This window comes from Caulobacter sp. FWC2 (assembly GCF_002742625.1).
GTDB lineage: Bacteria > Pseudomonadota > Alphaproteobacteria > Caulobacterales > Caulobacteraceae > Caulobacter.
On record NZ_PEBF01000001.1, the window covers coordinates 1,958,063 to 2,073,405 of the forward strand.

The following is a 115,343-nucleotide window of genomic DNA, read 5'->3' on the forward strand; positions in this document are numbered from 1 at the left end:
TTCCTTGAAGTTGGCGTCGACATAGGCCTGCTGGATCGGAACCACCTGCATCAGGACGGCGCCGGGCGCGACGCGTTGGCCGATCTGGACGTTGCGGCGGGTCACGACGCCATCGATCGGGGCGCGGATGACCGTGCGGTTCAGGTCCAGCCCGGCCTGCTCGACGCGGGCGCGGGCGGCGGCGACCTCTGGGTTGGTCTCGACGGTGGTTCCGTCGGTCAGGGTGGTGTTGGCGTTCAGCGAGCCGACGGCGGCGGCGCGGTTGGCCAGGGCCTGGACCTGGGCGGCTTTGGCCGAGGTCGCGGCGGCCTGGGCGTTGGCGAAGGCGTTCTGGGCGCGGGTCAGCTCGTCGCCCGAGACCGCGCCGTTGGCGGCCAGGGCCTTGCGGCGGTCCAGGTCGATGCGCGCGCGCTCCAGGTCGGCCTGGGCGGAGGTCAGGTTGGCGGCGGCGCGGGCCTGGTCGGCTTCGCGGGCCGTGATCTGGGCCGTCAGGCTCTGGTCGGTGGCGAGATAGCCGCGCACGCGGCGCTGGGCCTTGGCCAGATCGGCCTGGGCCGAGGCCAGGGCGATGCGGGCGTCGCTGTCGTCGAGGGTCAGCAGGATCTGACCGCGCTGGACGGTCTGGGTGTCGCGGACCGCGACGCTTTGCACCGGGCCGCCCACCAGCGGCGTGACCTGGGCGACGTCGGCGGCGACATAAGCGTTGTCGGTCTCGACATGGTGGGACCCGACCAGGGCGTACCAGGCGCCGTAGCCGACGCCGGCGATCACGACCGCGCCGGCCAGGGCGGCGAACAGCTGCTTACGCTTGGAATGGTCGGCGGCCTGGGGCGTGGACGGGGTGATGACGGTGTTGGCGGCCTGGCCTTGGCCTTGGGCTTCGTTGTCGAACATGGGAGGGGCTCCGGAGAGAATGGGGTCAGGCGGCGCGGAAGCCGCCGCCGAGGGCGCGCACGAGCGCGACGTCCAGGGTGAAGGCGCGGGTTTCGAGGTCGGCGACCGCTCGCTGGTTGGCGATCATCGCGTCCTCGGCCGTGAGGACGTCGAGATAGGTCGACAGCGCGCCGCGATAGCGCTGGACGGCGATGCCGTGGGCGGCGGTGGAGGCCTGCAAGGCCGCCCGGCTTTCCGAGAGGCGGACATCCAGGGCGCGGGCGCTGACGGCGGCGTCGGCCACGTCCTGTAGCGCCTGGGCCAAGGTCCCGTTGTAGCTGGCGACGGCGAGGTCGTAGTCGGCCGCGGCGCCGCGATAGTTGGCGCGCAGGGCGCCGCCCTCGAAGATCGGCAGGCTCACGGCTGGCCCGATGGAGCCGATGCGCGAGCTGGCGTTGTTTAGCAGGTCCAGACCCAGAGCCTGCTGGCCGAAATAGGCCGAGAGGTTCACTGCCGGGTAGAACTGGGCCTTGGCCTGCTTGATCCTCTGGCTGGCGGCTTCAGCCCGCAGGCGGGCGGCGACGACGTCGGGGCGACGACCGATCAGGTCGGCGCTGAGATTCGCCGGCAGGCCGAACGCCTTGACCGCGCCAACGGCGGGGCGGGCGATGGCCAGGCCTCGGTCGGGGCCGGCGCCCAGCAGGGCGGCCAAACGATTGCGGGTCAGGCCGATCTGCTCGTCCAGCGCGGCCAGGTCGGCCCGGGCCGAGGCCAGGCGGGCCTTAGACTGTTCGGCCGCGCCCTGGTTCTCCAGGCCGTTGGCGACCCGTTCGGCGGTGAGGCTCGCCGACTGCTCGCGGATGCGCGCCGCGTCCTGGCTGGCGTCGCGGTCGGCGAACAGCTGGGCCAGGTCGGCATAGGCGGTGGCGATATTGGTCGAGAGCACGAGGCGCGCCTCGGCGGCGTCGGCCTTGGCGGCTTCGGCGTCCGAGGTCGCCGCCGCGAGCGCCGCGCGGTTCTTTCCGAAGAAATCCAGTTCCCACGCGAAGTCCAGCGCGACGCGGCCGCTGTCGTTGTAGCCCTTGGGCACGAAGGCGGCGGGGATGCCGTTGTTATAGCTCTGCTTGACCGAGGCGTACGACCCGTTGGCCGTGACGCTGGGCAGGGTCGCGGCGCGGGCCTGGGCCGTGGCCGCCTGGGCCTCGGCGAGGCGGGCCTTGGCTGCCGCCAAGTCGGGCGAGCCGGCCAGGGCTTCGTCCATCAGCCCGTTCAATTGCCTTTCGCCATAAGCGGTCCACCACTGATCGCCCGGCCAGTCGGCGGAGGGGGCGGCGAGACGGTTGGCCGACGCGTAGGCGCTCGGGGCTTTCAGCGTTTGGGTGAGCGGTGTCGCGGGGATGACCGCGCAGGCGCCGAGGCTGCTGGCCAGCAGTGCGCTGGCGATTGCCGCGCGAAGAGCGTTCGGAGAGGGCATCGGCTTCTCGTTTTCAAACCGTACTGTTCGGTCTAATTATCTTTCGCCGTGACGGCGTCAAGCGAAAAGTGTACAGTCTGGTCCAGAAAAGAATTGTGGAGGAGCCCGGCCCATGCGGGTGAAGAGCGAGGAGAAGCGGCTGGCCATCCTGGACGCCGCCAAGGGTGTGTTCCTGGAGCGGGGCTATGTCGCCGCCAGCATGGCCGAGGTGTCCGCGCGCGTGGGCGGATCCAAGCAGACGCTCTACAGCTACTTTGCCTCGAAGGAGGAGCTTTTCGTCGCCGTGATGCTGGAGAAGGGGGCCACGCAGGTCGAACCGATATTCGATGCGTTCCTCGGCAGCGAGAACCTGGCCGAGGCCGTGCGTTGTTTCGCCCTGGCCTTCGCGCGCTTCATCGCGGGGGACGAGATCATCGCCTTTCGCCGGATCGTCTATGCCGAGGGCGCCAAGTCGGACCTTGGCCGGCTGTTCTACGAGAACGGCCCCAAGCGCGGCTGGACCCGAATGGCCGCGGATTTCGAACGCGCGATGGACGAGGGGCGGATGCGCCGCGCCGACCCGTGGACGGCGGTCAACCAATTACATGCCCTGTGCGAGGCTGGACCGATCCAGCGTCTTCTGGAGGGGTCGGAGAGCGGGATCGATGAAGACGCCCTGACGGCAGCGGCCGAAGCCGCTGCCGATACCTTCATTCGCGCTTACGGGCCGCCAGCCTAACGACTGCTTCGCGCCCACACGTCATGGTTCAGACGCGATAGCGCGCTTCCAGCAGGTCGATTTCGCGAACGATCTTGCGGGCCGCCTCGCCGTCGAGAGCGCGTTCACGCACCATCCGGAAGATGACGTCGCGCTCGGCGACGAGGCCGGCGACCCGCAGTTGCCTTTCGATCTGCTCGACCTTGCGATCGATCGCGGCGGCTTCGGGCGTCTGCAGGCGTCCATCGATCCTCCGCCGATAGAGTTCCATGATCCGCGCCGAGGCGTCGGTATAGAGATCGGCGTCGTCGCGACCTTCGCCCAGGGCATGCTGCGCGGTCTCGATCGCCTGGATCGCGGCCTGGGCCGCCACGGCGCGGGCCTGGTCGATCTCGGCCTGATGCGACGGTTCCGGCGGAAGTTCGAGGTTTCGGAGCACGCGCGGCAACCCGACACTGGCCACCAGCAACGAGACGACAATCACGCCTGCGGCCAGAAAGATCGCCAGGTCGCGGGCGGGGAAGGCGGTTCCGTCGGCCAGGGTCAGCGGCAGGGTCAGGACGCCCGCCAGGGTGATGGCCCCGCGCACGCCAGCGAAGGACATGCCCAAAACCAAGCGCCAACCGATCTTGGGCGGACGTTCGCCGCGCCGGTGCGCCCTAAACAGCGTCCAGCGCAATGAGGTCCAGACCCAGGCGAAGCGCATCGCGCCCAGCGCCACGCTGATCGCGAGAACATAGACGGCTAGCCACCACGTCTCGTGATGGCCCGTCAGCTGGACCGTCTGCGCCGCCTTCTGGAGAATGCCGGGCATTTGCTCGCCAAGCAGCACGAAGATGATCCCGTTGGCGGTGAATTGTACGGTGTCCCAGACGGCTGCGCGCCTCACCCGCGTCACCGCGAGGCTTTCGCCGGACTGTTCGGTGAAGCTCATGGTCACCCCGGCGGCGACCGCGGCCAGGATTCCCGAACAGTGGAAGTGTTCGGCGAGCAGGTAGGCCCCGAACGGGATCAGCAGGCTGACTAGGATCTGGGCGCTGGTGTCCTCGCCCAACCGGCGCGTCAGCCATTGCTTGGCTCGGGTGATCGACCAGGTGACGCACACCCCGATCGCCAAGCCCCCAAGCGCGACCCAGAGGAACGTGACGAAGGCTTCCTGCAGCGAGAAGGCGCCGGTCAGCATGGCGGCGACGGCGAAGCGCATGCACACGAGACCCGAGGCGTCGTTGAGGAGGGATTCGCCCTCCAGGATGTGCATCATCCGCTTGGGGATGGGCGCGCGGGCGGCGATCGCGGACACGGCGATGGGGTCCGTCGGGGAAATGACCGCCGCCAAGGCGAACGCCACCGGCAGGGGCATGGCCGGGATCATCAGGTGGATCAGCCACCCCACGCCGACGACGGTCAGCACCACCAGGCCCAGGGCCAGTTCCAGCACGATGGCCTTGTCTCGCAGCAGGTCTTCCTTAGGGATCCGCCAGCCATCCAGAAACAGCAGCGGCGGCAGGAAGAGCAGGAAGAACAGGTCTGGCTTCAACTCGACGGTCGGGACGACCGACGCGGCGATGAGCGCGCCAAGAGCGATCTGAACGAGGGGAAGGGGCAGGCGGCTGAAACGCGCCAGCGAACCGCTGATGATGACGGCCAGCAACAGAACCAGGATCGTGACGACGGGATCCAAAACACCTCCAATGGCGATCCAGACAGGATCGTCGCAAGCTTACGATACGGTTCGGCTCGGAGCCGTTGAGGCGGCCAGTGCAAGGGCGTTCGTCAAGACTGTCAAATTCAAGCCGGGATCGCGTTAGTCCGCGAAGGCGAAGCGTCTAACGGCTAAAGAGCGTATTTGCGCCCTTCCTCCGCGATCATGAAGTTGAAAAAGCCGATCTCTTCGAGTTGCCGCTCTATCGACCTGCGGCTCGATCGCGGCGCTCCCGAAGGTTTGATGTGCGTGACGAGGATAGGCAGCGCCCGCATGCGAGCGTCATCCTGTGTCATGCCGCGCAAGGTCTGAAGCTCATTGTTCAGCCACATCGGGGTCAGGTGCCCGTAGAGCCGGGCGGTTGGGACTGGGTCGGGATACGAGACCTCGATCAGCATTCCCCGCAGCCGCCCTTGCCGCACCAGCGGGGCGACGGCGCGCCAAAGATCTTCCAGGTTCGTCGCGTGTTCGACCGCGTCGGGACCCGTGTCGCCCAGGCAGAGGAAGGCGTCCTGCCCGTTCCGGAGTAGGAACGCTGTCGACGTCACCCCTCCGTGCGAAAGCGGGTAGGCCGTGACGGTCATGCCCGTTCCAGCGATCGGCGCGGGCGTCCCGCCCGGTTCCAGGTCCTTGTAGTGATATTTGCCTATACGCGGCAGGGGACCACGGTCGCCCATGTTGGGCCATGCGACCCAGTTGAAATAATGATCCGCGAGCGCCTGGTTCACCTGCGGCAGGCCCATGATGTCTTTCTGGGTGTCGTCTGGGGACGCCAGTACAAGACCCGCGACATGGTCGAGGTGGGCGTGTGTGATCAGGTAGGCGGCGATGGAGGCCATCACCTGTTCGCGCGAGCCCGCGCCCGGGTAGCGCCCCTTGCGCACGGCCCGATCAAGGCCTGATGCCAGCGTGCCCGCGTCGCACATGACGCCCGCGCGAGTCCCGTGGGCGACGACATGGTAGGCGCTCGTCGGCTCTTCCACGCCGCCGTTGACGCCTAGCGCGACGACATCGAAGGCGGCCGGGGGCGGCGCGGCCGCCGAGAGCATGAGAAGCGCCGGAAGAAGCGCTCGCGGGAAACCTCGACCTTGCATGACGCCCTATCTCGAAAAGATCTGAAGCCTGTCGGGCCGGGAGCGGAATAGCGAGGCGGAAGGAGCGTGGCGGCGCCGCGGGCAGCGAGCACCCCCTTGGCGCTGTCCTAAGGGGCAGGACCGGCGCGAGCTTGCTCGGTACGGCGTCACATGAAGTAAGAAATTATTTCCGCTCACGCGCTCGCTTGACCGGCGGGCGCCACGCGCCATTGCATCCGACCAGAACAAGGCTTTCAGCGTCCCGGCGATCCGCTGCGGCGCAGGGGTCTTGGCGTAGCGTACAGGGCCGAGTTGGGGGAATTTGCGATCATGTTGAACTTGTCCGCCTGGACACGCCGATCCCTTTTGGCCGTGGCCTTCGCGGGGATGACGGCGACGTCGGCCCTGGCTCAGGCGCCGGTTTCGCCGCCCGTCGCGTCCACGGCGACCGCTCCCATCCCGATCCGAGTCGTCGTCGTCACGGCCTATGGGTTGGAAGACAGGGCGTGGATGGCCAAGGCGCCCCAGACGCTGGACTTCCCCAACGGAGTCGCGCCGCTCGGCTACGACCCGGCGAAGGGCGTCCTGATCGTGCGCACCGGCGTGGGCACCAACCATGCGGCCATCACCACCTTCGCCCTGGCGACCGATCCGCGCTTCGACCTTTCCAAGGCTTACTGGGTCATCGCCGCCATCGCCGGGGTCAATCCGAACGAGGCCTCGCCCGGGTCTGCGGCGTGGATCGGAAACGTCATCGATGTCGACTTCGGCAAGTGGGTCGATCCGCGCGAGGCCCCGCCGGAATGGACGGGCGGCTATCCGCCGTTCGAGCCGCCGCGCGCCGACCGCCCCAGCAGCGTCTACTATCCGCTCAACGTCGGCCTGCGGGATTGGGCTTACGGGCTGACAAAGGGCATCCAGCTTCCAGACACCGATGCGCTGAAGACGGCGCGGGCGCGCTTCTCGGGCTATCCGAACGGCGCCAAGCCGCCCTTCGTGCTGACCGGCGACGAAATCTCCGGCCAGGCCTACTGGCACGGCGAAATGCTGACAAAGCGCTACGCCAAGCTCGCCACGGACTTCAGTGGCGGCAAGAGCCGGTTCGTGATGACCGCCATGGAGGACACAGGCGTCGCTAACGCCCTCCGGAGGCTCGCCGTGGTCGGCAAGGCCGACTACGACCGGCTGGTCGTTCTGCGGACCGCCAGCAACTACTCGCAACAGGCTCCGGGCGAGGGTCCGGTCGACAGCATGAACCGCCCCTATGCCGGGGTCGGCGACGCCGCCGCCTACGCCGCCCTCGTGGTGGCCGGCAAGGTCGTCGACGAGCTCTCGGGCAACTGGGCGGTCTATCGCGACAAGATTCCCGGCGACGGGAAGTAACGACCTGAAACGGCGGATCGGCCCTCACGGTCGGTCCGACCGCGAGGACGCGCCAAGTGTCCCGACCGTTGGAGGAAACACCGCAGGCCCCGCTTCACGGCTCGCCAGGCGCTTCGGCGCCTGGACGCGGCCGGCGGCGCGGCGGGCTTAACGGCTTCAGTTCGGTGTGGCTCGGGGGGACCGCGGCGCACCACCTCAAGGGGATCCAAATGCGACATCTTTATGCCGCGAGCGCCATCGCGCTCGCCTTGGCGGCCACCGGGACGACGGTCGTCGCCCAGGAGACGACCTCCTCGATCCGCGGCTCGGTGACCGCCGGCAGCGCGGCCTCGGTCAACGCCAGCGTCAGCGCCGTACACGAACCCTCGGGCACGACCGCGAACGCCACCACCAACAGCGCCGGCGCCTTCAACCTGACCGGCTTGCGTCCGGGCGGCCCTTACACCGTGACGGTGACTGCGCCGGGCTTCGCGCCGGTGACCTCGCAGAACCTCTTCCTGAGCGTGGGTCAGCCTTATGTCCTGCCGGTCGCCGTGGGCGACACGCAGGTCGACGCCCTGGTGGTGACCGCCACGCGGGGGGAAAAGAGCGGCCCGCTGGTCACGGTGTTCGACCGCGACAGCATCGCCAGCGTGGCCTCGGTGTCCCGCGATATCCGCGACATCGCCCGTCGCGATCCGTTCGCTTCGTTCAATCCCAGCACCCGCGGTGTTTCGATCGCGGGCCAGAACGGCCGGACCAACCGCTTCTCGGTCGACGGCGTGCGCTTTTCGGACAACTTCGGCCTGAACCAGGGCGGCCTGCCCAGCGCGCGGGGCCCCATCCCCTTGGACGCGATCGAGCAGCTGTCGGTCAAGATCGCGCCCTATGACATCTCCGAAGGGGATTTCCAGGGCGGCTCGATCAATGTCGTTCTGCGCTCGGGTGGCAACAAGTTCACCGGCGCCGCCGGTTACACCTATTCGGACGACAGCCTGATGGGCACGAAGTCCAAGGGCAGCACCTTCTCGCAAGAGATGACCTCCAAGACGCGCAACGCGTTCATCTCGGGGCCGATCATCAAGGACAAGCTGTTCTTCGCGTTCGCCTACGAGAAGCTTGATGAGACCGTCCCGTCGGTCTTCGGCCCGCCGGGCTCGGGCAACGCCGTACCGAACCTGACCCAGGGGCAGATCGATCAGGTCACCTCGATCGCCAAGTCGGTCTATGGCTACGACACGCTCGGCGTGCTGACCAGCCGTCCGGAAAAGGACAAGAAATGGACGCTGAAGCTCGACTGGAACATCAGCGACAACCAGCGCCTGTCCTATTCGACCATCCAGAACAAGGGTGAGACGATCGCGCTGAGCGGCGGCACCTCGTCGATCACCTCGCCGGGCCTGGGCCTGGGCTCCTATGCCACTCATGAGCCGGAGAAGGTCGAGACCCACGTCCTGCAGCTGAACTCCCGGTGGACCAACGCTTTCAGCACCGAGTTGCGGGTCAACTATCGCGACTCGATGAAGATCCCGATCTCGTTCGGCTCGCCAGGCTACAGCGACATCACCGTCTGCCTCGACCCGGTCGCCGTCGGTTCGCTGAACCAGTGCACCCAGACGGGCACGCCGCGACTGGTGTTCGGCACGGAAGCCTTCAGCCAGGCCGACGTCGTCGGGCAAAAGCAGTACGGCGCCGAATTCGTCGCCCGCTACAACCTCGGCGACCACGCCTTCAAGCTGCATGCGTCCTACAGCCGGCTGAAGATCAGCAACACCTTCGTGGCCAACTCGCTGGGCACCTACTATTTCGACTCCTTGGCGGACTTCCAGACCCGCCAGGCCGGCCAGCTTCTGTACCAGTACTCGATCACGGGCAAGCTGTCGGATGCCAGCGCCAGCTTCGACTATGATCAGCTGACCTTCGGCGCCCAGGACAGCTGGGACATCACGCCGGAGCTGAACATCACCGCCGGCGTCCGTTTCGACGGCTACAAGATGAACGACCAGGCGCCGCTGAAGACGTCGTTCGTCAATCGCTACGGCTTCGCCAACAACGCCAATATCGACGGCAACCTCGTTGTCCAGCCGCGCGTCGGCGTGACCTGGCGGCCGACCGATCGCCTGACGGTCCGCGGCGGCGTGGGCCTGTTCAACGGCGGCGCGCCGGACGTTTTCGTCGGCAACAGCTTCTCGAACGCCGGGGTGTTCACCAACACGGTTACGATCGGCCGCGCCGTCGGCGGTACGGGCTGCACCATCCCGGCCACGGTGGCCAACGCCGCGGCGATCTGCGCGGCGGCCCTGAACAATGTGCAGGGCAACAAGATCGACCCGCTGGTGAGCAGCTATCTGCAGACCAACATCTCCGCGCTCGGGGCCTCGCCGACCTCGTTCATCCTGCCGAGCTTCAAGCTGCCCGCGCAGTGGAAGACCAACCTGTCGGTCGACTACGTGGCGGATCTGGGCGAGCGACTGGGCGACGGCTGGCGCTTCGGCGCGGACCTGTTCTATGGGCGCGCGGACTCCGCAGCCTACTATACCGACCTGCGCCTGACGAAGGTCGGAACGGCGCCCGACGGTCGCGCCATCTATGCCGACACCTATACCAACACGGCCAACAGCGACCTGGCCATGCTGAGCACCGACAAGGGCAAGTCGATCATCGCCGTCGCCCGAGCCAGCAAGTCCTTCGACTTCGGCCTGGATACCGGCATCAGCTATACATACTCGGACGTGAAGTCGCTGTCGGACATGGGCAGCTACGCCTCGGGCGGTTCGACGGCCAGCGGCACCTACGGCGGCCAGCCGATGGTCGACCCGAACCAGCCGGCCTATGGTCGGTCCAGCTACGAGGTGCGGGACAACTGGAAGTTCAACATCGACTACGCCCACGCCTTCTTCGGCGACTACAAGACCAGCTTCAACCTGTTCGGGGAACTGCGCTCGGGCTCGCCCTACAGCCTGACGATGAACACCACCTCGTCCAACAGCCGCTCGACCCTGTTCGGCACGACCGGCGGCACCAACCGCTATCTGCTGTATGTGCCGGATGTGTCGAGCATCACCGCCGACTCCAAGGTCAGCTATGCCTCGACGGCGGTCTACGAGGCGTTCCGCGACTTCGTGCGGGCCAACGACCTGAGCCAGGGCGTGATCGGCAAGAACACCGAAAAGTCCCCGGACTACTTCAAGGTCGACCTGCACGTCGAACAGGAAGTGCCCGCGCCGTTCCTTGGCTCGGCGCGTTTCAAGCTGTTCGGCGACGTCGAGAACCTGCTGAACCTGATCAACAGCGACTGGGGCTCCTACCGGACCTACAACCCGCTGACCTCGGTAGTGAACGTCGCCTGCGCCCAGCAGGCCGGCTCGAGCTGCAATCAGTACTCCTACACCGCCTTCACCAAGCCGACCTTGCAGCCGAACGCCCAACTGGGCGTCTGGCGCGTGCGCCTGGGGGCCCGCTTCGAGTTCTAGTTTTTACCGCTTAAGTTTCGGCCTCGGCGCTCGCGCCGGGGCCGATTCCATATTAGGGGGCAGGGCATGATGTCCGCATCCATGAAGGCCCTCGCGGCCCTGTTCGCCGCCAGTTGCTTGGCGTCCGCCTGTCCGGTGATCGCCGGGACGCCCGCAGACACCGAGCTGGACGCCCTGTTCGCCAAGGCGGCGAACTCGCCACCGTTGCTGCGCGTGCTGTTGACCAAGCTGCCCAAGGGCGCGGACCTGCACAACCACGCCGGCGGCGGCACCTATGCCGAGGACTTCATCGCTTGGGCAGCGGCCGCCGATGGCTGTTTCTCCAGGTCGACCCAGTCCCTGGTATCGGCCCCTTGCGCCGGTGAGGCCAACGCTGATCGCGTTGCGCTGAAGGGCCTGCCCGAGCGTGACCCCGACCTCTACAGCGACATCGTCGATGCGCTCTCCACCCGCCGCTTCGAGCAGGGGGTAGGCGATCCGGAAATCTCCGGTCACCGTCGTTTCTTCCGCACCTTTGGCCGCTCGGGACGGGGCGGCGGCGAGGACCGCGGCGTGCGGATCCAGGCCGAGGCTCTGCGCCAGGCCGCGCTCGACAACACCCTGTATCTTGAGCTGATGGCCGGCTCGAGCGCCTCGCGCGCGGTCGTCCAGGCTTCGGCCGGCATCCCATGGGCCGATCCGTGGGTCCAGACGGCCGACGGCTCGCCGCCCCAGCGCCTGGACGCCAAGATACTGCAAGCCCGTCTCGACCAGCTGAAACCGGTCATAGCCAAGGCTACGCCGGCGGCGGTCGCAGAGGCTGACGCCAATGATAAGGCCATCGCCGCCCTTAATCGGTGTGGGACCGCGAAGCCCGAGCCGGCCTGCGATGTGACGCTGCGCTATCTGCTGTCGATCTCGCGCCAGCGCCCGCCGGAGGTGGTGTTCGGCCAGATGGCCGCCGCCTTCGCCCTGGTGAAGGCCGATCCGCGCTATGTCGGGATCAACATCCTGGAGCCCGAGGACGGTCCGGTTTCGCTGCGAGACTACCGTCTGCACATGCGTCTCTTCGCCTTCTTCCGGACGTTGTATCCAGACGTGCCCCTGACCCTCCACGCGGGCGAGCTGGCCATGGGCCTCACGCCGCCGCGCGACCTGCGGTTCCATATCGCCGAGGCGGTCGAGATCGCCGGGGCCCGCCGTATCGGCCATGGGGTCGACATCGCCTACGAGGACGACGCCGAAAAGCTGCTGGCGCGCATGGCCCGCGACAAGATCGCCGTCGAAATCAACCTGACCAGCAACGACGTCATCCTGGGCGTGAAAGGCAAAGACCATCCGCTGCCGCTGTATCTGGCCGCCGGTGTGCCCGTGACCCTGTCGACCGACGACCTGGGCGTCTCGCGAAGCGATCTGACTCACGAATACATGCGCGCGGTTCTGGAGCAGGGCGTGCGCTACGGTCAGCTGAAGCAGATGTCGCGCAACAGCCTGACCTACGCGTTCCTGCAAGGCGCGAGCCTGTGGGATGGCCCCTGCGCCGACGCCAGCGGCCTGACGCCGTCCGGCCCCTGCGCGGCGGTGCTGAAGGCCAGCCCCAAGGCGCGCGATCAGTGGCGTCTGGAGCGGGCCTTCGACGTTTTCGAGACCGAGATGAAGGCCATCGTCCCGAAACTCGCCCCGTAGGCTGCAGGGCGGCGGTTTACGCAGCTATGGGCGCAACTGGTTCTTGAAAACGCCCCCTGGTTCGGACTCAAATCCCGTTCGGTGGCGGGCTCCCGGAAGCCCAGCCGGTAGGCGAAGCGCCCAGGGTCAGGTCCAGCACACCGCCTTGGACAAGCTCCTGGTGGGTGATCCAGGCGCGATTGAGCGGCTTGCCGTTCAGCCGCGCCGCGACGATGTAGCGGTTGGTTTTGGAAGCCCCGGGCGCCTGGACCGTGAAGCTCTTGCCGGCCTCCAGCGCGATGACGCCGCGCGTGAACACCGGCGGGACGATGTAGTAGTAAGGCTGGCCGGCGTTTGGATACAGCCCGATCGCGTTCCAGACGTACCAGCTGGACATCGCCCCGGCGTCGTCATTGCCGGGCAAGCCGGTGCGGCTGAGCCGATAGTGCTTCTCCATCAGGCCTCGGACCGTCTCGGCCGTGCGGTCGGGGCGACCGGCATGGATGTAGAGGTAGGGGGCCAGGATGTCGGGCTCGTTGCCTTGCGAATAGTGGCCGTCGAACAGCCGGTCCAACCAGGCGATGAAGCCTTCCCGTCCGCCCGCCTTCGTCATCAGGCCGGCCACGTCCTGGGGGACGTAACTCGAATACTGCAGGGCGTTGCCTTCGTAGAAGACGGCGTCCCACCAGGGGCCCGAACGGTCGGGATACTCATAGATGCAGCTGTAGTTCTCGACCCAGTCGCCGCTGGGATATCGCGGACGCACGCAGCCTAGCTGATCGTCCCAGATGTTCTTCCAGTTGCTCGCGCGCGCCAGATAGCGACGGGCGTCCTCGGTCTTGCCCAGGGCCTTGGCCACCACGCCGATCGCGTAGTCGTCATAGGCGTATTCCAGTGTCCGCGAGGCCGACCGGGTCTGCGTGAACGGGACATAGCCCAGCTTCAGATAGTCCTTCAGCACGCGGCCTTGCAGGAACGGCTGATCGGAATCGACCTCGCCGTTCTTGCGGATCGCCTCATAGGCCAAGGCCTGGTCGAAGCCGCCCAGACCCTTGACCACGGCATCCGCAACGAGGATGTCGCCGTTGGAGCCGCCCTGGGTCATGCCGTTGGCGCCGGCGATGCGCGCGTCGGGCATCCAGCCGGTGTGCTTATAGGTGTCGATCAGCGACCGCAGCATGTCCCGCTGTCGCTGCGGCTGAATGATAGTCAGCAGGGGGTGCACCGTCCGGAACGTGTCCCACAGGGTGTAGAAGTCCTCGTAGTGCGGCTCGTCCGACGCCCACCAGGCGTTCTCGCCGCTGAGGTCATGGGGCATGGTGTGGGTGCGGTAGAGCGCCGAATAGAAGATCTTCTGCTGCTCGTCGGCGCCGCCCTCGACCTGGATCTTCGCCAGGGCGTCGCTCCATAGGGTCTCGGCGGCCAGATGGTAGGCGTCGAAATCCCAGCCGGGCATCTCCTCGGCCAGGTTCGCGCGGGCCTTGTCCGCGCTGATGAACGACACCGCCAGCTTCATCTGAACCTGGCGGGCGGTGGTGGTGTCGAACGTCAGATAGGCGCCGAGGCGATTGGAGAACTCGCGTTCGGTGTCGTACTCGATCATCAAGCCCTGGCGGTTCGCGGGGCTCTTCACCTGGACCCCGCCTTCGGAGCGGCCAGCGCCCGGCTTGGCCTCGAACCAGCCCTGGCCGGCCTTCCAGGCGCCGAACGCCTTGGCCGGACGATCGACGACGGCGTGGAAATAGAGCGTGTAGGGCGCCGGGTTCCAGCCGCCCTCGACCGTGACCTCACCCGACAGGGTGTGGTCGTCGATCAGTTCGACCTTGGCCAGGCGAACCCGCTGGCCCCGCCCGCGCATGGCGACCAAGGAGCTCACGTCGAAGATCAGCTGGCTTTCGGCCTGGGCCGGATAGGTGAGGCGCTGGAAGCCGACCCGACGCGAAGCGGTCAGTTCGACCTTGATCCGCTCGGCGTCACTGTTGCCCAGGCCGACGGCGTAGTAGCCCGGCGAGGCCCGCTCGTCGGTCTTGCCGAAGTGCAGGTGGTTGACCCGAAGCGGGCCGACCGTCGGGGTGACGCGGAAGTTCCCGTACTTGCCCGATCCGCCCGTGCCGCTGACGTGGGTATAGCTGAAGCCCATGATCGGGCTCTTGGAATCATAGCCGTTGGTGTCGGCATTGGTCGTGTCGGGGCTCAGCGACACGAAGCCGAACGGCACGCCGGCGCCCGGCACGGTGTTGCCGCCCGTCACGCCGCCGCCGTCGACGCCGACGAACGGATCGACCTTGGCCAACAGGTCGGGTCTCGGTTGGGCCTGGACGGCGCCGCAGCCGAAAACCAAAGCCCCGATCAAGCCGAGAAGAGGCTTACGCGTGGAGACGAGGTTCTGCCTGAGCATGATTTTCTTCTCCATCGATCCAGGTGGCCGTGACGTTCAGCCGCTCATCCAGCAAGCAGAAGTCGGCCGCATAACCCTTGGCGATCTTGCCGCGCTGGGCGCCGAGGCCCAGGAACGCGGCGGGGGCGGCCGAGGCCATGGTCACGGCGTCTTCCAGGCTGACGCCCAGCATCGCCACGGCGTTGCGCACCGCGCCGGCCATGTCGAGGTCGGAGCCGGCCAGGGTGCCATGGTCGTCGACGCAGACGCCGTCGCGCACGACGATCTGGCGCCCCTGCAGGACGAACCGCTTGTCGGCCATGCCCACGGTCGGCATGGCGTCGGTCACTAGCATGAACCGATCCAGCGGCCGGGTGCGCAGGGCGATCTTCAGCGTCGTCGGGTCGACGTGGCGGCCGTCGACGATGATGCCGCACCAGGCGCTCGTGCTCTCCAGCGCCGCGCCCACCGCGCCCGGCTCGCGGCTGGTCAGGGGCGACATGGCGTTGAACAGGTGGGTGAAGCCGGTCAGGCCATGGTCCAGCGCCTGGCGCATGGTCTTGTAGAGCGCGTTGGTGTGGCCGGCGGCGACGCGCACGCCGGCGTCGGCCAGGCGCTGGATCATCTCCGGCGTCGTGCGCTCGGGGGCCAGGGTGACCAGGGTCTGGCCGACCTTCAGCGAGGTCAGCAGCGCCAGGGCGTCTTCGTCGATGACGCGGAACTTGCCCTCGTCATGGATGCCCTTGCGCTTGGGATTGAGGAACGGGCCCTCGATGTGGATGCCCAGCACGCCGGGCACGCCCCGTTCGATGGCCTGCTCGGTGGCCCGCATGGCCCGGTCGACCACGGAGAGATCGTCGCTGATCAGGGTCGGCAGGAACCCGGTCGTGCCATAGGCGCGGTGGGCCGCGCCGATCGCGGCGATGGCCTCGGGCGTGGGCGAGTCGTTGAACAGCACCCCGCCGCCGCCATTGACCTGGGTGTCGATATAGCCGGGGACCAGAAGGCCGCCGTTAAGGTCTCGCCGCTTGGCCCCTGGCGGAACCGCGCCCGCCTCGACGACGCCGGCGATCACGCCGTTCTCGACCAGCACGGCCTTGCCGTCGACGACGCCGGCTTCCGTCAGGACGCGGCCATTTACAAGCGAGGCCAGCATCAGAGGGTTTCGGTGACCTTGTTGAGGTGGGGCGGGCTGTCGGGGTCGTAGCCGCGCGCCACCGACAGGGCGTTGGCCATGCGGTAGAAGCTCTGGATCATCAGGATCGGCTCGAGGACCGGGTGGCTGGACAGGGTCGGCAGCACGCCGCCGCCGGCCTCGCCCATTTCCGTTCGATTGGGCGCGGCGATCAGCACGTCGGCGCCGCGCTCGCGCAGGCCCGTGGCCATGTCGTCGACGCTGGCGCGGCTCTCGTCGTTCTGGGCGAAGACCAGGACGGGGAAGCCGTCCTTGACCAGGGCCATGGGGCCATGCAGCACCTCGGCGGCGCTGAAGGCCTCGGCGTGCAGGCCGCAGGTCTCCTTGAACTTCAGGGCCGCCTCCAGGGCGACGGCGAAGCCGACGCCGCGGCCCAGGACGTAGAGGTTGCGGGCCGGCGTCAGGCGCTCGACGGCCGGGGTCCAGTCCAGGGCCCAGGCCTGCGCCAGGGCGTCGGGCAGGGTCGCCAGAGCCTGGGTCAGCTCATCGTCCTGCCTCCAGGCGGCGATCAGCTGGGTGATGGCCGCGAGGGCGGCGATATATGACTTGGTGGCGGCCACCGACAGCTCGGGACCGGCGTGCAGCGGGATCACCGCGTCGGCCAGCTGGGCCAGCGGCGAGTCGACCACATTGACCAGGGCCACGGCATAGGCGCCGGCCGCCTTGGCCGCCTTCACCGAGGCCAGCAGGTCGGGGCTCTTGCCCGACTGCGAGATGGCCAGAACCAGCGCGCCGTCCAGATTGGGCGAGGCGTCATAGACCGAGCTGACCGACAGGCCCGCCGACGAGGTCAGCACCCCGGCCCTGGTCTCGATCAGGTAGCGGGCGAAGGTGGCGGCGTGGTCGCTGCTGCCGCGCGCGCAGGTCACCACCACGCGCGGCGGATTGGCCCGCAGCCGCTCGGCCAGGGCCTCGATCGCGCCGGCGTTGGCCGCCAGCTGCGCGGCCACGACCGCCGAGGCCTCGCCCGCTTCCAGGAACATGCGCGTGGCTTCAGGCGACAACCTCGCGGGCGCGGGGGTCTCAGGACGGGTCAAGACGGTCGTCTCCAAGCTATGACTCCTCAGGACTGATCATTGAGTTCGGCGACGAAGTCATAGGCGTCGCCTCGGTAGTACGAATGGGAGACTTCCACCGCGCGGCCGTCCTTCAGGAAGCCGCGCCGCTCGACGAGCAGGCCGGCGTCCTTGGGCTTTACGCCGAGCAGGGGCGCGTGTTCGCGCGTGATCAGGATGCCGCGCAGGCGTTGCAAGGCCCGGGCAGGGCGATGGCCGCTCGCGGCCATGGCAGCGTAGAGCGAGTCGCCGACAGCGTTGGCGGAGGGCAGGGCGAAGGCGGCGATGGTGGTGTACTCCACGGCCATCGGCGCGCCGTCGGCGTAGCGGATGCGCGTGAAGCGGTAAACCGGCGTGCCCGGCGAAAGGCCCAGGGTCAGCGATTCTTCCGGCGTCACCTTGCCCTCGCTGCGGTCTATCCACTCGCTATGGGGCTTGCGGCCGCGTGAGAGCATGTCCTCGGTAAAGCAGGTCAGCTTGGAGAAGTTCTTCTCCACACGCGCGGCGACGAAAGTGCCGGCGCCTTGTCGGCGCGTCAGCAGGCCTTCGCTCACCAGACCTTCCAGAGCCTTGCGAACGGTGATCCGCGACACGGAAAAGTCCTCCGCCATCTCGCGTTCGGGCGGCAAGGCGTCGTCGGCCACGAGCATCTTGAGCTGGATGGCCTCGCGCAGGGCGCGCTGAAGCTGGAGATAGAGCGGCGCGGAATCCGCGCCGTGGGCGAAGCCTATGCGCTGGGATAGGGACACGGCGTTCGCGGCTCCTCCATCTGAGCGACGCGGAGGCAGATCGCTCGCGTCGTACGATACCAATGTAAGTCCTATTTGCCTCGATGTGAGGGGGTATGTCATCCCGTTACGTCAATGCCCGCTCCGTATCTGGTAATTTTGGAGGCAAAACAAGAGTGGCCTTGCCATTATCGTAATTGGCCTTGCCAAATGGTATTAATTTGGACTGTATTGCCTCGTCGACGGCTTAGGGGCCGCGTCGGCAGCGCGAAAAAGGGGGGCGGTTGCAATGTCGGGATTGGTGCTGTCGTCGCCGCTGAACGGCTGGATTGCGCCGCTGGATGAGACGCCGGACGCGGTGTTCGCCGAGCGGATGCTGGGGGATGGGCTGGCGATTGATCCGTTTGGCTCGACCTTGCACGCGCCGTGCGACGCGGTGGTTGTCAGCGTGCATCGCGCCCGCCACGCCGTGACGCTGCGCGCGGCCAACGGCGCCGAGATCCTGATGCATGTGGGGCTGGAGACGGTGGCCCTGAACGGCGAAGGCTTCAGTGTCTTCGTCCAGGACGGCCAGAGCGTGACGGTCGGCGACAGGCTGCTGGGCTTCGACCTCGACCTGCTGGCCCAGAAGGCCCGCAGCCTGATCACCCCGGTGGTGATCACCAATCTGGACGCTTTCCAGATCGTCCGTCGCGACCAGGACCGCGCGCTGAGTGTCGGCGACTTCCTGATGGAGCTGTCGCCGATCGGCGGGGCGGTTGTGCAGAGCGCGACGGCTGCCGGCGAGATATCGCGCGAGGTCGTCGTGCCGCTGGTCCACGGCATCCACGCCCGTCCCGCCGCCCGCATCGCCGAGACGGCCCGCCAGTTCGAGGCCGAGGTCGCCTTGGTCATCGGCAACCGCCGCGCCAGCGCCAAGAGCCCGGTGGGCGTCATGTCCCTGGCCATCCGCCATGGCGACGCCATCCAGGTCGTGGCCTCGGGCCTGGACGCCGAGGCGGCGATCCAGGCGGTGGCCGAACTGATCGAAGGCGGCATGGGCGAGGGCGGTCCGGTGGCCGTCCAGAGCGCCGCGCCCGTCGTGATCGAGGCGCCTGTGGCGCCGGCCGAACTGCCGCGCGACGGCGTGCTGAAGGGCGTGCTGGCCGCGCCGGGCCTGGCGATCGGCAAGGCCGTGCGCCTGTCCGCCGCCGACATCGTCGTGCGCGAAGCCGGCGAAGGCGTCGCCCACGAGGAGGCCGCTCTGGCCGCCGCCCTCGACACCGTCCGATCGAAGATCGAAGCCAACGCCGCCAAAGGCGACAAGGCCCGCAAGGCGATTCTCGGCGCCCACCTGGCCTTCCTCGAAGATCCTGAACTCTCCGCCGGCGCCCGCCGCCTGATCGGCGAAGGCAAGAGCGCCGGTTTTGCCTGGCGATCGGCGGTCGGCGGTTATGTCGAAGCCCTGCGCGGCCTGGGCGACCGCCGCCTGGCCGAGCGCGTAGACGACCTCGTCGACCTCGAGCGCCAGGTCCTTCGCGCGCTCACTGGCGAAGAAGACGAAGGCGCGGTCCTGCCGCCCGGTTCGATCCTGCTGGCCGACGAACTGCTGCCCTCGCAGTTGATGGGCGTGGATCCCGCCGCCGTGGCGGGCTTCGCCACCGCGCGCGGCGGTCCGACCTCGCACGTGGCGATCCTGGCTGCGGCCATGGGTATCCCGGCGCTGGTGGCCCTTGGCGGCGCGCTGCTGAAGGTCAAGGACGGCGCCGCGCTGATCCTGGACGCCGACGGCGGGACCTTGCGGGTCGCGCCCGATGCGCCCGCTCTGGAAGCCGCCCAGACCGCCCTGGCCCAACGCCAGGAACGCCGCGCCGCCGCCCAGGCCGCCGCCCACGAGGCGTGTGTCACCCAGGACGGCGTCCGCATTGAGGTGTTCGCCAACACCGGCTCGGTCAGCGACGCTCTGGCCGCCGTGGCCCATGGCGCGGAAGGCTGCGGTCTTCTCCGCACCGAGTTCCTGTTCCTGGAGCGCGACACCCCGCCGGACGAGGACGAGCAGGCCCGCCAGTACCAGGCCATCGCCGACGCTCTTGAGGGCCGGCCGCTGATCATCCGCACGCTGGACGTCGGCGGCGACAAGGCCGCGCCCTACCTGCCGATCCCGGCCGAGGAGAACCCGGCGCTGGGCCTGCGCGGCGTCCGCGTCAGCCTGTGGCGGCCGCACCTGCTGAAGACCCAGCTGCGCGCCATCCTGCGCGTTCGACCTTTCGGCCAATGCAAGATCATGGTCCCGATGATCGCCAGCCTGGACGAGCTGCGCGCCGTCCGCGCCGTGCTGGAAGAGGCCAAGCGCGAGCTGGGCGTCACCGACAGGGTCGAGCTTGGCGTGATGATCGAGACGCCCGCCGCCGCCGTCACCGCCGACCTGCTCGCCGCCGAGGCCGACTTCCTGTCGATCGGCACCAACGACCTGACCCAATATGTGCTGGCCATGGACCGGGGCAATCCGGAGCTGGCCGCCCGCATCGACGCCCTGCATCCGGCGGTGCTGCGGATGATCGACCAGACCTGCCGTGGGGCGCAGAAGCATCAGCGCTGGGTCGGCGTCTGCGGGGGGCTGGCCTCCGAGGTCGCCGCCACGCCGATCCTGCTGGGCCTGGGCGTCACGGAGCTGTCGACCACGGCCTCGATCGCCCCTGAGGTGAAGGCCCGCGTGCGCGGCCTCTCGCTCGAGGCCTGTCGTGACCTGGCCCGGCAGGCGCTGGGCCAGACGTCTCCCGAGGCGGTCCGGGCCCTCGTGAAGTCTCATCTTTCTATTGGGGCAGGAGCCTGACGCCCATGAAGTCTCCGCTCGAGATCCTCCAGCCCCTGGGCCGGGCCCTGATGCTGCCGATCGCGGTGCTGCCGGTGGCGGGCCTGTTGCTGCGCCTGGGCCAGCCCGACCTGCTGAACATCGGCTTCATGGCCGCCGCCGGCGACGCGATCTTCTCCAACCTCGGCCTGCTGTTCGCCATCGGCGTCGCCGTGGGTCTGGCGCGCGAGAACAACGGCGCGGCCGGCCTGGCCGGTGTCGTCTGCTTCCTGATCGCCACCGAGGGCGCCAAGACCCTGCTGCACGTCCCGGCCGAGGTCACGGCCAACCTCGTCAAGGCCCATGCCGACCTGGCGGGCGCGGCCTACAAGGCCAAGGCCCTGGCCAAGCTGAGCGCCCCGATCGGCATCCTCTCGGGCGTGATCGGCGGGCTGTTCTACAACCGCTTCTCGACCTTCAAGCTGCCGGAATATCTGGCCTTCTTCAGCGGCCGGCGGTTCGTGCCGATGATCGCGGGCCTGGCCGGCCTGGTCATGGCCGTACTGATTGGCCTGGGCTATGACGGCATCAACGGCGCGGTCGACGCCGCCAGCCGCGCCGTGGTCGGCTCGGGCGAGATCGGCCTGCTGGTGTTCGGGTTCCTCAACCGGATCCTGATCGTCACCGGCCTGCACCATGTGCTCAACAATATCGCCTGGTTCGTGGTCGGCGACTATCACGGCGCGACCGGGGATCTGCGCCGCTTCTTCGCCGACGACCCCAGCGCCGGGGCGTTCATGAGCGGCTTCTTCCCGGTGATGATGTTCGGCCTGCCGGCCGCCTGCCTGGCCATGTACCACACCGCCCGGCCCGAGAAGAAAAAGGCCGTCGGCGGCATGCTGTTCTCGCTGGCCCTGACCTCGTTCCTGACGGGCGTGACCGAGCCGATCGAGTTCAGCTTCATGTTCCTGGCCCCCGTGCTCTTTGCCGTGCACGCGGTGCTGACGGGCGTGGCCATGGCGCTGATGAACCTCTTGAACGTGAAGCTGGGCTTCACCTTCTCGGCCGGCCTGTTCGACTACGTCCTGAACTTCGGCAAGGCCACGAACCCGTGGCTGCTGATCCCGGTCGGCCTTGTCTATGGCGCGGTCTATTACGGCCTGTTCCGGTTCTTCATCCAGAAGTTCGACCTCAAGACCCCGGGCCGCGAGGACGAGGACACTGTCGCCGTCGAGACCGTCACCACCGGCGGCGGACGCGGCGCGGACTTCGTGGCGGCCCTGGGCGGCGCGGGCAATCTCACCACCGTCGACGCCTGCACCACCCGTCTGCGCCTGATCGTCGTCGACCAGGACGCGGTCAACGCGCCGGCCCTGAAGGCCCTGGGCGCGCGCGGGATCGTCAAGCCCTCCGCCAACGCGCTGCAGGTCGTGCTCGGCCCCATCGCCGACGGCGTGGCCGGCGAGATCCGCGCGGCCCTGAACCAGGGTATCGGGGGAGCGCCGGCGCAAGCCAAGCCGACGGTCACCGCCAAGCCCGCGCCCTCCGCGCTGCCGACCATCGACGACGACCGCAAGGCCAAGGCGCTGCTGGTCGCCCTCGGCGGCGCGGCCAACCTGAAGTCCGTCGGAACCTGCTCCAGCCGCCTGCGCCTGGTCGTCGCCGACCAGGCCGCCTTGGACGAGCCGGCCCTGAAGACCCTCGGCGCCCGCGGCCTCGTCCGCATCGGCGACCACATCGTCCACCTCGTCCTCGGCCCCGACGCCGAGCGGGTCGGAGAGGCTGTCAAATGTCTGACCTAGCCGGCGCCCGCACGTCTGGCGTGAGCGTCAGGGCCCGTTCTCTCGCCTCGGCTGCGATGGGATCGAGGGCGCCGTCGGAGTGGTCGCAAAAAAGGCATTGAATTGGTATTGCATCTGGCGCAGTCAGGAGGGGAGAATGTCAAGCTAACCGACTAAAAAGAAACGATAAATCGAAGATTTCTCAGACCTCGGTCCACATAGCCCGCAATCAGCGATGCCCAAGGATCGTACGCCTTACAAAGTTCAGAAAAACAAACGACTTACAGTTTTGCGCCGGCTTCACTCGACGCTCTATCGTCTCTTCGTACGCAGTCCGAAGAGGTTCTAAAATGGTCTGCATCATGTTTGCCGACGAGCCGCCGGGTCGCATCACGTCGACCGGTTCGAAAAAGGGGGAATAACACTATGATCAATCGTCAGTTCAACGTTTCACATGCCCGCCGCAAGGCCTTCGTGCTCGCCCTGCTGGCCGGCGCCTGTTTCGCCGACGCCGCCCTGGCTCAGAGCGCACCGGCCCCGGCGGCCGAGTCCGTCGATGAAGTGATCGTCACCGCTTTCCGCAAGAGCCTGGCCACCGCCCTGGAGGTCAAGCGCAAGGACGTGCGCGTCTCGGACGGCATCTCGTCCGAGGACATCGGCAAGTTCCCGTCGGAAAACATCGCCGAAGCCATCCAGCGCATTCCCGGCGTGCAGATCTCCAACATCAACGGCCGTGGCTCGACCCTCAGCATCCGCGGCCTGGGTCCGCAGTACGCCCTGACCACCGTCAACGGTCAGGCTTTCAAGAGCTCGAACTTCACCGACGGCTTCCGCTACGACGTCATCCAGACCGAGCTGGCCTCGGGTATCCAGGTCTATAAGTCGCCGACGGCCGAGATGGACGCGGGCGGCCTGGCCGGCACCGTCAATATCGACACCGTGCACCCCTTCGACGTGAAGGGCCGCCAGATCATCATCGCCGGCAAGGCCCAGAAGCAGGACCTGATCGGCGGCAATCCCACCGGCAAGTTCGGCCTGACCTATGTCGATCACTTCTTCGACGGCAAGCTGGGCTTCTTCCTGGGCGGCGGCTACCAAGAGCTGAAGGACCGCGGCGACTATCTGTGGATGGACCGCTGGACCGTCGCCAACAACGTCTACACCCCGGCGCGCCCGCGCTATCGCCGCATCGACCGCGAGACCAAGCGCTCGATGGTAAATACCGCGATCCAGTTCAAGCCGACCAGCGATCTGCAGATGGACCTGATCGCCACCTACGCCAAGGACAAGACGACCCAGGACCTTCACCAGCAGGTCTTCCTGTTCACGACGCCTTCGGCCTCGAACGTCGTGCCGGTCACGGTGGCCAACGGCACGTCGACCAAGGTGCAGGTGAACAACTTCCGCCTGGAGAACAACCACCAGTTCGAAAACCGCCCGCAGTCGACCGGCGCCCTGACGGCCAACGTCCACTACACGGGCATCGAGAACTGGGATTTCAAGGCCACAGGTCACTATTCGCGCGGTAGCGCCAAGCATAACGAAGAGGCGGCGATCCTCGGGATCAACATCCCGAGCGCCACGCTCGACATCAGCAACCCGAGCAACATCGTCTTCACGACGTCGTCGCCGCTGACCGACACGGCTCAGTACAATACCGCCACCCTGATCCGGAACACCTACCCGAACGGCGCCTATCGCTCGATCGACTCGTATGAGGACGCCGGCCAATTCGACGCCAAGCGCTTCCTCGACTGGGGCGTGCTGGAGTCCATCCAGGCTGGCGCCAAGATCCGCCACGAAGTGCTCAAGCGGAACGTGATCCGTCGGGACGGCCAGAACAGCATCCCGGCGTCCTACTCGCCGACGATGGCCGCGACCGGCATTTCGATCACGAATTTCCTGGACGGCGACAACACCCTGCCAGCCGCCTGGGTGTCGCCTAACCTGCAAGCCTATCGCGACGCGCTCAAGGCCCAAGGCGTCTCGGTGTACAGCGCGTTCGACCCGTCGGGCAGCTTCCGCGTCGAGCGTGACCTGACCTCGTTCTACGCCATGGCCAACCTGAAGGGCGAAGTGCTGTCGAAGACGTTCCGCGGCAATGTGGGCGTCCGCAGCGAAAGCACTGACCAGACGGTGAAGGGCTATGTCGGCGGGGCGGCCAACCCGCTGAACACCGAGGTCAAGCTGATCGCGGGCACCTACACGACCAAGAAGTCGTACGACAACATCCTGCCGTCGGCCAACTTCAGCCTGGACCTCACCGACAACCTGCTGCTGCGCTTCGCCGCCGCCAAGGTGCTGGTGCGTCCGATCATCGACTCCAACAACCAGCTGGCCACCACCAAGACCACCACGACCGACACCACGGGCAAGAAGGTCAACACGATCTCGATCGGCCAAGGCGATCTGGATCCGATGACGGCCAACCAGATCGACCTGACCCTCGAGTGGTACTACGGCCAAGGCAATGGCCTGTCCGCTGGCTACTTCTCGAAGAAGGTCAAGAACGGCGTCTTCACGTCGGTCATCTGCCCGGCTTCGTATGAAGGCGTCTCGCTGTCCAAGGACGCCACTGGCGTCTGCGTCTCTGGCGCGGGCGACACCTATTCGATCACCCAGAGCTTCAATGACGACAAGACGGTCGACATCCACGGCTACGAACTGAACTGGCAACAGTCGTTCGACGCCTGGTTGCCGATCAAGGGCTTCGGTCTGATCACGAACTACACCCACGTGAATCCGGCGACCTCGACGACGGGCTTCCGTCTGGCCAACCTCTCGGAGCACACCGCCAACGGCACGGTCTATTGGGAAAACCAGACCTTCAGCGCCCGTCTGTCGGCCAACTACCGCAGCGCCTATGACCAGACCTCGGTGGAGAGCTTCTTCGCTGGTCCGCTGGGTCACACGGTCAAGGCGCGCACCCAGCTCGACCTGAACCTGGGCTACAACTTCAACGAACACCTGAGCTTCGCCTTCGCGGCGATGAACATCAACAACGCGCAGGAGAAGGCCTATCTGGGCGACTCCAGCCGCTGGCAGATGTCGTCGGCGACGGGGCCGAGCTACTACCTGTCGTTCCAATACAAGATGTAACGCGTTCGGCGCGGCGCTCTCTTCCTCCCCGAGCGCCGCGTCCTTCCCGGCCTTGTCCGTCGGACGGACAAGGCCTTATCCCTGGCGCCCGCCGTACTCTCCTGCGCGGCGGGCGTCCTTTTCCATAGATCCTGCCGCCGATGACCAGCTTCTTGAACCGACGACAGGCCCTGACCCTCGCCGCCGCGGCGAGCATGGCCCCGTCCGCCTTCGCCGCCCCCACGAGCAGGGGCGCCGCAGCCGCGCGGGCGAGCCTAGAGCGATTGTTCGGCAAGCGCCTGACGGGGGCCGCGCTGAGCTTGAAGCCTGGCGGTGATCGGCCCTGGTATTCCGTAAACAGCGGCGCCGGGAAGGTTTCCATTTCCGGCGACAGCCCCGTGGCCCTGGTGCGCGGGGCCTATGCCTATCTGCGTCAGTCGGGCCTAGCCCATGTCAGCTGGGAGGGCGACCGGGTCGCCCAGGGCGGCGCCTTGCCCGCCGTCGCCAGCGGCAAGGTCGAGAGCCCGTTCCGGCATCGCGCCTATCTCAACACCTGCACCTACGGCTACACGACGCCCTGGTGGGGCTGGAAACGCTGGACCCGCGAGATCGACTGGATGGCGGCGCACGGCGTCGACATGCCGTTGGCCATGGAGGGGCAGGAATATGTCTGGCGCGCGCTATGGCGCGAGTTCGGTCTGAGCGAGGCCGAGCTGTCCGACTATTTCTCGGGGCCGGCCTTCACCCCCTGGCACCGCATGGGCAACATCGAGGGCTACCGCGCCCCGTTGCCCGCCGCCTGGATCGACAAGAAAAAGGACCTACAGGTCAAGATTCTCGGCAGCATGCGGTCGCTGGGCATGACCCCGATCCTGCCGGCTTTCGGCGGCTATGTTCCCAAGGCCTTCGCCCAGAAGAACCCGAAGGCTCGCATCTATCGCATGCGGCCGTGGGAAGGCTTCCACGAGACCTACTGGCTGGACCCGGCCGATCCGCTGTTCGCCAAGATCGCCGCCCGGTTCCTGGCGCTGTACACGGAGACCTACGGGGCCGGGACCTACTACCTGGCCGACTCGTTCAACGAGATGCTGCCGCCGATCAACGCCGACGGCGCGGACGCCCGCGACGCGGCCTATGGCGACGGGACCGCCAATACGGCGGCGACCAAGACCAAGGTCGAGGTGGATCCGGCGCTGAAGGCCCAACGCCTGGCTGCCTATGGCAAGGCGATCTACGACTCCATCCGCCAGGCCCGGCCCGACGCGGTCTGGGTGATGCAGGGCTGGTTGTTCGGCGCCGACAGCCACTTCTGGAATCCTACGGCGATTTCGGCCTATCTGAGCCAGGTTCCCGACGACAAGCTGATGATCCTGGATATCGGCAACGACCGCTATCCGGCCGTCTGGAAGAACGCCAAGGCCTTCGGCGGCAAGCCGTGGATCTACGGCTACGTCCATAACTACGGCGGCAGCAATCCGGTCTATGGCGACCTGGATTACTACCGCCAGGACATCGCGGGGATCGCGACTAGTCCGGAGACGGGCAAGCTGTCCGGCTTCGGCATGTTCCCCGAAGGGCTGCACAACAACTCGATCGTCTATGAGGCTGTCTACGATCTGGCCTGGGGCGCGGGGCAGGAGAGTGGTGCGGCTTGGCTGTCGACCTATGCCCGCTCGCGCTACGGCAAGACATCGCCCGAGCTGGATGCGGCCATGACCCTTTTGGTTCAGGGCGCCTATTCGACCCGCTACTGGTCGCCGCGCTGGTGGAACAGCAAGGCCGGGGCCTATCTGTTCTTCAAGCGCCCGACGGCGACGATTGGCGCGTTCCCGCCGCATCCGGGCGACCGCGCCAAGCTGGAGGCGGCCGTCAAGGCGCTTGCGGCGCTGGCGCCCGCCTATGCGAACGAGCCGCTGTTCGTGCTCGACCTGACTGACGCGACCCGTCACCTGGCGACGATGAAGATCGACGACCTGCTGCAGGCCGCTGTCGCCGCCTATCGGCGTGGTGATGTCGCTGCGGGCGACCAGGCGCGCGCCGAGATCGAGGCGCTGGCGCTGTCGATCGACAAGCTTCTGGGCGTCCAGCCCGAGACCCTGGCCACGTGGATCGAGGACGCCCGCGCCTATGGCGACACGCCGGCCGACGCGTCGGCCTACGTCGCCAACGCCAAGGCGCAGGTCACGGTCTGGGGCGGGCAGGGCAACCTCAACGACTATGCCTCCAAGGCCTGGCAGGGGCTCTATCGCGGCTTCTACCTGCCGCGCTGGTCGCTGTTCTTCGATACGCTGAAGGCGGCGGGGACGGGGGACTTCGACGAGGCCGCCGCCGTGCGCGCCAGCATCGCCTGGGAGCGCGACTGGGTCGAGGCCGAGGTGGCCTATCGCCGCGAAAAGCCCGCCGACCCGATCGGCGAGATAAAGACCCTGATCGCACGCATCGGTCAGGGCGGGGAGAAGACCGTATGAGCAAGCCCGCCGCCCGTTTCCTGTCCCTAGACGTCTTCCGAGGGCTGACCGTCTTCTTGATGATCGTCGTCAATACGGCGGGGCCGGGCGCGAAGGCCTACACCCAGCTGGTCCACGCGCCGTGGTTCGGGTTCACAGCGGCCGATGCGGTGTTTCCGTCGTTCCTGTTCGCGGTCGGCTGTTCGATGGCCTTCGCCTTCTCGCGGCCGATCCCGCTCAACGACTTCCTGGTCAAGGTGCTGAAGCGAACGGCGCTGATCTTTCTGCTGGGCTTCCTAATGTACTGGTTCCCGTTCGTCCATAAGGTCGATGGGCACTGGGTTCCGAGCCCCTTTTCCGAGACCCGGGTGACCGGCGTCCTTCAGCGCATCGCCCTCTGCTACATGCTGGCCGCCTTCGCCGTGCGCTGGCTGTCGCCGCGTCTGATCGTCGTGCTGTCGGCCGTATTGCTGCTGGGCTACTGGGCGATCCTTCTCGTCTTTGGAGATCCTGCGGCGCCGTTGTCCAAGCTGGGCAACGCCGGCACGCATCTGGATCTCTTCCTGATCGGCCAGAACCATCTCTACCGTAAGGACGCCGGCTTCGATCCCGAAGGCCTGCTCGGCGCGCTGCCGGCCACGGTCAACGTCTTGGCCGGCTATCTGGCCGCGCGCCTGCTGAGGGCGGCGTCCGAGGCGCGGCAAGCCGTCAGGCGCATGGTCCTGATTGGCGCGACGCTGGTCCTGGCCGGCCTGGCCTGGGGCCTGGCCTTCCCGATCGCCAAGAAGCTCTGGACCGGCAGCTTCGTCCTGCTGACGGTGGGGATCGACTTCCTGCTGCTGGCGGGGCTGACCCTGGCTCTGGAAGGGAAGGGGACAAACGCCTTCACCCGCTTCTTCGAGGTGTTCGGCCTCAACCCTCTGGTGATCTACCTGTTCTCGGAGCTGTTCGTCGTCGTGCTGGGCATGATCGAGGTCGCGCCCGGCGTGGGGATTTACAACTGGATCGGCGTCCATGTTTTTCAGGCCATGGCGCCCGGCGCGCTGGGCTCGTTGCTCTGCGCGCTGGCCTACACGCTGCTCTGCTGGCTGCTGGGTTACGTCATGTATCGGCGTGGCGTGGTCGTGAAGCTGTAGGGGCCTGCATGTCTCATTTCGCGCGTCTCTGCGCCGTCTTGCTGATGCTGGCGCCGTCGGTGTCGGCTGCCGCCGGCGCGTCGGAAGATCACCTCGAGAAGGTGGTGATCCTTAGCCGCCATGGCGTCCGCGCGGCCATGTCCTCGCCAGAGCGGCTCGAGGAGGCTTCGGCCCGTCCGTGGCCGCGCTTCGAGGTTCCGGCCGGTCACCTGACCGCGCGCGGCGGCCAGCTGATCGAGCAGATGGGCGCCTACTATCGCCAGCTCTACGTGGCGCAGGGCCTGCTGAAGTCCGGTGACTGCGGACAGACCTATTTCTGGGCCAACCAGACCCAACGGACCATCGCCACGGCGCGGGCCTATGCGCGGACGATCGCGCCAGGCTGCGCGGTCGACGTCCATGCTGTCGGCGAGGGCACGGACGACCCGATGTTCGAACCGGTGAAGGCAGGCGTCGTCAAGGCGGACGCCGCCTTGGCGCGCGCTGCGGTGGCCGGAAGAGCCGGCGGCGACCTCACGGCGTGGAGCGGGAGCCACCGCCAGGAGGTCGAGACGCTCGACGCCTTTCTCATGCAGTGCGCCAAGGGGCCTTGCCCCCCCGTGGCTGGCAAGCGTCGGGCTACGGCCTCTCGACCCGGTTTCGCCGAAAATGGGGAGATGGCCGAGCTGACGGGTCCTGAAGCCTTCGCTTCGGGCGTCACCGAGAGCCTGCTGATGGCCTGGGCCGACGGGCGGGACTTCACCGCCCTGGGCTGGAAGGGCGTCGACGAAGACATGCTGACGCGCGTCTTCTTCCTTCATCAGGCCGAGTTCGATCTGCGCCTGCGCACACCCTACGTGGCCAAGATCCTGGCAGGGCATCTGGCTGGCCGACTGCTGGCCACGCTGGAGGACGGCGATGGCGCCTCCGCCACAGCGATCGGACCTCAGGACGCCAAGCTGGTGGTGATCGCTGGACACGACGGCACCCTGGCGAGCTTGGGGGGCTTGCTGCGCGCCGAGTGGACGCTGCCCGGCTATCAACCCAACCAGATCCAGCCGGGCGGAGCGCTCGTCTTCGAACGCTGGCGTCGGGCCGACGGCGTGCGGGTGATCCGGGCGCGCTTCACGGGGCAAAGCCTGGAGCAACTGCGCGCCGCGACTCCTCTGTCGCTGACGACGCCACCGCTGGCCGCGCCGGTCTTCATCCCCGGCTGCAGCACCGCGACACCGGCGTTCGACTGTCCGTTGAAGGACTTTCAGGCCGTCGTGGGGCGCGCGATCGGTCCCTGAGGCCGGGTGCGGATAGACCACCAATGACAAGATCCAGGGACGGAAGCAGGAAGACGATGATGGGCAAGCAGGCGTCGTGGCCGCGACTGGCGGGATGTCTTCTCGCGGCGGCGCTTTGGCCGCTCGGCGCCCTCGCGGCCAAGGCGCCCGATCCCGTCAAGGCCGAGGCCATCTTCAGCGATGGGCCGACACGCGGCGGCTTCGCACTGGTCGCGCCGGGCAAGGCGCCGACGATCGTCGTCGACTCCGCCGACGCCCGCGTCGTGCGGCACGCGGCCGAGGACCTGGCTGAAGACATCAAGACCGTCACCGGACAAGTCGCGCCTGTTAAAGGCGAGGCGACAGGCGGCACGGCCATTCTGGTCGGTACGCTGGGTCATAGCGCCATGATCGACCGGCTGGTCGCTTCGGGCCGTATCGACGTCTCGCGCCTGAAGGGAGCCTGGGAGAGCTTCGTCATCACGACGCTGGATCGTCCGCTGCCCGGCGTCGACAAGGCCGTGGTCGTGATCGGCAGTGATCGCCGTGGCGCGGCTTTCGGCGTCTATGAACTGGCTCAGCAGATGGGCGTCTCGCCGTGGGCCTGGTGGGCTGACGTCACCCCAAAGCATCGCGATACTTTGTTCGTCCGCGCGGGCGCCAAGCGTTTCGGCCCGCCGTCGGTGCGCTATCGCGGGATCTTCGTCAACGACGAGGACTGGGGCCTCTATCCCTGGGCCGCCAAGACCTTCGACCCGCAGCGCGGCGATATCGGTCCGAAGACCTATCGCCGGATCTTCACCTTGCTGCTGCGCCTGAAGGCCAACACCTTGTGGCCGGCCATGCACCACACCACAGCGCCGTTCAATGATGACCCGGCCAACGCCAAGCTAGCTGACGAATACGGTATCGTCATGGGCTCGTCCCACGCCGAGGCCATGCTGCGCAACAATGTCGGCGAGTGGAAGGACGATCCGGCCAAGTTCAACTACGCGACCAATCCCGAGGGCGTGAAAGCCTATTGGGACGAGCGCGCCAAGGCCAATGCGCCCTATGAAAGCCTGTGGACCGTCGGCATGCGCGGCATCCACGACACCGGCATGGTCGGACCCAAGACGATGCAGGAAAAGGTGGCGCTGCTCGACAAGATCATCAGCGACCAGCGTCAGATCCTGAGCCGGGAGGTCTCGACCGACACCGCCAAGGTCCCGCAGATCTTCGTGCCGTATAAAGAGGTGCTGGAGATCTACCGCGCCGGCGTGAAGGTCCCCGACGATGTCACCATCGTCTGGCCCGATGACAATTTCGGCTACATCCGACAGTTCGCCAGCGCCGAGGAGGCCGGGCGCAAGGGCGGGGCGGGCGTCTATTATCACCTGTCCTACCTCGGCTATCCGCTGGCCTATCTCTGGCTGGCCACGACGCCGCCGGCCCTGGTGCAGGAGGAGATGATCCACGCCTGGGATAAGGGCGCGCGCAATGTCTGGATCGCCAATGTCGGCGACATCAAGCCCGCCGAGATTGGAACCAGCCACTTCCTCGAGATGGCCTGGGATATCGATCGTTTGCGCGGTCGCACCCAGCGCCAGTTCCTGGAAGACTGGACGGCGCGCAACCTGGGGCCGGACCTCTCGGCCAAGACCGCAGAACTGCTCGACACCTATTACCGGCTGAATTTCGAGCGCCGTCCCGAACATCTGGAATGGCAGCCCCAGGCCGAGAGCCGTCACCTCAGCAGCTATACGCCCGCCCAAGTGAACGACCGCCTGCGGGCGTTCCGTCGGCTGGCCACCGAGACGCAGGCGACGGGACAACGGGTTCCGCCCGAACTTTCCGACGCCTGGTTCGAGCTCGTCGAGTTCCCGATCCGGATCTCAGCGGCCGCCAACATGCGGTTCTTCGCGGCGGAACGCTACAATGAGCTGATCGACAGCGATCAGGCCATGGCGCGCTCGGCCGGCGGGGCGGCGGTGCTGGCCCAGGCCGAGATCAACGCCTTGACCACGCGCTTCAACGAGCGGATCGCGGGCGGCAAGTGGCGCTGGCTGATGCCCGAGGAGCCGGCCGATAGCCAGTGGCGGATCTACCGCGCGCGCTCCATTCCGTTGCCTGGCGCAGGCTTGACCGCCGACCCGGCGAAGTTTCTGGCGGTGGTCGACGCCCCCACGCGAACCGAAGAACCGATCATCGAAGCCGAGGCCTTCACCGCCAACACCGGCTGGCGCCTGGTCGAAGGCCTGGGGCGGGGGCGCGGGGTGATGGTCGCGGACAGCAAGGGCGCCACCTTGACCTTCCAGGTCGACGTCGCCTCCAGCGGTCGTCGCCTGCAACTGGGCGTCCTGCCGATCTTCCCCGATGGCCAGGCCAAGGAGATCGAGGCGGAGGTCAGCATCGACGGCGCTCCGCCCGAGCGCGTGCGTTGGCCGCGCGCCGTCGGCTCGCCGGCATGGGCCCAGGGCGTGCTCGATAACCTGCTGAAGGCGACCGTCGGGCCGGAACTGAGCCCCGGGCGGCACACGATCCGCGTCACTTCGGCGGTCGGCCGCGTCGGCTTGGATCAGTTGCGTCTCGTTGAGCCCGAGACGGTTCTGACCCACGAAAACCACTGATTCAGTCGCGCACTGGCGTATGCGCCGCGCGTTCACATTGGGGGGGCGGCGGTGCGGCGCCTGAAGGCCTGCGTCCTACCGCCGCGGCTAGATATCGAGACAGTATCGTAAGGTATTGTTAACGATAATGCTGACGTCATTGATGCCAATATATGAGAATCCTCAAGTCAAGTATGAGTAGAGCAAATATCTTGTAAACAACCTGTATCGGCCCCGGTGTTGCTGACGCCGGAGGTGGGGCGGCACGCAATGCGAATTGTTGAGAATGTAAAGATTGGCGCCAAGATCGCCGCTATGATGTTGGGGCTGGGCCTGATCGCCTGAGCATCGCCGGCTTTGGCGGCCAACAGTTGATGACCACTGATGCGGACTATTCGGTGATGACCGACGTCCGGGGGCCAGCGCTGGTCAAGATGGCGCGCGCTAATCGGGCGATGAACCAGATGGGCTATGCGGCCAGCATGTCCGTCTTCTACGTCGGCGCATCGCCGGAAGGCGCGTCGGCGCGGGCCAAGTACGAAACGGCGTACGGCAAGCTACAGACATACCTCAAGGAAGCCGGCGAAGGCCTCCCCGAGGCGACCGACCAGATCAAGGTGCTCACACAGGACGCCACGGAGGCCAAGGCGGCGCTCGACAAGGTCATCGCGCTGGGCTTGGAAGACCGTGACGCCGAGGCGGCCCAGGCGATGATCCCGGCGGCGAAGCTGGTCGATGCGTTTGGCGCCGCGAACACACAGCTGGTCGACGCCACTATCAAGGCGAGCGCCGCGCAATCGCAGGCGATGAGCGACGCTGTCAGCAAGACGCGCTGGACGCTGCTTGGAATCGCGGTGCTGGGCACCGCGATCGGCGTCGGCGCCGCCCTCTGGATGACGGGTGCGAGCATCACCCAGCCGATCCGCCGCCTCGGCGACAGCATGCGTCGCCTGGCGTCCGGGGATCTCGACACAGTGGTCGAGGGCCAGGGGCGAGGCGACGAAGTCGGCCTGATGGCCAAGGCCGTTCAAGTCTTCAAGGACAACGGCCTGGCCGCCCGCGCTCTGTCCGGCGACGCCGAGCGGCTGCGCGCTGACTCCGAAGCCGCCCGCGAACGCACCGAGGCCGAGCGCCGCCAGAACGAGGCCGAGCAGGCCATGGTCGTTCAAGCCCTGGCCGCCAGTCTGACGAAGCTCGCCCAGGGCGACCTGACGGCCCGGATCGACGCGACGTTCAACGGCCAGTACGCCCAGATCAAGTCGGACTTCAATCGGGCGATCGACAGCCTGCGCGAGGCCATGGGCGCCATTTCCGGTTCGACCGACGCCATTCGCGCCGGGTCCGACGAGATTGCGTCGGCGTCCGATGACCTGTCGCGTCGGACCGAGCAGCAGGCGGCCAGCCTGGAGGAGACCGCCGCCGCCCTGGACGAGATCACGGCGACGATCAAGCGCAGCGCCGAAGGCGCCCGCGAGGCGTCCGGCGCGGCGTCCGGCGCCAAGATCGCCGCGGAAAAGTCCGGCGAAGTCATGGAAGAGGCGGTGGCCGCCATGACCGAGATCGAGCAGAGCTCGGGTCAGATCACGCAGATCATCGGCGTGATCGACGAAATCGCCTTCCAGACCAATCTCCTGGCCCTGAACGCCGGCGTTGAAGCGGCGCGGGCGGGGGAGGCGGGACGCGGCTTCGCCGTCGTCGCGCAGGAAGTGCGGGCCTTGGCCCAGCGCTCGGCCGACGCGGCCAAGGAGATCAAGACCCTCATCGCCAACTCCTCCTCACAAGTCGAGCGTGGCGTCAGGCTGGTGGGGGCCACCGGCCAGGCGCTTTCCGACATCGTCGAGAAGGTGGCTCAGATCGACACCTTGATCTCCGAGATCGCCCAATCGTCCCAGGAGCAGTCCACCGGGCTGAACCAGGTCAATGTCGCGGTCAATCAGATGGATCAGGTGACCCAGCAGAACGCGGCCATGGTCGAGCAGGCCACCGCCGCCGCCGCCGGCCTCAGGAACGAAGCTGGCCAATTGACCGGCCTGGTCGCCCGCTTTGAAACGGGCCGAGGCGCGGAGCGAGCCGTCACGGCGCGGCCCAAGCCGGTCGCGGCCCAACCGGCCGGCGCGGAACGACAAGCGCCGTCTCGCAACCCCGTGGCCATGCTGCAATCAAAGATCGCCGGCCTTGGCCGCCCCGGCGGCGCTGCTGCTGCTGCCGCGCCGTCGCAGGGTTGGGAGGAGTTCTGACCGCGTCAGCCCGGACCTGTCCGACGTCGAGAACAAGGCCCAGGCAAGATCACCGGCGCTGATCCCAAACCGACGCACGATTTGTCGGTTTGGGACGCTCGATGGGACGCGGGTCAGCTGACCAGAGAGTGCATGAACTCCAGCTTGGCGACGGGCTCGAGCGGACCGGCGGCCTTCAGCAGCTTGAAGGCGTCATCGGCGGCTTGAAGCGTGTGGTCGATATCCCCGTCGGTCATCGCCGTGGTGATGAACATGTTGTGCCAGGGGTGGAAGTAGACGCCGCGCTTGAGCAGCGCGTTGTTCCAGAAATAGCCCTTGGCCCCGGTCGGGTCGTCGTCGACCATGATCAGGGGCATTTGGGCCGGCCCGGTCTGGCGCAGGCCGAAGCCGTTCTGGCTGGCGACCGCGTCGAGGCCCTCGCGCAGGCGCTCGCCCAAGGCGATGCTGCGCTCAAGATAGTCGGTTTCACGGATCAGCTTGAGGGTCGCGAGCGATGCGGCCATCGGCGCGGCCGAGAACCAGTATGAGCCGGTCGCATAGATTGTGGCCGCCGCGAACCGGGCGATGTCGGCGCCCAGCAGGGCCGAGATCGGGTGACCGTTGGCGATCGCCTTGCCCCAGCTGGACAGGTCCGGTTTGACGCCGACGAGAGACCAGCTGCAGTCGCGGGCCAGGCGGAAGCCGGCGCGGACGTCGTCGACGATCAGTAGAGCGCCATGCTCATCGCACAGCTGGCGAGCCCGGCGGGCGTATTCGGGATTTGGCAGCTCCTGGTCGACGAAGGTGTCGTGCTTGATCGGCGCGGCGAAGATCGCCGCCAGATCCGAGCCCGCCTCGCGCACGGCGGCCTCCAGGCTTCCGACGTCGTTGTACTCATAGAAGATCTGGTTGGCGCGATCGGCCGGCGTGACGCCGTTCTTCAAAGGTGTGCACCAGGGCGCTGCCCCGTGATAGGCGCCCTTGGCCAGGACGATGGTCTTCTTCTGGGTGAAGTTGCGGGCGATCATCATCGCCATGGTGGTGGCGTCGGTGCCGTTCTTGCAGAACAACGCCCAGTCGGCGTGGCTGACCTGAGCGGTCAGCGCCTCGGCCAGCTCGACCATGGCCGCGCCCGGCCCGGTCATGGTGTCGCCCTGCTTCATCCGCTCGACATAGGCCGCGTTGATCCCAGCATGGCCGTAGCCGAACAGGTTGGGGCCGTAGCCGCACAGGAAGTCGATATAGCGGTTGCCGTCGACATCCCACAGATGGGCGCCTTCCGCCCGATCAAAGAACTGCGGATAGTCGTCGGGCAAGAGCATGACCGACTGATGGCCGTACATGCCGTTGGGGATCACGGCCATGGCGCGCTCGCGCAGCGCGGTGTCCTTGCTGTTCGTCCAGGTCATGCGGGCGCCCTGCCTTTAAGATAGTTTTGACTATCATATCGACTGAGGCATAGTGCCTGTCAATGTATCGGGGAGAGGGCGGCATGAAGACCGGCTTGGCGTGCATCGGACTGACGACTCTGGACGTGGTGGCGCGCGCCATCGACGCCCTGCCTGAAGGGGAGGGGACGACCCTGATCGAAGGCATCGCCTGCGCCCCGGCGGGGACGGCGGCGGGCGCCGCCCTGGTCGCCGCCAAGCTGGGCATGTCGGTCAGCCTCGCCTCGGCCGTGGGCGATGATCTGGTCGGCCGCTTCATCCGCATGGCGCTGGACGAAGCCGGGGTGGACCTGAGGGCGCTGGAGACCCTGCCGGGCCTGCCCAGTTCCACGACCGTGCTGGCCGTGGACTCGGCGGGACGGCGGCCAAATTTCCATGCCTTGGGCGCGGGCATGTTGGCGGCGGCCACGCCGCAGGCGCTGGCGGCGGCCAGGTCGGCGCGCTTTCTGCACTATGCCGGGATCGGCGGCCCAAGGCTCGACGGCGGTCCTGGCGCGGACCTGGTCCAGGCGGGGCGCGAAACGGGCGCGACCGTGACATGCGACCTGATCTCGCCGCAGCCCTCCGCGCTGGATGAGCTGAAGCGGATCCTGCCGCATGTGGACTATTTCCTGCCTAGCGCGGCCGAGGCCCGGATGCTGACGGGGCAAGACGATCTCTTCGCCGCCGCCGATATCTTCATCAGTCTGGGCGCCAGGAACTGCCTGGTCAAGAACGGCGGGCTCGGCTCGGTCGTGGTGGTGGACGGGGCACGGACGACCTTGCCGGCCTATGCGATCAAGCCGATCGACACAACCAGCTGCGGCGATTCCTACTGCGCCGGCTTCATCGCGGCGCTGGACCGGGGTTGGCCGCCGCTGGCCGCCGCGCGCTTCGCCACCGCCACGGCGGCGCTGGTGGCGCAGGGCCTGGCGACCCTTGGAAAGCTGGAGAGCTTTGAAGCCACCGAGGCGGCCATGCGCGCCATGACCCTGAACGGAGACGTCTGATGACCGTCGATGAAGGCGCGCTGCGCCAGCGCATGACCGAGGTCATGAAGGCGATGGACGACAGGGGGCTCAACCGGGGCACCTCGGGCAATGTCTCGGCGCGGTGTGGCGAGGCGATGCTGGTCACGCCCAGCGGTATTCCGGCCGGACGCCTGGTCCCCGAGCACATGGTGCTGGTCCAGCCCGACGGCTCGACGGCGCAGGGCGCGCTGAAGCCGTCCAGCGAGTGGCGGATGCACCAGGGCATTCTCGATCGCCGGCCCGATGTCGGGGCCGTGGTCCACTGCCATTCGCGGCACGCCACCATCCTGGCCTGCGCGGGCAAGCCGATCCCCGCGGTTCACTACATGGTCGCCGTCAGCGGCGGGACCAGCGTGCCGGTCGCGCCCTATGCCACGTTCGGCTCCGAGGACCTGGCCCAGGTCGTGGTCGAAGCGCTGGATGGCCGCTACGCCACACTGATGGCCAATCATGGCCAGATCGTCGCCGCGCCCAATCTCGACTACGCCCTGGCCATCGCCGAGGAGATTGAGGAACAGGCGGCGGTCTATTGGGGCACGCTGGCGATCGGCGGCCCGACGCTACTGGCGGACGAGGAGATGAACCTGATCCTCCAGCGCTTCAAATCCTACGGTCAGCGCTGATGAGCGTCTCAGAAGCGCTCGTCGACGCGCAGGTCCCGGTCGCCTCGCCGCCGAGGTGGGACGCCGCCATCAGTCAGGCCGTCGGGGTCGTGGCCTTGCTGATCGCCGGATTGCAGCCAGTGATCCTGGGCGCGATGGAGCGGGAGGAGCGGCTCAGCACGGCCCAGATCGGCCTGGCCGCCACCGTCGAGCTGATGGCCCTGGGTGTCGCGGCGGGGCTGGCGGCCGCTTTTCTAAAGCCGACCAACATCCGGCTGAAGATGGCGCTGGTCTGCCTGCTGCACGCCGGTGCCATGATGGCCACGACGCTGGTTAGCGGCGTTGGCGTCATCCTGGTGCGCACCTTGGCTGGAGCGTGCGCCGGGGTCATGTTGTGGCTGGCTATAGGGGTGATCGCGCGCTCGTCCCGACCGGAGCGCGCTTCCGGTGTCTTCGTCACCCTGCAGACCTTCGCCCAGCTGGTGCTGGCGGCGACCTTGCCGGCCACGGTCATGGTCCACGGCGGCGTAAACGGCGCCCTGACCTGCCTGGCGGTGATCTCCGTTTTGGCCGCCCTGGCGGCGCTGACCGGCCCCGACCGCCTGGCCGCCTTGCCCAAGCACGAGGACGGCGGCCGCCTGGATAGCCGCGCCCTGGCCGGCCTTGCGGCGGTCTTCCTGTGGATGGCCTTCATCGTGGCCCTGTGGGTCTATCTGGAGCCGTTGGCGGCCCAGGCTGGCCTGTCCCCGCGCGAGTCGGGCATGGCGATCGCCCTGGCGCTGGGCCTGCAGGTCCTGGGCGGGGTGGCCGCCACCGTGGTGGGTGATCGCGTTCCGCCGGCCCGGATGCTGCTCGGCGTCGGCGTGCTCAACGCCACCATCCTGGCGGTGCTCTGGAGCGGACCGGGCCGTCTGCCGTTCGCCGCCTGCGTGGCGGCGTTCGGGTTCCTGTGGCTGTTCGCCCTGCCGTTCCAGACCCTGCTGCTGATCCGGATCGACCCGACACGGCGCGCCTCGATGCAGCTGGGCGCGGCTCAGCTCCTGGGCAGCAGCGCCGGGCCGCTGGCGGCGTCGATGGTCGTCGGCGACGGACCCGTCCGGCGAGCGTTGATCCTGTCGGCCGCCTGTCTGATCCTGGCCCTGGCGCTGATCAGTCTCTTGAGGCCGAAGTCGCCCGCGTGAGGTTCTGGTAGTACAGTCCGACCATCCAGCAGATCTCTTCGTTGATCTTGTCCTCGTCCTGGTCCGGCTCCTCCAGGACCATTTCGGTGGCGGCGTACATCATCTGGGTCGTCAGGCGTGTGGCCGTGCGCAGGCGATCTTCGCTGGCGTGCGGGTTCTCGGCCTTCAGGATCTCGAACAGGGCCTGGGCGACCATGTCGCGCGAGGTGGTTCGCACCTCCTGCAGCATCGGTAGGGCGCGCAGGGCCCGCAAGATCCAGTCGCCGCCCGGGAAGTCGCGGGTGATGGCGTTGACCTGCTTTTGCAGATCGCGGTTCTTGGCGACCGACTCTTCCAGCGAGGCGGCCTTGATACCGCCGTCCTCGAGCCAGGCCAGGACCACCTTGTCCTGGGCGTCCATCAACCGGTGCGCCAGCTCCTTCAGCAGCGCGTACTTGTTGGGGAAGTAGCGGTAGAGCGCCGGCGGCGTCAGGCCGGCGCGCTCGCAGACCAGGTTGGTCGTCAAGCGCTCGAACCCCACCTCGGCCAGAAGTTCGCCGGCCGTGGTCAGGATCACCTCGAACGTGTCCTTGCCCCGCCGCCGCGAGGGACGGGACTTGGTGTCCAGCGACGGTGCGGCGGTCTTGTTGGCGCTGGTCTTCGCGGCGGTGCTTCTTGCCATGCGATCCTGATAGCAAGATTGACCGCCGCCGACCAACTCCAGCTAGTAGTGGTAGCGCAGGAAGACGCCCAGGCTGCGCGGGCGGTTCATGCTGAGCAGGTCCTCGCCCAGGCTGTCGATGTTGGAGATCGACACTACATAGGTCTTGTCGAACAGGTTGCGGGCGAAGGCCCCGGCCTCGATCTTCCGGTCCGGCGAGCGCCAGCTGACCTGAGCCCCGGCGACCCACACCGCGTCTTGCGACAGGCGCGGGGCGTTGGAGTTGTCGAAATAGACCTTGGATGAATAGTTGGCGTCGACATTGGCCACGATCGACGATCCGTTGGCCAGCGGGGCCACATAGGTGGCGGACGTGTTGAAGGTCACGCTCGGCGACTGCGGCAGCCGGTTGCCGGTGAAGTCCTGTCCCTCGCTGAAATAGTCGCCGTACTTGGCGTGTAGCAACGACACGCCGGCCGTCAGGGTCAGGGGCTGGATCGGTCGCGCGGTGATCTCGGCCTCGCCGCCATAGACTTTTGAGTTCGCGGCGTTGTCCAGCACCAGCACGGTCAGGCCGTTGCGCAGCGCCTGGGCGAAGACCTGCTGGTTCTTGTAGTCGTAGTAGAAGCCCGACAGGTTCAGCCGCACACGGCGGTCGAAGAACTCGGATTTCATGCCCACTTCGTAGGCGTCGAGCGTCTCGTTGTCGTAGGGCTCCACCTCTGCGGGGGTGGAGGCCAGGCCGCCGAAGAAGCCGCCGCTCTTATAGCCGCGATTATAGGTGGCGTAGACATTGGTGTCCGGCGTCACCTCGTAGCGCAGGCCCAGGCGTCCCGAGAGCGCCGAGAAGGTCTTCTTCTGGTCAGAGGTCAGCAGGACGATCAGGCCGTCCTCGATCTGGCTCTGGTAGTTCATGTGCTTCTTGTCGGCGGACCAGCGCAGGCCGACCGTGCCGGTCAGCTTGTCGGTGATCTTGTAGTCGGCCTGGCCGAACACGGCGTAGCCCTTGGTCGTCTGGGTGTAGGGCCAGCCGAATACGGCGACGCTGTTTTCCGGGCTGAGGCCTGTCGGATTGTCTGGCGTGGCGAACAGCGGGCGAAGGTCGCGCAGAGTGTCCTGGCGGGTGTTGTCGCGAACCGTCTCGTCCATGAAGTAGCCGCCGATCACCCAGTTCAGACGGCCTGACGGCGTGTCGGACTGCAGGCGCAGCTCCTGGGTGAACTGGTGCTGGCGAGAGCGATAGTTGATCTCCAGCATCTGGGCCGGGCTGCCGTCGGTATTCTCGACGTCGTTGCGGTGGGCCCATTGCCAGGCGGTGACCGACACCAACTGCAGGCCGTTGAAGGACCACGTCGCCTGGTTCGAGGCGCCAAACAGGTCGACCTTGTCCTTGCCTTCCAGGTTGGCGTCGATGGCGCGTGGGTTCTTGTCGGTGTCGGCATAGCCCAGGAGGTCGGCGCAGGCGCCGCTGGCATAGGCGTTGGGCGCGCAGAGACCGCCCGGACCCGTGGCGGCGGCGGTGGAGGGGAAGAGGGCGCGGTGCTGCGGGGCGATGGCGTCGCCGCGATTCACGTAGCGATTGACCTGGGTCAGCATCTCGAAATTGTCTGTCGGCGTGAACAGCAGCGACAGGCGTCCCGCCCAGTGGTCCGCGGCGTTGACGTCGTTGCCGGTGATCCGGTTGTAGGTGTAGCCGTCGTCCTTGACCCACTGACCGGCGGCGCGGAAGGCCAGCTTGTCGGCGATGATCGGGCCGCCGACCGCGGCTTCGGCGGTGACGGCGTTGAAGGTGGCGTACTCCAGCGAAGCGTCGGCGGTGAAGCTCTGGGTGGGGCGCTTGGTGGTGATATTGATCGCGCCGCCATTGGTGTTGCGGCCGTAGAGTGTGCCTTGCGGGCCGCGCAGCACCTCGACCTGGGCCAGATCGAAGAAGCCGGCCATCTGGGCCAGCGGCGAGCCGATATAGACGCCGTCGACATAGACGCCGACGCCGCTGGAGGCGTTGGGATTGAAGTCGCTGAGACCCACGCCGCGGATATAGATCTTGGGATTGGCGGCGGCGTCATTGGCGCTGATCCGCATGCCGGGCGCCATGTTGTTCAGGGCCAGCACGTTGTTGACCCCGCGCGACGAGAGCGTGTCGGCGGTCAGGGCGGTGACCGAGACCGGGACGTCCTGCAGGTTCTCCGAACGCTTCTGGGCGGTGACGACGATCTCGGCGATCGCCGTGTCCGCGTCGCTCGACGTCGCTGTCCGGGATGACGTCGCCTGGGCCGAAGCAAGGCCCGGCGAAAGCGCCAGCATGGCGCAGCCCATGAACATAGCCGCTTTCATTTTCCAATCCCTTTAGCCCGGTGCTTCGACCGTTGGTCACATTACGATAATAAAAACTATCGCAATGCAAGCGCGGCGAGGGCAAGCGGCAGGCGTCGGACGAGCCCGCTCAGGCCGGCGGTGCATGGTTTGCGGGCTGGAGCGATGGCAAAGCGCTCAAAAGTGTTGGTCGGTCGCGGCATTCGCCCCGCAATAGACGGCGAGGTCGCGCATGGCCTGGCCGGTCGCATCGCGGGCGTGCCGGAGCGAAAGCGGTCCTTTAAGTCTCCCGCCGAGCTTCGTCGGAGATCCATTCCGCGAAGATCCTGGCCGGACCTGCTGGCGCTCGCGCCTCAGGACGTAGGAGCCAGTACGCGGCCTTGGGGGAGCGCACCACCGTCGCGAACGGCGCGACGAGCTGGCCCTTGGCGATCAACGGGTCCACCAGGCTCAGCCGCCCCAAGGCCAGCCCCTCGCCACGTAGCGCCGCCTGGAGCACGACATTGTAGTCGGTGAGTTGCACCTGCCGCCGCGCCGACAGGTCGAACCGTTCGGCCTCGGCCCAGACCTTCCAGTCAAAGGCCTTCTTGGTCATCAGCAGGGGCAGGGTCTCGATCGGGCCGGCCTCAGGCCCAAGGACGGGTGTCAGGCGTTCGGTCATCAGCAAGCTGGCCTCTACGCCCGGCCAGCGGCCATCGCCGTAGCGCACCGCGAGGTCGACGCCGTCGCCCGCGAAGTCGGCGGCGGCGAGGGTCGGGTCCAGTTCGACCTCGATATCGGGATAGGCGGCGCGGAAGCCGGCGAGCCGAGGACCCAGCCAGTGGGCGGCGAACGAGGGCAGCACGCTGACCCGCACGACCCGACGACAGGCCAGGGCGGCTGTGCCCTCGGCGATCAGGGCGAAGGCGCGGCTGACAGTCTCGTAGTAGCGTTGGCCGGCCTCGGTCAGGGTCATGCCGCGACCGTGCCGGACGAACAATGTGGCGCCCAGGTCTTGCTCCAGTTTGCGGACGTGCTGGCTGACGGCGCTTTGGGTGATCAGCAGCTCGCGGCTGGCCCGCGAGACGCCAGCGTGCCGCGCCACCGCTTCGAAGGCGCGCAAGGCATGGAGCGGCGGCAGGAGCGGGGAGGCGCGCATTGCGAGATATTAGTCAAACCGAACGCTTGCGGCCAAGGTTCGAATTGGCGGCGGCGGGACCCGCGGCCTAGAAACGGGGCGACCCCAATACCGGACGCTCCCATGCCCCTATCCCGTCGCCTCGTTCTCGCCGCCGTCGGCGCGGCGCCGCTCATCGGGGCGGCGGCTCACAGCCAGGAAAGCACGATGTCTCCCAACCACGCCTTGAGCGAACGCCACGCCCTGATCACCCAGCGGATCGCCGCCCTGGGGATCGATCTGGGCCGATCGCAGCCGGGCGGGGCCTATGCCGCGGCGGTGGAGGATCGCGGTGTTGTCGAGGTCAGCGGCATGGTGCCCAGCCTTGATGGCAGGGTGATCGCGGTCGGTCGGGTGGGCGCGGAGGTGACGCTGGAGCAGGCGCAGCACGCGGCCATGGTCTCGGCTCTGCGCTGCCTCAAGGCGCTCGAGGACCACCTCGGCGACCTGGGGCGGATCAGGAAGGTGACCAAGATGAGTGTCTATATGCAGGCGGCGCCGGGCTTCTATCAGCTCAGTGAGGTTTCGAACGGCGCATCGGAACTGCTGGCCAAGGTGCTGGCCCCGGCCGGCGCCCATGCGCGAACCTCGATCGGGGGCGCCGCGCTGCCGCGTAATGCTGTGCTGGAGCTGGACATGACGGTGGCGGTGGACCCGGCCTAGGGGCAGGCAGTCGCCCAGGCCTTCAAGCGTCGGCGCAGCCCGTGGAAGCCGCCGGGCGACGGCTTGGTGGCCGGGGCGGCTTGGGCGCCCCGAACCTGGCGGCGAGTTGGATTAAGTTTGTGCAGCTTGAAATTGCAAGCTTAACTCAGGTGTAGTTTGAAAACCGGAGGCATTGAATATTTTTCGACCGCGGCTGAGCGCCGCGATCGTAATTAAACATGAGTTAATTTCCAAGCTTCACCATTAACTCGAATCTTGTTTCGGGGCTTGTGGATCATTGGAGAACATCAGAATTAGCCGGAAGCTGAGTATCGTTTTCGGCTTGTTGACCTTGATCACGCTGGTCGTGGCCGGGCTCGTCTTCGCGAATTTGAAGCAGATCGCCAAGGCGTCTGACTGGAATGACCACACCCAAGAGGTCTTGGGCCAGGTCGACATCGCCGGATCGTCCATGGTGGACCAGGAGACCGGTGTCCGCGGTTATCTGGTCTCCGGCCAGGATGGCTTCCTCGAGCCCTACCACAATGGCGGCAAGAACTTCGCCGCCGCCGTCGTCGCCTTGACCACGCTGACGGCCGACAATCCTGCGCAACAGGCGCGGATTTCGGTGCTCAAGGCCGAAGCCGCGCGTTGGGAGACCAGTGTGGCCTCGCGCGAAATTGCTCTGGTTTCGTCGGGAAGCGGTCTTGAAGCGGCGCGCGCGCTGGAGGCTTCCGGCGCGGGCAAGGCGTCGATGGACGCCATCCGCAAGACTCTGGGCGAAATGCGCGACGCAGAGGCCAGCCTGCTTGAAACGCGTTCGGCTGAGCGTGATCGCAGTGTTCTTCTGAGCCAGATCATTCTTGTCGCCGGAGGGCTGACCTCCGCGGTGATCTCGGTCGCGCTCGGCCTCGCCATGACCCGTCTGATCGCCCGGCCCGTCACGGCCATGACCCGCGTCATGAGCCGCCTGGCCTCGGGCGATCTGGAGGTCGTGGTCGCGGGGCGTGAACGCGGCGACGAAGTTGGCGACATGGCCAAGGCCGTTCAGGTCTTCAAGGACAATGGCCTCAGGGCCCGCGCCCTGGAAACGGAAACGGAAGGCATGCGGGCCGCGGCCGAAACGGAGCGAGGCCGCACCGACGCGGAGCGGCGCCGCATCGAGGCGGAACAGGCCATGGTGGTGAGCGCCTTGGCCTCAAGCCTGGGCTTGCTGGCGCGAGGTGACCTGACCGGCCGTATCGAGGCTGAGTTCGGCGGCGAATATCCGCAGATCAAGGTCGATTTCAACGCCGCCGTCGACAGCTTGCACGAGGCGATGAGCGCGATCTCCGGCGCGACCAGCGGTATCCGTGGCGGCTCGGACGAGATCGCCGCGGCTTCCGACGACCTGTCCCGCCGCACCGAGCAGCAGGCCGCCAGCCTTGAGGAAGCAGCCGCCGCGCTCGACCAGATCACCGCGACCGTTCGGCGCAGCGCCGAGGGCGCCAAGCGCGCTTCGGCCGCGGCGACGGGCGCCAAGTCCGACGCCGAGCAATCGGGATCGGTGATGCGCGACGCGGTCTTGGCCATGGGCGAGATCGAACAGAGCTCGGGTCAGATCACGCAGATCATCGGCGTGATCGACGAAATCGCCTTCCAGACCAACCTGCTGGCCCTGAACGCCGGTGTCGAAGCCGCTCGCGCCGGGGAAGCCGGGCGTGGTTTCGCGGTCGTCGCCCAGGAAGTGCGCGCGCTTGCCCAACGCTCGGCGGACGCGGCCAAGGAGATCAAGTCCCTGATCGCCGGCAGCACCGCGCAGGTCGAGCGCGGGGTCAAGTTGGTGGGGGATACGGGCCAGGCCCTGAACGCCATCGTCAGCAGGGTCTCGGAGATCGACGCCCTGATCTCCGAAATCGCCCAATCCTCGCAGGAGCAGGCTACGGGGCTCGCCCAGGTCAACACCGCCGTCAATCAGATGGATCAGGTGACCCAGCAGAACGCCGCCATGGTCGAGCAGGCGACGGCCGCGTCTGTTGGCCTGCGCAGCGAGGCCGGCGAGCTGGCCAGGCTGGTGGGACGCTTCCGGACCAACGCTCAGCCGTCCCAGCAAAGCCCGGTCGCGACGAACCGTCCCGGTCGCCGCGCCGCTTAAATTCTCAAGGCTGGGCGGCCGAACTCGTTCAAGAGGACGCGGTTCGGCCGCCTTTTCCCTGGCCCCGGCTAGGCGCTGTGCGGCGCCGCCGATCGCCGGGCGGATCCCTCGCCCTCTATCGCCCGACTGATCGTCGAGAACAGCGCGGCCATCTCCAGGGGCTTGGTCAGGACATCTTTCATGCCGGCGTCCAGGCACGCCTGGCGTTGGTGGTCCATGGCGTCGGCGGTCAGGCCGATGATCGGGATCGTGTCGAGACGAGGATCGGATCGCACGCGGCGCGTGGCCTCAAGGCCGCCCAGCACGGGCATGTTCACGTCCATGAGAATCAGGTCGCCGGGCTCGGCGGCCAGAAGGTCGAGCGCGATCTGGCCGTTCTCGGCCTCGAAGAGCGCGCAGCCCAAGGGAGCCAGCATCAAACCGATCACCTTCCGGTTCACCGGATGATCCTCGACCAGCAAGATCTTCAAACTGGCCGGCGGGGGTTCGAAGATGTCATCCATATCCGGCTTGATCGACGGCTCCGCCACCGGGACCTGGCAGCGGAAGCTCAAGGTGAAGGTCGAGCCTTTTCCCTCTCTGCTCTCGACCTTGACGTCACCGCCCATCAACTTGGCCAGCCGATGCGTGATGTTGAGGCCAAGCCCCGTGCCGCCGAACCTCTGGGCGGTGGTCGCGTCGGCCTGCTCGAAGGCGCCGAACAGCCGCGCGCAGGTCTCGGCCGACATGCCAATGCCCGTGTCGCTCACCAAGATATGAGCCATCACCTCATGGTCGCCTATAGGCTCGCACCGCAGACGCAGCACGACGCCGCCCGTCTCGGTGAACTTGATGGCGTTCGACAGCAGGTTAGACACGCACTGGCGCACGCGGACCGGATCGAAAATCAGGGTCGGCGGCGTGTCGTCGATGTCGAGGGTCAGGCCTAGGCCCTTCTCCGCCGCCAGCACGCCGTGGATCTTGGCCAGGCGCTTGCATTTGCGCCTCAGGTCGGCGCGTGGCGGCGCGATCTGCAGCTTGCCCGCCTCGATCTTCGACAAATCCAGCACGTCGTTGAGCAAGGTCAGGAGATTGCGCCCGGAATCCTCGATCAGCTCGACCTGTTCGCGCTCTCCAGGCTCGAGGGGTTCCAGCTTCAACGCCTGGGCCAGGCCCAGCATGCCGTTGAGGGGCGTTCGAAGCTCATGGCTCATCGTGGGGCGTCCATCGCGGCCGCGCCGGCCGCCTCGATATCGGCTGACGAGAGCCGTCCCTCATGCGCGCGGATCTGATCGCCCAGCGCCTGAAGCCGCTCGGCGCGCGATGCCGCTACCGCCACGCCGCTCGCCATGGAGAGGATGATGACCAGCACCAGGCAAGCAAGCCCTGGAGACCGTATCCGGCGCCAATCAAGAACCGCCCTGCACCACATGTCGAAATCAATCCCGTCGCCCGAGGTCGGGCGCTTCAAGCCACAGCGAATCGGGCTGGTGCTCCGTGGAGCGCCCGGCCCGTCAAGAATGTCCACTGTAGCGAACAACTGCAAAGGGACGCCGACGGGATGATGTCGACCAGCCCGCTGTCGGGACGCTCCTCGTCAGTTCCGATTGGTCACGCCCTGGCGATCAAACCGCATCACCACGGCGCGCCCCCTGTAAGCGATCGTTCGACCGACGGGCGTGCCTTCGGCATCGACAACGACGACATTCAGGGTCCGCTGCTTGACCATGCCGGGGAATGCGCCGCGACGTGAACCCACCGTCAAGGTGCGCGTCGCATCGTTCCAACTGAGATCGTAGCGCGCCGATTGGCCCTTTTCGTAGGCGTAGGTTTCGTTGTCGTCCTCGTAGAGCGTGAACTTGCCGTCCGCGCCGGGATAGATGCGGATCTCATAGGGCGCATCCGGACGCTCCGTCGCATACTGCATGATCGGCCCCATCGGGATGATCGCCCCGGCCCGAACGTAGAGCGGCATGACGTCGAGCGGCGCCTGGCGCGCCACAGTCTGGCCACCGGCATGGCGCTGGTTGCTCCAGAAGTCGTACCAGTCCGCGCCTCGGGGCAGGTAGGTGCGCATCGTCAGATCGCGCGGCGCGTTCAACACCGCGGCGTCCCGCTTCAACTCGCTGGGCGTGCGCCAGACGAAACGGAACACCCGGCCGCCCTCCGGGTGGGAGAACTCAAGCCGGACCGGCAGCCTTTCGCCCGCCCTGAGCGTGCGGCGCACCAGCCGCGTGCGGGTCGCCGCGCGGTTCCACTCGTCGACCACCGTCTCACCGCCCAGAGCAAGGCGCATACCGTCGTTGCCCGTCAGCCCGATCTCGTATTCACCGTCTTCGGGAGCGATCAACTCGCCCTCCCAGCGCGCTGAGAAATGGCTCAGCGAGGGCAGGCCGGGTGGAAGTTCCGCCAATGGCGGATCTGGCCAGGTGTGATCGATCTTCTCGTCAACGGTCTGGCCGCGCGGCGTCTCGAAATTCTCTCCAGAGAAATATCGCACGGTCAGGCCCGGCTTGCCGTCGGCGGTACGCAGCTGTCGCCCGGGGACCGTCGTGGGGGACGAGGGGAGGATGTTGTACATCGCTCGCGTCACCGGATGGACCAGCAGCGACGGGCCGAACATGAAGCTGTCGTTGATGCCGAAGGTCGCCGGATCCTTCGGGAAGTCCATCGGCAGGGCGCGCATCAGGGTGTAGCGATCGGCCGTGACCTTTGCGCTCAGACTGTAGGTGTAGGGCAACAGTCGGTATCGCAGTTGCGTCGCCTCAAGCAGCGTCTTGTACACCGGCGGATCTAGCGTCTTGAACAGATAGGGCTCGCGCTCGACGCTCGTGCCGTGGACCCGCATGATCGGATTGAAGGCCGCATATTGGAACCAGCGGGCATAGAGCTCGCGCCAGGCGGGGTTCTTCTCGCCGCCGGGGAAATCGGTAACGAAGAAGCCGCCGGTGTCCTGGGTCCAATAGGGATTGCCGGTAATCGTGACGTTCACGCCGCCCGCCACCTGCTGGGCGAAGGTCTTCCAGCTTGCGTAGATGTCGCCCGACCATGAGGCCGCGGCCGTCCGCTGAGCGCCCGCCCATGCCGAACGCGTCAGCGTGAAGACGCGCTTGTCGCTGGTCGCGCGCTGACCCTTGTAGGTCCCTTCGGTGGTCAGCAGCGAATAGGGGTTCAAATACCGGGTGAAGTCGCCCATCGCGTTGCTGCCCAGCGCCTTGGTGTCGCGGACGTTGTCGACCGGGTTCCACATCGCCGAGCTAACCTCGACCTCGGTCCCATCCATCCAAAGCGCGTCGACGCCCTTGTCGAGCAGGCCCGATTTGATGTGCTTGAAATAGATCTCGCGGCCCTTGGAGCTGTAGGCGTCGTAGACGCGCGCCTGCTTGGATATCCAGTGCAGCGGCTTGAAGCGCAGATTGTGCTGGTCGAGTTCGCGCCCGAGCGCGGTGTCGTTGCCGACCGAGGGCCAGATCGAAACCATCAGCTTCATGTGCAGGTCGTGGGCCTGCCGCGTCATGCCGACGGGATCGGGGAACCGCGTGGGATCCCAGGTCATGCCGGACCAGCTACCGTCCTTGTCGCCGCCCCAATATTGCCAGTCCTGGACGATGTAATCGAGCGGGAAGCCTTCCTTGCGGAACGTCCTCGCGACCTCCAGGAGACGGTCTTGCGTGGGGTAGCGCTCCTTGCTCATGAACAGGCCGAACGCCTGCTTGGGATACATCGGCGCATCGCCGGTCAGCCACCGATATGCGCCGACCACGCCGTCCATCGTGTCGCCGGCCATGAAGTAGTAGTCGACGCCGCCCGGCGCGCTTTCCGCCCAGAGGCGCGCGCCCTGGTCGTCGTCCTTGAAACGCATCTGCGAATAGGTGTCCCAGAGCACCCCATAGCGCTCCGTAGAGACGATCACCGGAATGATGATGCCGACGTTTGTCTGGACCAGCAGCAGGTCCTTGCCCCGGCGGTTGACCTCATCATCGCCGGTGAAGCCAAGGCCGTAGACGCCTTCATCAGGTTTGAGCGTGAAGCGGTTCTCGACCTCATAGGTCGGCGCTTCGGCGATGGTGCGTTTGTCGATCGACTGGGGCGCGTCGGCCTTCTCGCGTGTCAGCAGACGGCCCGAGGAGTCATAGTAGGTCAGCGCACCGCCGCGCTTGTCGATGACGACGCGCAGCTTTGGACCGATCAGGTCCAGCGTATCGGCGGTCTCGTGGAGGGTGAAAGGCGCGGCCTCGGGCTGGCGGATCACCACGAGGCTCGGCGCGGTCCAATAGCTTTGGCCCAGGTTGGCGTTCACCCGCACGATCGTCGGCGAATAGAAGACCACCGACTTGGTGACGCCATTCAGCTGGAACTGCACGCCGTTGCGGAGTCTCGAAAAGTGAAAAGCCGCATCGGCGGGTCGCGCCAGGGCCTGGAATTGGCCCAGAGCATCCAGGCCGGTGGGCGTTGTCGTCGGCTGCGCGAACGCCGCGGTGGCGGCGAACAGGGCGACCGCCACCGTCGTGAGCGTCCAACACGCCGTCACCGTGCGAGCATTGACCTTCGACACGCGTTTCTTCCCCAGTCGCTGTCCCTCCCGTTTCGTCAGTGGAGGGTGATTTTGGTTACCGGTACCATAATGACGCGAGGCGGCAAGCCATCCGTCCTGCGAGACGCCGCCCAGACGGTTGCGCAGGTCGAGAACCGGCATGACCGTTCCCCGGAGATTGATGACGCCGCGGATGTCGATGCAGTATTCCTGGCCGCCGATCTCGAACGAGATCAGTTCAAGCTGGCCGGGATGGGCGAGGGAGGCTGTCAAAACTCCTCCCAATTGTCTGTCTTGACTGCAACGGCGGCCGAGCCTGGGCGAGCGCCGGCGAAGGCGGCGATCTTGCGCTGGGTGGCGTGAACGGGGCTCGCGGCGGCCGGGGCAGGGGCCGCAGCCGGACGTCGGACCGGCGGCTTCGGTCCCGCCAAACTTGAACTTGCGCCCAGAGGGCTGCGGCTAGAGCGCCACGCGCTGCGGGCGGAAGGCTCGCGCGATGGCGGCGAACAGGACCGCGACATGCTCCGTCAACCAGCTGACGGGGTTTTCGCCGGGGCGCTGGCGGCTGGTCACCCAGGTGGCGACGCAGACCGTCGCGAAAAGCGCGGCCGGCCCGCCGACCGTGACGATCGCCGGAAGATGGACCGCCGAGACCATGGCCTGACCCAGGATCATCGAGGTCTCGAACAGGAACAGCAGAACCCCGCCGGTGGCCATGGCCGAGCCGGAGCCCGCGCGCTTGGCGCTCAGGCCGAACGGTACAGCCAGCAGCGGCAGTAGGGGCAGGATCAACGCCCGCGACGACCGGGCGAAGAGTTCGGCCAGCAGAACCTGTCGGGGGAGCGCAGGCGTCGGCTTGCCAAACCCCTGCTGGGCCAGCTCGATCAGCGTCAGCTCGCTGACCTCGTCCCCCCGCAGCCGGAGTAGCTTCGCCGACTGTGCCAGGGGCAGGTCGAAGGCGAAGCGCGAGAAATTGGTGACATAGACCTGGGCCTCGCGGGTCGTGCTGACCTGTCGGCCGTCGCGCAGTTCCAGCTTGACGATCTGATCGCCCGCGCCCTTGAGGACCACCGCCGAAATCGCCGTGAGCACGTCCTCGCGTCCATCGGGGCCGATCTTGCGGATGAAGACATGCTTGAGCCGGCTTCCGCTGGCGTCGGCGTCATCGGCGGTGAGGAAGACGTCGGGACTAGCCGTGAGCAGGGCCTTGGCCCTGACATCGCCGTTCCATCCGGCGTTCGCGGCCGCATGCAGGACCGCGTGATAGGCGTAACGACTGTAAGGCTGGATAAAGCCGAAGAGCAGAACGCTGAAGACCATCAGCACGACGCCGAGGCCGACGAAAGGCGCGGCGAAGCGGCCCAGCGACGTGCCACTGGCCAGGATCGCGTCGATTTCGGAGCTTTTGTTGAGGCCGTTGACGACGACGAACAGGCCGATGAAGAAGCCGCCGGGCAAGGTCAGCCCCACATAGTGCGGGACGAGGTTGACCAGAAGCTCGGTCAGGAACTTGAAACCGTCCGTCGTCTGAGAAAGCAACTGGAAGGAGCGCATGAGGCGCTCCATCAGAAACGCCACCATCGTGCTGATCAGGACGGCTGACATCGGCGTCAAGGTCCGCCTCAGCAGATAGCGGTCGAGTATGGTCGGGAGCATGTCGCGGCTGCGCCTCAGAGGACGGGCAGGCCGGCCGGTTGCGGCTCGACCAGGGCGCCGGCGCGCCGCACCGGCGCGCGCAGCGCTCGGAGGACAGGGCGAGCGTCCAGAGCCTCGGCATAGACGTCCAGCACCTCGTCCAGGATCTCCGTCCATCGATAGGCGGCGCTGCGTTCCAACGCCTCGGCGCCGAGGCGCAGCCGCTCGTCGCGATAGACGAGCAACCCCGACAGGGCGTCGGCATAGGCGGACGGTTGATCCGGGCAGAGCAGGGCGTTGCGGCCATTGCGCAGCAGTGCGCGCGTGTTGGGCGCATCGGCGCAGACCATCGCCAGGCCCGAGGCCATCGCCTCCAGATTGACGTTGCCGAACGTCTCCGTGGTGCTGGGATTGAGGAAGATGTCACCGCTAGCCAGCGCCGTGGCCAGGGCCTCGCCGGTCAGGAAGCCGGTGAAGACAGCCGAGGGTATCCGCTCCTGGAACCAGGACCGGCCAGGACCGTCGCCGATCACCGCCACCTGCGGGGCATGGCCCGCCGCTTCCAGCCGGCCAATGGTCTCGGCGAAGGCCGCCAGGCCCTTCTCCATGACGATTCGTCCGAGAAAGACGATCACCGGACGATCAGGGACGAAGCCCTGGCTCAACCGCCAGGCCTCGCTGCGGCGTCCGGGATGGAAAAGGACCGGATCGACGCCGCGCGCCCAGGTGCGGATGCGGGCCGGCAGGTTCTGGGCGCGAAGCTCGTCGCCGATCGCCTCGGTCGGCGCCAGCACATAGTCGCACGCGCCGTAGAATTTCCAGAGTTGACGGCGCACCAGCGGGCGCAGCCGACCAAGCCCGTAGTAGTCGAGATAGGTGTCGAACAGGGTGTGCAAGCTGGCGACGACCGGGACCTTCAAGGCGCGTCCGAACTTCAACGCCGCCGAGCCCAGAAGGTCCGGCGCGGAAAGGTGGATCAGGTCGGGCTTGAACGCCTCGACATCGCGCCGTACGGCGCGCGGCAGGCCCAGCGCCAGACGATAGTCCCGCCGAAATGGGATCTTCACGGACGGCACCGAGATCAGTTCGCCCATCGGCTCGAAAGCGGGGTTCGGTCCGGTCGGAGAATAGACCCGCACCTGTGCGCCTACCGTACTCTGCAGGTGGCCGACCAGGCGGTTCAGCGACTTGTTCGCGCCATCGAGGGTGTAGTTGTAGTTCCCCGAGAACAAGGCAATCCGCAACGGGCGCGCACCATCGGTGTGCGTCATCAGCGCCTTGATATCCATGATTGTCCTTCCATGAGCACGCCCTGGCCCCCCGGCCACTACGACGACGCGCTTGCCCCACCACCACAAGGAATCTCGAACTGGATGAGACCTACACCCGCTCACGTCGTCTTTTTGTGAAGGTGGCCCGCCGCACGACCGTCATGGTGATGCTTTAACGGTGAGGGCGGACTATTTTTTGGGAAACGCGATGCGGGTAGTGGATGTCGCCGAGTTCTATTCGCCCACCGGCGGGGGCGTGCGAACCTATATCGACCGCAAGTTCGAAGCGGCGGCCCAACTGGGCCACGAGCTCTTCGTCATCGCGCCGGGGCCGGAGGACAGGTTCGAGCCGCGTGGCCCGGGCGGCCTGATCCAGGTTCGCGCGCCGCGGCTGCCGTTCGATGCGAACTACCACATGTTCTGGGACGCGAAGCCCGTGCATCGCTGGCTCGATTCGTTGTCGCCGGACCTGGTCGAGGCGTCTTCACCCTGGCGCGGCGCCTGGATCGTCGCCAACTGGCCCGCGCCGGTCGCGCGCGCCATGTTCATGCATGCGGATCCCGTGGCGACCTATCCTCAACGATGGCTGGCCCCGGTCGCCGGCCCCGAGCGGATCGACCAGCTCTTTGAATGGTTCTGGAGCTATCTGCGTAATCTGACCGGCCATTTCGCCTCCGTCGTCACCGGTGGGCACTGGCTCGCACAGCGTTTCGAGCGCCAAGGCGTGAAGGCTGTGAAGGGCGTCCCGCTCGGTATTGATCGTGGCTCGTTCTCCCCTCGATTCAGGGACGAGCGCCTGCGATCAGAACTGCTCAGGGCTTGCGCGTGCCCAGACGATGCGAAGCTGGCCTTGGCCGTGGGACGGTTTCATCCGGAAAAACGCTGGCCTCTGGTGATCGAGGCCGTGACCACGGCCCGCGCCGATGGCCCCATCGCCCTCGTCCTGGTAGGCGACGGCATCGACCGCGCCAGGGTCCTGCGCGCGGCCGCCGGCAAGGCCCATGTCCATTTGATCCCGCCGATCCTGGATCGACGTTTGCTGGCCACTCACCTCGCCAGCGCCGATGTCCTCGTGCATGGCTGCGACTCGGAGACCTTTGGTCTGCTGCCGGCGGAGGCCATGGCCAGCGGTCTTCCCCTCGTCGGACCGGATCGGGGCGGCTTCGCCGATCTCGCCCAGCCGTCGACGTCGGAGATCTATCGCGCCGGCGATACCGAAGCGGCGACTGCCGCCATCCGTCGATTGTTCGCGCGCGATCCAGGCGCCCTGAAGGTCGCCGCGGTCACGGCCGCGACCAGGGTCCGGTGCGACAAGGACCACTTCGCTGATCTGTTCGACCACTATCAGGCAGTGGCGGGCAGAACGCGGTCGATCGCGCCGCGTCCGATTTCCCATCCGCTAGAAGCGTTCGGCGCGAGAGCTTGACCCGCGTGACGCAAACCGACACCCCCGGTCAGAACGGCGCGAGAAGCAAGACCGCGCGCTGGTGGACCCTGCTGGGCGGCGTGCTGTCCATCGGCCTGGTCGTCGCCATCGTCCTGCAACTCGGCGGCGCGACGTCGGACGTGCTGAAGACGATCGGCCGGCTGCCGCCCCTCGTCTGGCTGGCGCTCCTGCTGCTCTATTTCGTTCAGACGCTCTTCGACTTCGCGATCTTCCGGCGTCTTTGGAATATGCCCCTGGCCGGCATCGAGGCGCTGCTGCGCAAGAACGTCATCAACGAAGTCGTGCTCGGCTATAGCGGCGAAGCGTTCCTGTATGTCTGGGCGCGGCGAGCGGCCGCCGCGGTGTCCGAGCCGTTCGCCGCCATCAAGGACGCCAATATCGTCTCGGCGTTGCTCGGTAATCTCCTGACCCTGGCGCTCGCGGCGGTCAGCGTCACTCAACTTCGCGAGCTCGATTTCGCTGGGCGGCTCGGGCCTGCCCTGTGGTCGGGGCTTATTCCGCTGGCGATCTCGGTTGGCGTTCTGGCCTTCGGGCGTCGCGTCTTCTCGCTGCGCCTGGGGCAGCTTGTCTATGTCGCGGCGATTTGCGGTCTGCGCCTGATCGTCTGGACCGCGCTCACGGTCCTGATCTGGAGCATTGCCCTGCCGGATGTCGCCCCCGGGCTGTGGGTCGTCCTTATGGCGATCCGCTTCCTGGTTTCGCGCATCCCGCTGATCTCCAACAAGGATCTGGTGTTCGGAAACCTGATGCTGCTTCTGCTGGGAGCGCACTCGGCCGTCGCCGTGCTGCTGGCCGCGCTGGCGGTCGTGACGCTGGGTATGCATCTGATCGTCATCGTCGGGCTTGGCGCGGCCGATCTGGTGCGCGGCATGCGACGCGCCTCTGCTTCACAGGCGTCGATCGTCCCGGCGGCCGTCGAACCCCAGGGCGTCCATGACTAGCTGGCGTGTGACGATCCCGGGGCGGGATATCTGGCGGGTCGGTCTGGTCGAAACGCCCATAGCCGAGGTCGCTCGGCGCGGCTTCTCGCCCGAGACGCCCGTCCACTGGCTGCCCGAGGAAGGTCGGCTGAAGTTCCTGGCCGATCCGTTTGGCGTCTGGCATGACGGCCGCCTGCATCTGTTCGTCGAGGCCTATGACTATCGGACCCGGCACGGCGTCATCGAGCTGATCGAGCTCGGCGCGGATTTCTCGCCGATCGGGCGGTCGGTCGTCCTACGCGAGCCCTGGCATCTGTCCTATCCGCAGGTCTTTGAGGCAGACGGCGCGTATTGGATGCTGCCCGAGGCCTACCGCTCTGGCGCGCTGACCCTCTACCGAGCGGCGGAATTTCCCCGTGTCTGGGAGCCGGTCGCGCGTCTGGAGCTGGATACGCCGGCGATCGACGCCACGCCGTTCCGCCACGATGGCCTGTGGTGGCTGGCGTATTCACCGACCGGACCGCAGCGATGGAAGCAGGGGAGGCTGCATCTGGCCTTCGCCGAACGCTTGACGGGACCGTGGCGGATCCATCCGGGCAACCCGGTCCGCAACGATCTCGCCTCCAGTCGCCCGGGGGGCACGGCGTGGATCGAGCATGGACTGCCGCGCCTTCCGATGCAGGACTGCACGCGCACCTATGGCGGCGGCCTCCGCCCGTTGACGATCCTCAGGCTCGACACTCGACGTTTCGAAGCTGAAGCGGGTCCGCCCCTGGACCTTCCGCCGGGCGCGGCGGCGTACTCGCACGGCCTGCATACGTTGTCGGCTTGTGGTCCGGTCACCCTGTTCGACGTCAAGCGCATCGACCGGTCGCTGTGGTAGCGTCGCGTCAAATGAGGCTCGACCTCCGAAGGGAGGAGGCGGCGCCGTGCGTGTCCTGACCTTCCTGCATAGCTTCGAGCCTGGCGGCGTCGAGCGCATCGCGTTGCGACTGGTGCGGCAATGGCGAGTCCATGACGTCGACGCGCCCCTGTTCATGGGCCGAACGGAGGGCGACATGGCGGGTGATGTCGGCGCGGATCTCGATTTCATCGTGCCGCCCAAGGCCGGTCCTCACAGGGCGAAGATGGAAACGCTCTGGATGATCCGGACGCTTCCCAGGGTGGTGCGCAGAGTCCGCCCCGACGTCCTGTTCTGCTCGGGCAATACCTACGCCGTCGTGGCCGTGGCGCTGAAATTTCTGCTCGGTCGCGATTGCCCGCCCGTCCTGGTCAAGGTCAGCAACGACCTCGATCGCCAGGACCAGCCAAGGTGGTTCCGTTTCTTCTATCGCCTTTGGCTCAAGACCCAGGGACGCCATCTGGATCATTTCATCGGCATGGAAACGCCGATGGCCGAGGAGATCGCCGAAAGTCTCTGTGTGTCCGCGGACCGTATCACCATCATCCCCGACCCCGCCTTGTCCAAGCCGTTGATCGAAAGGTTGCGGGCGGCGCGCGGTCGTGGTCGGGGCGAAGGCGGTGGCCGGCGCTTCGTGTGCGTGGGGCGACTTACGGCGCAGAAGAATATCGCCTTGATGCTTCGCGCCTTCGGGCGCGGCGCGCGCGACGACGATACCCTGACCGTGATCGGCGACGGCTTCGAGCGCGCCAATCTCGAAGGCCTCGCGCGGGATCTCGGGCTTGAAGGGCGCGTGAGGTTCCGGGGCTATGTCCCTGAGCCGGCGACGCTCCTGCCTGAGTTCGACGTCCTGCTTCTGTCGTCGAACTATGAGGGCGTGCCCGCCGTCGTTCTGGAAGCGCTCGCGGCCGGACTTCCCATCGTGGCCACCGATTGCAGTCGCAGCATGCCGACCTTGCTCGGCCACGGCGCGATGGGCGACCTTGTCCCGGTGGGCGACGAGCAGGCGCTGGCCGAGGCGATCGCAAGGGCGCGGCCGTCTTTCCAGGACCAGGACCTCAGCCTCGCGCAGGCGCAGCGCTTCACGATCGAGGACGCCGCCGAAGCCTATCTCCGGGTTATGTCCCGCCTTTGTCGCCAGCGGAACAGTGACGCCCGTTAGCCCTTGGCCGAGAGGATCGCGCCGAGCGACGGCGCCAGCGCCGAGCCCAAGGCGCTGGCGGCAGGGTGTTCGTCCCGCAGCTTCGAGCGTTGGAAGAGCATCAGCTTGCGCCGGATCGTCGGTGCGGTCAGCGGGATCAGCCTGATCTTGTCGGTCTCGTAGCCCCTTGCGTAGAGCCAGGGGATGACGCCCAGGGCCATGCCCGCGCCGACCAGGCCGAACAGTGAGCCGACCTGGTCCACCCGGAAGCGCTGGGAGGGCGAAAGGTTGTTCTGGCGCATGGCCGCAGAACTCAGCTCGCCGATGCTGCCGCCGGTGAAGTGGACGATTTCATCGCCCTCCAGGGCGCTCCAGGGCAGGGCGGCGTGCGAGGCCAGGGGATGGTCGACCGGCGCGGCCAGCATCATCTCGTCCTCGGTAATCAGGCTGGCCTCGACATCGTCCTCGACACGTCCCAGCACGCCGACGACGAGGTCGAGGGCGCCGGACCTTAGGTCGGCCATGAGGCTGTCGTTCTTACCGTCGCGCAGATGGAAGCAGATGTCGGGTCGCTCCTGGCCGAGGCGCGCGATGGCCTCGGCCGCGGCGGGCACCACCGAGGGAATGACGCCGACGCGTACGACCGCCCGGCCGCGCGTGGCCACGTCCGTCATGTCGACGAAGGCGTTCTCGGCGGTGGTCAGCAGGCGACGGGCATGCGGCAGGAAGGCCGCGCCCGCCTCGGTCAGGGCGACGTGGTGGGTGCTGCGGTCGAACAGGCGCAGGCCCATATGATCCTCGACCTGACGGATCGCAGCGCTGAGCGCCGGCTGCGACACCATCATCCGCTCGGCCGCGCGGCTGAAGTTCGCCGACTCGGCCAGGGCCGTGAAGAACCTCAGTTGGCGGAGCGAAATGGCTTGGGTGCGGGTCGCGGAGCGGGGAAGTGTGGCGATCGAAGACGGGGGCACGGCGGGCATCCAGCAAGACTGGATCGCGCTTCCGGATTGGCTATAAGCGCGATCTATAGCGAGATAATTACAAAGAATTTCCCTTTCTAAGGGGGCTCGCTAGCGTCACTTCATCGCGCTTCCACCCATCAGTATAAATATAGGGCAGGGAAGATCGAAGTCGTGCTCAGGGGAGTGCGGATTTTGATCATCTCCACCTATCAGGGTGAACAACAATAAATAGAAACGGCTGGGGAGGGCTGTCGGCGGAGCGCGCCAACAACCAAGGGGGTTCTTCGATGTCGTCCTTTTCCGGTTCCGCGCTCGACGAGACCCACGGCCGCCGCAAGCGCGCGTCGTGGTTCGGACTAGCCTCCACCGCCGTCCTGGCCGCCGTGGCCTGCGGCTCCGTCGCCAGCGCCCAGGAAGCGCCGTCCGATCAGGTCGAGGCCATCGTCGTCACCGGCTCGCGCATCAAGAGCCCCGACGCCACCAGCGTCAGCCCAGTCGGCACTATCGGTGACAAGGAAATCGCCCGTCGCGGCGTCGTGCGGGTCGAGGACCTGATCAACACCCTGCCGCAGGCCTTCGCCGACCAAGGCAGCGGCAATCGCGGCGGCACCGTCGGCGCCAGCGGCACGGCGACCATCAACCTGCGCAACCTCGGCAATCAGCGGACCCTGGTCCTGATCGACGGTCGTCGCTTGATGCAGGGCGATCCGGCCCGCTCGGCGGCCCAGGCGGCCGACATCAACAACATCCCGGCGGCGCTTATCCAGCGCATCGACGTGGTCACGGGCGGCGCCTCGGCCGTCTATGGCTCGGACGCCCTGGCCGGGGTCGTCAACTTCATGCTCAAGCGCGACTTCGACGGCGTGCAGGTGGACGCCCAGGGCGGCCTCTACATGCACTCGAACGGCAACGCGATCGCTTCGGCGGCGCGGGCGGCCGGTCAGCTACCGGCGTTCGGCCGCAGCTTCGACGGCGAGCAGCAGAGCTATTCGATCACCGCCGGCAAGAACTTCGATGAAGGCCGCGGGAACGTCACCGGCTTCTTCAGCTACAAGCACATCTCCGGCGTCGGCACCAAGGATCGCGACTTCTCGACCTGCAACCTGTCGGCCACGGCGACCGGCTATGCCTGCTCGCTGTCCAGCGCCACCTATCCGGTCCAGTTCCAGCTGACCAACCCGACCACCGGCGCGACGCGCGGCAGCTACGCCCTGGAAGGCAATACGCTGCGCACCTATCGCAGCACCGACGGCTTCAACAACGGCAACACCTACGACCTGCAGTCGCCCGACAAGCGCTACAACGCCGACCTGTTCGCTCGATACCAGTTCTCGGACAAGGCCGAGGCCTATGGCGAGCTGATGTACATGCGCGACGAGGCGGACATCAAACTGTCGCCGACCGCCGTGTTCACCGTCTCTGAGAAGATCAACTGCAACAACCCGCTGATGTCGGCCCAGGAAAAGAACCTGATCTGCACCTCGGTCGGCCTGTCCGACGCGCAGAGCGCCAATGTCATCGTCTCGCAGCGCAACGCCCTGGGCGGCTCGCGTCATGACTACACGAACCACACATCGTATCGCGGCGTGGCGGGCCTGCGCGGCGATCTGAATTCGCACTGGCGCTATGACGTCTACGCCCAGTACGGCCGCACCGACTACAGCTCGCGCCTGACCGGCGACTACTCGCTGGCCAAGTTCGCCAAGGCCCTGCGCGCGGTGACCGACAGCAGCGGCAAGGTCGTCTGCGAGTCGGTGGCCAACGGGACCGATCCGTCGTGCGTGCCGATCAACCTGTTCCAGGTCGACGGCATCACCCCGGCGGCGCTGAACTACGTGCAGAACGTGGTCTATCGCGACGGCTACACCGAGGAGAGCATCCTCAGCGGCTCTTTGACCGGCGACCTGGGCGTGACCAGCCCATTCGCGTCCTATCCGATCGGCGTGGCCATCGGCGCTGAATACCGCAAGGAAAATATCAGCTTCCAGCCGGACAGCTTCTACAGCAGCCGTGACGTGGCGGGGAACTCGGGCGGTGAATTCCCGATCGCCGGTTCGTTCGACGTCAAGGAAGTCTATGGCGAGATCCGCGTCCCGCTGGTCGAGAACAAGCCATTCTTCAAGAGCCTGTCGGTCGAGGGCGGCGTCCGCTACTCCGACTACAGCACGGCCGGCGACACCTGGGCCTACAAGGGTGGCGGCGAGTGGGCGCCGATCAGCGACGTGCGCCTGCGCGCCAGCTATCAGCGCGCCGTCCGCGCGCCCAACCTGGTGGAGCTGTTCGGTCCCCAGCGCGTCGTGACCGCGGCGATCACCGATCCGTGCGAAGGCGCGACGCCGAAGGCGACCGCCGCCCAGTGCGCGCTATCGGGCGTGACCGCGCTGCAGTACGGCTCGATCGCGCCGGCGGCGGGCCAGCAGTCGGGCGCCATGGTCGGCGGCAACCCGAACCTGGATCCCGAAACCTCGAACACCAAGTCGTTCGGCGTGCAGTTCACCCCGCGCTTCGTGCAGGGCCTGAGCGTCTCGATCGACTATTTCGACATCGACGTGAAGAAGCTGATCACCACGGTGCCGGCCAGCATCGAGCTGAACCAATGCATCAATTCCGGCATCTCTTGCGATCTGATCAAGCGTAACTCGGCCACCGGCTCGCTGGTGACCAGCGGCTATGTCGTCACCACCAGCATCAACGCCGGCTACCTGAAGACCAAGGGCTTGGATTTCGCGGCCAGCTACGCTCACGACCTGCCGGAACTGTTCGGCGCCGACCTCGGCCGCCTGGGCCTGAACTTCGCGGGCACCAGGACCGACAAGTACGAAGTCCAGATCCTGCCGGGCCTGGCTCCGTACCGTTGCGACGGCTATTTCGGCGTAACGTGCGGCCAGCCGATCCCCCAATGGCGTCACCGCCTGGTGGCGGACTGGACCCTGCCCAGCGGCGTCAACCTGTCGACCACCTGGCGCTACATCGGCGGTACGAAGAACGACAAGTCCAGCACCTCGATCTACCTGACCGGGACCTATCAGCCCTACGACCTGAAGATGCCCAGCGTCAGCTATGTCGACTTCGCCGCCTCGGCCAATGTCACCGAGAAGATCACCCTGCGCCTCGGCGTCAACAACGCCTTCGACAAGGATCCGCCGGTGACCGCCAGCACGGGCGGCCAGACCTCGAACGGCGCCTTCTTCGCCGGGATGTACGACTCGCTGGGTCGCTACATCTTCGTGGGCGCCACCGCCCGCTTCTGATCAAGTCCCTTTTCGATCCAGACGCGGGAGGGGCGTTTTTCCTCCCACGTCCAGGCCAAGGATCTCTCATGCTGCCCTGTCGCTTCTCCCCTTATTTGCGCCACGCAGCCCTTGGCCTGGCGGCGCTGCTCGCGAGCCAGGCGCTCGCGGGCGGCGCGCTCGCCCAAAACGCTTTCACGACCGCTTCGCCATCCACGGCGAGCAAGGAGAAGGTCCTGATCTTCTTCGACAACGACTTCCTTGGCCCCGGTCAGAGCAACATCCAGTCGCTGATCCCGCTACTGCGCGACGACCGGGTCAAGCTGCTGGGCATCGGCGTCGTCACGGGCGACGCGTGGCTGAAGGAAGAAGCCGCGCACGCTCTGCGCTTCCTCGAAATCGCCAAGCGCCCCGACGCCGCCGTCCACCTGGGCGCGCAGATGCCTTTGATCCGCACCCAGGCCGAGATGGCCAACTGGGAGGCGCGCTACGGCAAGGTGCCGTTCAAGGGCGCCTGGAGCACGCCGCGTCCGGGCCGCACCTATCACCCCCAGGATCCCGACCTGATCCCACCGATGCCCGAGGGCGAGCCGAAGCTCAAGGCGTCTGAAGAGGACGCCGTCCACGCTCTGATCCGCAACGTCCGCGCTCATCCTGGCGAGGTGACCATCGTCAGCGCCGGCCCGCTGACCAACATCGCCCTTGCCCTGCGCATCGCGCCCGACATCGCGACCTTGGCCAAGGAAATCGTCATCGAGCCGGGCAAGCTGGACACTGCCGTGGCGCGGGTGACCGGCAACACCGACTACGCCACCGACTTCAACTTCATCTTCGATCCGGAGGCCGCGCACATCGTGCTGACAGCGCCGTGGAAGAAGATCACCGTGATGGGCAATGTCACCGCCGCCGCCAAGGCGACGCAGGAGGTGGTCGATCGCATCGGCGCGTCCGGCACGCCGGTGGCCACCTACGTCAAGACCTACGCCCGCATCGGTCAGCCCCTGTGGGACGAGATCACCGTGGCCGTCGCCATCGACCGCTCGCTGGTCACCGAGGAACTGGTGGCGCGGATGGACGTCGACACCTTCGCCGGCCCGTCCTATGGCCAGCCGGTCGTCTGGAAGTCGGACATGGCCCCCAATGCCGGGGAGCGCGAGGTCCACATCGTGCGGGCCATCGACGTGCCGCGCTTCGTCGAGACCTTCGTGGCGCAGGCCTCCAAATGAGCCGTCTTCACACCTTCCTCGACCGCCGCTTCGCCCTGAGAGCGCGCGAGACGACGATCAGCCGCGAGATGGTGGCGGGCCTGACCAGCTTCCTGGCGGCCGCCTATCTGATCGTGGTCATTCCGTCGCTGCTGTCGACCGGCGGCATGGACCGGGGCGGGGCGACCACGGCGGCGATCCTGGTGATGGCTCTGGGCAGCCTCCTCATGGGGTTCTACGCCAACCTGCCGTTCATCGTCGGCCCTGGCATCGGCGGTTCGGTGATCCTGGGCGTGACCCTGGCCCACACAGAGCATGTGCCGTTCGCCACCGGTCTGGCCATCGCCATGACCTCCGGCCTGCTGTTCATGGTCCTGACCCTGACCGGCGCGCGCGAGCTGGTCGTCAAGATGATCCCGCCGCAGATCAAGCTCGGCCTGGGCGCGTCGATCGGCCTGTTCATCGCCATGCTGGGCTGCCGCGACGCCGGCATGGTCGCGGTCAACGCCAAGACCATGGCCCTAAAGCTGGGCGACTTCTCCCAGCCCGGACCCGTGGTGGCCCTCATCGGCCTGGCCGTCGCCCTGGCCCTGCAGGCGCGTAAGGTTCCCGGTGCGGTGCTGGCCGGCATCGCCGCCGCCGCCGTGGCGGGCATCCCTCTGGGCCTGACCAAGCTGCCGCCGAGCCTGCTTTCGCTTCCGCATGGCCTTGGACCGGTCGCCCTGCAGGTCGACTTCGCGGGGGCGTTCAGCCTGGCGGCTCTGCCCTATGTCTTCGCCTTCTTCGCCGGTGAATTCTTCTCGACCCTGGGCACCACGCTGGCCATCGGCGCCAAGGCCGGGCTGACCGACGCCGAGGGCAACCTGCCGGGCATCGAGCGACCGTTCCTGGTCGACTCCTTCGCCGCCGCCGTGGGGCCGCTGATCGGCATCCCGGCTGGCACCGCCCTGGTCGAGTCCGCCGCTGGCGTCGAGGCGGGCGGCCGCACCGGCCTGACCCCGGTCACTGCCGCCGTGCTGTTCCTGGGCGCCCTGTGTCTGTTGCCGCTGGCCATGGCCATCCCCAAGCAGGCCACGGCTCCTGCTCTGATCCTGATCGGCGTCTCGATGCTGGGCACGATCCGCCACCTGCGCAGCGAGGACGTCACCGATCTCTTCCCCGCCATGGCCATGGTGCTGCTGACCCTGATCTCCAACAGCTTCGGCACCGGCATCGCCGGCGGCCTGCTGGTCCACGTCATCGTCCAGGTGCTGGCCGGCAAAGCGCGCGAGATCCCGATCGGTCTGTTCATCCTGGCCATTCCGCTTGGCTATTATTTCTACACGGCCGCCACGCACTGATGACCTACACAGCCCCATCCATCGGAGCCGTCCCCGCGTCCACGCTGGGGCGCCCGACGACCGACGCCCAGCGCGCGGTGTTCCGCGCCCTTCCCAAGGTCGAGCTGCACTGCCACCTGCTGGGCTCGGTGCGGCGCGAGACCTTCACGGACATGGTCCGGCGCCGTGGCGCGCCGATCACCGAGGCCGACATCGCCGCCTTTTACGAGCGCGGCGAGAAGCCGGTTGGCGTCCTGCGGGTATTGCGAGCCCTGGAACGCCATCTGCTAGTCGAACCCGACGACTTCCGCCGGATCACCTACGAATACCTCCATGACGCGGCGGCCGAGGGCGTGCGTCACGCCGAGTTCTTCTGGAACCCGACAGCGACCGTCCGCGACACCGGCCTGGCCTATCGCGAGGCTCAGGCGGGGATCCTGACGGGCATTCGCGAGGCGCGCGCCGATGTCGGCGTCAGCGCGCTGCTGATCCCGAGCATTGACCGCGAGGCCGAGGCCTCCAGCGCGCTGGAGATGGTCGAGCTGATGCTCGATTGCCGCGACGCTGCCGTGCCCGGGATCGGCATCGACTACCGCGAGAACGACCGTCCGCCCGAGCTCTTCGCCGAGGCCTATGCCCTGGCGCGCCGCAACGGCCTGAAGGCCACGGCCCACGCTGGCGAGTTCGGCATGCCCTGGACCAACGTCCAGACCGCCGTCGACCTGCTGAAGGTCGACCGCATCGACCACGGCTATACCATCGTCGACAATCCTGATCTGGCCCGGCGCTATGCCGAGCGGGGCCCGGTGTTCACGATCGTACCGACCAATTCCTACTACCTGCGCACGCTGGAGCCCGAGCGCTGGGCAATCGACCATCCGATCCGCGCCATGTCGGCGCTGGGCCTGAAACTGCACCCCAACACCGACGACCCGACCTTGCACAACGTCACGCCGGGCGGAGCGTGGGAGCTGATGCACAGCCACCTCGGCTACGATATGGCCGACCTGCGTGCGATGATGCTGAACGGCGTGGACGGTTCCTGGGCCGACGACGACCAGAAAGCCGAATGGCGCGCGCGCTGGCCGGCCGAGTTCGACGCTCTGGTCGCGACGACGGATTGGCCCGGTCCGGCGGTCTTCCCCCGTTGAGCGGTCTGACGGCGGCGATCATCCGGCAAAGCCGCGCGGCGGCGGCCGATATTCCGCCCGCCACGCTCGACATGGCGGGCCTCTGCGTCCTCGACTGGTTCGGCCTGGCGATCGGCGGTGCGGATGAGCCCGCGACGCGTCTGATCCGCGAGGTGGCGCTCATGGAGGGCTCGGCGCCGGCAGCCTCGGCGGTCGGCGCAGGAAAGCGTTTCAGCGCTCGCCAGGCCGCCGTGGTCAACGGCGTGGCCGGCCATGCGCTGGACTATGACGACGTCAATCTGGCGATGCATGTGCACCCGACGGCGGTGATCCTGCCTGGGCTATTGGCCCTGGCCGAGGCCGAAAGGCTGGCGGGCCGCGCCGTGATCGAGGCCTTCGTCGCCGGCTACGAGGCCGCCGGCATGATCGGGACTCTGATAAGCACGAGTCACTATGCGCGCGGGTTCCACGCCACCGGCACGATCGGCGCGTTTGGCGCGGCGGCAGCCTGCGCGCATCTGCTGGGCCTCGACGAAGAGGCCACGGCGCGGGCCTACGGCTTGGCGGGCTCGCAGGCGGCAGGGCTGAAGGCGCAGTTCGGGACCATGGCCAAGCCGCTGCACGCGGGGCGCGCCGCCGAGGCCGGCGTGATGGCGGCGCTGTGGGCGCGCGCTGGCTTGAGCGCCCGGGCCGACATCCTGGAGCATCCGCGCGGTTTCGCCGCCACCCAGAGCGACGGGCTGCCGGCGGAGGGGCTGCGCTGGGACGGCCACGCCATGGACAAAAACCTCTTCAAGCACCACGCCGCCTGTTTCGGCACGCACGGGACCCTGGAGGCGATCGGAGCCTTGCGTCGCCAGGGCCTGGCCCCCGAGGCCGTTCGCGCGATCCGCCTGAAGGTCGACGCCGGCGCCGACGCGATGTGCAACATCGCCGAGCCCCGGACGGGGCTGGAGGCCAAGTTCAGCCTGCGCTTCAACGCCGCCCTGGCCCTGCATGGCATTGATACCTCCGACGTTGGCGCCTATGCCGATGCCGTCGTTCAACGCGCCGATCTGCAAACCGTGCGGGCCATCACCGAGGTCGAGCTGGCGCCAGCCGGATGGCCCGAGGACGTCACGGAAGTCACCGTCGAGACCCGCGATGGCCGGATGCTGGTGGCCTGCCACGACGTTTCCAAACCGGCCGGTGATTTGAACGTCCTGAAAGGGAAGCTGCGGACGAAGTTCCTGAATCTGGTCGAACCTCGTCTTGGTGTGTCGCGCGCGAAGGCGCTGATGAATCTAGTCGAAACCCTGGTTTCTACGGAGAGCCTCGACGGGCTGCTCGCGGCCTCATGCGGTGGCGCCTAGGCGACGGAAGTCTGATGCCGCGCCTGGCTAGCTTCGAAGACGGCGAGATAGGCGTCCGCCACCGGCGTGATCCGGTACGCTTCAACCGTAGTGATGAGGGCGGAGGGCTCTGGTGGCGCGGCGGCGAGTTCGGCTTCGAGCGCCCTGGCGAGGCCGTCCACATCGCCCGGCGCCGCGACGCGTCCGCGCCCGGGGGTGGCGAGAAGGTCCCGGACCGCCGGCGTGCAGTCCGTGGCGACGACGGGGCGGCCGCGCCCCAGGGCCTCGACGATGACCGCACCGAAGCCCTCGTGCCAGGAGCTGAGCAGCAGCAGCCGCGCGCGATCCAGCCAGGGTCCTATGTCGGGAGCGTAGCCAGCGAAGGTCACGCGATCACGAACGCCGAGCTTGTCGGCCAGGGCCTCCAGTTCCGCGCGCAGCGGCCCATCGCCGACGAAGGCCAGGCGGGCTTCAGGATCAGCGATCTTGGCGAAGGCCTTCAGCGCGATGTCGTAGCCCTTCTCCGGGGCCAGGCGCCCCGCCGCGACGATCAGCTTGCCGGAGGCGATGTCCGCCTGATGGACGGTGTCGTCGAGCGCGGGAAGGGGGACGGCGGTGGCAATGCGACGGCCCAACAGTCTGTCCGTCTCCGGAACGGTTTGAGACGACAGCGTCACCATCGCGTCGACGTCCCGCAGCCGGCGGCGAGCGCCGGCCTCGAACGCCCACTGTTTCAAGCCTTTGCGGCCATGTTTGAAGATCGGCGAACTGACCTGGGCGACGATGGCCGGACGATTGTCGCGCAGACCCTGGGCGACAGACCGGCAGACCGACCAGTGGAAGTTTCCCGGAACGAACAGCACATCGGCCGGGTGGCGGCGCAGATGCTCGGCCACGGCGCGGCCCAGGCGGAGCCGCGAGCCCAAGCCGCGCGGGATCGGCGGGGCGCATTCAACCAGCTCGACAACCTCCGACACCAAACCCGCCTGGGCGCCCGTCGCCGAGCCGCACAGGAGGGTAACTTGATGGCCCGCCCGAGCCCAGGCTGCGGTCAGGCGAAGGGCGACGCGCTCGGTGCCACCCAGGGGCAGGTCATGCAGAATGACGAGGATCTTCACGTCAGGCGACCGCGCGCTTCAGGCGCTGCACGATCGCCGCGCCGCGCGCCGCGAACTGCTCGGCCCCGAAGCGGGCCTGGACGCGGGCGCGCGCGGCCTGACCCATAGGCGCCAGGCGCTCCGGGTTCGACAGCGCTTCGGCCAGGGCGACGGCTAGGGCGGCCGGATCGCGGGGCGGAACAAGGAAGCCCGTCTCGCGGTCCACGATGCTGTAGGGCAGCTCGCCGACCGCCGAGGCCAGCACCGGCAGGCCAGCCTGCATGGCCTCGTGGGCGGCGACGCAAAGGCCCTCCGAACGCGAGGGCTGCAGGTAGAGGTGCAAGGTCGCCAGCAAGCTGGGCGGATCTTGGCAGAAGCCGACGAAACGGACGTTGTCGAGCCCGGCCGTCGCCCTCTGGGCTTCCAGCCGATCCAGTTCGCCGCCGTCGCCGGCGATCAGCACCTCGAAAGGCGTGGCGGGGGCGAAGCCCTGGGTCTTCAGCTGGCTCAGGGCGTCCAGCAGGACGTCATAGCCTTTCACGGGGTGCAGCCGGCCCAGCGCACCGAGGCGCAGGGTCTCGCCGGGGCGCCACGGCAGGGCTTGCGGCGCGTCGGCGTTGACCGAGAAGATCGGCCAGCAGACCAGCTTGTCCGGATCGGGTGCGATCCGTTCGGCGGTCAGGGCGGTGACGCTCTCGGAGTCACCGATCCAAAGCGCCGAGGCCGCGCGACGCCAGCGTAGCAGCGCGCGGTTGGCGGGCTTGAGGAAGGCGGCGTGCTGCCAGCTGACCACCGGCTTGCCCAGCCAGCCGCCAACGATCTGGCCCATCAGGGTCGCGCGGGTCAGGGAGGTCCAGACGACGTCGGGCTTCCAGACCTTCAGTTCGGCGTGCAGCCAGCGCAGGGCGGTGACCTGCTGCTTTTCACTGGCCGGACAGACTCGCACGTCCAGGCCGGCCGCCTCCATGGCGATGGCCCCGCGACCGTCGCGGAGGCTGAGGGCGAAGACCGCGACCTCCGCGCCCTCGTTGCGCAGCACCCTGGCGATGGCGGGGACAGGCGACTGGGCGCCGCCGCCTTCGACGGAGTTGATCACATAGGCGATACGCATGTCAGGCGGTCATACTCGGGCGGCCATGCTAGGCGGTTTGCGGCGTGCTCGCGGTCGAGCGGGCCTGGGTGGCCAGCGCCGCGGCCAGCAGGGCCATGGTCAGCACCGCCTGGGCGACGATGCAAGGACCGATGGCGCCCTGGCCCCAGAGGGGCAGGGCGAATGACAGCAGGGCGATGAGGCCGAGGCTCCCCGCGAGGTTCATGCTGGCCGACAGGCTGGGACGGCCCAAGGCGGTCAAGGCGGCGCTGAGCGGCGGGGCGCAGAGCAGGAGAGTGCGGGCGATGGCCAGCCACAGCATCAGCCCGCCAGCCGCGGCGAAGCCGTCGCCGCCCATCAGCCTGGCGAAGGTGTCTCCGAAAAGGCCGAACAGGATGCAGACCGGGATGGCCACCGCCATGGTCACGCCGCTGGCCTTGGCGATCGTCGAGATGACCAGCGCCGTCTCGCCCTTGGCCGCCAGCTTCGCCAGCTCGGCATAGGCCGCCTGGCCCAGGCTCTGGGCGGGCTGTGCGATCACGGTGGTGGCGCGCTGGGCGATGGCGAAGAGGCCGGCGGCGGTCGGGCCGCCCAGCCAGCCGATGGCAAGCGGCGTCACGCGCGCGGCCAGCTCGGCGAAGGTCACGTCGGCGTTGGCGCCGAGCATGAAGCGGACGATGCCCGGGTTCTCGGCCCGGACGCCGCGCAGGTCGGCGCGCACGGTCAACTTTCGCAAGGAGGGCGGCATGGTGGCGAAGGCCATGATCCACATGACCGCCCACTCCAGCACCGCCGCGGCCAGCCACGCCCACAGGAAGCCGACCAGCCCCCAGCCGCCGGCCCAGGCGACGAAGGCGCCGACCAGCCGCACGACGGGCGGGACCAGGCTGTGGGCGCCCAGCAGGCCGAAGCGACCGGTGACCTGCAGATAGCCCGCGGCCGTGGCGCGCACGGTGGCCAGCACCGCCAGGCTGTAAGGCAGGCTCAGTTCGATGGCGCGCGGCGACCAGCCAAGCTTGGCGCCGATCCACGGCGCCAGCAGCGCGGCGACCACGACGGCGATAACGCCACAGGCCAGTTCCAGCGCCGCGGCGCATTTCAGCAGGCGGGCCAGCCGTTGCTCGTCGCCTGCGAGTAGGGCTTGAGCGCCATAGCGTACGACCGCATGCCAGCCGGGGAACTCGATGATCCCGCCGACGGCCAGCACATAGGTGTGGACCAGCACGAGAATGCCGTAGTCCCTCGGACCCAAGGCGTGGGCCGCCAGGGCGATATAGACGAGGCTGATGACCCCGGCCCCGGCCTTGCCGCTGAGGAGACGAAGCGTATTGCCGAAGATGCCGCGCAGCGCGCCGCGATCCTCAGCCATAGGCGACACGGGCGAATTCGGCGATCGGCTGCAGCAGCGGTGCGGTCAGGCCGGCGAAGGTCGCCACGGCGCGCGCGGCGCGGCGCGCCGAGGGCTCCTCGGTCAGGTCGAAGCTGTTCTCGAACTGCTCGCGCTGGACATGCCGATAGCCATCGGCGTGATCGGCGGAGGCCGTTTCCAGCGCGCTGCCCAGCTGGTCGACGCCGGTGATCACCCGGCCCAGGTTCCAGTGGTTGAAGTTCTTGTCGTCCTGCCAGTCATGGCCTTGCGGGTTCAGGAAGATGCACGGCCGCGAGCGCAGCAGGAACTCATAGACCTGGCTGCTGGCGTCGCCGAGATAGATGTCGGCGGCCTGGGTGTAGGCCATGGTCGTCGAGGCGCGGCTGCCCAGATCGATATGGATGTTCGGCGCGTTCAGGTGGCGCGCCTCCATGCGGCCGGGACGATCGATGCGCAGCTTGTCGACACTGATCGTGAATGGTCGCTCGAAAAGCATGACGTGCGGCGCGAAGATCAGCTGGTACTCCGGATGGTCGACGAACCAGTCCAGCACCTGGCGACCGGCGGTGAACCACGACGACAGATGCGGCGAGACGTGCGGATTGTACAGCACCAGCGGACGTCCGTCGTTCGGCAGAGGCCGCACGGGGGCGGCAGAGGCCAGATCGAACTTCGGATAACCGACCACCGAGATTGCTTCCGGCTTCACGCCGGTGTCGCTGATCAGGCGCTCGCGGATTTTGGGACCCGAGACCAGCACGTGGTCGAAGAGAGCGCTGGCGGGGTCGAAGCCGACGGCCCGGTCGCCGGCGCCGTGGCGGGTGTGGACGATCTTCAGGTGATCCAGGCCGAACTGGGTCTTGAGGATCAGCGAGGTCTTCTCGGCGACCACCAGCACGTCGATCGAGCGGAAGAACTCGAGGTTGTCGCGGTAGAACAACAGCTTGCCGGCGGGCACAAGGCGCTCCAGCACCTGGTGCGCCAGCCGGCTGGACTTGCGCGTCAGGCCCAGTTCCACGACAGGAAGGCCAGGCCTGCCTCCGCTCAACCGCGTCACCTCGGCGGTCAGCCGGGCGTTCGACGTCGCGATGACGATCTCGGCGTCGAGATGGGCGTCCAGCATCGCCAGGGCGATCGGCAGGCTGTGCGCCACCTGATGAACTTGGTCGTGATTGAAGAGGAAACAGATCCGCATACCAGTCTGACGCCGCCGATCGAGCTGGGCCGTAACGGATCTTTCAATATTGTGACCGCGGCGCTCGCCGTGTGGGGCGCAAAGCGCTAGGCCGAGCGTCCGGTTTTCGCACGGCGGGCCCGGATCTTGCGAGCGACGTCGATCGCCAGGCCGTGGGGCGAGCCCTTGATCCACTTGGCGTCGAACAGGGTCACGGGGCCGCAGGCGGCCAGGGTGTGGCGTCCGCGGGTGTAGCGGCCGGCGTTGACGGGGCCTTTCAGGATTTCCGTCGCGTCGGCGTCGAAGCGGTCAGGCGTCAGGACGTTGACGACCAGCAGGCGCAGGTCGCCGCCGTAGGTTCGCGTGCAGTCCTGGACCGGCAGATGCAGGCGGCCCTCATGGACGAAGGGCGTGCCGCCCGGCCGGCTGCTGGCCAGGTCGATCCGCACCGGATTGCCCGGATGGGGCGTCCAGGGACCTTCGAGGCGGTCGGCATGGGCCAGGTGCAGCTTGCCCTGCTTGTCCCGCTGGGTCCCGTCGGGCGAATAGGCGCACCACCAACGGCCTTCCCACTGGAAGAAGGTCGGATCGATGGCCGGGGTGTCGAAGGCGATTTTCGTCACCGGCTCCCAGACGTCCGGGAAGCGCTTGGCGCGGTAGAGCGTGAAGGTTCCCGACCGGTAGGCCTCCGGCGTCATCCAGGTCTCGCCCTCGGCCTCGAACACCACGGGGTAGGAGAGGTGCCAGGGCTCGCGGATCACGGTGCTCCGGCGGACCGGTCTGTAGTCGGCGTCCAGCTCGATATGATCGATGACACCGTGCCGCGTGCGGTAATCATAGGCCTCGGCGAACAGATGCAGGCGGCCGTCGCGCCATAGGCCGAACGGGTCGGCCAGGAAGGTATAGGACGGCTCCTCCGGCAGCCAGCGCACCGGCGCGGCATGCAGGCCGCCGGCCGCGGCGACTCCCTGGATCGAGCTTTCGATCACGCCGACGCGCCAGATGTCAGAGAATAGGGGCATGTCCCTGCGCTAGCGCGACGTCGCCCCGATTGGCAAGCGCGGGCTTAACGCTCGGCGGAGCGCAGGCCTTGGGCCAGGGACTGCGCCGCGATCGCGGCCTGGGTGCGGTTGTGGACATTGAGCTTGCGCATCAGCGCGGTCATGTGCGCCTTGACCGTGGCTTCGGCGATGCCGAGGTCGTGGGCGATCTGCTTGTTCAGCAGTCCCAGATTGACGCCCTCCAGGACCTTCATCTGGGTCGGCGTCAGCGCGCCGAGGCCCGTCTCGATGTCCCGGTCTGCTCTGCGGATATCCATCATGGTCATGCTGCAACCCCTCTTTCTCTTCCCCTGACCTCCGCGTTCGGAGGTGCGGCTACCGGTTTTTCTCGCTGCCGCTCTGAGTCGGCTGGTCCGGTTCGCTGATTTCGGATGTTAGCGTTATCTGTTGGACTAATTCAAGAGATTTTAGAAATGTGAGCGTGAACATCACGCTCGATCCGTGATATCCATGAGACCTGTCATACAGCTTTTCCCTGTATGGGCGGTGATCGGGCGCAGGGGTTGGCCTCACGACGCGAATGGCCCGATGGTGGCGTGAGCCGAAGGGGAGACTGATGAGCGAAGGCCGCCTAGCCGACCGCGCCTATACGGGCATCGTCGAGATGATCAACAGCGACGGGTTGGAGGTCGGCGACCGCCTGCCGTCGGAAGCGCGGCTCGCCGAGATGTTCGGCATGTCGCGCACCGTCGTGCGCGAGGCCCTGGTGCGTCTCGCCGCCGACAGCATCACCGAGGCGCGGCGTGGGGCGGGGTCGTTCATCAAGAACCGGCCGTCGGACAAGCTGAGCGCCTATATGCCGCTGTCCGAGCTGCCCTCGACCATGGGCAGCTACGAGGTGCGCTTCGTGCTCGAGGCCGAGGCCGCGCGGCTGGCGGCGGTGCGGCGATCGGCGGAGGAGATGGCGAGCATCGAGGCGGCGCTTTCGAAGTTGCGCACGGCCCTGATGTCCAGCGCGCCGGCGCACGCCGAAGACATGGAGCTGCATCGCCAGATCGTGCTCGCCACGGCCAACCCCGCCTTCCTGGTCGCGTTCGAGGCGCTGGAGGCGGATGTCGACCGCATCATGCGGGCCGGCGTCGACATCTCCCGCTCGCGGCCGCCGGAAGCGATCGCCGAGATGATGCGTGAGCACGAGATGATCGTTGAAGCGATCCGGGCCCAGGACGCCGACGGCGCGGCCCTGGCGATGCGCTGGCATCTATCGCGAGGGCGAAAGCGGCTCATGCCCTAGGCGCGCAGCGCCGAGCGGTCGCGTCGCCGTTTCCAGCCAGGTCTGGCTCAGCGCGCGCAGGCGTTCGGGCGAGGTGGCGGCGTCGAGCGTGAGAACGGCTTCGTCGGGGGCGGGGCGCTCCAGGGTGGCTAACTGGCTGTCCAGCAGACTAGCCGGCATGTAGTGGCCCGCGCGCTGGGTGATGCGGCGCAGAAGCTCGTCTGGCTGGGCGTCCAGCAGGATGAAGCGTGTGGGAGCGCCGATGGCCGCGCGCAGACGCTCGCGATAGTCGCGTTTCAGCGCCGAACAGGCCGCCACGACACCGCCTTGCGTCGACAGCGTCTCGCCAATGGCCGCGCCCAGCCGATCCAGCCACGGCCAGCGATCATCGTCGACCAAAGGCTGGCCCGCCCGCATCTTGGCGACGGCGCTTGCGTCATGGAACGCGTCGCCTTCCAGGAAGGGGCAGTCCAGCGCCCCCGCCAGCAGGGCGCCCAGGGTCGACTTCCCACAGCCGCTGACGCCCATCACGACGACGGCGAAACTGACAGAGCGTGCTGGGCGCGATGGCGGCAAATGGGGGCCTCGACCTGACGGTGTCGAAGATCGACACGCCACGGCTGAGGTTCTAGCGGCGTGTCGGCGAGCCGTAACTACGACCATGGTCGCGGTGGTCGCCACCGCCGACCGCTCTATCACTAGTCCCAAAGTAGATTTGGGAAGCAGCATGAGAGCGATCCTGTTGTCGGCGATCCTGGTGGCCGCGTGCCCCATCGTGGCGGAAGCCGCAGCTTCGACCTCCTTCCTGCCGAAAGCGCCGGACGATCCCAAGGCGATCACGGTCAAGGGCGTGGGCGATGGCAAGGCCGACGACACGGACGCCGTCCAGAAGGCCATCGACGCGGCGCGCGACGGCACGGGTCATGGCCTGGTTTTCCTGCCATCGGGTCGCTATCGCATCAGTCGGAGCCTGCTGGTGCCGCCGGGCGTCCGCGTTTTCGGCGTTGGTCCGACGCGTCCCACCTTCGTGCTGGGCGCCAACACGCCGGGCTTCCAGCAGGGCGTCGGCACGATGATCGTGTTCACCGGCGGCGACCAGTACCAGGTCGGTGACATCCCCGTGCCGGTCCCGACCGTGCGGCCCGCGACCGCCAAGGTGCGCGACGCCAATTCGGGCACCTTCTATTCGTCGATGAGCAATGTCGACATCGAGATCGGCGACGGCAATCCAGCCGCCGCTGGCGTGCGGTTCCGCATGGCCCAGCACGCCTTCCTCAGCCACATGGACTTCCGCCTGGGCTCGGCGTTCGCCGGCGTCTACCAGGCCGGCAACATCATGGAGGACGTCCACTTCCACGGCGGTCGCTACGGCATCGTCACCGAGAAGACCTCTCCGGCCTGGCAGTTCACCCTGCTGGACTCGACCTTCGACGGCCAGCGCGATGCGGCGATCCGCGAGCACGAGGTCGACCTGACGCTGGTCAATGTGGCCATCAGGAACACACCCGTCGGCATCGAGATCGACAAGGGTTACAGCGACAGCCTGTGGGGCAAGAACGTCCGCTTCGAGAACGTCTCCAAGGCAGGCGTCGTCATCTCGGCCGAGGACAACGTCTTCACCCAAGTCGGCTTCGACAACGCCGTGGCGTCCAACACGCCGGTGTTCGCCCGCTTCCGCGAGAGCGGCGAGACCGTGGACGGCAAGGGCAAGGCCTATCGGGTCGCCAACTTCACCTATGGCCTGACCCTGCCGGGCCTGGGTCACGTGGGCGAGTACAAGACGATTTCCGACATTGCGCCGCTGAAGGCGCTGCCGGCCGCCACCGGGCCGGCCTTGCGGGCCACGCCGCCGATCGGTGAATGGACCAACGTGAAGACGCTAGGCGTCGTGGGCGACGGCGCGACCGACGACACGGTCGCCTTGCAGAAGGCGATCGACAGCCACCGGGTGCTCTATCTGCCGATCGGCTTCTACAGGGTCACTGACACGCTGAAGCTGAAGGCCGACACCGTGCTGATCGGCCTGCATCCGGCTCTGACCCAGTTGGTCATCCCCGACGCCAATCCCCGCCATGCCGGCGTCGGGACGGTGAAGCCGATCCTGGAGACGCCGAGGGGCGGCGACAATATCCTGTCCGGCATCGGCCTGTTCACCGGCCGTGTGAACCCACGCGCCTCGGCGCTGCTGTGGCGGTCGGGCGAGAAGTCCCTGGTCACCGACGTCAAGATCATGGGGGGCGGCGGCACGCCCACCGCCGACGGCAAGCCGCTGGGCGCTGCCCAGGCCCGCAGCGGCGATCCGGTGGCCGACGGCCGCTGGGACGCACAGTACCCCAGCATCTGGGTCACCGATGGCGGCGGCGGCACCTTTGCCAATGTCTGGAGCCCGAACACCTTCGCCTCGGCCGGATTCTACATCAGCGACACCAAGACGCCGGGCCACATCTACGAGGTCTCGGTCGAGCACCACGTGCGCAACGAGTTCGTGCTCGACAATGTGGAGAACTGGGAATTCCTGGCGCCGCAGACCGAGCAGGAGGTCGGCGACGGCCCCGATGCGGTGTCGCTGGAGATCCGCAACTCCAAGAACATCCTGTTCGCCAACTATCACGGCTATCGGGTCACGCGTTCGTACCACCCGGCCGAGACGGCGGTGAAGCTGTTCAACTCGACTGATATCCGCTTCCGCAATGTCCACATCAACGCCGAGAGCGGCGTGGCCCTGTGCGACACCATCAGCTGCGGGACCTACCTGCGGGCCAGCAAGTATCCGTTCGAGAACGCCATCCAGGATAAGACCCGCAAGCTGGAGGTGCGCGAGCGCGAGTTCGCGGTGCTGGACGTCAAGGCCGACCAGCCGGCCCCACCGCCGGCCAATCCGAGCGTCAGGAAGCTGGAGACCGGCTTCTGGTCGATCTCGGGCGCGACGGTGGGCGCGGACGGGGCGCTGTACTTCGTCGAGAAGCGGTTCCAGCGGATCTACCGCTGGACGGCGGCCAAGGGTCTGGAGATCGTCCGCGACAGCTCGCTCGACCCAACCAACCTGGCCGTCGATCGCTCGGGAAACCTGCTGGTGGTGTCGTCGCTTGGGCCGCAAGGCGCGGTCTATTCGATCGATCCGAACGGCCCCAAGGACCAGATGACCCTGATCGCGCCGACGGCCGTATCCGCGCGCGCCGGCGCCAAGACGCTGCTGCCGGTCAACTGGTGGAACAACGGCGAGTTCAAGGATCAGTACGACCCGGCCAAGGGCGAGTTCACCACCCTTGCCGAGATGTTCGCCCGCGATGTCGGAACGCCCAAGGCCCAGGAATATGTCTCGCCCGACGGCAGCGTGTCGCTGCCCGCCTTCCGAGTGTGGCAGCAGGGGCCGCCGGACCATGTCGGCTGGCGCTGGTCCGACAGCCTGCAGACCCACGGCCTGATCGGCGGCGCGGTCGGCGAGCGATTGTTCGTCACCAACGGCTCTGAGAACAAGACCTATAGCGGTCAGGTCGGTCCCGGCGGGACGCTGACCGACCTCAAGGTCTTCGCCAATCGCGGCGGCGAGAGCGTCGCGGTGGACGGGCAGGGCCGGGTGTTCGTCGCCAATGGCCAGATCTTTCAGTACGGCGCCGATGGCCAGCCTACCGGCCGCATCGACGTGCCCGAGCGGCCGCTGCAACTGATCTTCGGCGGGGAGGGCGGCAAGACCCTGTTCGTCCTGACCCACCATTCGCTCTACGCTGTGAACCCGTAGGTCGGGTGAGGGAGGCTGCCATGAAGCATTGGCTTGTGTTGGGCGCGGCTTCGATCGCGCTGAGTTTGGCGACCGGTTCCGCCTGGGCTTCGACCTCGGTCCTGGCGACGGTGCCCGACGACCCGGCCGCTATCGTGGTCAAGGCCAAGGGCGACGGGAAGACCGACGACGGCGCGGCGATCCAGGCGGCGATCGACGCGGCTGCGGCCAAGCCGGGCGGCGGTCTCGTCTTCCTGCCCTCGGGCCGCTACCGGATCAGCAAGACCCTGTTCCTGTGGCCGGGCGTGCGGGTGTTCGGCGTCGGCGCCACGCGGCCGCTCATCGAACTCCCCGACGCCACGCCGGGCTTCCAGAAGGGCGTGGCCAACATGGTCATCTTCGCCGGCGCCAAGCGCGATCCGGCGGGGCGTCCGGTGGCCTTCCCGCCGCCGGGCAGCGTGCCGTTCGACAAGGACGTGCCAGACGCCAATCCCGGCACCTTCTATAGCGCGATGAGCAACATCGACTTCAAGATCGGCAAGGGTAATCCGGCCGCCACGGCGATCCGCTTCCACGCCGCCCAGCACGCCGTGCTGACCCACATGGACTTCGACATCGGCTCGGGCCTTGCGGGCCTTTATCACGTCGCCAACGAGGCCGAGGACCTGCGTTTCAAGGGCGGCCGCTACGGCATCCTGGCCGAGAAGCCGTCGCCGGCCTGGGGCTTCGTGCTGCTGGACTCGACCTTCGAGGGCCAGCGCGACGCGGCGATCCGTGAGCACGAGGCGGGCCTGACCCTAGTCAATGTGGCGATGAAGGACACGCCCGTCGGGATCGAGATCGACAAGGGCTACGGCGACTGGCTGTGGGGCAAGGACGTCCGCTTCGAGAACATCTCCAAGGCCGGCGTCGTCATCTCCAACGAGCGCAACGTCTACACCCAGGTCGGCTTCGAGAACGCCGTGGCGTCAAACACCCCGGTGTTCGCCCGCTTCCGCGACAGCGGCAAGACGGTCGCCGGCAAGGGGGCGACCTATCACGTTTCGGCCTTCAACCACGGCCTGACCGTGCCGGCTCCCGGCCAGATGGGCGAGTACCGCACGAACCTCCAGGCCGAACCGTTGAAGGCCTTTCCCCAGCCCAACGCGCCCGCGATCCGGGCCCTGCCGGCGACCGCCGACTGGACGAATGTCCGCACGCTGGGGGCCAAGGGCGACAACGCCACCGACGACACCGTCGCCATCCAGAAGGCGATTGACGGCCATCGCGTGGTCTATTTCCCGACCGGCTTCTATCGCGTCACCGACACCCTGAAGCTCAAGTCCGACACCGTGCTGATCGGTCTGCACCCCAGCCTGACCCAGATCGTGCTGCCCCACGGCACGCCCGCCTACCAAGGCGTCGGCGCGCCAAAGGCCCTGGTGGAGTCGGCCAAGGGCGGCGACAATATCGTCTTCGGCCTGGGCCTCTACACGGACGGGGCCAATCCACGCGCGACGGCGCTGCTGTGGACGGCCGGCGCGACCTCGATGGTCAACGACGTCAAGTTCCAGGGCGGCCACGGCACCAACCTGTTCGATGGCGCGCGGGTCATCCCCTACAACGCCAACGGCACGGGCGACGCCGATCCAGCCAAGCGCTGGGCGGGGCAGTATCCCAGCCTGTGGGTGACCAATGGCGGCGGCGGGACATTCTCCAACGTCTGGAGTCCCAATACCTACGCCTATACCGGCATCTACGTTTCCGACACCACGACGCCGGGCCACGTCTACCAGGCTTCGGTCGAGCACCATGTGCGCACCGAGATCACCCTCAACCGCGTCGCCAACTGGGAGTTCCTGGCGCCTCAGACCGAGGAGGAGGCCGGAGAGGGCGAGGACACCGTCTCGCTGGAGGTCCGCGACTCGCACAACATCCTGCTGGCCAACTATCACGGCTATCGCGTCACCCGGACGCGCAAGCCGGCGGCGGCGGCGGTGCGAGTCTACAACTCGCACGACATCCGGTTCCGCAACGTGGCGGTCAATGGCGAGAGTGGTCTGGGAACCTGCGACGAGAACGGCTGCGCGACTTTCCTGCGCCTGACCAAGTATCCCTACGAGAACGCGATCCAGGACGTCACCAACGGCCTGGAAGTGCGCGAGCGGCAGTTCGCGGTGCTGGACCTGCCAGCCGTCTCGAAGCCGGTCGCGCCCTCGGCCTTCCCGGCCGGCGCGACGGTGGAGAAGCTGGCCGACGGATTCTATTCGCTGGGCGGCGGGGCCGTCGATGCGGCTGGGATACTCTACTTCGCCGACCGCAAACATCAGCGCATCTACAGCTGGTCGGACGCCCGCAAGCTGTCGATCGTGCGCGACAACACCCTCGATCCGGTCAACCTGGCGGTCGACGCCTCGGGCAACCTGCTGCTGCTGTCGTCGGACGGCCGCAACGGCTCGGTCTACAGCTTCAAGCCGGGCAGTCCGGACGACGCGGTGACCGTAATCGCCGCCACCCCGGTCGCCGACCATGCCGGCGCGGCGACCGTGCTGCCGGTCAACTGGTGGAACAACGGCGAGTTCAAGGACCAGATCGATCCGGAGACCTACCAGTACCCGACCCTGGCGGAGCTCTTCGTGCGCGACATGGCCCTGTCCAAGCCAAAGGAATATGTCTCGCCGGACGGCAGCCTGGCCCTGCCAGCCTACCGCGTCTTCCAGCAGGGGCCGCCCGACTATCGCGGCCTGCGCTTCTCGGACTCGCTGGACACCTATGGCTTCACGACGGCCAAGCCGGGCCAGCGGGTGTTCCTGGCCAACAGCTCCGAGAACAAGACCTATAGCGGTGTCGTGGGCACGGGCGGTTCCATCACCGACCTGAAGCCCTTCGCTGACCGTGGCGGCGAGAGCGTGGCGTCGGACGCTCAAGGGCGCGTCTATGTCGCCAACGGCCAGGTGTTCGTCTACGGGTCCGACGGCCAGGAACTGGGTCGTATCGACGTGCCCGAACGGCCGCTACAGCTGCTGTTCGGCGGCGCCGACAAGCAGACGCTGTTCGTGCTGACCCACCGCGCGCTCTATGCGGTTCGCCCCCGCTAGGACGCCGAAGACGGACGAAGATAGGCCCGGAGCGCTTGGCGTTCCGGGCTTTGTCTTGCGTGCTATCCCAGCGCTGGGGAGGCATACGACCATGGTCGTATAGTTAGCGGTCCCATCGTCTGACACAGTCCCCCTCAGATCATCGAACGATGGTCTCAATGAAAAATGGGAGGGTGTAGGATGAGCGCTGTCGGTAGTCTGCGGGGGCGATCGCCCGTTTTGAGCATGTTGCTCGCGACCAGCGCGGTCGCGATGGTGATGGCAGCCGGAGCGGCCAACGCACAGACGGCGCGGGCCCCGGCTACGGGATCGTCCGACGCGACCGCTCTGACGGAAATCATCGTCACCGGCACGCGGATTCGGTCGATCGGCTTCACCGCGCCGACCCCGACCCAGGTGCTGGGCCAGGCCGACCTGGAGCGCGCCGCCCAGCCGAACATCTTCACCGCCATCACCCAGCTGCCGTCGCTGCAGGGCTCCAGCGGCGCGACCACCGGCACCTTCAGCACCTCGAGCGGCCAGCAGGGGCTGTCCTCGTTCTCGCTGCGCGGCCTTGGCACCATCCGCACCCTGACCCTGCTGGACGGCCAGCGGGTCGTGCCGGCCAACGTCACCGGCGTTCCGGACATCAGCCTGTTCCCGCAGCTGCTGGTCGAGCGGGTCGACGTGGTGACGGGCGGCGCCTCGGCCTCCTACGGCTCGGACGCCGTCGGCGGCGTGGTCAACTTCATCACCAACAAGAAGTTCGTGGGCTTCAAGGCCAATGTCCTGACCGGCGTCACGACCTATGGCGACAACCACCAATGGCTGGCCCAGGTCGCGGCGGGCAAGAACTTCATGAATGACCGCCTGCACGTGCAGGTCAGCGGTGAATATGACTGGGAAGAAGGCGTTCCGGCAGGCGGCTTCGGTGAAGACGCGCCCGGCAGCCGTGACTGGTACACGACCGCGACCCTCGTCAATCGTGGCGTCACCAACGACGGCTCGCCCCAGTACCTCTATCGCGAGCACGCCCAGGCCTACCAGTATACCAAGTACGGTCTGATCAGCGCCGGCCCGCTGCAGGGCACGGCTTTCGATCAGGCCGGCAACCCGTTCCAGTTCCAGTACGGCAGTAACGGCGTGCCGACCAAGGCCGCCAACGGCGCGGTCACCGGCTGCTACTCCAACGGCGGCTTCTGCGTCGGCGGCGACCTGTCGGGCAATGTCGGCGTCGGCACCTCGCTGCAGTCGAGGATCAAGCGGATGGGCAGCTACGGCCGCATCGGCTACGATCTGGACGACAAGAACGAGATCTACGCGACCCTGAACGTCGCCCGCGTCGAGAGCAGCAACCAGCCTAATCCGGGCGCCGCCACGACCAACCTGACGATGTCGTGCTCCAACCCGTTCCTGCCGGCCTCGATCGTCGCCGCCTGCGCGGCCAATAACATCACCACATTCAGCTTCGGCACCAGCAACGCCCTGCTGCCGCGCAACATCAACGTCCATCCGACGCGGACCCAGGTCCGGGCGGTGATCGGCGCCGACGGCCGGTTCGACGCCCTGGGCAAGGAATGGCGCTACGACGCCTATTTCACGCACGGCCAGAACACGACGAACATCCACGTTCGCGACATCCTGCTGATGCCGCGCTATCGCGCCGCCATCCAGGCCACGACGGTCGGCGGGCAGATCGTCTGCGCCGACCCGGTCGCCCGCGCCAACGGCTGCGTGCCGATCAACATCTTCGGCGGGAAGGCGCCCAGCGAGGCGGCCCTGGCCTACATCACGCCCAAGAACGGCCCCTACCAGCACTCGGTGCAGAAGCAGGACGTCGCCAGCATCAACTTCAGCGGAGAGCCTTTCTCGTTGTGGGCCGGTCCGGTGTCGCTGGCCTTCGGCGGCGAGTGGCGCAAGGAGCAGTACCACGTCCAAGGCGACCCCTACGGCGATGGCAACACAGACTCGCCCAACACCGCCGACTATCCCGCCGATCCGGTCCTGAACCCGTCGGGCGCCAATTGGTTCGCGGGCAATTACCACTCCGGCGCCGGCAAGTACTCGGTGAAGGAAGCCTATGCCGAAGTGAACATCCCGCTGATCAATTCGGAAGCCGCGGGCCGGGCCAACCTCAACATGGCCGGCCGCTGGACCGACTACAGCACCTCGGGCACCGTCTACACCTGGAAGGTCGGCGCCACCTGGGACACGCCGATCGACGGCGTCCGCCTGCGGGCCGTCACCTCGCGGGACGTCCGTGCGCCGAACCTGTCGGAACTTTTCGCCGCGCCGGTCACCACCACGTTGCCGAACTTCACCAACCCGTTCACCGGCGGCGCGCTGACCGTCCTGCAGAACGTGGTCGGCAACCCGAACCTGAAGCCGGAAATCGCCAAGAACGTGACCATCGGCGCGGTGCTGTCGAACCCGCAATGGCTGCCGGGCTTCAGCGTCTCGGTTGACTGGTACAACATCGTCCTGAACGGCGGCATCTCCAGCCTGGGCGCCCAGCAGATCGTAAACTTCTGCTATGCGGGCCTGACCCAGTTCTGCAGCGCCTTCAACTTCACACCGGCTCAGGGCACGGCCTTCGTCAACTCCCAGACGTTCAACCTGGCCTCGATCAAGACCAGCGGCTTCGACATCGAGAGCAGCTATCGCTTCGAACTACCCAGCGTGCCCGGCCGCTTCACGGTGCGGGGCCTGGCGACGAACACGCACAAGTTCGTCACCAACCCGGGCATCCCCGGCGCCATCGCTGTCGACTCGGCCGGCCAGAACTCCGGCGCCACGCCGGACTGGAAGTTCCTGGCCATCCAGTCCTGGGACAACGAGCGCTTCGCCTTCAGTGTCCAGGAGCGCTGGTTCAGCGATGGCCGTTTCGGCGGTACGACGACCGACTACGTCGAATGCAAGGCTGGCAGCTGCCCAGTCTCGACAGGCACCAATCCGACCATCGACTACAACCACATGAGCGGCGCGACCTATGTCGACATCAGCGCCTCGTACAAGTTCGGCAAGGGCCTGCAGATCTACGGCAAGGTCGACAACCTGCTGAACCGCGATCCGACGCCGTCGCCGCAGACCAATACGGGCCTGGACGCCAACCCGGCGCTCTACGACCTGCTGGGTCGCTTCTACCACGTTGGTCTGCGCTACAGCTTCTAGCGTCTTCCGCCTCTCCTTCCCCTGGGCGGCCTCGCCCGGGCCCGGAAGCGGCCAAGCGCCGCGCCGTGGCTCGGGCGTCTTTCTTTGCGCTACAGATTAAGACCGTTGGGGTCGCTTGAGGGCGGCCCATACGGGAGATCGAGTGAATGATTGTGGTGAAGACAGCGATCAGCGCAGGAGACGACCGTTGAACCGGCCGGACCGCGTCCGGGACGCCACCATGGCCGATGTCGCGGAACGGGCGGGCGTCTCGCGGATGACGGTGTCACGCGTCATCAACGACGGCGCCAAGGTCCGTGAGGCGACTCGACGGGCGGTGCAGGACGCCATCCGCGACCTCAACTTCCAACCCAACCTGGCGGCCCGCAATCTCGTGACGGCTGGCGAGTTGCGGATCGGCGTCGTCTATTCCAACCCCAGCGCCGCCTTCATGAGCGACTTCCTGGTCGGCGTGTTCGAGGAAGCCACCAGCGCCGGCGCGCGGTTGATCCTGGTCCGCGGCGAGAACGGGGCCGCTCCGTCGCTCCAGGAACTGCAGCGACTGGTGAGTGGCGGCGTTCATGGCGTGGTGCTGGCGCCGCCTCTGGGCGAGTCCGCCGTGGTTTTGGATGTCCTCCGCGCGGCCAATCTGCCCGTCGCCGTGGTCGCCGCCGGACTTCCTCCGGCGTACGCGATCAGTGTCAGGATCGATGATCGCGAGGCCAGCCGGGCCATGACCCGCCATCTGCTGGACCTGGGGCATCGCCGCATCGGCTTGATCGTCGGCAATCCCAACCAGACCGCCAGCACCGCGCGCCTGGACGGCGCGCGAGCGGCCGTCGCGACAATCGAGGACGCCGAGCTCGTCGTGGCGCACGGGGCCTTCACCTACGATTCCGGCCTCCGCGCCGCTGAGGCCTTGCTGGACGGAGACCGGCGGCCCACCGCCATCTTCGCCAGCAACGACGACATGGCCGCCGCCGCCGTGTCGGTCGCTCACCGCCGGCGGCTGGACGTTCCCGGCGACTTGACCGTGGTCGGGTTCGACGACACGACCGTGGCCACCACCCTGTGGCCGCCGCTGACCACTATCCGCCAGCCCGTGCGCCAGATGGCCTCGATGGCCCTCGATCTTCTGCTCCGCGCGTTGCGTTCGCCCGGGTCTTCGGCCGAGGTCTATGCGGATCACGTGCTGGACCATGTGCTGATCCAGCGGGACTCCACCGCTCCACCCCCACGCGCCCCCAGTCGGGCCGATGAGAGGCTCTTGAATGTCTGATCCGTCTGCCGATCTGGAGGTCGCGACCGTCCGGCGGGTTACCGCGCGACTGATGCCGTTGTTCTGCCTGATGTACCTGATCGCCTATATCGACCGGCAGAACGTCTCCTACGCCAAGCTCGACATGGTCCAGGCCCTGGGCCTCAGCGAAGCCTCCTATGGCCTTGGCGCGTCTCTGTTTTTTATCGGCTACTTCCTGTTCGAGGCGCCCTCGAACCTGATCCTGGCCAAGGTCGGCGCGCGCGTCTGGTTCACGCGGATCATGTTCACGTGGGGTCTCGTCACCCTGGCGCTCGGGTTCACCCAGAACGCGACGATGTTCTACGTCCTACGCTTCCTGCTCGGTGTCACCGAGGCCGGGTTCTTCCCCGGCGTGCTCTATGTCCTGACGCTCTGGTATCCGCAGTCGCACCGGGCGCGGATGGTGGGTCTGTTCATGATCGCCAGCGCCATCGCCAACGCCGTCGGCGCGGTCGTCGGCGGTCTGCTGCTGGATCTGGACGGCCTGCTGGGCCTGGCGGGCTGGCAGTGGGTGTTCCTGGCCACCGGCGCGCCGGCGATCCTGCTGACGCCCTACGTGCTCTGGAAGCTGCCCAATGGCCCGGGCCATGCGCGGTGGCTGCCCGACGATCAGAAGGCCTGGCTAGCCAAGGTGCTGGACGCCGAGCGGGGCGGGGTGGTCGACGACCATCGCGGGGCCTGGAAGGCGATCTTCGATCCGCGCGTGCTTCTGCTGGCTGGCCTCTATATCGGCATGCCGCTGGGGGCCTATGGCCTGAGCTACTGGCTGCCGACCATCGTCAAGTCTTTCGGCGTGTCCAACACCACCAACGGCCTGATCAACGTCATCCCCTGGCTGATGGTCGCCGTGGCGCTTTGGGCGGTGCCTCGCCACGCCGCGCGCCATGGGGCCACCGCCTGGCACATCGCCGGACCCGTTCTGCTGGGCGCGCTCTGTCTCGTGCTCAGCGTGATCCTGCCGGGGCCGGTGCTCAAGTTCGCCGCGCTGTGCATCGCCGCGCCGGCCATCTTCGCCGCCCAGCCGGTGTTCTGGAGCCTGCCGCCCAGCTTCCTCAGCGGACCCCGCGCGGCGGCCGGCATTGCCGCGATCAATGCGATCGGGAATCTAGGGGGCTTCATCGCCCAGAACATGGTGCCGATGGTGCGGGACGCCACCGGCAGCAACCTAGCGCCCATGCTGGCCCTGGCCGCCGTGCTGTTGGTGACAAGCCTGCTGATCTTTTACGCCATGCGGACCTTGGGCCGGCAGAGGTGATCGCCGGATAGTCCTGGTCAGGCTCGTTGGCAAAAGCAAAACGCCGCTCCTGGGAGGCAGGAGCGGCGCCCTAATGCTAGGCGGTGGAAGAGGAAGGACGCCTAGAAATCCCAGCCCTAGAAGTTGTAGCGGAGGCCGACGATGAACTGGCGGCCGCTGTGGGTGTAGACGTTCAGACGGTTGCTATCGCCGACGTACTGGTCGTTGAACTCGTCGGTCAGGTTCACGCCCTCGACCGAGAGCTTCAGGTTCTCGCGGATGTTCCAGCTGGCCTGCATGTCGACGTTCAGGGTCTCGTTGGTGCCGTGGACGGTGTTGCCGTCGCTGCCCGGGACCTGGGTCAGATAGCCGCCGCGATAGGCCAGCGAGCCACGGACACTCCACTTGTCGGTCTCGTAGTAGAGCGTCGCGTTGGCGGCGTTCTTCGACAGGCCGATCAGGTCATTGATCACCACCGGCGCGCCCGCCGTCGACGAGGTCGGATATTCGATCTTGGAGGCGACATAGGTGTAGTTGGCGATCACGCCGAAGTGGCTCAGCCACCCTGGCAGGAAGGTGAAGGGTTGCTGGACGTTCAGCTCGAAGCCCTTCAGGTCGCCGCCCTTGGTGTTGATCGGCTTGGAGACCTGGAACAGCATGTCCGGGGTGGCGGTGGTGCCGGCGATTAGCGAGTCCGGCAGGCCCAGGGTGTTATAGGCGCGCAGTTCGCTCTGGGTGGCTACGAAGGTGTTGATCTTCTTGTAGAAGAAGCCCGCGGCGAACATCGTGCCCGACGACGGATACCATTCCAGCGACACATCCAGGTTCTTGGACTGGGTCGGGTTCAGGTAGGGGTTGCCGGAACTGAAGCTGCGGTTGGCGCCCTGCACGGCGACGTCCCCGCCGGGCGACAGCGAGCCGATGCCCGGACGGGCGATCGTCTTGGCGGCGCTGAAGCGGGCCACGAAGGTGTCGGTGACGTCGGCCGCCAGATTGAACGACGGCAGGGTCAGGTCGTAGTCGCGCTTGACGTCCACGCGCTGGATCACGCCGCCGACGGCGGCATAGCCGGCCGACTCCTGCTCGGTGTGGACGCGGCGCACGCCGGCGTCGCCGCGGAAGGGCAGGCCAAGCGCCTGGAAGCGGAACTCGGCCTGGACGTAGGCGCCGGTGTCCTGCTCCTCGACCGCGCCGTACTGGCCCCGGGCCGATGTGTTGTTGGTGCCGGTCAGGGCGTAGATGCCGGTGTTGCTGTAGATGTTCAGCAGGGCGGCGTACTTGTCGATGTCGGGGACCAGCCAGGCGGTGGCGTTGCCGGACGGCATGTCCAGCCCCTTGCCGAAGCCGCTGAACACCTTCGACACCGAGGCCAACTGGTCCGGGGTGAGGGTCTGGCTGACGGTTTCGGTGGTGCGGTACAGGCCATAGCTGTCGTACTCGAATTTGCGCCAGTCGACGCCGGCCTTGAGCTTCAGGTTCTCGTTGGCTTCCCATTCGCCATAGACCTTGGCGGTCGAAAACTGGTTCTCGACGAAGGTCGGGCGCAGGCGGACTTCCGACGTGCCGTTGGTCGCCGACCAGTTGGCCGGGTTGGTCGCGTCGAAGCCCAGCAGGATCTCCGGCGCGCGCCCCTTGCGGAAGTCGTAGCTGTAGTTCTGGCTGTTGGCGCGGTCGAAGGTGACGATCGTCGAGACCGGCTGGGTGAAGGTCGAATCCGCATAGCCGGCCAGGGCGCCGACGACCAGGCGGTCACCGAAGTTGTGCTTGGCCGACAGGGTGAACTGCTTGAACTCGGTGTTCAGCTCGTCATAGGCCGACTGGGTGCGCAGATCGACATTGTCCATGCGGGCATAGACCAGGTCGCTGCCCTGGACGACGCCGTCGCGGATGACCGTTTCCGGTTTGCCGGTGGTGGCGCGCGACAGGCCGATGGCCTGCAGTTGGGCTTCCTTCCGCACGCCCTTCAGATAGGCGTACAGCGTATCCAGCGTGATCTCGGTGTTGGCGTCCGGCTTGAACTGCAGCGAGCCGGCCAGGCCCGTGCGCTTGTTCTGGATGTCGTAGCTGACATAGGCCGGGATGCGTGGGGCGAAGATGCCCGTGGTCGTGTTGGTGTTGTTGATCTGGGCAAGCGTGTAGCCCGGCACGGTCGAGGCCGCGTTGAACCCGCCGTTGCTGCCGCCGACGGCCCAGCGGGTGATGTTGGCGCCCTCTTCCTTCAGGTGGCGCTCTTCGTAGGCTGCCGAGATCAGGACGCCCAGCTTGCCGTCGAAGAACGTGCGGCTGGCCAGGGCGGAGAGGCGCGGCGTGGTCTTCTCGGACAGGTCGTTATAGCTGCCGCCGACCGACAGCACGAGCTGGGGCTTGCGGCTGTCGAAGGCGCGCGAGGTGTTCAGGTCGACCGTGGCGCCCAGGGAGCCTTCCTCGACATCCGCCGAGGCGGTCTTGCGCACCGCGATGCTGTTGAAGAGATCCGAGGCGAAGACGTTGAAGTCGAAGCCGCGGCCGCGGTTGGTGCCGCCGCTGTTGGCCGTGCCGCCGGTGGTGGAGATGGCCTCCATGCCGTTGATCCGGACACGGGTGTATTCCGAGCCGAGGCCGCGGACCGTGATCTGGCGGCCTTCGCCATTGATGCGCGAGATCGAGACGCCCGGGATGCGTTGCAGCGACTCCGCCAGGTTCAGGTCGGGGAACTGGGCGATGTCCTCGGCCTTGATGGCGTCGACGACGCCGCTCGAGCTGCGCTTGATGTTGATGGCGCTCTGCAGGCTGGCGCGGAAGCCGGTGACGACCACGGCCTCGACCTCGTCGGACGCCGGCTGGGCCGGCACGGCCTCCTGAGCGGTCGCCGCGCTGGCCATAGCCATCGCCAGGGCCGAGGCGCTCAGCGCCAGGGCGGCGCGCAGGACAGTCGTGTGAGTGGTCGACATGGTTCCCTCCCAGTGCCCGCGTTTCGCGGGTCTCTTTCGTACCGAAGACGATCTGGCCGCCTTCTTCGTTGCCGTGAAGATAGGTGTGGATTTTCGTCCAGGGCCAATCCCAATCAGGTATGAACCTATGCGCGTTCGGCACGGATCGAGGCTGTCATCATTCGATGCAATCGACTGCACGGGGCGCTGTAGAGACCAGCCAGCGCGATATTCGTGTACGGAGCGGGTTTGATGCCGAAAGCGGTTCGATCCATGTCCGCCTTGGATTGGTCCATAGGCGAATTGACTTAGACCTGGCTGACGAGCGCCTCTAGCGTTCCTCTGCCCACACCGACGTCAGATCGGTTTCATGAGGGAAGGGGACGAAGGATGACCGAAGCCGCCAAGCGGACGCGCGTGCGTTGGCTGATCATCACGGTGCTCTTCATCATCACCACCATCAACTATGCCGACCGCGCGACCTTCTCGATCGCCGGCCAGTCGGCGTCGAAGGAGCTGGGCCTGGACCCGGTGGCGATGGGCTACATCCTGTCGGCTTTCGCCTGGGCCTATGTCCTGGGCCAGATCCCGGGCGGGGCGCTGCTGGACAAGTTCGGCTCCAAGACGATCTACGTCATCTCGCTGTTGGTCTGGTCGCTGTTCACGGCGCTACAGGGCTTCGCGGGCTTTTTCACGGGCCTGATGGCGGCCACGGTGCTGTTCGCCATGCGCTTCGCCGTTGGCCTCGGGGAGTCGCCGTCGTTCCCGGCCAACGCCCGCATCGTCGCGGCCTGGTTCCCGAGTTCCGAGCGCGGCACAGCCTCGGCGATCTTCAACTCGGCGCAATACTTCTCGCTGGTCGCCTTCGCGCCGCTGATGGGCTGGCTGGCCCACAGCTTCGGCTGGCGCTCGGTGTTCTGGGTGATGGGCGCGGTGGGCATCGCAGCCGCCGCCGTCTTCGCCAAGCTGATCCACAGCCCGCTGGCGCATCCGGCCGTCAACAAGGCCGAGGTCGACTATATCGAGGCTGGCGGCGGGCTGGTGCGGATGGAAGAGAAGAACGCGGCCAATGGCGCGGCCTTCACCTGGCCAAACGTCAGGCAGGTGCTGACCAACCGCATGCTGCTGGGCGTCTATCTCGGCCAATACTGCATCAATGTGCTGACCTACTTCTTCGTCACTTGGTTTCCGATCTACCTGGTCAAGGAGCGCGGCCTGTCGATCCTGCAGGCCGGCTTTACCGCCGCCCTTCCGGCCCTGTGCGGCTTCGCCGGCGGCATCCTGGGCGGCATGATCTCGGACGGCCTGCTGAAGAAGACCGGCAATCTGGACATCGCCCGCAAGACACCGCTGTTGCTGGGCATGGTGCTGGCCACCTGCATCATCCTCTGCAACTACGTCGAGCAGGAGTGGCTGGTCATCGTGATCATGGCCGCGGCCTTCTTCGGCAAGGGTGTGGCCTCGCTGGGCTGGGCGGTGGTGGCCGACACCTCGCCCAAGGAGATGGCCGGCGTCACCGGCGGCATCTTCAACACCTTCGGCAATGTCGCCGGTATCGTGACCCCGATCGTCATCGGCTACATCGTCAAGGCGACCGGCTCTTTCGACGGGGCGCTGATCTTTGTCGGAGTCCACTGCCTGATCTGCATCCTGGCCTATTTTGTGATCGTCGGGAAAATCCAGCGTCTGGACCTGAAGGCCGTCTGAGCATGACTACCCGCCGCTCCATCCTGGCCGGCGCCTCGGCCCTTGTTTTCGCCGCCCTGGCCAAGCCAGCGAAAGCCGCGCCGCTGGTGACCGTCTCAACGCCCATGGCGCCGCCCGAATGGGCGCTGCTGCAGCGCGAGCTGCTGAAGGCCAACGAGGACGCCTGCGCGGCCTTCTTCAAGCGCTATTTTGACGACCGCGGCTGGCTGCTGGCGGTCGAGCGCTGGGGCGCCAATGACGGTCCCGACGACGCCATCGAGAACGTCAATGACTGGCCGACCCTGCACGCGCTGGGCGCCGGAGACAGCCTGCTGGCCATGGCCAAGAAGGCCTTAGATGGCAATGTCGCCCAGTACACGGCCGCCAAGACCAAGTACGTGCCGTTCGCCCGCGAGGGCATGTACTACCGCGAGTTCCCGGTCATGACCGACTGGCAGCACCTGTCCGAGGGGCTGTCGGTGTTCAACCTGCTTGGCCTGTCGGATCCCTACGACGCCAAGTATCGCGAGCGGGTGAAGCGCTTCTCGGGCTTCTATACCGGCGAGGACAAGGCGGTCGCGAACTACGACCCCAAGCTGAAGATCATCCGCAGCATGATCACCGGCAGCAAGGGTCCTATGTTGCGCCCGGCCACGCCGCTGGACTGGGCCGGAGACCGGTTCGACCCGACCAACTTCTTCATGGAGCACGGCGAGAGCACCTACGAAGAGACGCTGCATCACTACGACGAATATGGCGACGTGGTCGGCGACGCGCCGTTGAACCTGCAGGCCACCAGCCTGGTCCTCAATGCCTACATGCTGGACCACGAGCCGAAGTACCGCGACTGGATCGTGTCCTATGTCGACGCCTGGATCGACCGGGCCAAGGACAATGGCGACGTGCTGCCCAGCAAGGTGGGCCTGGACGGCAAGATCGGCGGCCCCAAGGGCCAGTGGTGGAGCGGAACCTATGGCTGGGGCTTCAGCCCGCTGGTGCCGCAGACCGGCAAGCGCGAGGACCGCAACCGCGTGCCGCGCGCCGTGGTCGGTTTCCTCAACGCCTATCTGCTGACCGGCGACGACAAGTATCTCGACGTCTGGCGTCGTCAGAACGACGTGATCAACGCCCAGAAGAAGACCATCGACGGCAAGGTCCAGACCCCGCGCATGTATGGCCCAAATGGTTGGTACGGCTATGCGCCCGGCGACTACCGGCTGAACGGGCTCGAGATCTGGTACATGTCGCAGAAGGCTAGCGACCGCGCTCGCGCCGCCGAGCATCCGTGGCTGACCTATCTGGACGGCAAGGACCCCGGCTTCCCGGCCAAGGTCCTGCGTAGCGACCTCGAACGCGTCCGCGCTCGCGCCCAGGCCCAGCGTGATGACAAGACGACCCCCGACACCCGCCTGGCCGACGCGGCCCTGGACATCAACCCAGCCAGCGTCACCGCCCTGATCCACCTCATGGAGGGCGGCATCCAGATCGCCCGGCCGCCATGGTCGGGCACCTCGCCGGCCCAGGGCGGAGCGCTGCACTACACGCGCCTGCGCTGGTTCGATCCCGAGCGCCGCCGCGCCGGCATCCCGCCGGACGTCGCGGCCCTGGTCGAGAAGCTCGGCGAGGACGAGACGGTGGTCACCTTGGTCAACACCAACCAGGTCATCACCCGCACCGTGACGGTCCAGGGCGGCGCCTATGCCGAGCATCAGATCCTCAGCGCGGCGATCGGCGAAGAGGCGGCGACGGAGCTCAACGCGTCCGCCTTCACGCTGCGCCTGGCCCCCGGCGCCGGCGCGCGGCTGACCTTGAAAATGAAGCGCTATGCGAACGCCCCGACCCTGACCTTCCCGTGGGATCGGGGCTGAGGTCCGCGACGTGTGAGGGGCGTTACGTCCCTTCCTTCAGGAACGGGGCGACCGAGAAGATCTCGCGTTCTTCCTTACGCGGATCATCGGCCATCGTCGACGTCTCGTTGATCACCAGCGTCGGTCGCTTCGGCAGGGTGTAAGGCTCCCAGGCCGGGACCGCCGCGCAATTCGGGTCACCCGTGCGCGCCAGCGACACGAACGCCGCGCTCATCTGATCGCGAACCTTTCGGGCTGCCGGCCCCGTCCCGGTCATCGAGCCCTTGGCGTCCAGCGTGCCGAACACCAGGGCGATGTCGTAGCTGTGATAGGCGCCCATCTTCGGGTCGGTCTGGGCGCCGAAGTCCAGCTGGTACATCCAGGCCGGCGCGCCGATCTGTGCGCGTCGTTCGGCCTGGATCAGGTGACCAGGCCATGATCGCCCCGCCGTGGTGATGGCGAAGAAGCAGTCCGAGGGGCTGTAGTTCGGATAGAGCGCGCGGTACTTCGCCACCAGGTATTCGGGCGACATGTCTAAAACGAGTTCGTTCTCCAGCCGGCCCGGCAGTTCCTCCCAGGTCAGGGCGAAGTTCTTGGGATCGCCGCCCAGGAAGGCCTTCGTCTCATCATGGGTGTTGCCGATGATCATCGGAATGTGGCCGCTTTCGCGCGGGGCGTCCGGATAGAACGGGTGGCGCGCCAGGGCGCCGTTGTCCAGCACCGACCAGAAGATGATCCCGCCCTTGCGCTCCAGGGGATCGCGCATCTTCAGGGCCTCGACCAGCTGGGCGGCGGGCAGTGTCTTGAGCGCCTCGACCTGGTCGGGCTTGAGGCCCAGCTTCTCCATGAAGGCCTTGGCGCGGATCGTGGCGTGCAGCGGACCCATGGCCGTGACGTGCTGGCCGCTCATGGTCGCGACCTTGTGGTAGAGGCCCGACGCGCGCGGCATGGCCATCAGCGTCACCAGCTTGCCGCCGCCGCCCGACTGGCCGAACGCCATGACGTTGCCAGGATCGCCGCCGAACGCGCCGATATTGTCGCGCACCCATTCCAGCGCCAGGATCAGGTCGAGGTTGCCGACATTGCCGCTGTCGGCCAGTTCAGCCCCGCCCAGCCTCGCCAGATAGGCGTAGCCGAAGCAGTTCAGGCGGTGGTTCACCGTCACCACCACCACGTCGTATGTCTTGGCCAGCCAGGTCCCGTCATAGAGCGGGCTGGACCCGGAGCCATTCGCGTGCGCGCCGCCGTGCACGTAGACCATCACCGGCCGCTTCTTCCCGTCGGCGACGCCGGGTGTCCAGACGTTCAGGAACAGGCAGTCCTCGCTGGTCGGCTCATCGGCCTTCAACTGCGGGCTGGCCGGTCCGTAGGCGAGGGCGTCGGCGATCCCCTTCCAGGGCTGGGCGACATGGGCGGGCTGGAAGCGTCGTGACGCGGTGTCGGCGCCGTAGCGGACTCCCTTGAAGATCTTGATCCCATCGACCTCAGCCCCACGCACCCGGCCGGCGGTGATGGTCGCCACGGGCGCCGCGCGGCCGGCCGCGTTGACCCGTGGCGCGGCGGCGACCGCCAGGGTTCCGGCCAGCACGGCGCGGCGATCGAGGGTCATGAACGTCTCTCCCAGGTCTCTTGTCGTTGGGCCCCAAGCCCACCGGGAGAGGGACGCGTCAGCGCGCGCCGGACTCCGACGGCGGGGCCTCGGCCAGGCAAAGGTCGATGAAGGTCTGCAGGATCGGGCTCTCGTTGTCCTTGCGCCAGGCCATGTAGAGCTCGACCGGGCGGTCCGGCGTGGTCTCCACGGGCCGGAACTGCACGTCGTCGAAATGCAGGCTCATGGCCGCCTCGGGCACGATCGCCGCGCCCAGGCCGGCGTGAACGAGGGCCAACATCGAGTGGATCTGGGTGACGTGCTGGATGTAGTTCGGTGACACGCCATTGGCGTCGAACAGCGTCGTCAGCATGTTGTAGAAGTAGCCCGCGCCCTCGGGCGAATACATGATCAGGGGCTGGCCATCGAAGTCCGCCAGGGTCAGCGAAGCCTTGGCCAGGCGCGCGTCGCCGGTGGGCAGGGCGGCGACCAGCGGCTCGGACAGCACGCGGGCGGTGGCGAACTCGACCCGCTCCATCGGCGGGCGGACCAGGCCGATGTCGATGCGGCCGGTCAGCAAGGCCTCGACCTGCTCGCGGGTCACCATCTCGCGCAGCGTCAGGTCGGCGTTGGGCAGGCGGGCCTTGGACAGGATCACCAGCTGAGGCAGGAAATTGTAGCCAGAGGCGGCCGTGAAGCCGATGGCGATCTGGCCGGCGTCGCCGCTGGCGATGCGGCGGGTGGCCAAGGCCGCGCTCTCGGCCAGGCGCAGGATGCGGCGGGCTTCCAGCAGGAAGGCGCGGCCGGCGGGCGTCAGGCGCACCGATCGGCTGGTGCGATCCAGCAGGGTGACGCCCAGGATCCGCTCCAGCAACTGCACCTGCCGGCTGAGCGGCGGCTGGGTCATGTTCAGCCGCTGCGCCGCGCGACCGAAATGCAGCTCCTCGGCGGTGGCCACGAAGCAGCGCAGCTGGCTCAGTTCGAACATCGGAAAACGCCCATCGACGACACCTTGAAGGCGTGAAGCTAGACGCTCGTTTGGACCGATCGCCAATGTCTTCTTGCCGGGCAGGGCGTTCATCGTGAGGGCGGACGGGTCGATGCGTGACGCGCATCGACCTTAAGTCCCTTAGCCGTTCGCGGCGCGGCGTTGGTCACCGCCATGCGCGAGGCCGATCAGGCCCTGGAGTTCGGCATATTCGGCAGCCGTCAGCTCGGTCAACGGAAGGCGGACCGGACCGGCGTCGCGGCCGATGGCCTTCATGCCGGCCTTGACGATCGAGACCGCATAGCCTTTGCCTCTGTTGCGCAGGGTGATGTAGGGCAGCACGAAGTCGCGCAGGCCGGCCATGACCGCCTCGCGGTCGCGGGCGCGGACCGACTTGTAGAACGCCAGCGCCCATTCCGGCATGAAGTTGAAGATGGCCGACGAATAGGTCGTCACGCCCATCTCCAGATAGGGCAGGGCGAAGGTCTCGGCCGTCGGCAGGCCGCCGATATAGGTCAGGCGGTCGCCCATGCGAGCATAGACCCGCATCATCAGTTCCAGGTCGCCGACGCCGTCCTTGAAGCCCACCAGGTTCGGATTGCGTTCACAGAGCTTTTCCAGCGTGTCCTCGTTGAGGATAGCGTTGTCGCGATTGTAGACGATGACGCCCAGCTTGGTGGCCTTGCAGACCGCCTCGATGTGGGCGGCAAGGCCCTCCTGCGTGGCGTTGGTCAGGTATGGCGGCAGCAGCAGAACGCCGTCGGCGCCGGCGGCTTCCGCGTCGGCGGCCAGGTCGGTGGCGATGGCCGTGCCATAGCCGCAGCCGGCGATCACCGGTATCCTGCCATTGGTCTCGGCGACGGCGGCGCGGACCACCTGGCCGACTTCCGAGGGACGCAGCGAGAAGAATTCGCCCGTGCCGCCGGCGGCGAACAGGCCGGCGAGGTCCCGCTCCAACATCCAGCCGCAGTGCTCGCGGTAGGGGGCTTCCACGAACTGGTGTTGCTCATCGAAGTGGGTGACGGGGAACGACAGCAGGCCGCCGCCGAGCTGGCGGGCCATTTCCGTCGGCGACATTCGGCTCATGAAGTCCTCTCCGAGCGGCGGCCCTTGGCGCGGATCATTCGCGCGGGGCCGCTTCTTGATCGTCACGGTAGAGAGGGCCGCCGTCGCGGTCTAAGCCAAAGGTGCTATGGACCGATGCGGGAATTGGCTTGATCCGCGCCAGGCGGTCCCAACTTGCTCAGGAGCCTACGCTATGACCGACGAAGCCGACCTCAACGCCAGGCACAACGCCAAGATGGCCAAGGTCCAGGTCGCTCGCGCCAAGATGATGGCCGAGCGGCAGATCGAGAAGGGGCTGCTGATCGTCAATACCGGTCCGGGCAAGGGTAAGACCACCGCGGCCCTGGGCATGGTCTGCCGCGCCATCGGCCACGGCCAGCGGGTGTCGGTGATCCAGTTCGTGAAGGGCGCTCTGCAAACGGGCGAGAAGGTCGTGTTCGACGCCTTCCCCGACCATGTGGAATTCAAGCCCATGGGGGAAGGCTTTACCTGGGACACCCAGGATCGCGCCCGCGATATCGCTGTGGCGCGCGAGGCGTGGGAAGCGGTCAAGGCGCGCATCGCCGATCCCGAGATCGACATGGTGGTGGCCGACGAACTGAACATCGTCCTGCGCTACGACTATCTGCCGGTCGAGGAGGTGGTCGAGGCGATCGTCAACCGTCCCGAGGGCAAGCACGTCATTGTCACCGGCCGCAACGCGCCCCAGGCGCTGATCGACGTGGCCGATCTCGTCACCGAGATGACGCAGGTCAAGCATCCGTTCCGATCGGGCGTGAAGGCCCAGGCGGGTATCGAGTTCTGACTCTGGTCGGTCGAGCGGCCGCTCACTGTGCCTGATTGCCGACGCGATGCTTTGCATGTTGCTCGGCCTCGCGCCTTGGCGTTTGCCATCGCGCTGAGCGATCGGCTTTTTTTGGTATAGTCCAAATTGCGAGGATTGGTGCGGCCCGGACGGTCTTTCGGGTCCGCCGCCTCTTAGCCGGCCTACAAGGTCAGCCGATCGATCCAGACGCAGACACCCAACCCCTGGTGTCGTATCCGCGAACGTCGTCATCCGGATAAGCGCTCCCTCCGAGCAAATTCCCGCGCCGAAGCCGGCCACTGTCACGCTGATGTCGCCACAGCTGTTTAAAGCGCTCTGGTCCATACCAGTTGGGGCAGGGGAACCACTCATGTCGATTCGATATCCCGTTCGAGCCGCAGGCCCGAACCTGAAGAGCCTTTTGCTGGCGACCGTTGCGGCGCTGGCCGTCGGCGCCCATTCATCGGCCGCTTTCGCGCAACAGACCGCCAGTGAGCCGGCCGCCGCGGACACGGTCGACGCGGTTGTCGTCACCGGCTTCCGTAAATCGCTGAGCGACGCGCGCGCCATCAAGCGAGACTCGGTCATCCAGAAGGACGCCATCGTCGCCGAGGACATGGCGAAGTTTTCGGAGCTGAACCTGGCCGAGTCGCTGCAGCGCCTGCCGGGCGTGCAGATCAGCCGCGAGGCCGGCGAAGGTCGCCGCATCTCGCTGCGGGGCCTGGGTCCCGATTTCGCGCGCGTGCAGCTGAACGGCATGGAAGTGCTGGGCAATGTCGACTCGGCGCAGGACAGCCGCGGCCAGCGCTCGCGCGACCGCGCCTTCGACTTCAATATCTTCGCCTCGGAGCTGTTCTCCAAGGTGGAAGTCGAGAAGACCTTTGAGGCGGCCCAGAACGAAGGCGGCATGGCCGGCACGGTCGGGCTGTTCACCGGCAAGCCGTTCGACTACGCCCCCGGCGCCAAGGGCGCGATCTCGGTCAAGGCTGGCACCAACCAGTATACCAAGGACACCCAGCCGCGCGTCGCCGGCCTGTTCAGCTACAACTGGACAACAAGTTCGGCGTGGCGGTTTCGGTCGCCTACAGCAAGCGCGAGACCACCGAGCAGGGCCACAACACCTATAACTACGACAAGCTCAGCGCCGCAGACATGCGCAAGCTGGTCACCAACGGCCTGGACATCTCGCACCTGAGCGCCGCCCAGCAGGCCAAGTTCCTGTCCGGCGACCTCTATATCGCCGACGGCAACCGCATCTCGTCCTGGAACTCCAAGGCCGAGCGTCTGGGCCTGACCGGCGCCCTGCAGTGGAAGCCCGTGGACAATCTGCTGCTGACGCTGGACGTCCTGCACGGCGAGTTCACCACCCACCGCGACGAGTATCACCTGGCTACGCGTCCGCTGGGCTCGGGCACGAAGTCGTTCGCGTTCGACACCCCGGCCGGCGGCGTGTGGCCGTCGCAGTTCCAGAAGGGCTCGGTGCTCAACAACCTGGCGTGGGACAGCAGCAACTACGTCACCATGACCGATGTCACGGGCACGACCTTCGGCAGCGAGCATCGTCGGTCGCTGAACGAAAACCGCTTCAACCAGGTCGCGCTGACCGGCAAGTGGGACCTGTCCGATCGCTTCTCGATCGATGGTCACGTCGGCTACGAGAAGTCGACCTACAAGACCCCCTATGACGACAAGCTCTATATGCGCGCCAAGGGCAACATGATCGCCAACTACGGCGCTTACGGCCAATCGGCGACGTTCTCCTATCCGAACTTCGACGCCACCAACGCGGCCAACTACGCGCTGGATTCCTTCTACTATCGCGGCTTCAACAACCAGTCGGAACTGAAGGAAGGCGTACTGAACGCCAAGTATGAGCTGAACGACACGTGGACCCTGCGCGCTGGCTTGGCCTACCACAAGTTCACGCAAGGCGGCCGGGACCTGTTCTATGACGACAACGTCAACGGAACCCGGTCCAAGATGCGCGGCCAGTCGGTCGCGGGCGTGACCTCGGTGTTCACCAACGCCTTCGGCTCGTGGCTGGTCGGCGACTACGACAAGACCTTCGCCAAGTACAACGAGTACCACCGCTTCGGTCCTAACAAGGACGGCACGGGCGGCGCGCTGCAGGACATCGAGAACGTCTACGAAACCTCGGAAGCGACCGTGTCCGAGTATGTGCAGGCGGACTGGGACAGCGAGCTTTTCGGCAAGCGCTTCCGCGGCAATGTCGGCCTGCGCGGCTATCAGACGACACCCACGGCACCGGCTGGATCCAGGGCGACAGCTACGCCTATCTGGGCACGACGGACGTGAAGGGCAGCTATGACGGCGTGCTGCCGGCCATGAACTCGGTTCTGGAGCTCACGCCGCAGGTGATGGTGCGCTTCTCCGCCACGCAAAACCTCAACCGTCCGGGTCTGGGCTCGATGGCGGCCAAGGGCAGCGCGTTCCAGTCCGACAGCGGCGACATCACGGCCTCGCGCGGTAACCCGAACCTGAAACCCTACAAGGACAGCACGCTGGACCTGGCGGCGGAATACTACTTCGGCCAGGACGGGTTGCTCTCGGCGAGCGTGTTCCACAAGAGCCTGAAGAACTTCATCGGCACGCAAACGCTCGAGAACGTGCCCTTCAGCCAGACGGGCGTGCCCTACAGCACGATCCCGGGCGCGACGGCGACTTCGATCGTCAAAGAGTTCGAGATGCCGATCAATATCGCCGGTACGAAGCAGCTGACCGGCGTCGAACTGGCCGCGCAGGGCCAGTTCTCGTTCCTGCCGGCGCCGTTCGACAAGCTGGGCGCGGTGGTCAACTACACCTATGTGGACGCCGACGAGGCGCTCACCGGCATCTCCAACACCAGCTATAACGCCACGCTCTACTACGAAACCGAGCGCTGGGGCCTGCGCAGCTCCTTGAGCCATCGCAACAAGTGGTTCACCGGCCACAGCGACAGCCTGATGAGCGCCAGCACGCGCGGGTTCGAGGGATCCACCTATGTGGACGCCTCGGCCTTCCTGAACGTATCGAGCGCGCTGCAGCTCACGCTGAACGCGATCAACCTGACGAACCAGAAGGACACCCAGTTCTGGGGTCAGAACGAGTATCTCTATAACCAGACCCAGAGCGGCGCGACCTATATGGTCGGTCTTCGCTACAAGTTCTAAGACGACTATACTTGGTCAATACCGCGCCCCGACCCGCCTTCCCGGTGGGGAGGGGCGCCCCCTTTGCGTGGGTCCGAACGTGATTGTCTCCCATCGCCATCGCTTCATCTTCGCTGCGGTGCCCAAGACCGGCACCCACTCGGTGCGGCGCGCCCTGCGCGAACAGCTCGGCGACGAGGATGTCGAACAGGTCGGCCTGTTCCTCAACAAGCGCTTCCCCTGGCAGGACCTAGCCGAGATCCAGCATGGCCATCTGTCGCTGGAGCAGGTCAGGCCGCATCTGGGCGAGGACGCCTTCGGCGGCTATTTCAAGTTCGCCTTCGTCCGCAACCCGTTCGACCGCTTCGTGTCCTACTGCGCCTTCATGCTGCGCGGCGGCGATGTCTTCCAGCAGCGTCCGCGCGATGTGATGCGCCACTTTCTGTTCGCCCAGCCGCCGGAGCAGCACATCCTGTTCAAGCCGCAGGCCTCGCTGCTGGTCGGCGACGACGGCGCGACCCTGCTGACCGACGCGATCGGCCGGGTCGAGGATATGCAGGCCTCCTACGACGCCATCTGCGCCCGCATCGGCATTCCCTCCCAGCCGCTTGAGCACGTCAACGGCAGCCAGCACGGCGATTATCGCCAATACTACGATCAGGCCCTGATCGACGGCGTCGCCGCGCGCTACGCCCAGGATCTGGAGCTGTTCGGCTATACCTTCGAAGGCATGCGATGAGCGCCATGCCGGCCGCCAATCCGCGCAAGACGACGACGGTTCGCCAGCTCGGACCGGTCGACATCGTCGCGCTGCGAGACGCCGTGCTGGCGATCCCCGAGGACGTCTGGGCGGCGGAGAACGCCGGCAAGCCGAACCGGTTCGAGGCGCTGGGCGCGACCCGCCACATCGTCTTCCGCTTCATCGACAGCCCGCGCGACTGGCGCGGATCGCACGATCGTCCGGCCTGGGCTCCATGGCGCGATCTGCTGGAGCCTGTGCTCGCCCAGGCGGTGAAAGACTACGGCTATGGGCGAGGCGTGTTTCCGCGGGTGATGCTGGCCCGCATGCCGCCGGGCGGGGTGATCCACCCGCATATCGACGCCAATCCCGCCGCGAAGTGGCCGCACAAGATCCATGTGCCGCTGACGACCAATCCCGGCGTGGTGTCATTCTTCGCCGGCGAAGAACGCCATTTCCCCGTGGGCGAGGCGGTGGAGGTCGACAATCTCGGCCCACACTGGGTGCGCAACGACGGCGACACCGACCGCATCCACCTGATCTTCGAATACTATGCCGCCGACCAGCCGGATCCTGACTGGCTGGCGCCGTTCCTGGCGGCGAGCGGGGCGCGGTGACGGACCGCGACGCCTTGCTGCGCGAAGCCCAGGACCTGCGCGCTAGCCGGCGCGTCCCGGACGCCCTGGCCGCGCTGGCGCGGCTGGAGGCGCTGGACCCCCGGTTCAGCCGTCTCCACCAGGAGCGAGGTCACTGCCATATCCTGCTGCGCGCGGGGCCGGCGGCGATCGCGGCGCTGCAGGAGGCCGTGCGCCTGAACCCGAGCCTGCCGGCCAGTTGGGACATGCTGGAGCAGCTCTATCGGATGCAGGGCGACACCGCTCAGGCGGCCGTGGCGGGCCAGCATCTGGCGATCCTCAAGCAGCTGCCGCCGGCGGTGGTGATGGCCAGCAGCCTGCTGGCCGATGGCGACCTGGAGCCGGCGGAGGCGGTCCTGCGCGACTATCTGCGCCAGGATCATCTCAATGTCGGCGCGCTGCGCCTGCTCGCGCGGATCCGCCAGGAGCGCGGCGATCTCGCCGAGGCCGAGGCGCTGCTGGAGCCGGTGGTCGAGCGCGCGCCGGACTACCACGCCGCCCGCTTCGACTACGGGATGGTGCTTTTGCAGCGGCAGAAGCCGGCCCAAGCGCGGCAGGAGGCCGAGCGCCTGCTGCGAGACGATCCAGACAACCGCGACTATCTCAAGCAGTACGGCGCGGCCTGCGTCGCCCTGGGCGACCACGAGCCGGTGATCGATCTCTATGCGCGGCTGCTGGACGGTCTGCCCCCGACGGGTCCGGAAGTCGCCGACCTGCGCCTGTGGCGCGCCAACGCCCTGAAGATCACCGGCCGGTCAGCAGAGGCCATCGCCGACTACCAGGCCTCGCTGGCGGCGCGGCCCGACAACGGCGTGGCCTGGTTCAGTCTCGCCAACCTCAAGACCTATCGCTTCACCGACGACGAGGTGGCGCGGATGGACGCCCTGGAGGCCCGGAACGACCTTCAGGACATGGACCGCGTCTATCTCGGCTTCGCGATGGGCAAGGCGCTGGAGGATCGTGGCGAGTACGACGCATCCTGGCGCGCCTACGCTCGCGGAAATGCGGTGCGCCGCGGCCTCGGTCGCTGGCGGCCGGAGGTGGCGGAGGCTTACGCGGCTCGGCTGAAGCAGGTCTTCACCGCCGAGGTCTTCGCCGAACGCGCCGGCTGGGGCGCGGACGATCCGGCCCCGATCTTCGTCCTGGGCCTGCCGCGTTCGGGATCGACCCTGATCGAACAGATCCTAGCCTCCCATTCCCAGGTCGAGGGCACGCAGGAGCTGACCGAGATCGGCCGCTATTCGGGCGAACTCTGCGGTCGCGATCCGGACTGCGGCCTACCGCTAGAGCCCGAGGCGCTGCTGAACCTGACAGCGGAAGAGGCGAGGGCGCTGGGCGAGCGTTTCCTGGCCGAGACCCGCACATATCGACGGCTGGGCCGGACGTTCTTCATCGACAAGATGCCGAACAACTTCTGGCACATCGGTCTGATCCACCTGATCCTGCCGCGCGCGACGATCCTCGACGTCCGGCGCGAACCGATGGCCTGTGGCTTTTCCAACCTCAAGCAGCTGTTCGGCACGACCAACCAGGAATTCACCTACGGGGTCGACGATGTCGCCCGCTATTACCGGACCTATCTTGAGGTCATGCGGCACTGGGACAAGGTGCTGCCGGGACGGGTGCTGAGGGTCTCGTACGAGGACGTGGTCGACGATCTCGAAGGCGGCGTGCGGCGGATGCTGCGCCATGCGGGGCTGCCCTTCGAGCCGGCCTGCCTGACTTTCCACGAAACGCACCGCAGCGTGCGCACGCCCAGTTCCGAGCAGGTGCGCCAGCCCCTTGGCCGGGAGGGGCTGACCCAATGGCGGAACTACGCGCCGTGGCTTGCGCCACTACGCGATGCGCTGGGCGACGCCTTGACCGGCTACAAGGACTGACCGATGCGGCTCTCGCGCCCCTTCTTCCAGCTTCCCGTGCTCTTCGACGTGGCCCGCCTTCAGGCCGAGGTCGCGGCTTTGCCGAGCGAGGCCTGGGTCCCTCACCCGGATCGCCTGCCCGGCAACAGCGCCGCTCGGTTGATCAGCGTTGGCGGGGCCGAGACGGACGCCGTCCACGGCCAGATGCTGCCGACGCGCTGGCTGGAGAGCATGCCCTATCTGCTGCAGGTGCTGGCGGGATTCGGTGTCGTCTGGAGCCGCTCACGGCTAATGCGGCTGGCGCCCGGCGCGGGCGTGCCCGAGCACGCCGACATCAACTACCATTGGCACACGCGGGTGCGCCTGCACGTCCCGGTCTTCACCCAGCCGGCGGTGCGGTTCCATTGCGACGGAGAGGCCGTGCACATGGCCGCCGGCGAGGCCTGGATCTTCGACAACTGGCGGCGCCACCACGTCGAGAACAACGCCGACGCCGACCGCATCCACCTGGTCGCCGACACCACCGGCACGGCGGCGTTCTGGCGGCTCGCCTGCGGACCGACGCCGCCGCGCGCCGAGTGGAGGACGGTGACCTGGGAGCCGGGCGCGTCTCCGGATCTTCTCACCGAGGACGACCAACGCTCACCGGTGATGCCCGCCGCCGAGGTGCAATGGCTGATCGACGACCTGCGCGCTGAGCTGGCGGCGGCCGTCGACACCGCCGAGGCCGGGGTCCGCATCGCGCGCTTTGGCAAGCTGCTGGAGAGCTTCGTGTTCGACTGGCGTCAGCTGTGCGCGTTGCACGGCGTCAGCGGGCGGGGACGACCCGACTTCCAACGCCTCGCCGTCGCCGTCCGCAAGGCCGCCGAGCCGCTCGCCGAGGGGCTGGTCATGCGCACCAACGACGCCAGCGCGCTGCTGGTGCTGGAGAAACGCGTGCTGCAGCACCTCGTTGCGGACTAGAGCCGACCTTCGCGATCGATCAGGTCGCGGAGAAGGTCGTGATAGGTTTCGAAGCCCGCCACCTCGGCGTCCGGGGACTTGCCGGCCTCATCGTAGCCGCGCAGCCGCAGAGCGGTCTGGGCAGCCGGATCGGCCAGGAAGTCCTCGATCTCGGCAGGCGACATCGGTCCGCCTTGCAAGGCCAGGCTCTGCAGCGAAGCGGGGCTGAGGCGCTGATGGTAAGCCGGATCCACCGTGACCCGATAGCGCTTGGCCGCCACGTGCAGGCGGATCGGCTCAGTGACGCCGGGGCCGAAGGCGCGGGCCAGATAGCCGGCGCTGATGTGTTCGTGGCGGGTGTCGATGCCCAGGTCGGCGGCGTTCTCGCCGAGCTTCTGCATCATGTGGCCGACGTCGTGCAGCAAAGCGGCGGCGACCAGTTCCGGCGGCGCGCCGTCCAGCTTGGCGTGGTGCGCGGTCTGTACCGCGTGCTCCATCTGGCTGACGCCCTCGCCGTAGTGCAGGCCGCCCAGGCGCGTGAAAAGGTCGGTCAGTTCGGCCACGTAAGCGTCGGCCGCGGGACGAGAAGTCATCGAATATCCGTGTACTGAAGGCTTAGAGTCGCATCCGGCCGATGCCAGGATCGGTGCGGCTTGCGCGGCCGGTTTCCAGGTGCCCGGCCAGACGTTGGGTGAAGCTGGAATCGTCGGCCAGGGTCAGGGTCAGGTCGTACCAATGGGCGCTGCCGCGCAGGTCCCAGACCGAGCGGAGGATTTCCTTGGGCTTCAGCGTCAGGGTCTCGCGGGCTTCGCCCTCGGCCAGCGGATACTCCTCCGCCATGCGGAGAGTCGCCTGGCCGGCGCCGTGCAGACTGACGACCAGGCGCGCGCGGGCGTCGGCGGCGACCGTGACGATCGGCTGGGGCTTGGACGTATCGCCCGTGAAGCGGCGGTAGAAGCCGTTCGGACCGTGGACCGTCAGGTCGTAGGGCCCCGGCGCTCGGCCCGCCTTGTTCCAGTGACCCGCGGCGTGTTTCTGACCCGCCGCCAGGGTGAAGCGCCAGGGCCCGTCGCGGTCGGTGTTGTCGAACACCTGGAATACCGCCCCGGCCCGGCCGGCGTTGATCAGGTCGATCCACAGCGCGCCATCCGCGACGCGTGCATCGGCCGACAGGACGTAGGGCAGGGGACGCGCGCCGCGCTGCGGGCCGTCCTGCACCGAGGGGCTCTGCTTGACGGGGATTTTCAGGCTCGCCGCAGCCTTGGAGCGGGCCACGCGCTGCATGTAGTCGGCGGTGGCGGGCAGGGTCAGCGCCGTCCAGTCCTGGTTCGGCGTGGCGAAGTCGAAGGCCGAGGTCAGGTCGCCGCAGACCGCGCGGCGCCAGTCGCTGATATTGTCCTCGCGCACCCCAAAGCGTCTCTCCAGGAACTTGAGCGTCGAGGTGTGGTCGAACACCTCCGAGCAGACGAAGCCGCCACGGCTCCAGGGCGAGACGATGATAGCCGGCACGCGGATGCCCAGGCCCAGGGGATAGGCGCCCTTGTTGGCACCCTCGGCGTCAGGTCCATAGGTCTTGGCCTCGCCGGCGACCGACACCGAACTCCAGCCTTGCTCGGACGTCAGCGGCGGCATCGGCGGCTGCATGTGGTCGTAGAAGCCGCCGGCCTCGTCGTAGTTGACGATGAAGACCGTCTTGGCGAACACCTCGGGGTTGTCGACCAGGGCCTTGATCAGTTCGGCGCAGACGTGCTCGCCTTTCGACGGCTCAGCCTGAGGGTGTTCGGACAGGTCGGCGGCGGTGACGATCCAAGAGACCTGCGGCAGGCGGTCGGCGGCGACGTCAGCGCGGAAGGCCTCGACCAGTTGCTGGCCGTCCGAGCGCTTGCGATCGGCGCCGGACTTGTCTTCGCTGACCCAGGAACGGCCGCGCGCATAGAGTTCGGAGTCCTTGGCGCAGGGTCGGAAGGGCTTGAATACCGACAGGATGTTGTCGCCGAAATTGTCGTACTCTTGATAGACCTTCCAGCTGACGCCGGCCGCCTGGAGGCGCTCGGCGTAGGTCGTCCAGTCGTGCGGCCCGTTGGCCATGACCTTGTCTTCGGCCATGTCGGCGCTGGGCGTCTCGTCCTCGCCGTAGTTGCTCATCTCCGGATCGCCGCCGACCTTGCCGCCGCCGTTGCAGCCTGTCCAAAGGTGCAGGCGGTTCGGATAGGTCTGGGTCAGGGTCGAGCAGTGATAGGCGTCGCAGACCGTGAAGGCGCTGGCCAGGGCGTGGTAGAACGGCAGGTCCGAGGCCTTGTAGTAGACCATCCGCTTGTGCAGTTCGCCCGAGTGGCCCCACTGGTCGTAGCGGCCGCCGTTGACGATGGTGATCGCCGCCTGGTGGCCCTGGTCCGAGCCGTCGACGGTGTAGGCGTTGGTGGCCGAGGCGTCGCCGTGGAACGGCGCGACGAAGCCGTCGGGGTGCTCCTTGCTCGGCTGGCGCCAGACCGAGGCCCCGCCCGGCAGGCGCTGCGGGCGCGGATCGCCCAGGCCGCGCACGCCGTTCAGCGCTCCGAAATAGTGATCGAACGAGCGGTTTTCCTGCATGAAGATCACGACGTGCTCGACGTCCATGATCGTGCCGGTGCGATAGCGCGCAGGAATGGCCATGGCCTTGGCCACCGTGGCCGGCAGCAGGCCGACAGCCGCGCTGGCCGTGGCGGCGGCGCGCAGGAAAGAGCGGCGGTCGGTCGGCATCGGCCCATCTCCGAAATTCAGCTTTGGTATAGACCAGATAGTCGAGGGCTTCGGCGAAACTTTCATGACACCGTGACGAGTGGCGGGTGTGCTTGCGTCTGGTCCAATCCAGTTCCTTGACCCTGGGGGAGCGCCCTCCCATCCTCGTCGCTTGGCGGGATTCGACCGCTGGCCAGGTCGCCCGATGCAGCAGCCCGAAAGCCTTCAGTATATCGGCGTGCGCGACGAGATCGCCGCGCGCATCGCTGGCGGCGAGTTCAAGCCGGGCGAACGCCTGCCGTCCGAGCGCCAGATGCAGATTGGCGGCGGCGTCGCCCGCGGAACCGTCCGCGAAGCCCTGTTCCAGCTAGAGGCCGAGGGGGTCGTCTACCGCAAGGAGCGTAGCGGCTGGTACGTTTCGCCGCCGCCGGTGGTGTACGACCCGACTCGCTGGGAAGGCTTCATGTCGTATGTCGAGGCTCAGGGGCGTCAGCCCTCGACCGAGACCCTCAGCAAGATCGAGATCGCCTGCGACGGCGTGCTGGCCGAGATCTTCTCGCGCCCGGTCGGGGCGCCCATGTACTGGATCCGCCGTCGGCGTTCGGTGGATGGTCGAGCGGTGCTGTTCGAGAGCATCATCGTCGACGCGTCTCTGACGCCGGGCCTGATCGAGCACGACCTGAACGGGTCGCTGACCAGCGTGCTAAAGTCGGTCTATGGCATTGGCGTCGCGCGCAACAAGGTCGATATGCGCCCCTGCGCCCTGACTGGAGAAGAGGCCGAGGCCCTGAGGGTCAAGTCCGGCCTGCCGGGTCTGAATCTGGTTCGGGTCTGCTATGACGCGCAAGGCCGGGTGGTCGAGTTCGACCGCGAGCACTGGCGTCATGACGCCGTGAAGATCAGCGTCGACATCCGCGTTCGTTAACCGTGCGCGGCCGTCACCGAGGTGACATGTAATTGGTCTAGACCAAAACGCTCCATTGAGGGGCGTTCCCATGACGACTGGTCCGAAGCGCTGGCTGGAGCGGGCCAACCCGCTGGTCTTCACCCTGTTCGCGGGGCTGGCCGGCTTCTGCGCCTATTTCTCGATGTACGCCTTCCGCAAGCCTTTCGCGGCGGCGACGTTCGGGGCGGTGGAGGGCTGGCATTTCGCGGTCGACTACAAGATCGCCCTGGTCCTGGCCCAGGTCGCGGGTTACGCCGCTTCCAAGATGATCGGGGTCAAGGTGATCTCCGAGATCGCGCCGCGCCATCGCGGCGTCGCCATTCTGGGCCTGATCGGCATTTCGTGGGTGGCGCTGCTGGCCTTCGCGGTCACGCCCGCGCCGTGGAACGTCGCGGCGCTGTTTTTGAACGGCCTTCCGCTGGGCATGATCTGGGGCCTGGTGTTCGGCTTCATGGAAGGCCGCCGCACGTCTGAAGTGCTGGGGGCCATTCTCTGCGCCAGCTTCATCCTGTCGTCGGGCGTGGTGAAGTCCGTCGGCAAGTGGCTGATGGTCGATCTCCACGTCTCGCCGTTCTGGATGCCGGCCGCCACCGGCGCGATCTTCATGCCGCTACTGGCCGTCTCGGTCTGGGCGCTGGTCCAGATGCCGCCGCCCAACGCCGCCGACGAGGCCGCTCGCGTCCGTCGCCAGCCGATGGACCTGGTCCAGCGCCGCGCCTTCCTGGCCACCTACGCGCCCGGCATCGTGCTGCTGGTGCTGGCCTATATCCTACTGACGGCCCTGCGTGACTTCCGCGACAACTTCGCCGCCGAGATCTGGACGGCCCTGGGCTTCGGCGAGGCCTCGGGCGTGTTCACCGCCAGCGAGCTGCCGGTGGCGGTCGTCTCCCTGGCCGTGATGGGCGCGGTGATGCTGGTGCGCGACAACCTGCGGGCCCTGCTGGTCATGCATGGCGTGATCCTGGCCGGCTTCCTGGTGCTGGGCGGCTCGACCCTGGCGTTCCAGGCCCATATGCTGACGCCCTTGACTTGGATGATCCTGACCGGCGCGGGGCTCTACATGGCCTATACCCCGTTCAACGCAATGCTGTTCGACCGCATGATCGCCTTCAGCGGCCGGGTCGGCACGGCGGGCTTCCTGATCTATGTGGCCGACGCCTCGGGCTATCTGGGCAGCGTCGCTCTGCTGGTCTGGCGCAACTTCGCCATGGTCGATCTCGACTGGCTGAGCTTCTTCATCAACAGCGCCTACGCCACCAGCGCAGTGGGCGCCGTCTGTACGCTGTTCGCAGGCCTCTACTTCCTGCGCCAGCGCGTCAGGTCCGACGGTGGGCAGGGCGCGGCGACCTTCCAGGCTGCCAGCCAGCCGGTCGAGTCGTGACCGTGGAGCGCACCTTCGATCTTGCCGTGGTCGGCGCCGGCATCGTGGGCTTGGCCCATGCCCTGGCCGCCGCCCGGCTGGGCAAGCGTGTAGTGGTCGTTGACCGCGACGCCCAGGCCAATGGCGCCTCCGTGCGTAACTTCGGCTTCGTGACGGTGACGGGCCAGGCGCGGGGCGAGGTCTGGCGGCGCGCGCGGCGCTCGGCGCGGGTGTGGGACGAGATCGCCGGTCCGGCCGGGATCGAGGTCGTTCAACGGGGGCTGACCATGGTCGCCCGCCGCCCCGAGGCCAGGGCCGTGCTGGAAGCCTTCCTCGAAACCGAGATGGCCGAAGGCTGCGCCTGGCGCGACGCCGTCGATCTCGGCGATCGTTTGCCAGGCCAGGGCGAGGTGCTGGGAGCGCTGACGAGTTCGGTCGATCTGCGGGTGGAATCCCGCACCGCCATACCGCGCCTGGCCGCGTGGCTGGAAGCCGCGCATGGCGTGACCTTCCTGCGCGGCGTCGCCGTGCAGGGAGTCGAGACCGGTCGCCTCGAGACGTCCGCCGGCGCCGTTTCCGCCGAGACCGTCGTGGTCTGCCCCGGCGATGACCTGATCACCCTGTTCCCCGACGCCTTCGCCCAGGCCGAGGTGACACGCTGCAAGCTGCAGATGCTGCGCCTGGCCGCGCCGGGCTGGCGACTTCCCGGGCCGGTGATGTCGGACCTCGGCCTGGTTCGCTACCTCGGCTATGCGGCCCTGCCGGAGGCCGCCGCCCTCCGCGTGCGACTTGAGGCCGAGCAGCCGGCGCATCTGGAGCACGGCGTCCACCTGATCGTGGCGCAGAGCGCCGACGGCTCGCTGGTGGTCGGCGACAGCCACCACTATGCCGCCACACCCGATCCCTTCGCCCGCGACGATGTCGACGCCCTGATCCTCGACGAGTTCGCCAAGGTGTTCGGCCAAGCGCCGCCGCCGGTGCTGGAGCGTTGGACCGGCACCTACGCCTCGGCCGCCGGCCACAGCCTCGTCGAGGCTCCGATGCCACGCGTGCGTCTGGTGACCGTGACCAGCGGCACCGGCGCTTCGACCGCCTTCGGCTTGGCCGAGGACGTGATCGCGGGCCTCTACGACCTTCCGCGCCAAGGAGCCGCCGCATGAGCCCGATTCAAGCCATCGTCTTCGACTGGGCCGGCGCCATGATCGACTTCGGCTGCCGGGCGCCGGTCCTGGCCCTGAGCGAGGTGTTCGCCGAGGCGGGGGTCTTGATCTCGGAGGCCGAGGCTCGCGCCGACATGGGCAGGGCCAAGCGCGATCACGTGCGGGCCTTGCTGGCCAAGCCGCGCGTCGCCACCCTCTGGACGGAGCGCCACGCCGCGGCGTCGACGGAGGCGGATGTCGACCGTCTGCACGACGACGTCGAACCGAAGATGCGCGCCGCCGCCCGCGACTGCGCCCGGCTGATTCCCGGTGCGGCTGAACTCGTCGCCGACCTGCGGGCGCGAGGCGTCAAGATCGGCTCCACGACCGGCTATACCCGCCCGATGATGGTCGACATCCTGCCGCTGGCGGCGGAGCAGGGCTACGCGCCGGACGTCGTCGTCTGTGCCGGCGAGACGGCGGCAGGCCGGCCTTCGCCCCTGATGATGTGGAAGGCCCTGGTCGAGCTGGGCGCCTGGCCGGCCCGGGCCTGCGTCAAGGTCGACGATGCGGTCGTCGGCATCGGCGAGGGGCTGGAAGTCGGCGCCTGGACGGTGGGCCTGTCGGCCTCGGGCAATGGTGTCGGACTGTCGCGCGAGGACCTCGCCCTGCTGCCAGAAGCCGAGCGCAGCGCCCGGATCGAAGCCTCCGCTCAGGCCCTGCGCGACGCCGGCGCGCACTATGTGGTCGATAGCGTCGCCGACCTTGGGCCTGTTCTGGCCGAGATCGAGGCGCGGATCGCGCGCGGCGAACGTCCGGCGGCCTGATCTCGGGACGACCCTATTCCGCCGCCAGGGCCACGCCGCTGAAGCGCTGGGCGCGGGCGGCGCTGGAACGCAGGTCCGAGAAGCTCTGCGCCACCAGCGGATAGTCGGCCGGCAGGCCCCACTTGGCGCGATACTGGTCCTCGGTCAGGCCGAGCTGGTTCAGGTGCCGGCGCAGCGAGCGATAGCGGCGACCGTTCTCGAAGCTGACAAGGGCGTCGGCGGTGATGCTGGCGGCGATCTGGTCAGGCGTGGGCGGCTCGACGGGCGAGACGATGGTCGCCGGGCTGGCGAAGACGGCTTCCAGCGCCGAGTAGGTGCGGGCGCCCAGCGCCGGCAGATCGTCCGCCGACACCTTATTGCGGCTGAGATAGGCGCACAGCACCTGGGCGGCGATCTCGGCGGCGCGTTCCTGGGCCTTGGTCATGAAATCCCTCAAGATGTTGGGAAGAAACCCAGGGGCGCTGGGATCGCGCCCCTGGGCCAGTTGGCGGACGAACGGTGGGTCAGTGCGCGCCCGCGGCTCGGAGGCGATCACCGAAGGCGCAGGCCGGCGGCAGCTCGACCTTCACCCCGGCGCGCGCCTTGCCTTTCAGCCAGTCGCTGAGGGCCTCGGCGACGGTGTGGTCCAAGCTGGTGAGGCCCCGTGTGTCCAGCTTCACCCGGCCGTTGTTCGGCGCGCCGTCGAGGACCTTGGCGATCTTCGGCAGCTGGATGAACGTGGCTGCGCCCTCCAGTCGGATCTCGCTCTCGTCGGGACCCAGTTCGTGCTGAGAGACGCTGAGGCGCATCTTCTTCAGGTTCGGGATCAGCTCCAGCAGCGTCATGCCCATGCCGACCAGCACGCCGGTCAGGAGGTCCGTCGCCACAACCATCACGAAGGTCGCCGCCCAGATCATTGCCGGCAGCAGACCGTAGCGGGCGAACAGGTGACGGACGTGCTGCAGGCTGACCAGCTTCCAGCCCGTGACGACCAGCACGCCGGCGAGGGCGGCGCTGGGCGCCATGCGAAGCAGCCAGGGCAGCAGGGCGACGAAGGCCAGGATCCAGACGCCATGCAGGATCGCCGACATGCGGGTCATGGCGCCGGCCTGGACGTTGGCCGAACTGCGCACGATCACGCCGGTCATCGGCAGGGCCCCAACGAGGCCGCACAACATGTTGCCCACGCCCTGGGCGCCCAGCTCCTTGTTGTACTTGGTGCGCTCGCCGTCATGCATGCGGTCGACGGCGGCGGCTGACAGCAGGGTTTCCGCCGAGGCGATGAAGGCCACCGCGATGGCGGTCACCAGCAGCATCGGATCGGCCATGCGGGCGAAGTCCGCGACGCCAGGAATGGCGATCGCCGCGGCGATCGATTCCGGCACGACGATCTTCTGGACGTCCAGACCCAGCACCGTGGCCAGCACGGTGCCGGCGACGACGCCCAGGAGCGCGCCCGGGACCAGCTTCAGCGCCTTGGGACGGAACTTCTCCCACAGAAGGATCGAGCCGATCGTCACCACGCCGACCGCCAGGGCGGCTTCGACCTGGGTCAAGGTCGCGAATTGAACGCCGGCCAGGGCCGACGGAATAGCCGCCAGATTCTGCAGGCCGTGAGCCTTGGGCGAGTCGCCGAACAGGACATGGAACTGGCCCGCCACGATCAGCACGCCGATGCCGGCCAGCATGCCGTGCACGACGGCGGGCGAGATGGCGCGGAACCAGTTGCCCAGCTTGGCGGCGCCGGCGATCAGCTGGATCAGACCGGCGACCACCAGGATCGGGCCCAGCATGGTCAAGCCATGCTTGGCGACGATCTCGAAGACGATGACGGCCAGGCCAGCGGCGGGGCCGCTCACCTGCAGGGGCGAGCCGGCCAGGGCGCCGACGACGACGCCGCCGATGATGCCGGTGATCAGGCCGCGCTCGGCCGGAACGCCGGAGGCGACGGCGATGCCCATGCAGAGGGGCATCGCCACCAGGAAGACAACGATCGAGGCGATGAAGTCACGCGACAGGATCGTCGAGAAACCAGGCTTCACACCCTGGGGAGAGGAGGCGACAGCTTGGGTCATTCGGCGGCGATGCCCAGGTGGTCGGCGGCGACCATGCGGCGTGAGGGACGCTGGGCGACGGGCAGCGGCGAGCCTTCGTAGACCTGCTCGAACTGGCCGGTGTCGCCGTTATAGGCCTGGATCTGGCCGGTCTCGATCTCGAAGAACCAGCCGTGCAGCGTCAGCTTGCCCTGGGCGATCGCCGAGGCCACCGACGGGTGGGTGCGCAGGTGGTTCAGCTGGACGACGACGTTTTCCAGCGACAGCGCGCGGGTCGTGCCGTGCTCGTCCAGGCCGTGATAGGCGTTGCAGACGACGCTGTGGGCGGCGTGGGCGTGGCGCAGCCAGGCGGCGACGTTGGGCATCTTTTCCAGAGCCGCCGGGTTCGAGAACGCCTTCATCGCGCCGCAGTCCGAGTGGCCGCAGACCACGATGTCGCGAACGCCCAACGCCATGACGGCGTACTCGACCGCCGAGGAGACGCCGCCGTTGGCTTGGCTGAACGGCGGAACGATGTTGCCGGCGTTGCGGCAGACGAACAGGTCGCCGGGCGCGGCCTGGGTGATCAGTTCGGGGACGACGCGGGAGTCGGCGCACGAGATCATCAGGGCCGAGGGGCTCTGACCGTGGCTGGCGAGGCGTTCGTAGAGGGCGCTCTGAGCGGGGAAGACCTGGCCGCGAAAAAGCGCGGCGCGTTCGAGAAACTGTTCCAAGGGACCTCCATGAACTGATCGCCGCGACGCCCAAAAGGGGGGCGGGCGCCGCGGCGAGCGTCACGGCGAGAAGCGCCGGATGCGTCGATGAAGGTCGTTTGGGGTCTTTGCTGCGATGCAGCGGCTTTGTGACAAAGAATGTCTTGGGGCGAGCCGCCTAGAGCGCGGGCAGGCGGATCTCGACGCGCAGACCGCCTTGCGGGCGGTTCCGCAGGACCAGGGTTCCGCTTTCGCGCTGTAGGATCTGCTGGACGATGGTCAGGCCCAGACCAAGGCCAGCCGTGTTGCGGGTCCGGGCGCTGTCCAGGCGATGGAACGGCTGCAGCACATGGACCATCTCGGCCTCGGGGATGCCGGGCCCGTTGTCCTCGATCGCCAGCACGGCGGTATCACCTTCACGGGTGAGGGTGAGCGCGGCGTCGCCGCCATAGTGCAGGGCGTTCTCGACGATGTTGCTGATCGCTCGCTTCACCGACAACGGACGGGCCAGCACGGGCAGATGGTCGAGGCCGGCATAGCTTGCTGGCCGTTCCGCGTCGGCGGCGTCATTGACGAGGGTCATGGCGATGGCGGCCAGGTCCGTCCGCCGACGGGGCTCGGGATCCTCCTGACCGCCCAGATAGGCCAGCAGCGAGTCCAGCATGGAGGTCATCTCGTCGACATCGGCCTCCAGCGCTTCGCGCGCGTCGGGGTCCGTCACGAAACCGGCCCGTAGCCGCAGGCGCGCCAGGGGCGTCCTCAAATCGTGGCCGACGGCAGCCAAGGCCTCGGTGCGGGTATTCAGCAGGCCGGCGATGCGGTCCTGCATGGCGTTGAACGCCTTGGCCACCAGCTTGAGGTCGCCGGCGCCGCTCTCGGCGATCCGGACCTGGGCGCCCTTGCC

Annotated in this window: 75 protein-coding genes and 6 pseudogenes (2 of these 81 running past the window's edge); 45 read left to right on the plus strand and 36 right to left on the minus strand. The window is 67.2% G+C overall.

Translation table 11 applies throughout. The features are described 5' to 3' along the window. Nucleotides 1-894 carry the 5' portion of an HlyD family efflux transporter periplasmic adaptor subunit gene (locus tag CSW62_RS09535; protein WP_099577192.1) on the minus strand. It extends 270 nt beyond the left edge of the window, so only the first 894 of its 1,164 coding nucleotides appear in the window; the start codon lies at nt 892-894; its stop codon lies off the left edge, out of view. A 25-nt stretch (nt 895-919) separates the two neighbouring features. Next, complete coding sequence (locus tag CSW62_RS09540) at nt 920-2,347, minus strand: efflux transporter outer membrane subunit (protein WP_099577194.1); 1,428 nt, start codon at nt 2,345-2,347, stop codon at nt 920-922. Between the two features lie 112 nt (nt 2,348-2,459). On the opposite strand from CSW62_RS09540, the gene CSW62_RS09545 reads away from it, so the two are divergent. Further along, entirely contained in the window at nt 2,460-3,065 is a 606-nt protein-coding gene (locus tag CSW62_RS09545; protein ID WP_099577196.1) for a TetR/AcrR family transcriptional regulator, read from the plus strand. A 28-nt stretch (nt 3,066-3,093) separates the two neighbouring features. Here CSW62_RS09545 and CSW62_RS09550 read toward each other — a convergent pair whose 3' ends face one another. Both CSW62_RS09550 and CSW62_RS09555 read right to left on the minus strand, forming a co-directional pair. After that, nucleotides 3,094-4,725, minus strand: coding sequence for a Na+/H+ antiporter (locus CSW62_RS09550; protein WP_099577198.1), 1,632 nt, complete (start codon nt 4,723-4,725; stop codon nt 3,094-3,096). A gap of 152 nt (nt 4,726-4,877) precedes the next feature. Then, on the minus strand, nt 4,878-5,795 hold the full coding sequence (locus CSW62_RS09555; RefSeq protein WP_158235414.1) for an MBL fold metallo-hydrolase: 918 nt from the start codon (nt 5,793-5,795) through the stop codon (nt 4,878-4,880). A 354-nt stretch (nt 5,796-6,149) separates the two neighbouring features. Here CSW62_RS09555 and CSW62_RS09560 point away from each other — a divergent pair, with 354 nt between their 5' ends. From CSW62_RS09560 to CSW62_RS09570, 3 genes are all read left to right on the plus strand, one after another. Further along, complete coding sequence (locus CSW62_RS09560; protein ID WP_099577202.1) at nt 6,150-7,202, plus strand: purine nucleoside permease; 1,053 nt, start codon at nt 6,150-6,152, stop codon at nt 7,200-7,202. Nucleotides 7,203-7,411: 209 nt separating this feature from the next. Further along, nucleotides 7,412-10,654, plus strand: coding sequence for a TonB-dependent receptor (locus CSW62_RS09565; RefSeq protein ID WP_099577204.1), 3,243 nt, complete (start codon nt 7,412-7,414; stop codon nt 10,652-10,654). 66 nt (nt 10,655-10,720) lie between these two features. Beyond that, the gene (locus CSW62_RS09570) at nt 10,721-12,319 is read left to right on the plus strand and encodes an adenosine deaminase (RefSeq protein ID WP_199170557.1); all 1,599 of its coding nucleotides are present in this window, start codon (nt 10,721-10,723) and stop codon (nt 12,317-12,319) included. A 67-nt stretch (nt 12,320-12,386) separates the two neighbouring features. Here CSW62_RS09570 and CSW62_RS09575 read toward each other — a convergent pair whose 3' ends face one another. The 4 genes from CSW62_RS09575 to CSW62_RS09590 are packed head-to-tail and all read right to left on the minus strand — an operon-like array spanning nt 12,387 to nt 17,776. Further along, the gene (locus CSW62_RS09575; protein WP_099577208.1) at nt 12,387-14,696 is read right to left on the minus strand and encodes a GH92 family glycosyl hydrolase; all 2,310 of its coding nucleotides are present in this window, start codon (nt 14,694-14,696) and stop codon (nt 12,387-12,389) included. Continuing rightward, nucleotides 14,665-15,831, minus strand: coding sequence for an N-acetylglucosamine-6-phosphate deacetylase (gene nagA, locus CSW62_RS09580; RefSeq protein ID WP_099577210.1), 1,167 nt, complete (start codon nt 15,829-15,831; stop codon nt 14,665-14,667). Before nagA ends, CSW62_RS09575 begins: the two co-directional genes overlap by 32 nt. Further along, on the minus strand, nt 15,831-16,922 hold the full coding sequence (locus CSW62_RS09585; RefSeq protein WP_099577212.1) for an SIS domain-containing protein: 1,092 nt from the start codon (nt 16,920-16,922) through the stop codon (nt 15,831-15,833). The genes nagA and CSW62_RS09585 overlap by 1 nt, the downstream gene beginning before the upstream one ends. Before the next feature lie 11 nt (nt 16,923-16,933). Then, nucleotides 16,934-17,776, minus strand: a complete 843-nt coding sequence (locus CSW62_RS09590; protein WP_099577214.1) for a GntR family transcriptional regulator — start codon at nt 17,774-17,776, stop codon at nt 16,934-16,936. Between the two features lie 87 nt (nt 17,777-17,863). Here CSW62_RS09590 and ptsP point away from each other — a divergent pair. From ptsP to CSW62_RS27440, 9 genes and pseudogenes are all read left to right on the plus strand, one after another. Next, nucleotides 17,864-20,465, plus strand: a pseudogene (gene ptsP, locus CSW62_RS09595) (phosphoenolpyruvate--protein phosphotransferase). A gap of 5 nt (nt 20,466-20,470) precedes the next feature. Then, a complete protein-coding gene (gene nagE, locus CSW62_RS09600) occupies nt 20,471-22,225 on the plus strand; it encodes an N-acetylglucosamine-specific PTS transporter subunit IIBC (RefSeq protein ID WP_099577218.1) in 1,755 nt (584 codons plus the stop codon). 405 nt (nt 22,226-22,630) lie between these two features. Continuing rightward, nucleotides 22,631-25,303, plus strand: a complete 2,673-nt coding sequence (locus CSW62_RS09605) for a TonB-dependent receptor (protein WP_233206646.1) — start codon at nt 22,631-22,633, stop codon at nt 25,301-25,303. A 140-nt stretch (nt 25,304-25,443) separates the two neighbouring features. Further along, on the plus strand, nt 25,444-27,750 hold the full coding sequence (locus CSW62_RS09610; RefSeq protein WP_099577222.1) for an alpha-N-acetylglucosaminidase: 2,307 nt from the start codon (nt 25,444-25,446) through the stop codon (nt 27,748-27,750). After that, on the plus strand, nt 27,747-28,865 hold the full coding sequence (locus CSW62_RS09615) for an acyltransferase family protein (RefSeq protein ID WP_099577224.1): 1,119 nt from the start codon (nt 27,747-27,749) through the stop codon (nt 28,863-28,865). Before CSW62_RS09610 ends, CSW62_RS09615 begins: the two co-directional genes overlap by 4 nt. 8 nt (nt 28,866-28,873) lie before the next feature. After that, nucleotides 28,874-30,136, plus strand: a complete 1,263-nt coding sequence (locus CSW62_RS09620; protein ID WP_099577226.1) for a histidine-type phosphatase — start codon at nt 28,874-28,876, stop codon at nt 30,134-30,136. Nucleotides 30,137-30,195: 59 nt separating this feature from the next. Beyond that, nucleotides 30,196-32,724: a glycosyl hydrolase 115 family protein gene (locus tag CSW62_RS09625; protein ID WP_369827450.1), complete on the plus strand. Its 2,529-nt coding sequence runs from the start codon at nt 30,196-30,198 to the stop codon at nt 32,722-32,724. Nucleotides 32,725-33,596: 872 nt separating this feature from the next. After that, nucleotides 33,597-33,737: pseudogene (locus CSW62_RS27435) on the plus strand (HAMP domain-containing protein); the annotation flags it as partial. Between the two features lie 129 nt (nt 33,738-33,866). Further along, a pseudogene (locus CSW62_RS27440) lies at nt 33,867-34,940 on the plus strand (methyl-accepting chemotaxis protein); the annotation flags it as partial. A gap of 113 nt (nt 34,941-35,053) precedes the next feature. On the opposite strand, the gene CSW62_RS09635 reads toward CSW62_RS27440, so the two are convergent. After that, the gene (locus CSW62_RS09635; protein WP_099577230.1) at nt 35,054-36,328 is read right to left on the minus strand and encodes an aminotransferase class III-fold pyridoxal phosphate-dependent enzyme; all 1,275 of its coding nucleotides are present in this window, start codon (nt 36,326-36,328) and stop codon (nt 35,054-35,056) included. Between the two features lie 83 nt (nt 36,329-36,411). Here CSW62_RS09635 and CSW62_RS09640 point away from each other — a divergent pair, with 83 nt between their 5' ends. The 3 genes from CSW62_RS09640 to CSW62_RS09650 are packed head-to-tail and all read left to right on the plus strand — an operon-like array spanning nt 36,412 to nt 39,160. After that, entirely contained in the window at nt 36,412-37,356 is a 945-nt protein-coding gene (locus tag CSW62_RS09640; RefSeq protein ID WP_099577232.1) for a carbohydrate kinase family protein, read from the plus strand. Next, entirely contained in the window at nt 37,356-38,000 is a 645-nt protein-coding gene (locus tag CSW62_RS09645; RefSeq protein WP_099577234.1) for a class II aldolase/adducin family protein, read from the plus strand. Before CSW62_RS09640 ends, CSW62_RS09645 begins: the two co-directional genes overlap by 1 nt. Beyond that, nucleotides 38,000-39,160: an MFS transporter gene (locus CSW62_RS09650; protein WP_099577236.1), complete on the plus strand. Its 1,161-nt coding sequence runs from the start codon at nt 38,000-38,002 to the stop codon at nt 39,158-39,160. Before CSW62_RS09645 ends, CSW62_RS09650 begins: the two co-directional genes overlap by 1 nt. On the opposite strand, the gene CSW62_RS09655 is transcribed toward CSW62_RS09650, so the two are convergent. The 3 genes from CSW62_RS09655 to CSW62_RS09665 all read right to left on the minus strand — a co-directional run bounded on the left by CSW62_RS09655 (nt 39,129) and on the right by CSW62_RS09665 (nt 43,251). After that, nucleotides 39,129-39,821, minus strand: a complete 693-nt coding sequence (locus tag CSW62_RS09655; protein WP_099577238.1) for a TetR/AcrR family transcriptional regulator — start codon at nt 39,819-39,821, stop codon at nt 39,129-39,131. The two genes, CSW62_RS09650 and CSW62_RS09655, sit on opposite strands and share 32 nt — an antisense overlap. Nucleotides 39,822-39,863: 42 nt before the next feature. Further along, nucleotides 39,864-42,134 (minus strand): TonB-dependent receptor, encoded by a 2,271-nt coding sequence (locus tag CSW62_RS09660; RefSeq protein WP_099577240.1) that lies wholly within the window; start codon nt 42,132-42,134, stop codon nt 39,864-39,866. Nucleotides 42,135-42,393: 259 nt separating this feature from the next. Beyond that, nucleotides 42,394-43,251, minus strand: coding sequence for a LysR substrate-binding domain-containing protein (locus CSW62_RS09665; protein WP_099577243.1), 858 nt, complete (start codon nt 43,249-43,251; stop codon nt 42,394-42,396). A 102-nt stretch (nt 43,252-43,353) separates the two neighbouring features. Between CSW62_RS09665 and CSW62_RS09670 the strand changes: the two genes are divergently transcribed. Further along, the gene (locus tag CSW62_RS09670; protein WP_158235415.1) at nt 43,354-43,932 is read left to right on the plus strand and encodes a RidA family protein; all 579 of its coding nucleotides are present in this window, start codon (nt 43,354-43,356) and stop codon (nt 43,930-43,932) included. 325 nt (nt 43,933-44,257) lie between these two features. Next, a complete protein-coding gene (locus CSW62_RS09675; protein WP_233206648.1) occupies nt 44,258-46,045 on the plus strand; it encodes a methyl-accepting chemotaxis protein in 1,788 nt (595 codons plus the stop codon). 68 nt (nt 46,046-46,113) lie between these two features. Here CSW62_RS09675 and CSW62_RS09680 read toward each other — a convergent pair whose 3' ends face one another. The 6 genes and pseudogenes from CSW62_RS09680 to CSW62_RS09700 form a co-directional block, all read right to left on the minus strand. Next, on the minus strand, nt 46,114-47,238 hold the full coding sequence (locus CSW62_RS09680; protein WP_233206649.1) for an ATP-binding protein: 1,125 nt from the start codon (nt 47,236-47,238) through the stop codon (nt 46,114-46,116). Then, nucleotides 47,235-47,396, minus strand: coding sequence for a hypothetical protein (locus tag CSW62_RS26880; RefSeq protein ID WP_233206650.1), 162 nt, complete (start codon nt 47,394-47,396; stop codon nt 47,235-47,237). The genes CSW62_RS09680 and CSW62_RS26880 overlap by 4 nt, the downstream gene beginning before the upstream one ends. Nucleotides 47,397-47,621: 225 nt before the next feature. Further along, nucleotides 47,622-50,579 carry a TIM-barrel domain-containing protein gene (locus CSW62_RS09690; RefSeq protein WP_369827545.1) on the minus strand — a complete coding sequence of 986 codons (2,958 nt, stop codon included), beginning with the start codon at nt 50,577-50,579 and terminating at the stop codon, nt 47,622-47,624. 108 nt (nt 50,580-50,687) lie between these two features. Beyond that, nucleotides 50,688-50,831: pseudogene (locus tag CSW62_RS26885) on the minus strand (chemotaxis protein CheW); the annotation flags it as partial. A 186-nt stretch (nt 50,832-51,017) separates the two neighbouring features. After that, on the minus strand, nt 51,018-52,214 hold the full coding sequence (locus CSW62_RS09695) for an LptF/LptG family permease (RefSeq protein WP_099577251.1): 1,197 nt from the start codon (nt 52,212-52,214) through the stop codon (nt 51,018-51,020). A 14-nt stretch (nt 52,215-52,228) separates the two neighbouring features. After that, a complete protein-coding gene (locus CSW62_RS09700; protein WP_099577253.1) occupies nt 52,229-53,482 on the minus strand; it encodes a glycosyltransferase family 1 protein in 1,254 nt (417 codons plus the stop codon). Between the two features lie 190 nt (nt 53,483-53,672). Between CSW62_RS09700 and CSW62_RS09705 the strand changes: the two genes are divergently transcribed. The 4 genes from CSW62_RS09705 to CSW62_RS09725 are packed head-to-tail and all read left to right on the plus strand — an operon-like array spanning nt 53,673 to nt 57,894. After that, complete coding sequence (locus CSW62_RS09705) at nt 53,673-54,890, plus strand: glycosyltransferase (protein ID WP_099577255.1); 1,218 nt, start codon at nt 53,673-53,675, stop codon at nt 54,888-54,890. Between the two features lie 5 nt (nt 54,891-54,895). Next, a complete protein-coding gene (locus tag CSW62_RS26390) occupies nt 54,896-55,852 on the plus strand; it encodes a hypothetical protein (RefSeq protein WP_158235416.1) in 957 nt (318 codons plus the stop codon). Next, nucleotides 55,845-56,714 carry a hypothetical protein gene (locus tag CSW62_RS09720; RefSeq protein ID WP_199170559.1) on the plus strand — a complete coding sequence of 290 codons (870 nt, stop codon included), beginning with the start codon at nt 55,845-55,847 and terminating at the stop codon, nt 56,712-56,714. Before CSW62_RS26390 ends, CSW62_RS09720 begins: the two co-directional genes overlap by 8 nt. A 46-nt stretch (nt 56,715-56,760) precedes the next feature. Further along, nucleotides 56,761-57,894 (plus strand): glycosyltransferase, encoded by a 1,134-nt coding sequence (locus CSW62_RS09725; protein WP_143324365.1) that lies wholly within the window; start codon nt 56,761-56,763, stop codon nt 57,892-57,894. Here CSW62_RS09725 and CSW62_RS09730 read toward each other — a convergent pair. Next, nucleotides 57,891-58,844: a LysR family transcriptional regulator gene (locus CSW62_RS09730; RefSeq protein ID WP_158235417.1), complete on the minus strand. Its 954-nt coding sequence runs from the start codon at nt 58,842-58,844 to the stop codon at nt 57,891-57,893. The genes CSW62_RS09725 and CSW62_RS09730 overlap by 4 nt on opposite strands. 278 nt (nt 58,845-59,122) lie before the next feature. Between CSW62_RS09730 and CSW62_RS09735 the strand changes: the two genes are divergently transcribed. From CSW62_RS09735 to CSW62_RS09755, 5 genes are all read left to right on the plus strand, one after another. Beyond that, nucleotides 59,123-62,086 carry a TonB-dependent receptor gene (locus CSW62_RS09735; RefSeq protein WP_099577263.1) on the plus strand — a complete coding sequence of 988 codons (2,964 nt, stop codon included), beginning with the start codon at nt 59,123-59,125 and terminating at the stop codon, nt 62,084-62,086. 68 nt (nt 62,087-62,154) lie between these two features. Then, the gene (locus CSW62_RS09740; RefSeq protein WP_099577265.1) at nt 62,155-63,291 is read left to right on the plus strand and encodes a nucleoside hydrolase; all 1,137 of its coding nucleotides are present in this window, start codon (nt 62,155-62,157) and stop codon (nt 63,289-63,291) included. After that, nucleotides 63,288-64,610 carry an NCS2 family permease gene (locus CSW62_RS09745; protein ID WP_099577267.1) on the plus strand — a complete coding sequence of 441 codons (1,323 nt, stop codon included), beginning with the start codon at nt 63,288-63,290 and terminating at the stop codon, nt 64,608-64,610. The genes CSW62_RS09740 and CSW62_RS09745 overlap by 4 nt, the downstream gene beginning before the upstream one ends. Then, nucleotides 64,610-65,740: an adenosine deaminase gene (gene add, locus CSW62_RS09750; RefSeq protein WP_099577269.1), complete on the plus strand. Its 1,131-nt coding sequence runs from the start codon at nt 64,610-64,612 to the stop codon at nt 65,738-65,740. Before CSW62_RS09745 ends, add begins: the two co-directional genes overlap by 1 nt. Next, nucleotides 65,659-67,071, plus strand: a complete 1,413-nt coding sequence (locus tag CSW62_RS09755) for an MmgE/PrpD family protein (protein ID WP_099577271.1) — start codon at nt 65,659-65,661, stop codon at nt 67,069-67,071. Before add ends, CSW62_RS09755 begins: the two co-directional genes overlap by 82 nt. Here the strand turns inward: CSW62_RS09755 and CSW62_RS09760 are convergent. The 6 genes and pseudogenes from CSW62_RS09760 to CSW62_RS09785 all read right to left on the minus strand — a co-directional run. Further along, nucleotides 67,068-68,168 carry a glycosyltransferase gene (locus CSW62_RS09760; protein ID WP_099577273.1) on the minus strand — a complete coding sequence of 367 codons (1,101 nt, stop codon included), beginning with the start codon at nt 68,166-68,168 and terminating at the stop codon, nt 67,068-67,070. The genes CSW62_RS09755 and CSW62_RS09760 overlap by 4 nt on opposite strands. Before the next feature lies 1 nt (nt 68,169). After that, entirely contained in the window at nt 68,170-69,258 is a 1,089-nt protein-coding gene (locus tag CSW62_RS09765) for a glycosyltransferase (RefSeq protein WP_099577276.1), read from the minus strand. 28 nt (nt 69,259-69,286) lie between these two features. Continuing rightward, nucleotides 69,287-70,606: a lipopolysaccharide biosynthesis protein gene (locus CSW62_RS09770; RefSeq protein ID WP_099577278.1), complete on the minus strand. Its 1,320-nt coding sequence runs from the start codon at nt 70,604-70,606 to the stop codon at nt 69,287-69,289. After that, on the minus strand, nt 70,599-71,801 hold the full coding sequence (locus tag CSW62_RS09775; RefSeq protein WP_099577280.1) for a hypothetical protein: 1,203 nt from the start codon (nt 71,799-71,801) through the stop codon (nt 70,599-70,601). Before CSW62_RS09775 ends, CSW62_RS09770 begins: the two co-directional genes overlap by 8 nt. Nucleotides 71,802-71,887: 86 nt before the next feature. After that, nucleotides 71,888-72,802: a formyl transferase gene (locus CSW62_RS09780; protein ID WP_099577282.1), complete on the minus strand. Its 915-nt coding sequence runs from the start codon at nt 72,800-72,802 to the stop codon at nt 71,888-71,890. A gap of 44 nt (nt 72,803-72,846) precedes the next feature. Continuing rightward, a pseudogene (locus CSW62_RS09785) lies at nt 72,847-73,059 on the minus strand (response regulator transcription factor); the annotation flags it as partial. Nucleotides 73,060-73,397: 338 nt separating this feature from the next. Here CSW62_RS09785 and CSW62_RS09790 point away from each other — a divergent pair. Beyond that, entirely contained in the window at nt 73,398-74,075 is a 678-nt protein-coding gene (locus CSW62_RS09790) for a FadR/GntR family transcriptional regulator (RefSeq protein ID WP_099577286.1), read from the plus strand. On the opposite strand, the gene CSW62_RS09795 is transcribed toward CSW62_RS09790, so the two are convergent. Further along, on the minus strand, nt 74,043-74,630 hold the full coding sequence (locus CSW62_RS09795) for a gluconokinase (RefSeq protein ID WP_233206651.1): 588 nt from the start codon (nt 74,628-74,630) through the stop codon (nt 74,043-74,045). The two genes, CSW62_RS09790 and CSW62_RS09795, sit on opposite strands and share 33 nt — an antisense overlap. 151 nt (nt 74,631-74,781) lie before the next feature. Here CSW62_RS09795 and CSW62_RS09800 point away from each other — a divergent pair, with 151 nt between their 5' ends. The 5 genes from CSW62_RS09800 to CSW62_RS09820 all read left to right on the plus strand — a co-directional run bounded on the left by CSW62_RS09800 (nt 74,782) and on the right by CSW62_RS09820 (nt 86,533). Beyond that, a complete protein-coding gene (locus CSW62_RS09800; RefSeq protein WP_099577291.1) occupies nt 74,782-77,793 on the plus strand; it encodes a glycosyl hydrolase family 28-related protein in 3,012 nt (1,003 codons plus the stop codon). A 20-nt stretch (nt 77,794-77,813) separates the two neighbouring features. After that, nucleotides 77,814-80,849, plus strand: a complete 3,036-nt coding sequence (locus CSW62_RS09805; protein WP_099577293.1) for a glycosyl hydrolase family 28-related protein — start codon at nt 77,814-77,816, stop codon at nt 80,847-80,849. Nucleotides 80,850-81,029: 180 nt separating this feature from the next. Next, a complete protein-coding gene (locus CSW62_RS09810) occupies nt 81,030-83,999 on the plus strand; it encodes a TonB-dependent siderophore receptor (RefSeq protein ID WP_099577295.1) in 2,970 nt (989 codons plus the stop codon). A gap of 187 nt (nt 84,000-84,186) precedes the next feature. Beyond that, on the plus strand, nt 84,187-85,257 hold the full coding sequence (locus CSW62_RS09815) for a LacI family DNA-binding transcriptional regulator (protein WP_199170560.1): 1,071 nt from the start codon (nt 84,187-84,189) through the stop codon (nt 85,255-85,257). Then, on the plus strand, nt 85,250-86,533 hold the full coding sequence (locus CSW62_RS09820; RefSeq protein ID WP_099577297.1) for an MFS transporter: 1,284 nt from the start codon (nt 85,250-85,252) through the stop codon (nt 86,531-86,533). Before CSW62_RS09815 ends, CSW62_RS09820 begins: the two co-directional genes overlap by 8 nt. A 116-nt stretch (nt 86,534-86,649) precedes the next feature. Here the strand turns inward: CSW62_RS09820 and CSW62_RS09825 are convergent, their stop codons facing one another. Then, a complete protein-coding gene (locus tag CSW62_RS09825; protein ID WP_099577299.1) occupies nt 86,650-89,442 on the minus strand; it encodes a TonB-dependent receptor in 2,793 nt (930 codons plus the stop codon). A gap of 369 nt (nt 89,443-89,811) precedes the next feature. Here CSW62_RS09825 and CSW62_RS09830 point away from each other — a divergent pair, with 369 nt between their 5' ends. After that, nucleotides 89,812-91,128: an MFS transporter gene (locus CSW62_RS09830; protein WP_099577301.1), complete on the plus strand. Its 1,317-nt coding sequence runs from the start codon at nt 89,812-89,814 to the stop codon at nt 91,126-91,128. Nucleotides 91,129-91,130: 2 nt separating this feature from the next. Further along, a complete protein-coding gene (locus tag CSW62_RS09835; protein ID WP_099577303.1) occupies nt 91,131-92,975 on the plus strand; it encodes a hypothetical protein in 1,845 nt (614 codons plus the stop codon). 22 nt (nt 92,976-92,997) lie between these two features. Here the strand turns inward: CSW62_RS09835 and CSW62_RS09840 are convergent, their stop codons facing one another. From CSW62_RS09840 to kdgD, 3 genes are all read right to left on the minus strand, one after another. Then, the gene (locus CSW62_RS09840) at nt 92,998-94,563 is read right to left on the minus strand and encodes a carboxylesterase/lipase family protein (RefSeq protein WP_099577305.1); all 1,566 of its coding nucleotides are present in this window, start codon (nt 94,561-94,563) and stop codon (nt 92,998-93,000) included. A gap of 58 nt (nt 94,564-94,621) precedes the next feature. Further along, nucleotides 94,622-95,530, minus strand: a complete 909-nt coding sequence (locus CSW62_RS09845; RefSeq protein WP_099577307.1) for a LysR substrate-binding domain-containing protein — start codon at nt 95,528-95,530, stop codon at nt 94,622-94,624. 141 nt (nt 95,531-95,671) lie between these two features. Next, a complete protein-coding gene (gene kdgD / locus CSW62_RS09850) occupies nt 95,672-96,616 on the minus strand; it encodes a 5-dehydro-4-deoxyglucarate dehydratase (RefSeq protein WP_199170561.1) in 945 nt (314 codons plus the stop codon). Nucleotides 96,617-96,788: 172 nt separating this feature from the next. On the opposite strand from kdgD, the gene cobO reads away from it, so the two are divergent. The 6 genes and pseudogenes from cobO to CSW62_RS09880 all read left to right on the plus strand — a co-directional run bounded on the left by cobO (nt 96,789) and on the right by CSW62_RS09880 (nt 104,745). Next, nucleotides 96,789-97,400 (plus strand): cob(I)yrinic acid a,c-diamide adenosyltransferase, encoded by a 612-nt coding sequence (gene cobO, locus CSW62_RS09855; protein ID WP_099577311.1) that lies wholly within the window; start codon nt 96,789-96,791, stop codon nt 97,398-97,400. A gap of 370 nt (nt 97,401-97,770) precedes the next feature. After that, nucleotides 97,771-100,570 (plus strand): annotated as a pseudogene (locus CSW62_RS09860) (TonB-dependent receptor). Between the two features lie 79 nt (nt 100,571-100,649). Then, nucleotides 100,650-101,288, plus strand: coding sequence for a sulfotransferase family 2 domain-containing protein (locus CSW62_RS09865; protein WP_099582233.1), 639 nt, complete (start codon nt 100,650-100,652; stop codon nt 101,286-101,288). Next, entirely contained in the window at nt 101,285-101,905 is a 621-nt protein-coding gene (locus CSW62_RS09870) for an aspartyl/asparaginyl beta-hydroxylase domain-containing protein (RefSeq protein ID WP_099577313.1), read from the plus strand. The genes CSW62_RS09865 and CSW62_RS09870 overlap by 4 nt, the downstream gene beginning before the upstream one ends. Beyond that, nucleotides 101,902-103,803, plus strand: coding sequence for a sulfotransferase (locus CSW62_RS09875; RefSeq protein ID WP_099577315.1), 1,902 nt, complete (start codon nt 101,902-101,904; stop codon nt 103,801-103,803). Before CSW62_RS09870 ends, CSW62_RS09875 begins: the two co-directional genes overlap by 4 nt. 3 nt (nt 103,804-103,806) lie before the next feature. Then, entirely contained in the window at nt 103,807-104,745 is a 939-nt protein-coding gene (locus tag CSW62_RS09880; protein WP_099577317.1) for an aspartyl/asparaginyl beta-hydroxylase domain-containing protein, read from the plus strand. Here CSW62_RS09880 and CSW62_RS09885 read toward each other — a convergent pair. After that, on the minus strand, nt 104,742-105,317 hold the full coding sequence (locus CSW62_RS09885) for an HD domain-containing protein (protein WP_099577319.1): 576 nt from the start codon (nt 105,315-105,317) through the stop codon (nt 104,742-104,744). The two genes, CSW62_RS09880 and CSW62_RS09885, sit on opposite strands and share 4 nt — an antisense overlap. A 22-nt stretch (nt 105,318-105,339) precedes the next feature. Next, nucleotides 105,340-107,463 carry a phosphocholine-specific phospholipase C gene (locus CSW62_RS09890; RefSeq protein ID WP_099577321.1) on the minus strand — a complete coding sequence of 708 codons (2,124 nt, stop codon included), beginning with the start codon at nt 107,461-107,463 and terminating at the stop codon, nt 105,340-105,342. A 184-nt stretch (nt 107,464-107,647) separates the two neighbouring features. Here CSW62_RS09890 and CSW62_RS09895 point away from each other — a divergent pair, with 184 nt between their 5' ends. The 4 genes from CSW62_RS09895 (at nt 107,648) to phnX (ending at nt 111,714) form a co-directional block, all read left to right on the plus strand. Beyond that, entirely contained in the window at nt 107,648-108,367 is a 720-nt protein-coding gene (locus CSW62_RS09895; RefSeq protein ID WP_099577323.1) for a GntR family transcriptional regulator, read from the plus strand. Between the two features lie 70 nt (nt 108,368-108,437). Then, nucleotides 108,438-109,769: a DUF5690 family protein gene (locus tag CSW62_RS09900; protein WP_099577325.1), complete on the plus strand. Its 1,332-nt coding sequence runs from the start codon at nt 108,438-108,440 to the stop codon at nt 109,767-109,769. 2 nt (nt 109,770-109,771) lie between these two features. Further along, nucleotides 109,772-110,908, plus strand: coding sequence for a TIGR03364 family FAD-dependent oxidoreductase (locus tag CSW62_RS09905; protein ID WP_099577327.1), 1,137 nt, complete (start codon nt 109,772-109,774; stop codon nt 110,906-110,908). Further along, nucleotides 110,905-111,714, plus strand: a complete 810-nt coding sequence (gene phnX / locus CSW62_RS09910) for a phosphonoacetaldehyde hydrolase (protein ID WP_099577329.1) — start codon at nt 110,905-110,907, stop codon at nt 111,712-111,714. Before CSW62_RS09905 ends, phnX begins: the two co-directional genes overlap by 4 nt. A gap of 13 nt (nt 111,715-111,727) precedes the next feature. Here the strand turns inward: phnX and CSW62_RS09915 are convergent, their stop codons facing one another. The 4 genes from CSW62_RS09915 to CSW62_RS09930 all read right to left on the minus strand — a co-directional run. Then, nucleotides 111,728-112,138: a MucR family transcriptional regulator gene (locus CSW62_RS09915; protein ID WP_099577331.1), complete on the minus strand. Its 411-nt coding sequence runs from the start codon at nt 112,136-112,138 to the stop codon at nt 111,728-111,730. A gap of 79 nt (nt 112,139-112,217) precedes the next feature. Then, complete coding sequence (locus CSW62_RS09920) at nt 112,218-113,768, minus strand: SulP family inorganic anion transporter (protein WP_099577333.1); 1,551 nt, start codon at nt 113,766-113,768, stop codon at nt 112,218-112,220. Then, nucleotides 113,765-114,460, minus strand: a complete 696-nt coding sequence (locus CSW62_RS09925; protein ID WP_099577335.1) for a carbonic anhydrase — start codon at nt 114,458-114,460, stop codon at nt 113,765-113,767. The genes CSW62_RS09920 and CSW62_RS09925 overlap by 4 nt, the downstream gene beginning before the upstream one ends. A 157-nt stretch (nt 114,461-114,617) precedes the next feature. Next, nucleotides 114,618-115,343, minus strand: partial view of an ATP-binding protein gene (locus CSW62_RS09930; protein WP_099577337.1) — the 3' portion only. The gene runs 597 nt beyond the window's last position; the window shows 726 of its 1,323 coding nt (coding positions 598-1,323); the start codon falls outside the window, past its right edge; the stop codon is at nt 114,618-114,620.

Coding starts and splice junctions, on each gene's coding strand:
- nagE (WP_099577218.1), top strand. CDS start 20,471: ATGAAGTCTCCGCTCGAGATCCTCCAGCCCCTGGGCCGGGCCCTGATG.
- CSW62_RS09735 (WP_099577263.1), top strand. CDS start 59,123: ATGTCGTCCTTTTCCGGTTCCGCGCTCGACGAGACCCACGGCCGCCGC.
- CSW62_RS09655 (WP_099577238.1), bottom strand. CDS start 39,821: ATGGCAAGAAGCACCGCCGCGAAGACCAGCGCCAACAAGACCGCCGCA.
- nagA (WP_099577210.1), bottom strand. CDS start 15,831: ATGCTGGCCTCGCTTGTAAATGGCCGCGTCCTGACGGAAGCCGGCGTC.
- CSW62_RS09790 (WP_099577286.1), top strand. CDS start 73,398: ATGAGCGAAGGCCGCCTAGCCGACCGCGCCTATACGGGCATCGTCGAG.
- CSW62_RS09680 (WP_233206649.1), bottom strand. CDS start 47,238: ATGAGCCATGAGCTTCGAACGCCCCTCAACGGCATGCTGGGCCTGGCC.
- CSW62_RS09920 (WP_099577333.1), bottom strand. CDS start 113,768: ATGACCCAAGCTGTCGCCTCCTCTCCCCAGGGTGTGAAGCCTGGTTTC.
- CSW62_RS09625 (WP_369827450.1), top strand. CDS start 30,196: ATGGGCAAGCAGGCGTCGTGGCCGCGACTGGCGGGATGTCTTCTCGCG.
- CSW62_RS09560 (WP_099577202.1), top strand. CDS start 6,150: ATGTTGAACTTGTCCGCCTGGACACGCCGATCCCTTTTGGCCGTGGCC.
- cobO (WP_099577311.1), top strand. CDS start 96,789: ATGACCGACGAAGCCGACCTCAACGCCAGGCACAACGCCAAGATGGCC.
- CSW62_RS09820 (WP_099577297.1), top strand. CDS start 85,250: ATGTCTGATCCGTCTGCCGATCTGGAGGTCGCGACCGTCCGGCGGGTT.
- CSW62_RS09700 (WP_099577253.1), bottom strand. CDS start 53,482: ATGGATATCAAGGCGCTGATGACGCACACCGATGGTGCGCGCCCGTTG.
- CSW62_RS09770 (WP_099577278.1), bottom strand. CDS start 70,606: ATGGCTGAGGATCGCGGCGCGCTGCGCGGCATCTTCGGCAATACGCTT.
- CSW62_RS09645 (WP_099577234.1), top strand. CDS start 37,356: ATGACCGTCGATGAAGGCGCGCTGCGCCAGCGCATGACCGAGGTCATG.
- CSW62_RS09830 (WP_099577301.1), top strand. CDS start 89,812: ATGACCGAAGCCGCCAAGCGGACGCGCGTGCGTTGGCTGATCATCACG.
- CSW62_RS09765 (WP_099577276.1), bottom strand. CDS start 69,258: ATGCGTATCGCCTATGTGATCAACTCCGTCGAAGGCGGCGGCGCCCAG.
- CSW62_RS09665 (WP_099577243.1), bottom strand. CDS start 43,251: ATGCGCGCCTCCCCGCTCCTGCCGCCGCTCCATGCCTTGCGCGCCTTC.
- CSW62_RS09565 (WP_099577204.1), top strand. CDS start 7,412: ATGCGACATCTTTATGCCGCGAGCGCCATCGCGCTCGCCTTGGCGGCC.
- CSW62_RS09660 (WP_099577240.1), bottom strand. CDS start 42,134: ATGAAAGCGGCTATGTTCATGGGCTGCGCCATGCTGGCGCTTTCGCCG.
- CSW62_RS09885 (WP_099577319.1), bottom strand. CDS start 105,317: ATGACTTCTCGTCCCGCGGCCGACGCTTACGTGGCCGAACTGACCGAC.
- CSW62_RS09635 (WP_099577230.1), bottom strand. CDS start 36,328: ATGACCTGGACGAACAGCAAGGACACCGCGCTGCGCGAGCGCGCCATG.
- CSW62_RS09590 (WP_099577214.1), bottom strand. CDS start 17,776: ATGACATACCCCCTCACATCGAGGCAAATAGGACTTACATTGGTATCG.
- CSW62_RS09620 (WP_099577226.1), top strand. CDS start 28,874: ATGTCTCATTTCGCGCGTCTCTGCGCCGTCTTGCTGATGCTGGCGCCG.
- CSW62_RS09705 (WP_099577255.1), top strand. CDS start 53,673: ATGCGGGTAGTGGATGTCGCCGAGTTCTATTCGCCCACCGGCGGGGGC.
- CSW62_RS09780 (WP_099577282.1), bottom strand. CDS start 72,802: ATGCCCCTATTCTCTGACATCTGGCGCGTCGGCGTGATCGAAAGCTCG.
- CSW62_RS09800 (WP_099577291.1), top strand. CDS start 74,782: ATGAGAGCGATCCTGTTGTCGGCGATCCTGGTGGCCGCGTGCCCCATC.
- CSW62_RS09540 (WP_099577194.1), bottom strand. CDS start 2,347: ATGCCCTCTCCGAACGCTCTTCGCGCGGCAATCGCCAGCGCACTGCTG.
- CSW62_RS09670 (WP_158235415.1), top strand. CDS start 43,354: ATGCCCCTATCCCGTCGCCTCGTTCTCGCCGCCGTCGGCGCGGCGCCG.
- CSW62_RS09555 (WP_158235414.1), bottom strand. CDS start 5,795: ATGCTCTCGGCGGCCGCGCCGCCCCCGGCCGCCTTCGATGTCGTCGCG.
- CSW62_RS09810 (WP_099577295.1), top strand. CDS start 81,030: ATGAGCGCTGTCGGTAGTCTGCGGGGGCGATCGCCCGTTTTGAGCATG.
- kdgD (WP_199170561.1), bottom strand. CDS start 96,616: ATGAGCCGAATGTCGCCGACGGAAATGGCCCGCCAGCTCGGCGGCGGC.
- CSW62_RS09720 (WP_199170559.1), top strand. CDS start 55,845: ATGACTAGCTGGCGTGTGACGATCCCGGGGCGGGATATCTGGCGGGTC.
- CSW62_RS09740 (WP_099577265.1), top strand. CDS start 62,155: ATGCTGCCCTGTCGCTTCTCCCCTTATTTGCGCCACGCAGCCCTTGGC.
- CSW62_RS09610 (WP_099577222.1), top strand. CDS start 25,444: ATGACCAGCTTCTTGAACCGACGACAGGCCCTGACCCTCGCCGCCGCG.
- CSW62_RS09890 (WP_099577321.1), bottom strand. CDS start 107,463: ATGCCGACCGACCGCCGCTCTTTCCTGCGCGCCGCCGCCACGGCCAGC.
- CSW62_RS09825 (WP_099577299.1), bottom strand. CDS start 89,442: ATGTCGACCACTCACACGACTGTCCTGCGCGCCGCCCTGGCGCTGAGC.
- CSW62_RS09870 (WP_099577313.1), top strand. CDS start 101,285: ATGAGCGCCATGCCGGCCGCCAATCCGCGCAAGACGACGACGGTTCGC.
- CSW62_RS09895 (WP_099577323.1), top strand. CDS start 107,648: ATGCAGCAGCCCGAAAGCCTTCAGTATATCGGCGTGCGCGACGAGATC.
- CSW62_RS09840 (WP_099577305.1), bottom strand. CDS start 94,563: ATGACCCTCGATCGCCGCGCCGTGCTGGCCGGAACCCTGGCGGTCGCC.
- CSW62_RS09570 (WP_199170557.1), top strand. CDS start 10,721: ATGATGTCCGCATCCATGAAGGCCCTCGCGGCCCTGTTCGCCGCCAGT.
- CSW62_RS09880 (WP_099577317.1), top strand. CDS start 103,807: ATGCGGCTCTCGCGCCCCTTCTTCCAGCTTCCCGTGCTCTTCGACGTG.
- CSW62_RS09640 (WP_099577232.1), top strand. CDS start 36,412: ATGAAGACCGGCTTGGCGTGCATCGGACTGACGACTCTGGACGTGGTG.
- phnX (WP_099577329.1), top strand. CDS start 110,905: ATGAGCCCGATTCAAGCCATCGTCTTCGACTGGGCCGGCGCCATGATC.
- CSW62_RS09605 (WP_233206646.1), top strand. CDS start 22,631: ATGATCAATCGTCAGTTCAACGTTTCACATGCCCGCCGCAAGGCCTTC.
- CSW62_RS09575 (WP_099577208.1), bottom strand. CDS start 14,696: ATGCTCAGGCAGAACCTCGTCTCCACGCGTAAGCCTCTTCTCGGCTTG.
- CSW62_RS09915 (WP_099577331.1), bottom strand. CDS start 112,138: ATGACCAAGGCCCAGGAACGCGCCGCCGAGATCGCCGCCCAGGTGCTG.
- CSW62_RS09755 (WP_099577271.1), top strand. CDS start 65,659: ATGGCGCGCGCGCTGGCCGGCCGAGTTCGACGCTCTGGTCGCGACGAC.
- CSW62_RS09900 (WP_099577325.1), top strand. CDS start 108,438: ATGACGACTGGTCCGAAGCGCTGGCTGGAGCGGGCCAACCCGCTGGTC.
- CSW62_RS09745 (WP_099577267.1), top strand. CDS start 63,288: ATGAGCCGTCTTCACACCTTCCTCGACCGCCGCTTCGCCCTGAGAGCG.
- CSW62_RS09835 (WP_099577303.1), top strand. CDS start 91,131: ATGACTACCCGCCGCTCCATCCTGGCCGGCGCCTCGGCCCTTGTTTTC.
- CSW62_RS09695 (WP_099577251.1), bottom strand. CDS start 52,214: ATGCTCCCGACCATACTCGACCGCTATCTGCTGAGGCGGACCTTGACG.
- add (WP_099577269.1), top strand. CDS start 64,610: ATGACCTACACAGCCCCATCCATCGGAGCCGTCCCCGCGTCCACGCTG.
- CSW62_RS09775 (WP_099577280.1), bottom strand. CDS start 71,801: ATGCGGATCTGTTTCCTCTTCAATCACGACCAAGTTCATCAGGTGGCG.
- CSW62_RS09615 (WP_099577224.1), top strand. CDS start 27,747: ATGAGCAAGCCCGCCGCCCGTTTCCTGTCCCTAGACGTCTTCCGAGGG.
- CSW62_RS09805 (WP_099577293.1), top strand. CDS start 77,814: ATGAAGCATTGGCTTGTGTTGGGCGCGGCTTCGATCGCGCTGAGTTTG.
- CSW62_RS09545 (WP_099577196.1), top strand. CDS start 2,460: ATGCGGGTGAAGAGCGAGGAGAAGCGGCTGGCCATCCTGGACGCCGCC.
- CSW62_RS09650 (WP_099577236.1), top strand. CDS start 38,000: ATGAGCGTCTCAGAAGCGCTCGTCGACGCGCAGGTCCCGGTCGCCTCG.
- CSW62_RS09845 (WP_099577307.1), bottom strand. CDS start 95,530: ATGTTCGAACTGAGCCAGCTGCGCTGCTTCGTGGCCACCGCCGAGGAG.